The sequence below is a fragment of the Hanstruepera flava genome (assembly GCF_023634025.1).
Taxonomy (GTDB): domain Bacteria; phylum Bacteroidota; class Bacteroidia; order Flavobacteriales; family Flavobacteriaceae; genus Hanstruepera; species Hanstruepera flava.
Map to the genome: position 1 here is coordinate 115,343 of NZ_JALJCW010000004.1, position 115,343 is coordinate 230,685.

Sequence of the window (115,343 nt, forward strand, 5' to 3'; positions counted from 1 at the left end):
AAAACGGGCTGTAACTTTGTACTTCCATTTAAATATAAAGAAAAACGCATATCTGAAAAACAATTTATTAGATTATTGGATAAAGGATCTACTGTAAACCTTAAAGGCTTTAAAACAGATTCAGGAGCCGTTGAAGGCTTATTGCGTTTTGATGATAATTTCAACTTAAAGCTAGAGCTCAAAAAGGCAGAACACCGTATACCTGATAAAATCTCCTGTCCAAAATGTAAAAAAGGCACTGTTATAAAAGGCAAAACAGCCTATGGTTGTTCTGAATATAACATGGGTTGTGATTTTGTTTTTTCTTTTGAGACCATTAAGCAGTTTGCCAATGGAAAAAAGCTAACCAAAGAATTGGTCTACGATATAATTTCTAAACCCATAAAGTAAAATGTGATAAATGTCATTTTTATGACAAGACTCACGTTGTAAATTTACAGTCAGTTAATTACAAAATCTATCGATATGATTAATCAATTTCTTGCAATGTCTAATTGGAATAATGGCGTAATCATGATTGCCATTTTTGCCCTAGTATGTCTTGTTTTAATTGGAGTACTTGTAAACTTTATGATGGGAGGCAAAAAGAATACTCCTGAAAATGACACGGATTCAGATTAAACTGTAAGCTCTTTAAACTGTATATCCAAAGCCTTTTGTATATCGTGTACTTTCTGTAACTCATTGGGGACTACAAGTGCTATTGATCGTCCTGTTTTACCTGCGCGAGCGGTACGGCCACTTCTATGTGTATAGTATTCCATTTGTTCTGGTAATTGATGGTGAATTACAAAAGCCAAGTTTGTGACATCAATTCCACGTGCTGAAACATCTGTGGAAACCAATATCTTTAGTGACTCATTTTTAAAAGCACGCATCACTTTATCACGTTCTTTTTGTTGCATATCTCCTTCCAAAACATCAACTGCAAAACCTTCATTGTGCAAGGTTTCTGTTAAGTTTTTGGCACCTGCTTTTGTACGACAAAAAATGATGCCGCGTTGTTCATCAAATCGATCTAACAAACCCGTTAGAACACTTGTTTTATCCTTTATAGATGTTTTTATGAATTGATGCGTAATATTGGCATTTACCAAACTGTTTTTATTGACTTCAACCTTTATTGCTTTGGGTGACATATAAGTCTTAATTATACGCTGAATGTCTTCAGGCATAGTAGCAGAAAACAACCATGTGTAACGCTTTCCAGAGGTATACTTTAAAATTTTATTCAAATCGTGTTTAAAACCCATACTTAACATTTCATCGGCTTCATCTAACACCAAAGTTTTAATATTCTTTATATCAATTTCGCCTCGTTCAATAAAATCTAGCAACCTACCAGGTGTGGCCACAACAATATGGGTTGTACGCTGCAATCTTTTAATTTGTCTATCCATCCTTTCGCCACCATAAACACCTTCAGCAAAAATTTTCAAATCACAGTATTTGGTAAATTTAAATAACTGTTTTTGTATTTGTTGTACCAATTCTCTAGTTGGCGCCAAGATTAAAGCCTGAATGTTGGTGTTATCAGGATCAATTTGATGAAGAACAGGCAATCCATAAGCAGCCGTTTTCCCGGTACCGGTTTGAGCCAAACCAATAAAATCGGTTTCAGTAGTTAATAAAGTAGGAATTGTTTCTTCTTGTATTTGTGTTGGCGTTTTAATATTAAGCTCCTTTAAAGCCTTTATAAACTCTTTTTCCACACCTAATTCTGTAAATGAACTCATAATCTTAAAATTGAAATGCAAAGGTATAGTTATTTATAAGCATGGCTCTATTGTATTTCAATTATATTTGCTTTTATACAGCGTAAATCGACATGCACAAAAACAATATCCATAACAAGCCATATGATTTTGATAATTTAATGATGATAAATCCTGAATTAAAGAAACATATGTTTACTAACAATTACAAGAATACAACTATTGACTTTTCGAATTCACATGCTGTTTATGAACTTAACAAAGCTTTGTTGATTTTACATTATAACTTAACGGATTACCAACTGCCAGAAGGTTATTTATGTCCACCCATTCCTGGAAGAGCAGATTATATTCATCATTTAACAGATTTATTGCAAACAAATGATACACCAATAGTTGGATTGGATATTGGTGTTGGTGCTAATTGCATCTATCCTATTCTAGCTGCCCAGATTTACGGTTGGAAAATGGTTGGTAGCGATATTAATCGTGATGCTGTGAATATTGCTCACCATAATTTGAATTTAACAGAAGCTCTTTCAGATTATATTGAAATTCGTCACCAAGATAATCCTGCTTATATTTTTAGAAATATTATTAGGTTTGGTGAGTATTATCATTTTACCATGTGCAATCCACCTTTTCATGCATCGGAAAAGGAAGCTTTAAAAGGCACGCAACGTAAATGGAGTAATTTAACGGGTGAATCTAATTCTGAATTAAATTTTGGTGGGCAAGCTCATGAATTATGGTGCAATGGTGGCGAAGCACTATTTATTAAGCGTATGATAAAGGAAAGTGTACAGTTTAAAGCACAGGTTGGTTGGTTTACAACGTTAGTTTCAAAAGGTGCGCATTTACCAAAACTTCAAAAACAATTACATAAACTAAAAGCAGCTTATAAAGTTATTGATATGACTCAAGGTCAAAAACAATCACGGATTTTAGCCTGGCGTTTTGAAGATCAATCGAATTTATAATATCCACATTTTAAATAAGCTCCTTCAGGAAAACCAATAGGATGATCCGAATCATGTTGGGTTTTTAAATTGACTTTAAAGGGTCGGTTTGTAGCTTTTAAAACCTGTTGATTGATATCAAAAAACGAATCAGCTAAAACACGAGACGAACAAGACGCTAAAACCAAAAGCCCTTTTTTTGCAGTGAGCTTCTCTCCTAGTTTAGCTAATTGTGCGTATTTCTTTTTGGCTAAATGGATTTCAGACTGTTGCTTGGCAAAACTTGGTGGATCAATCACAACCACATCAAAAGTCTGCTTTAATTGAATAAGTTTTTCCATTTCTTCAAACGCATCACCAGCTATAGTAGTATGTTTTCCGGAATAGTCATTGAGTTTTCCATTTTCTACTGCAATCTCCAGAGCCTGTTTACTAATATCCAAACTTGTGACTTCTTTCGCTTGATTGGCCAAGGCATGAACCGAAAAACCGCCTGCATACGAAAACACATCTAAAACAGTTTTGCCTTTGCTCCATTCGCCTACTCGTTTTCTATTGTGTCTATGATCTAAAAAATAACCCGTTTTATGACCTTTAATGACATTAGCTGAAAAATGAACACTATGCTCCACAAACTGAACAGTCTCATTTTCCAATTCACCGTAAATGACTTGACCATCTGAATAATCTATATTGGATTGTTGAAGATTTCTGCTTAACCGTAGTACAACAGTTTCTGCTTTAGAGATATCGATTAAACTTTTAATAATTGGCTTTAAATAAGGAAACCAAATAGCTGAATATAACTTTACAACCAGTACATTGGCATAAACATCGGCTATGAGTCCAGGGAATCCATCATTTTCTCCAAAGAGTAAACGATAACTATTGGTATTGGTTTTTAAAAGGGCTTCCCTTTTTTTAAATGCACTTTGAATAGCCTTGTTAAAAAAGGCATCATCAATTTTTTGCGAGCCGCCATGATGCAGCATTTTTATACGAATGGGTGACGATTTATCATGTAAACCAATACCAATAACCGAATCATCACGTTTTCTAAAGATGATACAAATATCGCCTGTTTGTCCTTCCTTGTTCTGTTTAACAATACTGCTTTCAAAAACCCAAGGATGACCTTGCAATACACTGCGTTCGCCATTAGCATTTAATTTAATTGCTAGTCGTGAAATGAGTTTATTGTATTCTGGGATGTTTAGTTGATTTGACAATTCCAATATATTTTGAATTTATAAATACTTGTTTTCTACAACCTCCCATTCATACATTTCTCCAAATTCAGAAAGTCCTTTCGGTTTGACTTTAATTTCTAAAACCTCAATTTTTTCTCCTTCCAACGAGATATTCCCAGTTTTTGAAATAATCTTATTGTTCAAGAAATCAAATTCATCATTTTCGTAATTTCCACTGGCCGCATGAACATACATGCTTTTTGCACTAACTATTTTGAAATTATTTTTGACCTTTTTAAAAGTATAAGACTGATTGGAACGTGTATATTCATAAAATATAGTCAATAGCCCATCTTCTATTGACAGTTCAGGTTCAATGTAAGTGGCCATACCTCCTTCATCACCTCTAGCGATAAACTTATTGTTTTGAACAATTACTTTTGGTGTATTATCTTCATTGATTAAAACCAAGATTACTCTTGGTTTTTGTTTTAAGATTTTACAGCCAGTACACCTTTTTTCTAGAACGCTATCTTTTGATTCAAGCACCAATGCCAAGTCTTCAAGGTTATCATTATTCAAATCGCCTTTAGCGTTTACAAGAATTTTCCAATCTAAATTATTATTTATTGACTCAAAAGTTTCTCCTATGAAATCAGGATAAATAAAACTGTTGGTTTGTGACAGCCCATTAACAAAAACGAAAGCAAGAAAAAGGTTTAAAACTATTTTTTTCATAAGGATGTAAAAATAAAAAATGCACAGCAACTAAATCACTGTGCATTTATATTATTTAAATTTTAGTTATTGAGAAACTACTGGATTTCCAAAAATATCCAATTCTATAACGGTTTTGCCCAGTTTTTGAACTTCATCCCATTGCGTGGCTTTATCTCCAACAACCACATAAATCATATCGTCTTCAACTAAATACTCATCGATAATATTTTTATAGTCATCAACAGTCATAGCAATAAGCTCCTCTTGATCTTTTTCTATATAATTCATAGCATAACCATACTTACTAATGTTGCGAAGTAGAGCTAATTTTGCTCCTAAACTTTCATAAGCTCTTGTATTTGCCTTCAATAACTTGTTTTTGGTAAGTTCTACTTCTTCTTCACCAAAACTCTCAGCATAAGTCGCTAACATATCTTCAATTATCTCAAGTGATTTCAACGTTGCATTAGCACGAACACTAGAGCGAACGGTATATGGTGCTATTTCTAAACTATTACCTACACCAGAATATGCACCATAAGTATAGCCTTTTTCAATTCGTAAGGTTTGAAACAAGCGGCCACTTGAACCACCACCTATGATTTCGTTAGCGAAATCCAGATTATTGGCATCAGCATTTTTAGCCGATAAAGCCAATTTACCAATATTTAAAACCGATTGTTTAGAATCTGGCACATCTATAAAGAATAATAAATCTTGTTTATTGTTTCCAGAAATTGAATAATCTGCAATTTCTGGTGCTTCTCCTACCCAATCGTTTAAAGTTGCTAAAATAGTCTTAGTATTTTCAGGAGTAATGGCTCCTGCTATGTGGAATGAAGCATTGGCCGGAACCAAGTTTTTATAATAGGTTTTTAAATCGTCCAATGTAATATTTTCGACGGTATTCAACATACCACTTCCTGGCACTGCAAACGGATGACCATCTCCATACAATAATTTGTTGTAGGCCAAGCTAGCAATTGCATTTGGGTTGGCTTCACGATCCTTCAATCCAGTTTCTAAAGCTTTTTTTAATCGCGTATATTCGCTTTCGTCCCAACGAGGTTCTAAAAGAATCTCTTTTACTAATGCTATTGTCTCTTTAAAGTTTTTAGTTAAGCAAGAACCCGTAATATGAAAATCTTCGTTGGCACTATACATACCAATACTTGCTCCTAATAAGCCAAAAGCTTCTTCCAATTCAGCTGGTGTTTTATTAGCAGTCCCCTCCATCATTAAATCACTTAATAAATTTGCTACTCCAGCCTTACCTTTTGGATCTAATAAGTGACCTCCAGGGATTGTAATATCAAATTGTACTAATGGTATTTCATTATTTTCAATGCCATATAATTCCATGCCGTTTTCCAATTGAGCTGTCCATATATCTGGCATCTTGAATTTTGGTAATTCGCCAAATGGTGGTTCGCTTCTATCGTACTTACTTGGTGTCTTTTCGTACTCGGCTTCTTCACCTTGACTAACCTCTTCGTTTGCAACATTTTGCTTAACTTCTTCAATCCAAACGGTAGCTTCTTTGGAATCTGTAACAGCTAAATCCAATTGGCCTTTTGGGACCACACTTGTCATGACATAGCTTTTACCTTTTATGTATTGATTGTATACACGCATAACATCTTTAGCCGTTACTGCATTGGTCAGTTTAGCTGTTTTAGTAATGTAACTTGGATCTCCTCCAAACTCATTGTCTTGACCTAACTGAAAAGCTTTATTCAATACCGTGCTTATTCCTTGATACAAGTTAGTTTCCAATTCCGCTTTTATACGTTTTAAGTCACGTTCATTTACACCTTCAGTTTCAAATTTCTGTAACCCACTGTTGATAGCAGATTGTACTGCATCTAAATCGGTGCCTGCGTTAGCACGAACACGGAATATAAACTCTCCTGCTAACTCACTACTGTATTGATAAGTTCCAATATTAGGTGCTAATTTTTGTTCTTCAACAACCGTTTTATACAATGGTGATTTTTTACTACCACTCAACAATTGACCCAAAATTTGTAAAGCATAAGAATCTTTGTGATACTCTTCAACAGTTGGATAAACCATTCGAAGTTCGGGCAACTTGGCAAAATTATCTTCAAAATACAAGGACTTCGTCTTGTTTAAAGTTACTGGCATTGGGTTTTGCTTTTCAACTTCTGGACCACTAGGTATTTCTCCAAACCACTTTTCGACTTGTTTTTTGGTTTCATCAAAATTAATATCACCTGCAATAACCAATGTAGCATTGGCTGCGCCATAATATTTATGGTAAAACTCCTTGACATCATCAATTGTAGCAGCCTGTAAATCCGGTAACGATCCAATTACCGTCCAATTGTAAGGGTGTCCTTCAGGATATAAATTAGATCTTATAATTTCATCGGTATAGCCATAAGGTGCATTGTCTACACGTTGGCGCTTTTCGTTTTTTACTACTTGTTTTTCGCGTTCAAGAGCAGCCTCTGTTACTGTATTGATCATATATCCAAAACGATCGGAGTCTATCCACATAATTTTCTCAAAGGCATCTTTTGGTACCACTTCGTAATAAACCGTGTAATCATTTGAAGTACCGCCATTACGGCTTCCACCCCATTCTGGAATCATTTTTCGGTTGGCACCAACAGGTACATTTTCAGAATCATTGAAACTCATATGCTCAAAAAAGTGTGCAAAACCCGTTTTGCCTGGTTTTTCACGGTTTGAGCCTACGTGCATAATAGTAGCAACGGCAACAATAGGGTCACTCGTATCTTGATGCATAATGACTTCAAGACCATTATCTAATGTGAATTTCTCATAATCAATTGTAAATTCTTTTTCAGTTTCAGCTACCAATGCAGTGTCCTCATTTTTCTTGCAAGAAAAAACAACAAGCAAAACAGCTAAAAAAGATAGTTTAATAATGCGCATAATCGATAAATTTTGGTCGTTATTAAAAGTTAATCTATAAATGTCTGACTTTTAACGATAGATTTCCTAAAAAGAGAGTGTAATTAACATTTTTTTATACTTTTAGAAAAATTTCATTTTATGAAAAAAATTACATTCCTACTTGGTATATTTTTGGTTATCAATCATTTTAGTTTTGCGCAACATTCGGTGGCGAGAGATTGGAATGAAGAAATTCTAGACGCTATTAGAGGGGACTTTGCTAGACCTACTGTTCATGCCAGGAATTTATTTCATAGCTCCATTATAATGTATGATGCTTGGGCTTTATTTGATAGTCAAGCTGAAACAATTTTTTTAGGTAAAAATTTTGGAGGCTTCAATTGTTCATTTGATGGCATAGCAACTCCAAGTGATATTGAAGCAGCAAGGCACGAAATTATAAGTTATGCTTTATTTACTTTAATTAAGCATCGTTTTCAAAATGCACCAGCCTATAATAGTGAAATTTCACCATCTATACATACGCTATTTGGTGATTATGGTTATAATGACAATTTTACATCTACGGATTACTCAACAGGTTCGTATGCTGCATTAGGAAACTATTTAGCAAGTAAAATAATAGAATTTGGAAACCAAGACCATTCAAATGAAGAAAACGGATATAATAACCTATACTATTCTCCTGTTAACGACCCTTTAATATTAGAATTGTATGAAGACAATACCGCTATCAACCCTAATAGATGGCAGCCTTTGGCATTTGATGTTTTTGTAGACCAAAGCGGAAACGCTTACCCACTTAATACACCAGATTTTTTAAGTCCAGAATGGGGAGAAGTTACTCCGTTTTGTCTAAAACCTCAAGATTTAAACGTATATAACAATGGTACTTTTGATTGTTATGTTTATAACGATCCAGGTCCTCCGGTTTTTATTCAAAACTCTAACGAGGATGGCATAGACGACCCATATAAATGGCATTTTGCGCTTGTAGCTGCTTGGTCTTCCCATTTAGATCCAGCTGATAATACCATGATTGATATTTCTCCAGGTGCTATTGGTAATTTTGATCCTCAAAATTTTCCAGAGACTTTTGCAGAGTATCAAGCTTTTTATGACTTTGGTTTTGGCGGTGATGCCAGTACTGGTCACGCTATAAATCCTTACACCAATGCACCATATGCACCTCAACTTGTAAAACGAGCTGATTATGCGCGAGTACTAGCAGAATTTTGGGCTGATGGCCCTGATTCTGAAACGCCTCCAGGACATTGGTTTACTATTTTAAATTATGTAAATGATCATCCATTAACCGTAAAGCGTTTCAATGGTCAAGGGCCTGTTTTAAGTGATTTAGAATGGGATGTTAAAAGCTATTTAACCCTTGGTGGAGCCATGCATGATTGCGCTATAAATGCATGGGGAATAAAAGGATATTATGATTATATTAGACCTATTTCAGCTATTAGATATATGGCAGGAAAAGGGCAAAGTACCGACGCCTCACTACCTAATTACGATCCACATGGAATTCCTTTAGTTCCAGGCTATATTGAATTGGTTGAAACCGGAGACCCATTAGCAATTGAAGATCCAGCGAACATTGGAAAAGTTCAAATTTACGCATGGAAAGGACCAGACTATATTACGGATCCAACTACCGACATTGCTGGTGTAGATTGGATTTTAGGTGAAAAATGGTGGCCATATCAACGTGCCACTTTTGTTACACCGCCTTTTGCGGGTTATTTATCTGGACATTCAACGTTCTCAAGAGCTGCCGCAGAAGTATTAACTTTAATTACAGGTGATCCATTTTTTCCTGGAGGTATGGGTACTTTTGATATACAAGCCAACAACTTTTTGGTTTTCGAACCTGGACCATCTGCTGACATGACATTACAATGGGCTACTTATCGTGATGCTTCAGATCAAACTAGTTTATCTAGAATTTGGGGTGGTATCCATCCTCCTATTGATGATATTCGTGGCCGAATAATTGGTGAAAAGATAGGGATTGAAGCTTTCAATTTAGCCCTTGAATATTTTAATGGTACTTTAAGTACTGATAACTTCAGTTTAATTAATGATACCGTATCTATATATCCTGTACCATTTGAAAACGAATTTACTGTAAAACATAATTTGAATGAACCTCTTAAAATTGAAGTTTATAGCATTGATGGTAAGATTATAAAAACTGATACAATATTAACTAACAGCCAAAAAATGTCAATTGCTTCGGTACAGAAAGGTATTTATTTTGTGAGATTAAGTAATTCAAAAAATGAAATTGTAAGTATTAAAAAGGTAGTGAAAAACTAATAATTAGTTTACTATTAGTTTTTTAACAATAATCTGATTATCAAATTGAACTTTAATCACGTAAATACCAGAACTCATTGAACTTATATCTATTTCATTAAGGCCCTTGTTCAAGCTTTTAGTTATTACAGATTGACCGTTTGTATTGTAAATTTCAAAATTTCCTGCATTATTCCCAATACCAATATTCAGCAAGTTGGTTGCTGGGTTAGGATACATATTAAAAGCTATTACAGGAACTTCAACCTCTTCTTTAACATTCAATGCATTACACTGTTCATTAGTTTCAACAAAAGTAGTAGCTGCATCTATTTCCCATTCACTTAAAAAATCGGCTTCCATATCATCAACAAACAGGCAAGTCATGTTTGGATTACTTGTTGCGTTAAAATCAGAAATTTCAGAATTTTCTGCATTACGCATATCAACTGAAGTTAAATTGTTGCCATCTAAATGAACATACTTTAATTCAGGATTGTTAGACAAGTCAATCTCGGTTAATAGGTTACCGCTAGCATAAAATAACAACAAATCTTCAGCTGTGCTTAATTCTAAATCTGAAATATTATTGTTATTACACAATAATCGTTTTAAAAACCAATTAGAGCTTATATCAAGTGTATTTAGATTATTACCACTGGCATCTAAATATTTTAAATCCAAACAATTTGAAACATTTAATGTTTGAAGATTATTACCTGCACAAGAAATAGATTGTAACAAGCTGTTATTACTTATATCTAAATTTGTGATGTTATTTTCTCCGCAAAACAGCGATTCCAACAATACATTGTTAGTGAAATTCAATTCAGAAAGATTATTTGAGTAACACCAAAGCACTTCTAAATTTAGATTATTAGAAACATCAAGCTCTGAAATGTTGTTCAAGTTGCACGATAACAGCTCTAACTCAACATTATTAGTAATGTCAAGCTCATCTAATAGATTATTGCTAATGTATACTTGCTTTAAGTTTATATTATTAGAAATGTCTAACTCTTCAATGCTATTATCTTCTATGTCCAAAACTTCTAATTCCAAATTATTCTGGACATCTAAATACTGAATGTTATTAAAATAGCAGTACAAATATTTTAAATCTACAAAAGCTTCAATACCTTCTAAACTTGTAATGTTTTTATTAAAGATATTTAGTGTAATTACACCTTCAGCATCACTATTTAATATATTTCCATTAAGACCATTTGTGTCAATATTTGCTTCAATTAACGCTTGCTCAAAACTTGGATCGGGAATTAAGGTTGTTTGAGAAAAAGACGTAGAAGGAAATATTATAACACATAAAATTGCTATAATATAATTAGACATTAATATTATTAGTTTTGAGGCCAATTCTAAATATATTCTTTTCTTGGGATTAAAAATATGTGTTACAATTTGTTGTAACGATTATATTCGTTATTCGTAAGTTTTAATCGGTAAGCTACTTGATTAAGTGATTTTTGCAGAATAAAAACACTTATTCATAAAATTGTAGAATTGTAGATATAGGAATCGTATTTTTGCACCTATAAAATTCAATTTATGTTACAATTGTTTCGAGTTATTGCACTTTTTGAAGGCATATCATATATATTATTGCTATTTATTGCAACACCAATAAAATATTTTCTAAATGAACCAAAATATGTAAAATGGCTTGGCATGCCACATGGTTTGTTATTTATTGCCTATATAGTATTGGCAGTGATAATTGGAGCTAATTTAAAGTGGGATAAAAAAACAATGCGTATAGTTTTATTGGCTTCAATTATTCCTTTTGGCACTTTCTATGTTGATAGAGTATATTTAAAACAATAACAGTATGACTGAATATTCACGTTTTTTTTACGATTATTTTATAAGTTCCAATGTATCTAAATCCACTGCGGAATTCTTGAACATGGCCATACTTTTAGTTATACTACTGGTGGTGCTGTGGGTTACAGATTTTATCACCAGAAAGGTATTGGTGCAAGCGTTTAATAATTTTGCATCAAGAAGTTCAACTAATTTTGACAACTTATTGGTTAAACACAAAGCGCCTAGGAATATTGCCCATGTTGTCCCGCTTCTTATAACGATTAAGTTCTTTCCTATTGTATTTTATGACTATCCGCATTTTGAACAACCCATTGAAACTATTTTAAAGCTTTACACAGTTTTCTTAATTATATGGATTATTAGAAGTGTTTTAAAAACATTCGAGTCATATTTTCAAAGTATTAAACGTTTAAAGGACAAGCCTATTGCTAGTTATATACAGGTTGTAATGATTGCCCTTTGGGTATTGGGCTTTGCAGTAGCTGTAGTAATTGTTACAGATATTTCCATTATAAAATTTTTCACCACTCTTGGAGCTGCTTCTGCAGTTATGCTACTTATTTTTAAAGATACCATTTTGGGGTTTGTTGCCAGTATTCAGTTTGCTGTTAACGATACAATTAGGATTGGCGATTGGATAACCATGACAAAATATGGAGCAGATGGTGATGTTATTGCTATTAATTTAAACAGTGTACAAGTTCAAAATTTTGATAAAACCGTAACGATTATACCTACTTATGCTTTTATAAGTGAAGCATACACAAATTGGCGTGGTATGGAAGAATCTGGTGGGCGACGAATTAAAAGGGCATTAATACTCAAAGCTACTAGCATTAAGTATTTAACAAATGATGATATTCAAGCCCTTAAAACAATAGATTTAATAACAGATTATTTAGTATCCAGACAAGAGGACATTAATTCGTATAACGAAAGAATTGGTGCCAATAAAGATTTGCTGATAAATGGTAGAAACCTAACTAACCTTGGTGTATTTAGAAAATATGCACAAGAATATGTAACTAATCATTCTGCCATTAATAAAGATATGACCATTATGATTAGGCAGCTTGCACCGAATTCTAAAGGTATTCCTTTAGAAATTTATGCTTTTAGCAGTGATAAACGTTGGGCAAACTACGAATACATTATGGCTGATATTTTTGATCATTTACTTGCCGCAGTTCCCTACTTTAAACTTGAAGTTTTTGAGGATATTTCTGGTAAGGTAAACTAATCTGACTTCAACCTATCGCTAACGAACTCTACTTGGGTTTTGCCATGAGGTTTAGGCTTACCATTTTCACCAAGATTAACCATTATAATTTTATCTATTGTCAATATGGTTTCACGAGTCATTTTATTTCTAGCCTCACAACGTAAAGTGATTGAAGATTTGCCAAATTTAACAACCTCCATTCCCAACTCAACAATATCTCCTTGTTTAGCCGAGCTCATAAAATTAATTTCAGATACAAATTTGGTAACAATACGTTTGTTTTCAAGCTGAATTAAAGTGTATAAAGCAGCTTCTTCATCTATCCAAGCCAATAATCGGCCTCCAAATAACGTACCATTAGGATTTAAGTCTTCGGGTTTTACCCATTTTCGCGTGTGAAATCTCATAAATTATAATAATGTTTGCTGGGAATCATCGTTCGGGATTTTCAAATCGCACCCTAATTCTTCATTTAATTTTTTAATAAAATAGGCAGACAGTAATGGTGATTCTTTTTCTATGTTTTGATGTATAAAAAAATCTATTTCCTTAATGCCTTGTTCTTGCCATTCTTTCAGTCTAATAACCCAATCATCCAAACGTGTATAATCGCTTGGGTGATTAGCACCAACATAGCGAACAAAAGCTGTAGGGTTAGTTAATCGCATATGCATTAAATCTCTTCTTCCAGCAGTATCAACAATAACATTTGAAATATTATTGGATTCCAATAAATCGTACAATTGATTTGAAACTGCTTCATCGTTATACCAATCTGTATGCCTAAACTCAATGGCCAATGGCAACTCCTTTGGCCAATTTTCAACAAAGTGGACTACTCTATCAAAATCTTTTGGTGCAAAATTATTGTGCATCTGTAAAAATATTGTCCCCAACTTTTCTTTTAGATTAGATGCATTATAAAGGTAATTTTCAACAACAGCTTGTACATCGTTTAGCCTTTTCCAATGGCTAATTTCCTGATTGAGTTTAGGAAAAAACTTAAAACCCTCTGGTGTTTTTTCATACCATGTCGCAAATTGTTCTGCAGGGAAAATTCTGTAAAACGTAGCATTCAATTCTATAGCATTAAACTGTCTGGAATAATAACTTAATTCATCTTTTGTTCCTCTAGGATAAAAACCTTTTAAATCGGCTTTGTTCCATTTGGCACAGCCTACATATATTTCAGGAACATTGTCATCTTTCACTTTATTGAGTACTCGTGCTGTATCTATATGATCAGGTTTTAAAGTAAAATCTATATTTTCTGGATTGTCAACGCTTCCAAATTTCATTTTTTTCGGTTTTAATCAAAGATAATGGTTACGATTAGTAAAATAAAATACTTTAATAATTAAGCCTAATTTTAAAATGCATAAAACCCATTGTTGATAACGCTGTTAATATTGAAATTGAAGTCGACCTATATAAGCTATTTGAATTTATATTTTTAGTAAAACTAAAATCATGAACCGATCTACAAGCCTATTACAATGTCGACCAGAAATTTCTTCGGCATTATTTTTTGACACCATGAGTCCTGATGAACGCTTTCAAAACAAGACTTTACGTCCCATTATTAAAATGCAAAGTGATTTGTTTGTGGCTGTATTTAAAAACTACGTTGCTAAACACAAAAATGTTTTTTATGGTTTGTCTGTTGAAAAACAGATTCACTATATTGAAAATGCCATACATAAGGACATGAAATTTAGGAATTCTCTAAAAGGAATGATTATTGGCCAATTTACTGTAGAAGAATATAGTTTCTACATTTCAAACTCATCTGCATTAAATAAGCGTATGATGAATATTGTTAAGGAACGTTTTATTAGCGATATTCAATTATTTCAAAAAGACACAGTTTTAGAGGCTATTTAATTAGTGATTCACCATTTAGATTTGTAGTTAGTACATCGCTCATATAATCAAAAAATGGTCTTACGGCTTTAAATGAATTATTGACTTCGTCCAAAAAATTGTTGGATAAGACCTCCGAATCTTTATATTTTTTAGTGAAGATGTATTGCTTCTTTCTAATTAAATCAATATCAGGGTGGTTTTTATCAAAATCTCTGGGTGCCGATTTTAGTTCGTCGCCCACCAAATTTCCCCAAATATTTTTAAAAGAAGGCTTATTCATAATATCCCTCATTTCAGCAGCATCCATTTCAAACTCTTTACGAATTCTTAATAAGTCATCCTTATTGGGTTCCCAAAAACCCGTGGCAATAAACGATTCATTGTTAGGTGCTATATGTAAATAATATCCGCCTCTAAGCTGTGGTTTTTTTCTGTGAAATGAACCACCAAAATGTGTTTTATAAGGCTGTTTATTTTTTGAAAAGCGAACGTCACGATAAATTCTAAAAATTTTGGAACTATCAACATCATCGTGAGTCTTTAACATAGTAAACAACTCACTGTAAAAAGCTTTCACTTGATTTTCAAGTACTTTAAACTCTTTTTTGTTTTCATTAAACCAATCACGATTATTGTTTTTTTCTAATTTCTTTAAAAAATTTAAGACGTCGTTGGAAAGCGTTTTCATATCGTAATAATTTTTATAAAGTTATAAAAAAATGCCTCAGTTTATTGAGGCATTTTTATTAATCTATAACGGTCTATTATTTATTAGACTTTATAGTCATAAATTTAGTTGTCATTAAGGAATTAGATTCTGTATCATAATACTCTATAACGAAATTGCCTTCATCTGTAAAATATCCAATACCTGAATAGTCCTTGTTGTTAAAGATATAATATCTGTCATCTAAACTTGTTTTCAATGCGTTACCAAACACACTTTTAGTATTATTGCTAGTTACCGAAAATCCGTTAGATTTCTTGACAAAGTCATACTGTTTCCCATCTCTAACATAGGTTACAAGTTCAATTTCAGAATCGTAAAACGGGTCATTATCATTATCAATTGCAATGGTTTTGGTAACTGTTTTATCATCGTGTATAACCATATCTTGATTTACTTTTCCAGCGTCAGCCTTATCTAGTTTTATTTCTTTTTCCTCTTTGGTCGTTACTTTAATTTTGTTTTCTACAACCTTCTCACCATTGTTAATCTTAACGGTTTTTACTTCTGTAGTTTCTGACATACTTCTTGGTTTATCTTGAGCAAATAAGGCTCCAGAAAATAAGAATATCGATATATAAATTAAATTTTTCATTGCTATATAGTTTTTAAGGTTATTATTAAATTTTAATTGTGAAGTATGGATTAATCATCTACAACATCTTCTACTGCATCTCCAACTTCATCAGCAGCTTCCTCTACATTATCTCCAACTTCCTCTGCTGTTTCTTCAATTTTTTCACTTGGTCCCTTTTCATCTCTACATCCTGTAAACACAGTTGATAAAGTAAATAAGAAAACAAATGCTACTAATAATTTTTTCATCGTATTGAATTTTAATGGTTAATGTTCTTTTGTTTCTATTCTTGTTTCTATTTAGTACTTAACAAGCCTTTTAATAAGGATGCAACAAATAGTACTAAAAAAATAAAGAAACATATTTTAGCTATTCCTGCTGATGCTCCGGCTATTCCGCCAAAACCAAGTATTCCAGCTATAATTGCAATTATTACAAATGTGATTGTCCAACGTAACATAATTTTGTTTTTTAAATTAGTATTAAGGCTTAATTGTTATTAGCCCACTCTAGTTATTAGAGAATTCTTCTTGAAATTTGACAGGGTTGTCAAACTTTAGTTTATTGTCAAATTGTAAAGTTCGAATTGGGAATGGTATTGTGATACCTTCTTTATCGTAAGCTTTTTTGATTGCGATAATGGCTTGTGTTTTAGCACGCATTTTTTCTAACATGCTTTCAGCATCTATCCAAAAACGGCATAAGTAGTTTATAGAGCTATCTCCAAATTCGGTAAAGTAAAATTCAACATCTTCAGGGCTTTCAACTTGATCAAAAGTATTTGCTATAACTTTCTTGGTTAAAGATTCTACTTTTTCAAGATTGGAATCGTAACTCACACCACATTCTAAAAACACGCGCATTTTAGTTGTTAATGAATAGTTTTTGAGTGGGTTTTCAAGAATCATTTTATTAGGAATGACCACTATATTGTTATCGGCTTCTTTTAGAGTAAAATCTTTCATATTGATATCGATTACCTCACCAGAATACCCATTAGTTTCAACCCAATTACCAATTTGAATTTTCTTTCTAAACGATAAAATAATTCCAGAAATAGTATTTGCTAAAGTACCTTGTAAGGCTAAACCAATAGCTAAACCTGCAACACCAGCACCTGCTAATAATGAAGTGAGTGCTTTATTTAAATTCATGATTCCTAAAGCCAAAAATAATCCAGCTAGAACAACTACTACGGCAGTTATTCTGGAAACCATACTGCTCACTGCTTCGTCTTTTACTCGCTTATCAACAATTTTTTTGGTGATTTTGTTTACGTATTTAGCTATAAAATAAGCAGCTGATAAGACTAATAATGCTAATATAAAATTTGGAAGATATTCAATAACTGTATTAAACCAACCTTTTAATTTGCTTATTAAATTGCTAAATGCTTCTGCTAATTGCTCTTTCATAATATCATGCTTTTAGTAATTAATAATTCTGTTTGGTTCAAGCTAGACTTCCATAGGCGATTTTTTTAAAGAATCTTTTGTGTCCTTTAACCAAGCATTTAACATCCAGCTTGTCTTTTCCAGTTCTCTTATGTAAGCACCTATTAAGTCAATAGTCCCTTCATCTGAAATGGCTTCAGCTTTTTCAATAACTTGACTCATTTGCTTAAGAAGAATTTTATGGTCATTTAAAGTTTCTTGAACCATATCCTTATCAGTAACTAGATTATCTTTCTCTGTAATAGCAGAGACTTTAAAATAATCTTTAAACGTACTCATTGGATGAAACCTTAAGGTTAAGATGCGCTCAGCAATTTCATCTATTTTTACTTTTGCATCATTATACATTTCTTCAAATTTCATGTGTAAGTCAAAAAAGTTTTTACCCAAAATGTTCCAATGGTTACTTCTTAACTTTTGATAGTAAATATGGTAATCTGCAAGAAGTGTATTTAATTCTTCAACAACTGGTAATAAATTTTCATCTTTCATGTTCAAATAACTCATAATCGTATTTTTTTGGTTTTAAATTAATTACGATTATAAACTATGGGCTAGATTAAAAATGTCAAGTGGTTTAACAGGCTTTAACGGTATTAAGTTTCTATTAACAAAAATTTAAGTTAAAGAACGGGCCGGCTTCTTAAAGGAATTAACAAATTTTATATCGCTTTTTCCTACAAAAAATCAACTTTATTGAGGATTAACCCTGAAGCTGGAGCAATATAATTTATTGAAATGTTATGGTTTGGATGTAGGCTGTTTTCTATATCCTGTAGTGATAATTCACCTTTGCCTACTTGTATAAGAGCTCCCATCATGAGCCTTATTTGATTACGCATAAAGCCATTTCCTTTTACACGCAGTAGATAGGATTTTTTAGGAAAAAAATTAGCGGTGAATGTTTTGTTTTCTGTTATTTCGCATACATCAATTTCTCTCTCATAAACACCTTTGTCTGTAGCTTTATAGCAGTACGATTTTAAATAGTGCTTCCCTTCAAACAGTTTTGCTGCGGTTTTCATCTGCTCAACATCTAGCTCATCTAAAATGGTTGTCATAATAGGTGCGCAAAATGGATGGAACTTACCACCACATGCAAAAACATAAAGATATTCTTTAACTTTAGAATCTTGAATAATATTAAAGCTTTCCGTAACAGGTTCAATACTTAAAGCACGAATGTCTTGAGGTAGATTATAATTAAACAACTTTAAAAAGTCATCTAATTCTTCTATTTCATGATATAGGAACAATTCGAAAGCTGCTTCGTTTGCAGAAACCATAGCATCTGTTCTACCGGAAGTTAATGTTTTAAACCGCTTGCCTTCTAGTATATAATTTAAGGTTTTATCTATCATTAAGTGCAACGTTTTTAAGCTAGGTTGCTTTTGCCAACCATGAAATCTGTAACCTAAATACTGGCATTTAACAAGATAATAGAAACGTTTTTGCTCAAACACGTTATTGAATTTTTAAAACCGTTCGAAAATACTGTATTTTAAGTATCTAACAAATTTTTTATAAATTGTAATATAGAAACTAACTAAATACTTAAAAAATGACTGAATCAAACAAACCTGCAATCTGGTTTTGGATTGTAAGCATTATTGCTTTATTATGGAATTTAATGGGTGTTAATGCCTATATTCAACAGGCTTATCGAACGGAAGCTGTTATGTCTCAAATGACTCCTGAACAAATTGCTTTACTTGATGCTAGACCAGCATGGGTAACGGCATTATTTGCCATCGCTGTTTTTGCTGGAGCACTAGGATGTTTATTGCTCTTACTGAAAAAGAAACTAGCTACCCCAGTTCTAATTTTATCCTTTTTAGCAGCAACTATCCAGCAAATCTGGTGGTTTACATCTGAAGGACCTGCATTAATGGATCAATTTTCTGGAACAATCATGCCAATAATGATTATTATCTTTTGTGTATTCTTGATTTGGTTTTCAAAAAAATCTGCATCTAAAGGTTGGCTTTCATAAAAGAACAAACACTAAATCCAAAAAAGGCATTAGAAATCTAATGTCTTTTTTTTAGTTCCTTTATCACATCTGACAACGAAAAACCTTTTGCTTGTAGCAAAATTAAATAGTGAAATAGTAAGTCTGCGCTTTCATTTAAAAACAACGTATCATTAGTGTCTTTTGCCTCAATAACAACTTCTACCGCTTCCTCTCCTACCTTTTGGGCAATTTTATTAATGCCTTTTTTAAATAATGATGCTACATAAGATTCATTAGAACTGAAATTTTCTTTTCGGTCTTTTATAGTTGCTTCTAACTTTGAAATAAAACCAAATGACGATATATTTTCTTCATTCCAACAGGTATCGCTCCCTGTATGACATGTTGGTCCAGATGGTTTTACTTGAACTAATAAGGTGTCATTATCACAATCTATTGTAATATTTTCTAATTGTAATACATTACCACTTTCTTCTCCTTTTGTCCATAATCGTTGTTTTGTTCTGCTATAAAATGTTACTAATCCGGTTTTTAGTGTTTTTTTATAGGCTTCATCATTCATATAACCTAACATTAAAACTGTTTTTGTTTCAACATCTTGTATGATAGCTGGAACAAGTCCGTCTTTATTCTTATCAAAATTAATTGTCATTATAATCTAACTTCTATATTGTTATTTTTTAATTCTTGTTTTAAATCTTTAATTGGGATATCTCCAAAATGAAATACGCTAGCTGCTAAAGCTGCATCTGCCTTACCCTTTTTAAATGCATCAACGAAGTGTTGTTTAGAGCCTGCGCCACCGGAAGCAATTATAGGAATGCGTAATTCTTGAGATAAGTTTGAAAGTGCTTCATTGGCAAATCCGTTTTTTGTGCCATCATGGTTCATTGAGGTAAACAAAATCTCTCCTGCGCCTCGTTGTTCTACCTCCCTTGCCCACTCAAATAAATCAAGATTTGTAGGAATGCTTCCACCAGCTAAATGGACTTTCCATTTACCTTCAAGTTGTTTAGCATCAATGGCAACAACAACACATTGGCTTCCGAATTTGTTTGCCAATTCGTTTATTAAGTCTGGACGTTTTATCGCTGATGAGTTTACAGATACTTTATCTGCACCATTCTTAAGTAATATATCTACATCTTCAACGGATGAAATACCACCACCAACAGTAAATGGTATATTGACTTGCTCTGCAACTTTTAAAACCATATCTCTTGTAGTTTTTCGGGCTTCTTGCGTAGCAGATATGTCTAAAAACACCAATTCGTCAGCACCATTACGAGCATATTGTTTTGCTAAAACAACAGGATCACCAGCATCACGAAGGTTAACAAAATTTACACCTTTAACTGTGCGGCCATTTTTTATATCTAAACATGGTATAATTCTCTTTGTAAGCATGGTCAATATTGCTTTTCTAAATCCCTTAACTGAATATGACCTTCATATATAGCCTTTCCAATGATAACTGCCTCACAACCTAAACGTTCTAACCTATTCAAGTCATCTAAAGATGTTACACCACCTGATGCTATTAATTTCACGGACTGGCCATTACTACTGGAGCAGTTCTGTATGATATCATTATATAAATCATATGAAGGTCCTTGTAGCATGCCGTCTTTAGCTATGTCAGTACAAATTACATAGCGTATTCCCTTTTTTTGATAATCCTTAATAAATGGAAGAACTTCTAATTGGCTACTCTTTTGCCAACCGTTAACAGCGACCTTGTAATTGTTACAGTCTGCACCCAAAATAATTCTTGAACTGCCATAATTCACTATCCAACTCTCAAACAATTCTGTATTGGTTACTGCAATACTTCCACCTGTTACTTGTTTGGCTCCAGAATTAAATGCTATGTGTAAATCTTCGTTAGACTTCAAACCTCCTCCAAAATCAACTTTCAAACTAGTTTTAGATGTTATTTGCTCTAACACCCTATAATTTACTATATGCTTTGCCTTAGCTCCGTCTAAATCTACCAAATGCAAATACTCAATACCAGCTCCTTCAAACTGTTTAGCAACCTCAATAGGGTTTTCATTGTATATTTTTTTTGTGCTGTAATCACCTTTTGTCAATCGCACACATTTACCATCTATAATATCTATTGCCGGAATAATTCTCATAATTATAATTCAATAAAGTTTTTTAATATTTTCTCTCCTGCCGCACTACTCTTCTCTGGATGAAATTGCACACCATAAAAATTATCTTTTTGTAATGCAGAGGCATAGTTGACACCATAATTGGTGCTTGCAATTTCATATTCGCATTGCTCCACATAGTAGCTGTGCACTAAATACATATATTCTTGTTCGTTTATGTTTGAGAACAATTTTGATTTTAAATCAAACACATTATTCCAACCCATTTGAGGAACTTTATTAAGTTGATTTGAAAACTTTTTTACAGATACGTCAAAAATCCCTAAACCTTTGGTGTTACCTTCTTCTGTTTTATTGCACATAAGTTGCATACCTAAACAAATACCTAATACAGGTTGTTTTAACTTGGGGATTATCAAATCAAGTTGAGATTCTTTTAATTTTTTCATAGCACTGCTGGCTTCACCAACTCCAGGAAAAACAAGCTTATCTGCTTGTTGTATGGTTCCAGAGTCTTTTGATAACGCAGCATCTAACCCAATACGCTTGAAAGCAAACTGAACACTTTTTATGTTTCCTGCGCCATAATCTATTATTACTACTTTCATAAAATTATTCTTAAAGCATTCCTTTTGTTGATGGTAAAATCATTTTCTCAACATCGCGTTTTACAGCCATTTTAATTGCTTTAGCAAAAGCCTTGAAAATCGCTTCAATTTTGTGATGCTCGTTGGTTCCTTCTGCTTTTATATTTAAATTACATTTGGCGCCATCAGTAAATGATTTAAAAAAGTGATAAAACATTTCCGTTGGCATCTTTCCTATCATTTCACGTTTAAAATCAGCTTCCCAAACAAGCCAATTTCTTCCGCCAAAGTCAATAGCTGCTTGTGCATAGCAGTCGTCCATTGGTAAGCAAAACCCATAACGTTCTATACCTAATTTATTTGCTAATGCCTTATTAAAAACCTCACCTAAAGCTATGGCTGTGTCTTCTATAGTGTGGTGTTCATCAACTTCTAAATCGCCTTTTACATAAATATCTAAATCAAGTTGACCATGACGCGCAATTTGGTCAAGCATGTGGTCAAAAAACGCAATACCTGTATCTATTGCACTTTTTCCTGTACCATCAAGATTAAGAGCTATTTTTATTTGAGTTTCATTGGTGCTTCTTTCTATGCTCGCTGTCCTATCTGCGGCTTTTAAGAACGCGTATATTTTTTCCCAATCGTTAGTTTCCAATGCAATGAAATTGTTTAAATCGTTTTGGTTTACAGTAATTTCATCCGTTCCTAAAAACGTATTATCATTTATGTAAATACCTTTTGCTCCTAAATTTTTCGCTAATTCTACATCAGTTAAGCGATCGCCTATAACAAAAGAGTTTTCTAAATCGTAATCTTTAGAGAAATACTTGGTTAACAAACCTGTATTTGGCTTTCTTGTTGGTGCATTATCTTTAGCAAACGTTTTATCAATAAACTGCTCATCAAACGTTATGCCTTCGTTTTTAAATGTTTCAACAATGAAATTATGAACAGGCCAAAAAGTTTCTTCAGGAAAAGAGGCAGTTCCTAAACCATCTTGATTTGTAATCATGACGATTTCATAATCTAACTCTTTGGCGATTTTGCTTAAAAACTGAAATATTTTAGGATAAAAAATAAGTTTGCTAAATGCATCTATTTGTTCATCAGCAGGTTCTTTTATAAGTGTGCCATCGCGATCTATAAATAATACTTTTTTACTCATGCTATGGATTTTAATGCTTGTATAAGCTTGTTGTTTTCTTCTTTTGTGCCAACTGTAATTCGTAAGCAGTTTTCACATCCTAATTGATTTGTTCTGTTACGAACAACAATCCCTGTTTTTATTAACTGATTATAACGTGCTGTTGCATTATCTACCTTGATTAAGATGAAATTAGCATCAGATGGATAGGTTTTATCAATAAAACTAATCGATTTTAATGTTTCTATTATTCGTACTCTTGATTCTAATAACGTTTGAATTTGTTCATTAACTTCGTTTAAATTATTGAGGTGTTTTAAAGCGCGCTCTTGCGTTAGTTCATTAACATTATAAGGTGGCTTAATTTTATTTAAAGCCGAAATAATCTCAACTGAAGCATAGCAAACTCCAAGCCTAATTCCAGCTAAACCGTAAGCTTTTGATAGTGTTTGTGTTACTATTAAATTTGGAAATTCATTTATTCTATTCAACCAACTTTCATTTTTAGAAAAGTCAATATATGCTTCATCAATCACAACAATGCCTTTGAAATTACTTATTAGTTTTTCAATTTTAGAAGATTCTAAACTATTAGCAGTCGGATTGTTAGGTGAACATAAAAACAATAGTTTGGTTTGCTCATTTGACGCTCGTAAAACGTCATCAACTTTTGGTTGAAAATCAAGTGTGTTTAGCGGCACTTCTATATTTTCAACAGCATTAATATCTGCTAAAACACTATACATTCCGTACGTTGGTGGCAATGTGATAATTTTATCACAATTGGGTTCGCAAAATGCTCTAAAAATTAAATCTAACACTTCATCGCTTCCATTTCCTAATAGAATTTGCGACTGTGGTATTTTCTTTATGTCTGCCAAACGCTGTTTTAAAGCCGTTTGTTGCGGATCTGGATATCTATTTACACCATTTTCAAATGGGTTTTCATTGGCATCTAGAAACATCATATCAGAACGTAAATCATTGTATTCATCTCTAGCTGACGCATATGGCTTAATGGTTTTAATATTAGATCTTACCAACTTGTTTATATCAAAAAGTGCATTCATATTATTTCAAGTCTTTTAATCTAATTGATACGGCGTTTTTGTGCGCTTGAAGCCCTTCAGCTTCGGCCATAAGTTCAATAGTATTTCCTATGTTTTTTAAGCCTTCAGAGGTTATTTTTTGAAAAGTAATACTCTTTGTAAAACTATCTAAATTGACACCAGAATAGGCTTTACTAAAGCCGTTTGTAGGTAATGTGTGATTGGTTCCTGAAGCATAATCGCCCGCACTTTCTGGTGTGTAATTCCCTATAAAAACAGAACCTGCATTTTGAATACCATCAATAAAATACGTTTCATTTTTAGAACAAATAATAAAGTGTTCAGGAGCATAATCATTAATTAAATCAAGCGCAACAGCATCTGAATCAACGTAAATTAATTTAGAGTTAGCAATGGCTTGCTTGGCTATGTCTAGTCTTGGTAATTCACGTTTTTGCTTTTCTATTTCGGTTTCAACGTTTGTAATAAGCGTTTTTGACGTAGAAACTAAAACAACTTGGCTATCTGTACCATGCTCTGCTTGACTTAATAAATCAGAAGCTACATAACTTGCATTGGCAGAATTATCCGCAAAAACTAAAAGTTCGCTTGGTCCGGCAGGCATATCAATAGCGACATTAAATTTGGTTGCTAGCTGCTTTGCAACGGTTACAAACTGATTTCCAGGACCGAAAATTTTATATACTTTAGGAATGGTTTCTGTTCCAAAGGTTAAACCTGCTATGGCTTGAATACCACCAACCTTTATAATTTTTGTGACTCCACAAAGTTGTGCGGCATATAATATTTCGTTAGCAATCTGCCCTTCTTTATTTGGCGGCGAACATAAAACAATGTCTTTACAACCTGCAATTTGGGCAGGAACAGCAAGCATTAATACGGTTGAAAACAAAGGCGCTGTTCCACCTGGAATATACAAACCAACTTTTTGAATGGGACGTTTTTCTTGCCAACAATTAACACCTGGTGTTGTTTCTATTTGAATTTTACTTGTTTTTTGAGCAGTGTGAAAGCTTTCAATATTCTGTTTTGCTGTTGAAATGGCTAACTTTAATTCGTTTGAAATTTGACTGCAAGCTGTATTAATTTCATCTGTAGTAACCACACTATTAGTTAGTTTAACACCGTCAAATAGTGCTGTATATTTTGATATAGCTTTGTCACCATTTCGCTTAACATCAATAAAAATTTGATTTACAGTATTTTCAATGTTTTCAACTGTTTGAGTTGGTCTTTGTAATATGTTAGACCAATTTTCTCTTTTAGGGTTTTTAAGTGTTTTCATATTAAATTACCATATTATCAATTGGACAAACAAGAATTCCTTGAGCTCCGTTAGCTTTAAGCTCATCTATAATTTCCCAAAATTCATTTTTATTAATTACCGAGTGTATTGAGCTCCAACCCTTTTCTGCTAAAGGTAAAACCGTTGGGCTTTTCATACCTGGTAATATTTTTATTATATCATTAAGTTTTTCATCAGGAGCATTTAGTAACACATACTTTGATTGTCTCCCCTTTAAAACCGATTGAAATCGAAATTGTAATCTGTCTAGAATAGCTTGATTTTCTTCAGAAATTAATGGTGAAGCAGCCAAAACAGCTTCAGATTTTAAAATGACTTCAACTTCTTTTAAGTTGTTCTTAAAGAGTGTACTACCACTAGAAACAATATCTACAATAGCATCGGCTAGTCCGATATTAGGAGCTATTTCAACAGAGCCGTTTATGATATGAAGATTGGCTTCTACCTTATTTGACTTTAAAAATTGATTAACTGTATTAGGATAAGATGTAGCAATGCGCTTTCCTTGTAGGTCACTAATGTTTTCGTATTTAAAAGATTTAGGAACAGCAACTGATACTTTACAAGTTGAGAAACCTAGCTTTTCAATAATAGCTATATCCTGCCCTTTTTCAATAAGAACATTTTCACCAATTATTGCCGCATCTACAACACCATCACGCAAGTATTGTGGAATGTCACCATTACGTAAATAAAAAACTTCTAAAGGAAAGTTCCTAGCTGAAGCTTTGAGTTGATCTTTACCATTATCTATTGAAATACCTACATCTTTTAGGATTTTCATAGAATCGTCATGAAGTCTTCCTGATTTTTGAACCGCTATTTTTAATTTACTCATACTAAATCCCGAGAAAGCGGGAATCTTTTGTTTGTGTTTGAGTAAACCTTTAGGAGTGTTTTTTAATAAAAAATAAACCCGCTTGATTTACTCAAACGGGTTTAAAATATATTTAGATTTATTCAATACATTTTCAGCTCGCTTGAGTGCAAGTATGAAAATGATGATGTAATTGAATAAAATTCATGTTGTTTATTTTACTGAACAAATTTTCAAAAAAAATAATTACAAATCCAAATAGTTTTTAAAAAAATTATTGATTACCAAGTATAATAGGCATTCCAGAGTCTCCAGAACCAATTACAATGACTTTGGAATTAGGTGATTCTGATAATTTAATAGTGGCTTCAATACCTTTATCCTGTAAAATTTTATCGGTTAAAGAGGCGCTCAAGATCTTGTTAGCATCTGCTTTACCTTTGGCTTCGATACGTTGGCGCTCGGCTTCTTTTTGTGCAGTAACCAATCTAAATTCGTATTCTAAAGATTCCTGTTCTTGCTTTAATTTACGTTCAATAGCATCTTTAATAGTTGGCGGTAGTGTAACATCTCTAATTAAAATGCTGTTTAATTGAATATATTGGTCTTCCACAATTTTTTTAGTCTCTTCATAAATTTCAGCTTGAATGGCATCACGTTTTGTAGAATACAACTGTTCTGGTGTATAACGACCTACTACACTTCTTGCAGCCGAACGAACGGCTGGTTGTAAAACCCGTTGTAGATAATCTTTACCTTTTTCTTTATGTAGTCTTGGTAAATCTGAATATTTTGGCTGATATAATACAGAAGCATCTAATTTAATATCCAATCCATTTGAGGATAAAACCGACATTTTTTCTGGTATCTCCTGTTGTCTCACTTCATATTCTATAACACTATTCCAAGGCGCTACAAAATTAATACCCTCGCCGAGAGGATCGCTATCTGGGTCTACTCCTCCACCCAACTGATATAAAACTCCTGCATAACCTGAATCAATTGTTACAATAGACTTTGTAACAAGAACAAACAACACTATAATTGCAATAATAATTGGCAAACCAATTTTCGGTAATCTTTCCATTTTTAAAATTTTAAATTAAATAAGTCCGTTATATTTTCTAATAAACCATTCAGAAGCTAAACAAATAGCCATTAAGGCAAGTAAATATTTCCAGTCTATCAAAGGTACTGTATTTTTTGTGCTTTTCTCAATAGTTACAAAGCGATTATCGTTTAATAAATCGTTAATCAAATCTTGAGAAGTATTGGGAAAATAAGCATTTCCTGAACTATTGGTAGCTAATGCCTGCATTTTTGTTACATCGGCATTTAAAAATTGCTCTTCAATATTATATTCCAGGATTTTGAATTTCCCTGATTTGCTCAAATTATCTGTTTCGGTTTTTACAGTAAAACTATAATCTGAAGGAGGCAAACTACTTAAATCGACTTCAAAATTATTATTTCGTAACACAAACGGAAAATCTCTAACAACCTTTGTGCTATCGTTTATTACAGAGATTATCAAACTTTCACGGCTGTCAAACTCATAATTTTTATTGTAATACTGTGCTTTAACAATAACGTTTGAGTTGCCTTCGTAAAAAGAACTATAATCCAAAGTCAATCGTTCCTTACGCTTATTTGTTGATAAATATTGAACTAATTTCCCTGTAAAGTTATCAAAGGCATTGAACGATTTAGTATTTAAAAATGATTGAGCACGCCACTGCCATATATTTTCTCCAAAAATTACGGCTTCTCTCCTACCATTTACCTCAAAACTTGCCATTAGTGGATTATCAGTTGTTGTGCTTCTTATCTTCTTATACAATACGGTTTCAAAAGGAATGGTAAATTCAACATTACCAAATTTTGATTTTAAAGGCGGAAAGGATTCAAAATCTAAATCACTAATAATAAACACATTATAATTTTTATTTGGAAAAGCCAAATAATTTTCTGTTTGAGCAGAATTCTTTTGTGTATAAAATGAATTTACTTGATTTAAGAAATTCCAATCTGTTTTTGTGCCTGTAATGACCAATTTATTACTTTTTGAAGCATCTAATTTTTCATAAATTGATTTAAAGCGATTGTTAGGTTGGTATAATATAACTAATTGAAAATCATTTATTTTGTTTTCATATTCTTTAGTAGTTAAAATACTCACTGTTCGTTGCTCATTACTTTCTATGCTCTTTTTTAAAGCACCAATATCTGGATGGAGCCAATCGCTTACAATTGCTATTTTAGATTTCTCATCAACAACTTCAATAGCAAAGTTTTTAACATTGTTTCGTGTATTTAATTCACTCGCTATAGGCTCTATATTAACTTGATAAGAAAACGTTCCAACGCTATTGGCTGGTAATGTAAAATTCACAACAGCTGAATTGCTATTCTTATCAAGTTTCAGCACTGACGAATAAACAGTTGAACCGCCGCTTTTCACTGTAAACTTCGGATTAACAACTTCATCACCATTATAAACAATAATAGCCTCTAAAGGGAATTTGTTCTTTAAAAACGCATATTTATTGACGTTCAATTGCTCTATCTTTATATCAACATGCGTTACAGTATCTCCTAAAATAATAGGAAATATAGGTTGTTTATATGTTCTTGTGGCAAAACTGTAGTCGCTGCCATAAGTTTGATTTCCATCAGACAGAATAATAGTTGGCGCAACTGTTTGTTTGTAAACATCATTTAAGCCGCCAAATAAGTTATCAAAATTAGTTTGTTTATCTTGAAATGATAAGCTGTCAGAAAGTTTCAAATCGTTCCCAAAAGCATAATAATCAATATTAAATTTTTCATTTAGTTCTTGATGGTTTCGTATGTTACCAACTATACTTTCAACTAAAGAATCTTGTTTTAAAAACGAAATAGAATTTGAATTATCTACCGCTACAACCAAGCTAGGCTTTTCGTAAAAAGTAGATTGTCGTTCTATTTTGGGGTTTATTAATAATAGAACTATGGCGAATACAGTAATAAACCGTAGTGCTAACAAATAATTGTTTACCGATAGTTTATGTTTCACCTTATATTTATACTGAAAAAGCGCTACTAATAGCGCTATAATTCCAGATATAATAATATATAAGATTATTGTACTCGACATGTTATGTTAGCATACCTCCATCTACATTTAAAGTTTGACCTGTAACATAAGTAGACATATCACTTGCCAAGAATACGCAGGCATTGGCTATATCCTCTGGTGTTCCACCTCGTTTTAAAGGGATTGCTTCTCGCCAACCTTTTACAGTATCTTCATCTAATTTTGCAGTCATTTCAGTTTCAATAAAACCTGGAGCAATCACATTACTTCTAATGTTTCTCGAGCCTAATTCTAAAGCAACTGATTTAGAGAATCCAATAATACCAGCTTTTGAAGCTGCATAATTGGTTTGCCCAGCATTCCCTTTAACACCAACTACAGAACTCATGTTTATAATGGAGCCTTTACGTTGCTTTAACATGGTACGCTGAACGGCTTTCGTCATATTAAAAACTGACTTTAAATTAACTTCAATAACTGTATCAAAATCTTCTTCACTTATACGCATAAGTAAATTGTCTTTTGTAATTCCAGCATTATTAACAAGTACATCAATGCTTCCAAATTCAGCTACAACTGCATCAGCTAACTCTTGAGCTTCCTGAAAACTAGCAGCATTACTCTTATATCCTTTTGCTTTAACGCCTAATGCGTTTAATTCTTTTTCTAACTCATTTGCTGCTTCAACAGAAGAGCTATACGTAAATGCTACATTAGCACCTTGTTGTGCAAAAACTTGAGCTATACCTCTGCCTATTCCTCTACTAGCTCCAGTTATTATGGCTGTTTTCCCGTCTAATAATTTCATGTTTGAATATTGTGATTGGTTGTTTTTCAAATATAATAAATACAAGATGCATCAAATAAAAAAACCTTACAAGATTTTGTAAGGTTTTTAACAGAATATTATTAAACTTTTAAGCCAAAACTTCAGCTACTTTTTTGCCTATTTCAGCAGGAGAATCAACTACATGTATACCACAAGCTCTCATGATTTTCTTTTTCGCTTGAGCTGTATCATCACTTCCTCCAACTATAGCGCCAGCGTGTCCCATTGTTCGACCAGCAGGAGCTGTTTCTCCAGCAATAAAACCAACTACCGGTTTTTTACTTCCGCTTTCTTTATACCAATTAGCAGCATCGGCTTCTAATTGACCTCCAATTTCACCAATCATAACTACTGCTTCAGTTTCTGGATCATTAATCAACAACTCAAGAGCTTGCTTGGTTGTAGTTCCTATTATTGGATCACCACCAATACCTATTGCTGTAGTTATACCCAAGCCTTGCTTTACAACTTGGTCTGCTGCTTCGTAAGTTAATGTACCTGATTTAGAGACAATACCTACTTTTCCTTTCTTGAATACAAAACCAGGCATGATACCAACTTTTGCTTCCTCTGGTGTAATTACACCTGGGCAGTTAGGCCCAATTAAACGACAGTCTTTATCTTTTATATAATAAGAAGCAATAATCATATCTGCAACAGGAATACCTTCTGTAATCGTAATAATAACTTTAATTCCAGCATCAGCAGCTTCCATAATAGCATCGGCTGCAAAAGCAGGCGGAACAAATATTATGGTTGTATCAGCACCAACTTTTTCCACAGCTTCTTGAACTGTATTAAAAACGGGCTTATCTAAATGGGTTTGTCCACCTTTACCTGGTGTAACGCCTCCTACTACATTTGTACCATATTCAATCATTTGACCAGCGTGAAAAGTACCTTCGCTACCAGTAAACCCTTGAACTATTATTTTTGAATCTTTGTTAACTAAAACGCTCATTTAAGTTTGATTTTTGTTGTTTTTTAATCGATTACAAAAGTAATCTTTTGCATACTATTTGTAAAAGTATTTTACGAATTTATTTTATTAAAGGCATTTGAATTAAGTGTGTCGTGATCTGCAGGTTGACTCATTTCGTAAACACGATAAATTTTATCATCTTTAATTTCAATAATAGACATATAATGAGCCAATGGAATTTCTTCTTCTGTAGACTCTATAGTCTTTGCATATAAAGTGTATCTGGTTGTAACCTGATTACCATCAGACAACAGATGACTTAATTGGAATCTTAAATTATTATAAGACTCGGTAATGCCCTTAAAGAAATTATAAACACCTGTAAAGTCTCGTTCTCTAAAACCCAGACTGCTATTCCAATACACCTTACAGTCTTGGTGATAAAACTTTTCTATTAAGCTTAAGTCATTTGCTAAATCGGATTCGTAGAAAGTTTGTATTAATTTTTTAGGGCTCATTTATTTTTCTTTAATATTTCTAATATTTCAGGAATCTTTTTAATTGATGCGATTTCTTTATATTTTGATCTGAAATCATCTGCTGGAGTTCCAAAATAACTCTTACCCCCTTCTAAAGATTTACTAACGCCTGATTGCGCAGAAATAACAGCCTTTGCTCCAATTGTAATACCACTGGTCATACCAACTTGCCCCCAAATGGTTACTTCGTCTTCTATAACAACGCAGCCAGCAATTCCAACTTGAGAAGCAATAAGACATTTTTTTCCAATTATTGTATCATGTCCTACTTGAATTTGATTATCCAGTTTAGAACCTTCGCCAATTGTGGTATCGCCAGTCACCCCTTTATCTATTGTGCAAGCAGCGCCAATATGAACATTATCTTGAATTATTACACGTCCTCCAGACAACAGTTGATCAAATCCTTCTGGACGATTTTTGTAATAAAAAGCACTCGCTCCCAAAACCGTTCCAGCATGAATTACGACATTATTACCTATAACCGTGTTATCATAAATACTGACATTGGAATGTATAATACAGTTATCACCAATTGTAACATTATTTCCTATAAAGCAATTAGGCTGAACAACTGTTCCTTCTCCTATTTTTGCTGAACTGGAAATAGCAGAGTTTGATGATTGAAATGGTTTAAAGTATGTGGTAAGCTTGTTAAAGTCGCGAAAAGGATCGTCACTAATCAATAAAGCTTTTCCTTCAGGGCAATCTACCTCCTTATTAATTAGAACAATTGTTGCTGCAGATTGCAATGCTTTGTCATAATACTTTGGGTGATCAACAAAAACTATATCTCCTGGCTCTACTACATGAATTTCATTCATTCCAAGAACTGGAAAATCTTTATCACCAATAAAATCAACACTAATTAGATTGGCTATTTCTTGTAAAGTATGTGCTTTTGGGAACTTCATTAATTAGATTATTTTGAAAGTCCCATTGATATATTCAAAAGTATTCTCCAGTTTATCAAAACGACTACTATCTGTCCAATTCATTAACATATAAATGTATTCTTCACCTTCAACAAAAGCGACTACATAAACAAAATCTATACCATCAATTATACCAGTAATTTTCATTTGTTTGGCTGGATAACCATTAATATCCTTTAGCCCATAGTCTTGAAACTTAAATTGCTCAATAGTTTCATTAAACATTTTTTTCTGAATAATTGAATAATTATTTATTGGTGAAAGGTCTGAATTATACTCTTCAAGTTCAGTGAAAATTGAAATAAACTCTTGCTTATTTTCATGTATTACAACTGTATAAGCTTCTTTATAAATGTTAGCATATTCTAGAGAAGCTTCAGGGTGAAGACTTTTCAACTCTTTCATGTAATTAGGCACATCTAAACTATATAAAGAATCAACATAAATTGTTTTATAATCCTTTGCGGATAAAGATTCTGAATCTTGAACTGCAACATTTTTAGCAGCCTTATCTATCATTTCTAAACAACTTGTTAGGAAAATTAAACAGATAATTACAATACCTATATTGGCTTTCTTCATCAATGTTATTCCTTAATACGTTCCTTATACGTACCTTTTTCGGTCTCTATTTTTATTTTATCCCCTTCATTTATAAATAAAGGCACATTAACCTCTGCTCCAGTTTCAACAGTTGCTGGCTTGGTCGCATTTGTAGCTGTATTACCTTTTACACCAGGCTCTGTGTGGGTTACTTCAAGAATTACACTTGCTGGCATCTCAACAGAGAGTGGCATGTTATCTTCCGAATTGATTAAAATGGTAACTACCTCACCTTCTTTCATTAAATCAGGTCTATCCAGCGCAGCTTCTAGTAACCTGATTTGCGTGTAATCTTCCTGATTCATGAAATGGTAAAACTCACCATCATGGTATAAAAATTGAAATTTATGTGTTTCCACTCGAACATCATCAATTTTATGTCCTGCTGAAAAGGTATTATCAATAACTTTTCCTGTTGTTACACTTTTCAATTTTGTTCTTACGAATGCTGGACCTTTACCAGGTTTTACATGTAAAAACTCTATAATTTTATAAATATCATGATTATACCTGATGCATAATCCATTTCTAATATCTGATGTATTGGCCATAAATTTAATTTGATTTAAAATATCCTTTCATAATACCTCGCTGGGAATCTTTAATAAATTGTAGAATTTCATCGCGCTCTGGAGTTGCTTCCATTTCGGCTTCAATAATTTCTGCAGCTTGAGTATTATTATAATTTTTTTGATAAAGTATTCTATATATATCCTGAATTTCTCTAATTTTTTCTGTTGAAAAACCACGTCTTCGTAATCCTACAGAATTAATACCTACATAAGATAATGGCTCACGCGCAGCCTTAACAAATGGCGGCACATCCTTTCTTACTAACGAACCTCCTGTTACAAAGGCATGGTTACCAATTGAGCAAAACTGGTGTACTGCTGTCATGCCGGCAAGCACAACATAATCGCCTACATTAATATGACCAGCTAAAGTACTATTGTTTGAAAAAATACAATTGTTTCCAACAATACAATCATGAGCCACGTGGCAGTAAGCCATTATTAAACAATTATTACCAATTACCGTTTTCATTTTATCGGTAGTACCTCTATTGATAGTTACACACTCTCGAATAGTTACATTATCTCCTATTTCAACAGTTGTGTCTTCGTCATTATATTTAAGGTCTTGAGGAACCGCAGAAATAACAGCACCTGGAAAAATGTTACAGTTTTTACCTATTCGTGCACCTTCCATGATAGTGACATTACTACCAATCCATGTTCCTTCACCAATTACAACATTATTATGTATAGTTGCAAAAGGTTCAATAACGACATTTTTGGCAATTTTTGCTCCTGGGTGTACGTATGCTAAAGGTTGATTCATTTTCGTTATTTTATGATTGATAAATAGGAGATAATGTGTTCGCCTATTAGTTTTTTAGAACTAACACAAAATTTCACGTTGGTTCTATTCATTTCTTTACTTATTTTACTTTTGAAATTTGTGCCATCAATTCTGCCTCGGCACACAGTTTACCATTAGCGTATGCATAGCCTTGCATATGGCAAATGCCACGTCTAATAGGTGTAATTAAATCGCACTTAAAAATTAATGTGTCTCCAGGAACAACTTTTTGTTTAAACTTAACATTATCAATTTTCATGAAAAATGTTAAGTAATTTTCTGGATCTGGAACTGTACTTAATACTAAAATCCCACCTGTTTGCGCCATGGCCTCAACTATTAATACACCTGGCATTACTGGCGCACCTGGAAAATGTCCTGCAAAAAAGGGTTCGTTCATCGTTACGTTTTTAGTACCGATGACATGAGATTCACTTAACTCAAAAATTTTGTCGATTAATAAAAAAGGTTGACGATGCGGCAACATAGCCATTATTTCGTTCACGTCTTTTAATGGCTCTTGATTTAAATCGATATTTGGAACATGGTTGCGCCTATCGTTTTTAATGATTTTGGACATCTTTTTTGCAAATTGTGTATTAACAAAATGTCCAGGCTTATTTGCTATAACCTTTCCTTTTATAGGTGTACCAATTAATGCCAAATCACCAATAACATCTAAAAGTTTGTGCCTGGCCGCTTCATTAGGGTGATGCAACGTTAAATTATCAAGTATTCCGTTTGGTTTTACTGCAATGTTGTCTTTTTTGAAAGCTACACGTAATTTATCCATAGTTTCGGGCGATAATTCTTTATCCACATAAACTATAGCATTGTTCAAATCGCCACCTTTAATTAATCCGTGCTCCAACAGCATTTCAATTTCATGCAAAAAACTAAATGTTCTAGAATCTGAAATTTCATCTTTAAATTCTGAAATATGTTTTATGGACGCATTTTGGGTGCCTAAGACTTTGGTGCCAAAATCAACCATAGTAGTCACTTGATATTCACTAGAAGGCATGACCAAGATTTCACTTCCTGTTTCTTCATCTGTGTATGAAATAACATCGGTAACTTCGTAAACTTCACGTTTGGCATCTTGTTCTACAACGCCTGCTTTTTCTAAAGCTTCAACAAAGAACTTTGAAGAGCCATCCATTATTGGTGGTTCAGAGGCGTCAAGTTCTAAAATAGCATTATCAATATCCAAGCCAACTAAAGCAGCTAAAACATGTTCGCACGTTTGAATGGTAACACCATTTTTTTCTAAACATGTACCGCGTTGTGTGTTAGTAACATAATTGGCATCTGCCTCAATTATTGGACTACCTTCTAAATCAATACGTTTAAAAGCAAATCCTGAATTTTCTGGAGCGGGTTTAAATGTTAACACTACATCTTTACCTGTATGCAATCCTACGCCTTTAAGCGACACATCGTTTTTGATGGTCTTCTGCTTAATATCAGTATTAATTATTCCCATTTACTTTTTTTTCAATATCATTTATAGTTTTTGCCAATCGTGGTAGGTTTTTGAAATACACATAAGATTTATTATAGTCTCCATAGCCAAGAGCTGGAGAGCCTTGTAAAACCTCATTATCTGCTACATTTCTACCAATTCCAGATTGCGCCTGTATTTTTACATTATTGCCAATAGTAATATGGCCTACAATACCTACTTGACCCCCTATTTGACAATTTTCGCCAATTTTTGTTGAACCTGCAATTCCAGTTTGGGCAGCTATAACGGTATTCTTACCAATTTCAACATTATGGGCTATTTGGATTTGATTGTCTAATTTCACTCCTCGTCTAATAATAGTTGAACCCAGAGTTGCACGATCTATTGTTGTTGCTGCACCAATATCAACAAAATCTTCAAGAATGACATTCCCTATTTGAGGAACCTTACTATATTCACCTTTATCATTTGGTGTAAATCCAAATCCGTCAGCACCAATTATCGCTCCAGAATTAATAACACAATTACTTCCCACAACACATTCTGAATAAATTTTAGCTCCGGAAAACACTACAGTATTATCTTTGATTGTAACATTGTCACCTATATAGCAGTTTGGAAAAATTTTAACGTTATCGCCAATTTTTGCATTATCACCAACATATGTAAATGCGCCTAAATATATGTTTTCTCCTAATTGGGCTGACTCTGAAACAGAGGTTGGTTGATCTATTCCAGATTTATTTAATTTAATCTGGTTGTAATATTCTAGTAACTTGGAAAATGATTTGTAAGCATCATCTACTTTTATCAATGTAGAATTCACGGTATGCTCTGGCTCAAAGCTTTTATTTACAATGGCAATAGATGCTTTAGTTGTGTATATATATTGTGTGTATTTTGGGTTGGCTAAAAAGGTTAGTGAACCTTCTGTTCCTTCTTCTATTTTAGAAAGTCTTGAGACTTCAACTTGAGCATTGCCTACAATGTCGCCTTCTAAAATACCTGCTATTTGTTCTGCTGTGAATTTCATTAGGAGCAAAAATAGAAAAAATGTATCACATTTTATCTTTAGGGTAGCATATAAAATATTTAGTAACTGGTTTTGTTAGTGCTTTTAAGTTTAATTGATCTGAAGCCTTAACAATATCAACAATTTTACCAGATTTATACAATATATTTATATCCTGTGTACCTTGCTCATAAGCCTGGTTGGAAATTGAGCCTGAAAAAACAAAATAGCTAGCTTCAAAATCTGAAATTCCGTATTCAGTTTTTAGATTCTCTATATGTTTTGAGAGTTGTTTAGGTTTTATAACGTTCTTTTTAATCTTAATTTTCAGTAGATGCCTATTGATTATCATTTCGCATAAATTACTCAAAACAAAATCGGGATGGTGCTGCCAAGCTTTCATAGCCGATACAATATCATAATCATCAAGTCTGGCAAACATTTTAAGTTCATCAGACTTAAAATCATCGAATGACACATCATGTTTTAAAAAATATGCCAATGGTTCACTAGATTCCAATTCCACACCTTGTTTTGTTAATTCCTTGGCTCGTTGCAACATGCGTGTTAATAATTGTTCGGTCACCAAACCTGTTTTGTGCAAGTAAACCTGCCAATACATCAATCTGCGAGCTACTAAAAATTTTTCTACGCTATAAATACCTTTTTCCTCTATCACCAAGGCATCATCAACCACATTAAGCATGGTTATCAAACGTTCACTATTTATATTGCCTTCAGACACACCTGTATAAAAACTATCACGCTTTAAATAATCGGCTCGATCCATATCCAACTGACTCGATATTAGTTGACACAGAAATTTGCGATGATAATCGCCCTTGAAAATAGTTATGGCCAGCGTTAAACTTTCGTTAAATTCACTGTTCAAATCTTCCATAAACAACAACGAAATCTGCTCGTGTGAAATGCCATTTACTATACTGTGCTCCATGGCGTGTGAAAAAGGACCGTGACCTATATCGTGCAATAAAATAGCAATGTATAAGGCATTTTCTTCTTCATTAGAAATGCTAACGCCTTTAAAACGAAGTGTCTGCACAGCCTTTTGCATAAGATGCATGCAACCAATTGCATGGTGAAAACGGGTATGATGCGCTCCAGGGTATACTAAATAAGACATACCCATTTGTGAAATCCGTCGTAGACGTTGAAAATAATTATGCTCAATTAAATTAAAAATTACCGAATTGGGAATGGTAATAAAACCGTAAATTGGGTCGTTAAATATTTTAAGTTTGTTAGTTTTAAGCAAGTCTTTTAAATTCTATAATTATATAAACAAATATACATGAACAATATAAATATTCTCTGGGTAGACGATGAAATTGATTTATTAAAGCCCCATATTATTTTTCTACAACAAAAAAACTACAATGTTACAACATGCAAAAGTGGAACCGAAGCCATTGAAGTTTTAGACGATAAAACATTTGATATTGTTTTCCTAGATGAAAATATGCCTGGATTAACTGGTCTTGAAACCTTGAACGAAATTAAAGCCAAGCGCGATACGCTTCCAGTTGTTATGATTACAAAGAGTGAAGAAGAATATATTATGGAAGAAGCTATTGGAAACAAAATAGCTGATTATCTTATTAAACCTGTAAATCCAAATCAAATTTTATTGAGTTTAAAAAAGAATTTAGACCACTCTAGATTAGTTTCCGAAAAAACAACTTCTAATTATCAGCAAGAGTTCAGAAAAATTGCCATGGATTTAACTATGGTAAATAGTTTTGAAGAATGGGCCAACCTCTACCAAAAACTGATTTATTGGGAAATGCAGTTAGAGGACATTGAAGATACAGGGATGTTTGAAATTTTAGAATCTCAAAAAACGGAGGCCAATACGCAGTTCGGAAAGTTTATTGACAAAAACTACCCGAGTTGGTTTGAACCTCATGTAGATGCGCCTACCATGTCGCATAATTTGTTTAAAAACAGAGTGGTTCCCGAATTAAGTAAAGAGCAACCAACACTATTGGTAGTAATAGACAATTTGCGCTATGACCAATGGAAAGCTTTCGAACCTATAGTAAACAATTACTATAAAAAAGAACAGGAAGCACCATTTTATAGTATTTTACCAACTGCAACTCAATATGCTAGAAATGCTATTTTTTCTGGTTTAATGCCAGCAGATATGGAAAAAATGCATCCCGATCTTTGGAAAAATGATACTGACGAAGGTGGAAAAAACTTACATGAAGCTGAATTTTTAGAGGCTCAAATGAAGCGATTGGGATTAAACCACCTTAAGCATGAATATTATAAAATCACCAATCTTAAAAACGGAAAAAAGTTAGTTGATAATTTTAAAGGATTAAAAGACAATGATTTAACCGTAGTTGTTTACAATTTTGTTGATATGCTTTCGCATTCCAAAACCGAAATGGATGTTGTAAAAGAACTCGCTTCAAATGACAAAGCCTATCGCTCACTAACCGTTAGTTGGTTTAAAAACTCACCGCTTTTAGAGATGATTCAACAAGCACAACAACTGGGCTTTAAATTAATTCTTACAACAGACCATGGCACAATAAATGTTAAAAATCCTTCTAAAATTATTGGTGATAAGGATACTAGTTTAAACTTACGCTATAAAACGGGTCGCTCGTTAACTTATGAAGACAAGGATGTTTTGGTTGCTAAAGACCCAAAAAAGATACATCTACCAGCAATAACCATGAGTAGTTCGTTTGTGTTTGCTAAAAACGATTTGTTTTTTGCCTATCCAAACAACTATAATCACTATGTAAGTTATTATAGAAACACCTATCAACATGGTGGTGTTTCATTAGAAGAAATGATTATTCCTTTTGTGGTTTTAAACCCAAAATAACTCCACGTAACGCAAAAAAATCCGATGAAATACACTTTTTTCTAGTTTTTCTCAATTTTAATATGTATAATTGCATGGAAAGATTACAGAACGTGACTATTGAATATAGCTTAAATGATGTAAAAACTGTTGCAGACCAGATTATTACATTGGTAAAAAGTAAAACCATTTTGTTTAATGGCGAAATGGGATCTGGAAAAACAACATTAATCAAAGCTTTGGTAGAACAATTGGGAAGTGATGATGATGTAAGCAGTCCAACCTTTTCAATAGTAAATGAATATGTAGCAGACAATGATGTTATCTATCATTTCGACTTGTATCGTATAAATAGTATAGAAGAAGCCTACGATTTTGGAATTGAAGACTATTTAGATACAACACACTGGAAATTTATAGAATGGCCAGATTTAATAATTGAGGATTTAGATGATGATTATTCGGTAATAACATTAAAAATTAACGATAATAATAAACGAATTTTAACGCTGAAATAACGAGTTTTTATAAGATTAGAAACAACAAATTGCCCCAAATTGATTGCTTTTACGGAAAAACCGTAACGGAAAAATCGAAAAACGTTGATTTTAACATAATTTTAACATTTCGACCCAATTTCAAAGTAACATCCTACATACTTTTGGATTATTAATTAATTAATCCCTTAATAAAATGAAAACAAAAAAGTATGTATTAGCAATCGCAATTTTTGGCGGTATGTTGTTTACGGCTCAAGCAGCTAACATGATTGACACTGATGGAAATCAAACAACAAAAATCGACGGAAGGAAAATTAAAGTTCCGACAAACGGATAAAAAAAATAATAAAGTTATACTGAAAGGTAGCCTAATAGCAACTTTTATAGCTTTAACTCCTTATTTATTTTATTTATATGAAAGTGTTCCAGATACTAAAGTTTGGAACACTTTTTTATTTACTTATGAAAGTAAAGTCTACGAAAGTGCCCATGTGGTAGCTTGGACACTTTCTGGTAAATTAATTCCATTATTATTATTGTTAATCTGGTTTTTCACTTGTCGTCATTGGTGGTACCATGTTTTATTAGTACCAATAGTAATGTATACTTATCAAACCATTTCATTTATAACATCAGACACTGGGATCTTTGACGAATTTCAATTACTTTATTTAGTTCCTGTTATGGCTATAGTTGTACCATCAATTTATCTTATTAGAGCACGCATGTTTAATAAATTGAACACTGCTAATAAAACACTTGAAGAGCTTGAGGAAGAATTCAAAATAAAACCAACTACTTTTTGGGAAAAAGTGAAGCAGTATTTTTAATTTTCATATTATTCTTTACAAAATTAATTCGTAATTTGACTATCTGTTTTTAACTAGTCAACTATGTCTAAATCTTTATCGCCTTTTACAAAGCAACAGCTGTTGCCGCAAGAAGAAACCCTTGAAATTTTAAAAAACAAAAGCGAATTATTTATAGGTATTCCTAAAGAAACCGCCTTTCAAGAAAAGCGTGTTTGTTTAACTCCAGATGCCGTTTCTGCACTAACAAGCAATGGACATCGTATTTTAATGGAATCTGGTGCGGGAAGAGGCGCTAATTTTAGTGATAAGGATTATAGTGAAGCTGGAGCAGAAATAACAAAAGATACTGCCAAGGTTTATGCTTGCCCAATGATTTTAAAAGTAGAACCTCCTACCCTAGATCAAATAAAACTAATTAATCCACAAACTATTTTAATTTCGGCATTACAGCTTAAAACACAATCAAAAAAATACTTTGAAACATTAGCCGCAAAACGCATTACAGCTTTGGCTTTTGAATTTATTAGAGATGAAGATGGAGCTTATCCAGCTGTACGATCGTTAAGTGAAATTGCCGGAACAGCTTCCGTTTTAATTGCTTCGGAATTGTTAAGTAACGTTAATGATGGCAATGGGCTCATGTTCGGTAACATTAGTGGTGTTCCTCCAGTTGAAGTGGTTATTCTTGGTGCTGGAACAGTAGGCGAGTTTGCGGCAAGAAGCGCACTAGGACTTGGAGCCAATATTAAGGTTTTTGATAATTCCATAACCAAACTACGTTGTATTCAGTCCAATTTAGGAAGAACTGTTTTTACATCTACTTTGCAGCCTAAAAACTTATCGAAAGCATTAAAACGCTGTGATGTGGCTATTGGTGCTGTTCGTGGTAAAAACAGATCGCCTGTTTTGGTACGCGAATCTATGGTTGAAAACATGAAAAATGGTTCGGTAATTATTGATGTGAGTATTGATATGGGTGGTTGTTTTGAAACCAGTGAAGTTACATCGCACAAACAGCCTACATTTGTAAAACATGGTGTTACACATTATTGTGTGCCCAATATTCCTGCGCGATATTCACGATCGGCTTCAATTTCAATTAGTAACATTTTTACACCGTATCTCTTAAAAATTGCAGACGATGGTGGTTTAGAAAATTCACTACGTTTTGATAAAGGATTGAAAAATGGTTTGTACATTTATCACGGAATTTTAACCAGCAAATCTGTTGGTGAATGGTTCGACTTAAAACACAGTGATATAAACTTACTTATTTTTTAAATTTTGAAATTAATTAATCGTATTGGCTACTATTTAGGTGGCTTTTCTATTGGGCTTATTATATTGGCCTTTTTCTTAAATGGCAAAAAAGTTTCTTGTGATTATGGTCCTGAAGCCCGCGTTTTGAAAAATATTAATTCTAAAGAATTAATTTATGATGAGGCTGTTCTACAAGCCTTTAAAAATATACAACTCGACACATTTGGAGCTAGGCAAGTTCTGCGTTATGGCGAGCTTACAATAAACAGTGAATCTAGAAAAAAACCTTGTGGCTTCTATAAAATTGAAGGTTTGATTTCTGAACAATTGGTACAATTTACTATTGAAAATTGCGATAGTATTGCAACCGTAAAACAAGTTGAATTTAAATAAAAAGCCCAGTTAAAAACTAGGCTTTAATAATTTATTTTACTCAAATTGTTAGTTTAGTATTATTCGTTTGGAAAAGGCTTCCCCGTTTTTATTAATGGTTAAAACAAATATTCCACGTGGCAAATTAGATACATTAATAGTTTTTGTCATTATTTCTGTATTACCATTTGAAATTCCTTCAGCATATAATTGCCTACCTTGTAAATCATAGATTTTAACACTAGTGTCAGACAAATAGCCAGTGACTTTTACATTGATTTCAGAGGTTGCGGGAATTGGATATACACTTATTTCAGAATCCAAAACTTCATTCTGCTCTGTTTCCGTATCACAGACATTAACAGTAACCCATACAGATGCCGTGGCTGTTTGACTTCCATTAGAAACTTGCACATTATATTCTGTTGTTGTTTCTGGATTTACTGTTATACTAGCTGAAGTTTCACCTGTACTCCACAAGTAGGTAGTTCCTCCAGAAGCATTAAGGGTAATGGATTCGCCATTACAGATTTCAACATCTTCACCCGCTGATGCATTTAGTGGTTCTAAAACCGTAACTTGAACACTATCAGAATCACTACATTCTCCAATATAAACAGTTACCGAGTAGCTTGTCGTTTCTGTTGGGCTAACTGTAATTTGTTGTGTAGTAGCACCATTACTCCACAAAAAGCTATTACCTCCTTCTGCTGTTAATGTTATTGACTCACCTAATTCAATGGTTTCGTCTTCACCAGCATACGCAACAGCTAATGGATTAACCGTAACAGTTACACTATCTGTATCAGAGCTTTGTCCATTTGAAACGGTTACCGAATACGTTGTTGTAGTTAGTGGGCTAACCGATATACTTTGTGTGGTTTCACCTGTGTTCCACACATAATCAGTACCGCCTGTAGCTGTAAGAGTTACATAATCGTATTGACATATTGTAACGTCTTCACCAGCGTTAGCAACAACAGTTGTATTATTAGGAATTACAGTAACTGTAACTTCGTCTGGTTGGCTTATACACCCATTATCAGAAACCGTTACAGAATATGTTGTTGTTTCAGTTGGACTTACCGTTATACTCCGTGTGGTTTCTCCTGTATTCCAAGAAAAACTTGCACCTCCTGAAGCTATTAGCGTTGTACTTTCTCCTTCGTTTATGGTAACATCGCTTCCAGCATTTGCTGTTGGTGTTGGATTTACGGTAACAATAACAGAATCACTATCTGAAACGTTTCCTTCAGAAACTGTTACCGTATATGTTGTAGTTGCCTGTGGATTAACCGTTATACTTTGTGAAGTTTCACCTGTACTCCACACATAATTTGTTCCTCCAGATGCCGTTAAAATAACACTATCCCCTTGGCATATTGAAACATCTTCTCCAGCATTGGCAACAACAGTTGTATTATTAGGGATTACAGTAACTGTAACTTCGTCTGGTTGGCTTGTACACCCATTATCAGAAACCGTTACAGAATATGTTGTTGTTTCAGTTGGATTTACCGTTATACTCTGTGTGGTTTCTCCTGTATTCCAAGAAAAACTTGTACCTCCAGAAGCTATTAGCGTTGTACTTTCTCCTTCGTTTATGGTAACATCGCTTCCAGCATTTGCTGTTGGTGTTGGATTTACGGTAACGATAACAGAATCGCTATCTGAAACGTTTCCTTCAGAAACTGTTACCGTATATGTAGTAGTTGTCTGTGGATTAACCGTTATGCTTTGTGAAGTTTCACCTGTACTCCACACATAATCTGATCCTCCCGATGCCGTTAAAGTAGTGCTTTCACCAAAACAAATGGCAACATCTGCACCAGCATCGGCTTCTATGGGAGTGGGTATTACAGTCACTGTGACTTCATCTGGTTCACTTGTACACCCATTATCTGAAACGGTTACAGAATATGTTGTTGTTTCTGTTGGACTTACAGTTATGCTTTGTGACATTTCGCCTGTACTCCATAAAAAGCTACTTCCGCCAGTTGCAGTTAAATTAACAGACTCACCTTCGTTAATAGTTATATCTGTTCCTGCATTCGCAATTGGAATAGGATTAACGGTTACAGTAACATCGTCAGAAACGGTATTTCCTGAATTATCAGATAAGGTTACTGTATATGTTTCAGTAGCATTAGGAGATACTGTTATACTTTGACCGGTTTGACCTGTACTCCAAGTATAATTTGTTCCTCCAGTTCCAGTAGCTGTTAAAGTAATAGTATTACCATTACAAATTTGTCTATCATTTCCAGCATTTACTGTCATACCTACATTACCTTGCGGATATTCTAATACATAAGCTGGTGGATTAGGATCGTTCATAATAGAACTATCGTTCCAATTACTAGCAAATAATATTTTTGTTCCATTTCTATTTGGGACAGCTTGTGCAGAATGCCCTAATCCACCAGGAGAAACGTCGTTATGATGTTTAGCATAGCGTTCAACTGTTCCAGAATCATCCAACTTAATAGCAAATATTTCTCTAGGTGCTACTGGATTTGTTGTACAGCATTGTTCACTTACATAAGCCCATCCTGGTCTATTAATATTTCTACAACTAATATGCCCTCCCCAAATACCTCTGTTGTTTACATAGGGAAATAAGTTAGTAACGCCTCCTCCATCTAATCTCACCATAAAAAGACTATAATCGGCATCCCATTGACTTTGTCCTCCATAACTTACAAACACTTCATTTCCATTTTGGTCAACGCCTAAATCGCCATGCTCTGTAGTATTATAAAGGTGTTGTTCGTTTGTAAAATCTAAATTATAACTCTTGATACCTTGTGTTGGACCAGAACCGTTATTTCTCCATGAAATAACAGCATATTGACCAAGCTGCGATACCGAAAACCAAGCCAAATCACCTTGAGAGCCAACATTTTTAGTTCCTACAATATTATCATTCAATATATCATAAACAATGAGAACTCTATCGCCATTACTTAAAATACCGATGAGTCCTACATATCTGTCATTATTATCTTGTGTGCTTTTTCCAAATCCAAAATCAACTCTTTGATAGTCACTAAATGTTCTTAATGTCGTTCTGGAATTGGTATTAACATCATGAGCCACAAATTTATCCACAGAAGTTCCATAAATAATATTGGGCTGTGTATTGGACCATCTTCCATAGCTTGGAATATTACTCCAATATAAAAATTCGAAAGTTTCTGCATCTAAAATTGCAGCTGGATAACCTGCTAGCTTTATTAGTGTTCCATCACTATTCCATGTTTGGTCTAATGCATAATTATGTCTTAAGCGCTGTGAAGTAGTGCCAAATACATCCCTATCACTAATTCGAGTTATGTTACTACCAGAAAGTGACTCTGTAATAGGCTCTAAATATTCTGGTAATCCACCTGTTGGTAATTGATAGTTCTGATATTCCACATCAGACAATGATACTTGTGGCGGATAATTTTGACCGTTTACCGATAAAATAAAACAGAAAAACAATAATAAGTTTGAAAAAATCCTTGAATTAAGGATTTTTATAAAATAAAAATTCTCCATTTGGGGCGATTTTGCTATTAATCGGTGCTAAACTATAATTTCATTTAAAGTTGCTAAAACATTTAAGGCAAATATTCGATGAAATACACAATTTTTGTAAGTTATTGATTACTAAAAATGCATTTTGTAGTATTTTTTGCACTTTTAATCGATGTTCTTGTGTTTTTTTAGAAAACTGTTCTAATGAGTGGTTTGCAAATATACGGTTTAAAGAAGGGTTTTGGATTATAGTAGACCTGTGATTTTATACAACTTATCCACATGTATTCAACAAAACACATTGACAATGATGCAGTTCGCATTATAAAACCGTCGTTTATCTAATATAAGCGCACTCATATCCTAAAGATTTAAAAAAATATATACTTTTAAAAAAACTTTAGTGTTTAACAACACAGATTATATAATATCTATTGAAGAAACGAAAAATAGCATTTATAATTCCAAGTCTTCAAACTGGTGGTGCCGAACGTGTTGTAGTAACCTTATCCAACTCGTTATCTACACGTTTTGACGTTACAATTATTGCCTTGTATAGTAGTGAAATATTTTACGCTTTAAACCCAAACGTTACGGTTAAATTTTGCTCTGGTACTTATAAATTCAATACTAATCCTATAACGAGAGTTCTTAATCATTTTAAGCTAATTAAGGGCATATATTCAATCGTAAAACAAAATAAAATTGAAGTTATGATTGGATTTATGACTACCCCAAATGTTTATGCTGTTATAGCATCGAAAATAGCAAAAGTGCGTTGCATAATCAGTGAGCGTGTACATCCAAATCATATTCAAGCATCTAAATTTTGGGGCTTGATTAGAAAAAAGATATATCCCTTCACGGACTATATGGTGATACAGACCCAAGAAATTGCTGACTATTTTTCAAGTTTCATAAAAGTTGAAAAGATTAAAATCATTTTAAATCCTTTAAATCCAGAACTACTAAATAAGATACAATCTGATAATAAGCGAGAAAATGTAATATTAAATGTTGGACGATTAGATTACCAAAAAAATCAAGATATGCTTATTAGAGCGTTCTCCAATATTGAACGAAAAGATTGGAAGCTATTTATTGCTGGTGACGGTTCACAAAAAAACAACTACTTGAAATTAATTGACGAATTAAATCTAACTAATTCAGTAGAATTACTAGGAAATATAGATGATTTATCCCATTATTATAATTCAGCAAAAATATTTGCGTTCACATCACGATACGAAGGATTCCCAAATGCTTTAACCGAAGCTATGGCATTTGGGCTAGCTTGTGTTTCTACTGATTGTCCCTCTGGCCCTTCCGAACTAATATTTGACAACAAAAATGGAATTTTAATACCTGTTGAAGACCAAACCTCATTAGAAGTTAAGTTGCAATTATTAATGGATAACGAGGAGTTAAGAACTAATTTAAGTTTAAACGCTCAATTAGACACTCAAAAATTTGAACATAATGTAATTGCTGATCAATGGGAATTACTAATACAAAATTTATTATCAGCATGACTTTAACCGAATTAATACCAACTTTTACAGGTATAGTAAATTTTGAGTCACACTATACGTTCACAATTTTTACACCTGTTTACAATCGTGCTGACACCTTGGAACGTGTTTTTACTTCCTTAAACAATCAAACATTTAGAGACTTTGAACTCGTACTTATTAACGACGGCTCAACAGATAACTCTCACAAGGTTGCTCAAGAATTAATAAAAACTGCTGATTTCCCCATTCAATACGTTAACAATCCAAAAAATCAGCATAAGATGGCTTGTTTTTTTCAAGCCATTGAAATGGCTAGAGGGAAGTTTATTTTACCTTTTGATTCAGATGACGAATGCTTGCCAAGTGCATTACAAGTATTTAAAGAGCAGTACAACGCTATTCCAATTGACAAAAAAGAAAAGATAAGCGGTGTAACTTGTTTGTGCAAGGATCAAAATGGAAAGTTAATTGGTCAAAAATTTCCAAAAAGTCCATACTACAGTAACACGTTTAAACAGAATATCGAATCGCCACTTACATCAGAAAAATGGGGGTTTACACGAACTGATATCCTAAAAGGTATTGAAGTTAATAAGAATATTTTTTCTAGAGGCTACATACCCGAAGGTATTATTTGGGAACTAATATCTAAAGAAGGTTTTACCACAAAATACATTAATGAAATTTTAAGAATATATTATTTAGACACCGAAAATAGAATTTCAATTCAAAACCATGAAAAAGATGCATTTGGAATGGCTGTTTATTCATTATCCATACTGAACTGGTTTCAAAACGACTATTTATTTAAAACGCCAAAATTGTTTATTAAACGATGTTATACACTACTTCGTGCTGCACAATATTTAGAATTTAGTTTAAAAGATTATTTAAATGCAATAGAAAATAAGACATTGAAACTCGTTTTTTTAATGGGTTGGCCATTTAAAAAATTGTTCTAGTAAAATTAACCAAAGTGAAAGGACAAAAACTCATATCAACTTTTAATTCTTTAAAAAAGAATCCTACGATTATAAATATTATAACAGTAGGTGCTTTATCCATTTTTGTAAAGGGTTTTGGCTTTTTTAAAGAAATTGTAATAGCTGGAGAATTTGGACTATCTGAACTATTGGATACTTTTTATATTGCCTTGTTAGTGCCAGGTTTCATAAATGAAGTTTTTATAAATGCTTTCAACACGGTTTTTATACCAAATTATATTGCCGAAGAGAAGACTCAAAAAGCCATTGGTCCTTTTCAGTCTACAAGCTTTATTATCACTATTTGTAGTTCTTTGGTTTTCATGTTTATTGCCTTTCTATTTACTGATGTGTATTTAAATGTTTTTTTTAGCGGTCACACAGCTGAATATTATGATTTAATCAAGTCACAATTCTATTATTTACTACCATGCATCCTATTTTGGGGTTTAACCTCTTTTTTAAACGGTCTACTTAATATATATGATGAATTCAGATATTCTACAATCTATCCTGTTTTAACATCAATAGCCATGCTTGTTTGTTTGTTTGGTTTTCAAAATGAACTAAAAGAGGATGTTCTTGCAGTTGGGATGTTAATTGGTGCCATTAGTCAGTTTTTGTTTCTGCTTATTGTTTCCGTTAAAAAAAGCATAATAACGTTAGGCATACCAGATTTTAAAAACAAGAATGCAATAACCATGTTTAAACAAGTGCCCGCAAAGGTATCTTCAGGATTTTTAACCGGATTAATTCCTGTTGCAGATCAGTTTTTTGCTGCGCAATTGGTTATAGGCTCGATTGCTGCACTAAATTATGGCTTAAAAATACCTGCCTTTATAACCACTATATTGCTGTTGGCATTGGGTAATGTGCTACTTCCCTATTTTTCAAAGTTATCAGTTGACAATATAGACCAAGCATATAGGAAATTATATCAACTGCTTAAATGGTTATTTATATTGCTTATTTCTCTCACCTTCATTCTTATTATCTTTTCAAATGACATTATTGAATTGGTTTTTGAACGCAATAATTTTTCCGAATCTGATACTAATATTGTTTCCAATGTCCAAAAGATGTTTTTAATTGGTTTACCATTTACAATATGTGGAAATATTGTCGTTCGTTTTCTGACCAGTATTAATAAAAATACCTACATGGCCTACGTATCTCTAGTAAGTATTATTTTAAATGTTATTTTAGATTGGATATTAATGAAGTGGTACGGTATAATGGGAATAGCTTTGTGTACTGCAATTCTTCAAATATTGAGAAGTTTGGTTTTATTTAATTATACTAGAAAGCAACATAAATTAATTAATTCGTTCTAGTGAAAGTTTTTAGATACATATTACTTGGATTAATTATTTTAAATGTCCCTACGTTTAGTTTGGCAGTGTTTGGAGCTACTGCTGGCGCGCTTACTAATTCAATGATGTTTATAGGATTGATTGTATATTTTTTTATGGAGAAAAAATATAAATTAATCATTCCTTTATTCATTCTTGGAATAACATATTTTTCAATTTCTGGCTTTAACTACACAGGTATTACCGAGGAATTTATAAAAGATGCTATTCGTTATTTTGTGTTTATCATTGGAGCTACTAGTTTAGCCAAAAACACAGATAGAAGGACCTTACTTATTTTATTCATAATTGGTGGAGCAAGTGTTTTAATAAATGCTCTGGTTTTTCCAAATTCTTATGGACGCTATAGTGGACTTTACCTCAATCCTAACAGGGCAGGTTTAGTATGTTTAATTGGATTTGTGCTTACTTATACTATTAACAAAACATATCTTCGGCTATTTTTTCAATTTGTACTTACAATTGCAGGAATAATGACATTGTCACGATATTTTATACTTGTATTGGTAATCATAAATGTTGTTTCGGTTTTTGTAAACAAGAAAAATTCTGTAGGACTACTCGCAGGTGCAGTAGCTTTTTTAATTATTATTGGAACGTCTTCATTACAATTAAATACCGATAGATTTAGAGCCCTAAAAAGTATATTTAGTGGTAATGCTGAAGTAGAAACCATTACAAAAGCATCTCGCGATGAAACTTGGGCATTATACCATGATATTCTTGTAAACAATCCACTTATTGGAGTTGGGTATAGAGAAATGCAAGGAAAAAAAAGTCAGAAAGTTTCAATTAAATCTGGTGTTCACAACACATACTTAATGGTTTTGGGGGAATCAGGAATAATTCCTTTTATAATTCTTATAATATTTTATTTGTCTTTACTTGTAAAAAGTAAGTGGTTTATAACAACACAACAGGAATTAGCTTATATGGCATTTACTTTAGCTACCTTTTTACTAGTATCGCATAATTATTTTGACAATTATATAGTTTTGTTTTTATCTATTTGGCTTTATAGCTCTGTAACCGTACCAGGTAAAGACACGATCAATCAAAACAACATTACAATTTAAACTATGTGTGGCATATACGGCGTAACATTAAATAAATACACTGAAAATCAAATTCAATTAAAACTCGAACGTACTAAATTTCGAGGACCAGACAAGCTTGATTATAAATTTTTAGGAGAGAATAACCATATTGTTCTAGGGCATAATAGACTTTCTATTATAGATTTAGATGAACGATCAAACCAGCCGTTTACCTATGACAATCGAATAAATATTGTTTTTAACGGTGAAATATATAATTTCAAAATTTTAAAATCTGAATTAGAACAAAAAGGTTATACTTTTAGAACAACCAGTGATACCGAAGTAATATGCGCTGCATATTTAGAGTATGGTGAAGCTTTTGTAAGCAAACTCAATGGCATGTTTGCCTTTGTTATTTATGACCAAGCCAAAGACTTACTATTTGCTGCACGTGACAGAATGGGGCAAAAACCATTTTACTACCACTATAATGGTGAATCGTTTGAATTTGCCAGTCAACTATCCTCTATTCAATTATTCAATACTAACCTATCAATATCAAGTAAGGCCATAAGCTATTATTTGACTTGGGGATTTGTACCTGATCCCTATTCTATTTTTAACGAAGTAAGCAAGCTTGAACCTGGTAATTCACTTCGATTTGATTTATCTAAAAAAAAGTTAGAAATAAACCAATATTGGGATATTGATTATAACGGACGGAATGTATTTAACGGCACCTATAAAGAAGCTAAAACTGAATTAACCGAAATTTTAAAAGATTCCGTTTCAAAGCGTTTATTTGCAGATGTTCCTGTAGGTGTGTTTCTGTCAGGCGGTATTGATTCCTCATTAGTCGCTGCATTAGCAACAAAAGCAACAGAAAGTAAAGTAAAAACTTTTTCCGTTAAGTTTAATGAAAAAGGGTTTGACGAAAGTGTTTATGCCCAAAAGGTAGCAGACCATTTAAAAACTGACCATCATGTCATTCAGTGTAATTATGATGAAGGTTTAGATTTAATTGAAAATTTTGATTATTACTACGATGAGCCTTTTGCTGATTCGTCTGCTATTCCATCTATGTTGCTTTCAAAATATACAAGAGAGAAAGTAACTGTTGCTCTGTCCGGCGATGCTGGTGATGAAAGCTTTATAGGCTATCATCGTTACCATTGGATGAAACAAGTGAGTCCTATTTATAAAATGCCTTCCGCATTGCGGAATATTGGATCAAGTGTATTAAGTAAAATGCCATATTATAAGCTTAAAACCATTGCAAAAGGCTTACAATATGAATCATTGGAACGTTTATACTTAGCTTCCGTAACTGGAGTAGATTTATCATGGCTTAACACCAAACATGATTCTCTAAATATAAAGGAACTCAAGTATTTGAACCACAATAACAAAAACGTCTACGAAAGAATGTCCGATTTTGATTTAAAAACCTATTTAAATTGTGACATAAACACTAAAGTTGATAGAGCATCTATGGCTTTTTCCCTAGAAGCAAGAGCTCCACTTATGGATTATCGTGTTGTCGAGTTTGCAAGAGCACTACCAACCCGTTATAAATACTCTGGAAACAATCAAAAGCGTATTCTTAAAGATATTCTTTATGACTTTGTACCAAAAGAGTTTTTTAACCGACCGAAAGCAGGCTTTACCATGCCGTTTTCAGATTGGTTTAGAAATGAATTAAAGGATTTAGTATTGGATGAACTCAATGATTCAAGTTTAAATCAAATTCCAAACATCAATGTAGATGAAGTAAAACTTCGTATTAAACAGCACATGGATGGTAGCTGGAATCGCTATCCATTAATTTGGAAATTACTTGTTTTAAAGCAATGGTTAAATAAAAATGGCAAAGAATATGTTATCAAATAATGCATAGTAGACAGGTCCATATTGTTTTTGTTTTACCTTCTTTGGCTGCTGGCGGAGCTGAACGTATATTATCGTATGTTGCTTCACATCTAGACCAATCAATTTTTAATGCCACCCTAGTAATTACTGGTTATGAAAAGGACACTGTGTATTCAGTTGAGAACCTAAATGTTGTGTACTTAAATAAACCTAGAGTTTTAAAGGCATTTGGAAGTTTGTTCAATTATTTAAAGAAAGAAAAACCAGATATTGTTGTGAGTTCAATAGTGCACTTAAACACCATGATGGCCTTTATGTCTCCTCTTTTTTGGAACACAAAATTTGTAGCCAGAGAAGCTAATGTCTTAAGCGTTTTAAATAAGCACAATCCATATACAAAATCTATTTTCCCAAAGTTTATGATAGTGCTCGCATATAAACTTGTTGATTGTATTATTTGTCAATCTAAAGATATGAGAGATGATATGATTAATAATTATAGCGTTAAAGCATCTAAAACAGTATTAATCAACAATCCCATTACAAACTCATTTAAAACTAAATCTGAAAGTCAAGAAAAAACAAGTCCCATCAAATTTATTACCATTGGTAGATTAAGCAAGGAAAAAGGACATATTAGAATAATTGATGCATTATCAAAACTGAATTACCCGTTTCAGTATACAATTATCGGGAAGGGACCTGAAAAAGAAGCCATTTTTGATTATATCAATCAGAAAAAACTGATTGATTCCATTCAATATATAGAATATACAAATGAGGTTGAGCACTATCTAGCTGATAGTGATTTGTTTTTACAAGGTTCGTATTCTGAAGGCTTTCCAAATGTACTAATTGAGAGTTCTGTAATTGGCACTCCAATTTTAGCCTATGATGGTGTTGGTGGATTGGATGAGATTATTGAGGTTGGCAAAAACGGATATATCGCTAATTCGCTTGAAGAGTTTGTAAGTTATCTAAATGCTATCCATGATGATTTCCCCTTTAACCCACTTATAGTGAGTCAAGTGGTTAAAAGCAAATTCAGTAGTTCAAAAATCATGGCTGAATACACTAATTTATTTTTAAATTTAACCAAACAGAATTAATGTCTCAAAAAAGAAAAATAGCTCTATTTGTATCAGCCATTGGGTTTGGAGGTGCAGAAAAAGTGGTTAGCCTATTGTTGGATGAGCTTACAAAATACTTTGATGTAACTCTAATTCTGCTTTATGATGAAATTAAATTACCCCTAAACAAAAATGCCAAAATCGTAATTTTATCAAAACCAGGAAGCACATTTAAAACGAATATTTTTGCACGACTATATGATAACTTTAAGTTTATTTTCAAATATCAAAAGGCTCTAAAAGAACACAATATTGAAGTGGCTGTTTCTTTTTTAGTCAGACAGAATATTATGAATGGTATTGCTAAAATGAACAACAAAAAGTTGAAGACCATTATTAGTGAACGCTGTTTTCCTTCAATAATGTATAGCGACCAAAAAGCAACGTCATTTTTAACAAAATTACTTATACCCTTCTTTTATAATAAAAATGATAAATTGTTTTCGAACTCAATCTACATAAATAACGATTTGATTTCCAATTATAACATCAAGATAGATACATCGGTAATATATAATCCCATTTTAACCAAAAACAGAAAACCAAAATTAAAATCGTATAAAAATTTGGAAGACGTTTTTAATGTGGTTACCGTTGGTCGATTAATTCCAGTCAAAAACCAAAAGAGTATCATTGAAGCTATTAAATTACTCCCAAGTAATTTTGTTCTAGATATTTATGGAGATGGTGAGTTGCATGATGATTTAAATTTGTTATCTAAAGAGTTAGACATTCAAGACCGCATTCATTTTAACGGTAATGTTAATAATGTGAAATCCCATATAGTTGAAAAGCATTGCTTTGTATTGAGTTCAATTACTGAAGGTTTTCCTAATGTAGTATTAGAAGCTATGTCTGTTGGTTTACCAGTTATTTGTACCAATTGCATGTCCGGACCTTTGGAATTGCTTAACGATAATGAAAAAGTAAACATCCTATCTGGTTCATTTGTAAAAGCTAAATACGGGCTTCTCGTAAATGTTGATGATACGGTTGGTTTATCTCAAGCCATAAAATATATGCAAAATAATATTGAAGAACGTAACATGTATAGCAAGTTGAGTTTTGAAAGAGCTAAAACCTACGATGTATCGAATATTGGTATTCATGTTAAAAACCTAATAGATAGTTTATAAATTCTATGTGTGGTATTAATGGCATAATAAGTCAAAATCAGGATAAGCAAAATATTGCGACTTCGCTAACCAAAATGAATGATTTAATTATTCATCGTGGTCCAGATGATGATGGTATGGTTACCCATGTACAAAATAATAGTACAATCGGCATGGCAATGCGACGACTATCTATAATTGATTTAAACTCGGGTAAACAGCCTATTTATAATGACGATAAATCTATTGTAATAGTATTTAATGGTGAAATTTACAACTACAAAGAACTACGCAATCAATTGATGAATGAAGGCGTGCAATTTAAAACCCAAAGTGATACCGAAGTTATTCTGAAGCTCTATATAAAACATGGTACAGAATCATTTAGATTACTAGATGGCATGTATGCCTTTAGTATACTGGATACAAATATAAATAAGGTATTTATTGCTCGAGATTTTTTTGGTGAAAAACCCTTATACTATTATTCAAAGAACGATGAATTTTATTGGGCTTCTGAATTAAAATCAATTATTCAAGGCTTAAATTATAAACCTAAAATATCCATAACAGGTTTAAACTTATTCTTCAAACTAACATACATACCAGCGCCTTATACGATATATGATAATATTTACAAGTTAGAAGCCAATCATTTTATTTCATTCGATTTAAATTCGCATTATTACAAAACATCTGAAATTCACAAGCTACAATCGGAATCATCAGATATGACATTTGATGCTGCTAAATCTAAACTAAACAAGCTTGTTTTAAACAGTATAGAAAGCCGGTCTGTAAGTGATGTACCTATTGGAACTTTCCTCTCTGGAGGAGTCGATTCATCTATAGTAAGTCTTGGTCTTTCGAAATTATCGTCTCAAAAAATTGACACCTTCTCTATTGGCTTTAATAAAAAATCATTTGATGAAACCGATAAATCCAAGTTAGTGGCCAATCTTATTGGAAGCAACCATCATGAATTTATTATATCAGAAAAAGATATTGAATCACATATTACAGATATACTTCTAAACTTTGATGAACCATTTGCTGATTCATCGGCATTACCTACTTATTTGGTTTCTAAAAAAACTAGCGATTTTGTTAAAGTAGCTTTAACTGGTGATGGTGGTGACGAAGTGTTTGGTGGTTATAATAAATATTATATGGGTAAACTTAATACGAGTTATACCAAATGGGTCCCTGAATTTGTGCATAAAGCCTTTAAGCCGTTAGCCAATTCATTGTTAGTGACACATGATGACAACCGTGGCAAGCGCTTTAAAGCTAAAAAGTTTATTAATGCCATAGATTATAAAGGCGATAATTATTGGAACATTATATCGTTGGGATTTGACGGTGAATTGTCTCAACTTATTAATTCTAAATTTCATATTAATAACCCGTTTCAATACTTTAAGTCAAACTTGCCTAAAGCCATAACTTTACATGATTTTCGTGAAATTGATAGGCATATTAGCCTAGAAGGCGATATGCTTGTTAAAGTAGACAGAACGAGCATGCTTAACTCGTTGGAGTGTCGTGCTCCTTTTTTAAACAAATCATTATGGGAATTTTCAAATAGTTTACCCGAATCGTTTTTGCTAAATGGCTGGAGCAAAAAACATCTTTTAAAGGAAGCTTTTAAACATGAATTCCCTGAAGGTTTTCTTGATAAATCTAAAAAAGGATTCATTGTTCCAGTTGGCGACTGGCTTCGCTCAATATTAAAAAAAGAACTACAAAGTTACACAGAAACGGTTTTTTTAGAATTGCAAGGCATTTTCAATACAGATTATATTCAGAAAATAGTTAATGAACATATAACTGGGAAATTAGATAACAGTTATAAAGTATGGACATTCTTCACATTCCAAAAGTGGTATAAAAATACGTATCTTAACGAATAAGTTTACTTAAATCTATTTTGGAGCCTAGCTCCAAATCCCAAGATTCGGGATAGATACGCTCACAACCACCACCATGGTGGAATGTAATTTCACCAAAATAGATGGCTCCATCAACATTATACAAGTCGATTCTAACATATTCAAATGGCTTGGCCAATTGTTCAGCCAATTCCATCATTAACTGAAAATTTGCTGGCTTATCAATATCAGAGCCATTTGGCCAAAGCGGCTTGTTATTTTTCCATTGCGACCACGTAAATGGCATTAAATTCCAGTTACGGTCATAAAAATTACGCCTATGGTCAGAAAACCTATCTAAATCAACTTGAATGGTTTCTACCCTACCATTAAAACAATGAAATTTATAATCAAATGGCAACTCGCCTTTTTCGTCTTTCAGCAATTTTTCTGCTAAAAAAGCTGGAACAATATTTTTGTACTGCCACTCTTTACTCTCTAAATAATAATTTTGCTTTAGTAGTTTTTTTATTTTTTTTCTAATCAAATTCCAATCAACTGACTGCGAATCTAAAACTATAAAACCTCCTGAACTATTGTGATTGGTTTTTATAATATAAGGTTTGTCGTTGGGAAAATTTTCTGGTTTTAGGTTATTAATATTAGAGCTGTGGTAATAAAGCGGAATTAAATATTTAGAACCAATAACACGCTCTACATAACTTCTAACCAGTAATTTATCTGCGCATTTTGTATGCAAATCTGTACGATCATGCAGTTTTAACCAAAGTATTTTTTCATTTAATGTTTTAGGGTTATCTAAATCTGGTAATCTTTTAAAACTAGCTTTATACTGGTTAATTACATACTTTTTTTCATCCATGAAATGGATTTTAAAATACTTTCGCATTTCAAAAAAAGCATTAATGATTGTTTTTCCAAGAGAAGTATTACGGTATAAATACTTAACTACCTTCAGCATTCTTTAATAATTTAACTGATTGTAAATTAAAACAAATTTTCATAAAACGCTTAACTTATAATATATTAGTCTAAATTTTATTTATGGCTAAAAAAATTTGTTTTGTTGGTGGTGAAGATGTACACAAACGCATACCCTTATCAAAACATTTGATTCAGGCAGGGTATCAGGTAACCATAATTGGAACCAGCATCGAGCAATTCCCATCATCTATTACTTATTGCACTTATAATTTAGTTAGGCACTTCTCTCCTATTTCAGATTATAAAACCATAAAATGGTTGCAAAATTATTTTAATAAAAATCCGTTTGACATCATTCATACTTTTGACACTAAACCAGCCTTTTTAGTGCCTTTAGCACTTAAAAATAATAATGTACCCATAACTAGAACCATTACTGGATTAGGAACATTGTTTATGTCTAACAGTCTATCGAGTTCCGTATTAAGACTTGTGTATAAATTACTTCACAAAAAAGTAAAAAACCGTGTTTTTAAAACTGTTTTTCAAAATTTAGATGATCATGAGTTATATTTAAAAAACAACCTTGTAAAAAAGGAAAACTGCGAATTAATTTATAGCAGTGGCATAGATTTAACTAAATTTAAAGTTAAGGCAATAAGAAAGCAAAACCCCTTTACTTTTATATGTGTAGCCAGATTGGTTTACGAAAAAGGCATAATAAATTATCTTGAAGCTGCAAAAATTTGTATTGACAAAAATTTTGATTTCAAATTTCTATTAGTAGGACCTTTAGAAGAAGATTCTAAAAAATTAAATAAACAGATATTAGATTCATACAACGATATTGTTAGTGTTTTAGGAGCCCGAACTGATATTGTAGAATTACTTCTAAAATCTGATGCCTTTGTATTACCTACCTTTCGAGAAGGCTTTTCTAGAGTACTTCTTGAAGCTGCAGCTGTTGGGCTTCCTATTGTATCGACAAATGTAACTGGTGTAAGAGACTTTGTTACACATCAAAAAGATGCGCTTTTAGTCGAAGCACAAGATTCTCAAGCTCTTGCAGAATGCATGATTGAAATTGCAACTAATGCGATATTATCTGAACAATTAGTTGAAAATGCATTAAAAAAGGTTGAAACGTATAGTATCGAGAATGTATCTAAACAATATATAGCTATCTTTGATGATGCTATTAATTAGATAAAAAAATGAAAATTCCTTTTTCGCCTCCCTATATAAATGATGCTGTAATTAACGAAGTGACTGATGCTTTAAAGTCAGGATGGATCACAACTGGCCCTAAAGTAAAAAGACTTGAGGAGCTAGTTTGCGAATATATTGGAGTTCCAAATTCATTATGTGTAAACTCTGCTACTTCCGGATTAATTTTAGCTTTAAAGTGGTATGGTATTGGACCTGGTGATGAAGTTATTATTCCCGCATATACCTATGCAGCTACAGCACTTGCAGTTGTTCATGTTGGCGCTACACCTGTCATGGTTGATGTTAATGATGATTTTAATATTTCGGTTTCAGCAATTGAAAATGCTATTACTAAAAAAACCAAAGCTATTATTCCAGTTGACATTGCTGGGTGGCCTTGTGATTACGATGACATTATCGCACTAGCGAAACAAAAAAGTAATCTTTTTACTCCGCAAAATAATAACCAAAAAAAGCTAAATAGAATATTGGTTTTATCAGATTCTGCACATGCTATAGGAGCAAAATATAAAGAAAAATATGTTGGAACAACTTCAGATATATGCGTATTTTCATTTCATGCGGTAAAAAATGTAACAACTGCAGAAGGCGGTGTTGTATGCTTAAATCTGCCAAAGGATGCTTTCAGCAACAATGATGAGTATGCCTATTTGCGTTGTTATGCATTAAATGGGCAAACCAAAGATGCTTTTACAAAATCTAAAGCTGGTGGTTGGAAATACGATATTATTTATCCTGGATTAAAAATTAATATGCCTGATGTTTTGGCGGCTATTGGCTTGGCACAGCTACCGGACTATTTTGAATTTATTCTAAAAAAGCGCGCTAAAATTTATACGTTTTATCAAACTTTCTTTGAATCAAAAGCTTGGGCCATTATTCCACCTTATAAAAACCAAGATAAACTTTCATCTTGTCATTTATATGCTTTACGAATTAACGGAATTACTGAAGAGCAACGTGATAGTATAATTAATACGGTTTCTCAAAAAGGCGTAGCTGTAAATGTTCATTTCCAACCCTTACCACTTTTGAGTCTTTTTAAGGATATGGGCTTTTCTATAACCGATTATCCCAATGCGTATAAAAATTACAAATGCGAAATATCACTACCTATTTATCCACAACTAACTGATGATGAGTTACACTATATAGTAGACACTATTGAAAGTGCAGTATTAGCTCAATTATGATAAAACGTTTATTTGATATCATTTTTTCTGCTTTAGGTTTAATATTATTATTACCTTTACTCCTGCTAATAGCAATTCTCCTAAAATTAGAATCCAAAGGGCCTGTTTTCTACAAACAAGTTCGAGTTGGGCATAATAGCACAGATTTTAAAATATTTAAGTTTAGAACCATGTTTGTAGGTTCAGACAAGAAAGGCTTGTTGACTGTTGGAGATAGAGATCCCAGAGTTACAAAAACAGGCTATTTTTTAAGAAAATACAAGCTAGATGAACTTCCACAGTTAATAAATGTTATTATTGGGAATATGAGTTTTGTTGGACCTAGACCAGAAGTAAGGAAATACGTGAGTTTATATTCTAAATCTGATTTAGAAATACTAACTGTAAAACCTGGCATTACGGATTATGCATCTATTGTTTTTAGAGACGAAGCCGAATTATTGAAAACAGCTAAAAAACCTGAAGAATTATATATTAATGAAATAATGCCAAGAAAGATAGCCTTGAATAAGCAGTATATAGATAATCATAGTATTCTAGTAGATATTAGAATTATTTTTAAAACCATTAAAACAATTATTAGTTAATGCCCACCGAAAATGGATATTTATTAATTTCTTTAGACTTCGAATTATTTTGGGGAGTAAGAGATGTTAAAACAAAATCTGTTTACAAAGAAAATTTATTAAATGTTCAAAAAGTTATTCCAAGGCTTTTAGAATTAGCTGATAAATATGATGTAAAATTAAGTTTTGCAACAATTGGTTTTTTGTTCGCCAAGAATAAAGCGGAGCTATTAAGCTTTGCTCCTAGTCTTAAGCCTACCTATCAAAACACCATTTTTAATCCATACAGTTATATTGAAAGCTTTGAAGAGGAAGAAAATTTTAAACAATACCACTATGCTCCCAACTTAATAGATTTAATTAACTCCAATAAAAACCACGAAATAGCCACACATACTTTTAGCCATTTTTACGTTAATGAAACTGGACAAACCATCGAGCAATTTGAAAGTGATTTATTGGCGGCAATAGCTATTGCAAAACAAAAAGACATTACATTTAAAAGTATTGTATTTCCAAGAAATCAAATTAATGAAGATTACTTAAGTGTTTGCTTTAAACATGGTATAACCAATTACAGGGGAACAGAAAATCATTGGATGTTTGATACGACAGATACAAATAGGCTTGAGCGTCCATCCCATAAAATGTTTCGTTTGATGGATGCTTATTTTAATTTATCGGGTTACAACACCTACCCTTTGTCAAGTATAAAATACATACACGGTGTTTTAAACATCCCATCAAGCAAATTTTTCAGACCGTATTCCAAGCCATTAAAAGTTCTAGAGCCACGAAGAATTAATAGAGTAAAAAAAGGCTTAACGTATGCCGCAAAACATAACGAAATATATCATATGTGGTGGCATCCACATAATTTTGGAGCTAACATTGAAGAAAACTTCAATAATTTAGAAGCCATTTTCAAACACTTTATGACCTTAAAAAAAGATTACCGTTTTAATAGTCTAACCATGTCTGAATTAGCATCGATTGTTAATACTAAATAATCTCTATAGCATAACTAGAAGCTTTTCCAACCACATAATAAGTTGGTTCACTATCTCCCAACTTGTAAACCTTTAAATTTTTAAAAGGCTCTGGTTTTTTAAAAAGGCCGTCATAAATTATTCGATTAAGAAAAGGATACTTAATACATTCTTCTTCTATATTAACCTGCAATAAATTATCAATACCATCTAGGTTATTAATAGACTTTAGCTCAAACTGTCGCTTATTGCTTGGGCAAACTATTAGATGCTTAAGCTTAAACTTCAATTTAACTAAAAACAAATTAAAATTCTTATCCCTTAAATACTGTTTAAAATTAAAAAAGCAAGCCAACAATTTGGCCGTCATACGGCTGGTGAAACTTGAACTATCGTATAAAATATGGCAATTATAGTTGTACTCGCTATTAGTCCATCTATCCTTGTATTTATATGTTCCTTTAGAAAAATCAAAATATCTTAAATTGTTTTGTAAACAAAACTCAATTAATTTACTAATCTCAATATGGCCAACATTGAACTTATAAAAATCTGAATCAAAAGCTTTAATAGCTCCCACTAATGACACGCTTCCTAAAAATGCCAATGACATAGAAACAGGTTTGCCGTTAGCTTTTATGGAAACTAAAATGGCTTTTTCGTCAAGTATCATATTATATATCAATTCGGTGTAAAAAGGCCATTCAGTAATTAAATTGGTATCTAACTTTAGGGTTTCAAAGCGTCTTGTTATGATGTCCTTAAAGTCTTTCATTACATTACTGTAATCTTCTTTTGAAATAAAATCTTTGTAAATATTATATTCAACATCAAAACACGCTTCAAATTTTCTTAAGGCACTTCTAAACTTGTTTCGAGATTTAGTATTGAGTTCTTTTAATAAATAGCTTTCTAGATTTTCAACACCCTCAAAATCGGCTAAATATCCTTTATATTGCTGTATTTCATATAGTTCAATTGGACTGCCCTCAATTGGAGGCTCAATTTTAAAATAACTAGGAACATCATAAATTAATAATGTTTTATTCTTAAAGTCTCTGGCATCATGATCGAGGGCATATGTTATTCCATTAGTAGAATTCCTCCCAACATTTATAAAATATGGTAAAAAAGAATGCTTATAGAACTTTAATCCATCAACATAGTTAAAGGCAACACCTTCTTTATGCCTTGAAAAGTGTTTTAACCACGTTAATTCATATATTTTAGATGTAAATGGATTATTTATCATCTTTAGTTATTTTTAACAAGCTCGTTTCACTCTCAGCAAAATAAGTGCTGTCATTTAATTCGTAAAATTTAAAATTGCTGACTTTTTCTGGGTTCATATATAGATAGTCATACAAAGTTCTTCTCAAGTTATCAAGACCATTTCCATTAATATCAATATGACTTAAAGTATCGGTTTCCATATCTTTATTTTTAAGCTTTTCAATTTGAAATATAGATTTATCTGAACTGGCATTAGTTTTATCTCCAAAAATTTTATGCATCAAACTATGATATTTTGCATTAATCTTCCATTCCCTAAACTTTCTCTTACTATTAAAATAAACAACCATACTATTGGTTAAAGCTCTACTTTTTAAAGATTTAGAATCATACAGTAAGTGATAATACGTGTCATACTCACTATCACTCCAACGCTTTTTGTATTCAAAATTACCTTGGGTATAATCAAACAATCTAATATTGTTTTCAAAACTCCACTCCAGCATTTTTAAAATAGTGGTATGACCTATATTAAACCTGTAAAAATCAATATCAAAGACCGTAAGCGCTTCAATTAAAATATCACCTATGTGATAACTAAATGTAATACCAACAGGTACTTGATTACAATAAATAACAAATAGTGAAGCTTTTTTTTCGTTAATCAAGGTAAGGCCTAGTTCTGTATAATATGACCAAACCTTTGGGTCTAATTCTCCACATGGCTCCCCTTTATCTGTGTAGCGTTTTTCGAATAGCTTGTAAAAGGTCGTAAAAACAGAATGGTAAACAGGTTCTGAAATATCACCATAGTACATAACATATTCTACATTAAAACAGGCCTCTAATCTATTAACGTTTCTTCTTAATTTGGATCTGGTATTGGATTTGTATATGGTTCGTAAATACTCATCCAAAGAATTATAATCACTAATTTTTGTTGTATAACCCTTATACTGAAATATTGGCTTAAGTCTTAAATTCCCTAACCCTAAATCTTCAATCTTATGATACGAAGGCACATCACGTATTAAGAGTGTTTTGTTTCTATAATCAATAGCTCTATCTGACAAACTATAAAAATTACCATTGGTAAGCTTGTTGCCTACATTATAATAAATTGGCAATGTATTATGCTTAGCAAATAAAATTTGATTTAAAAAATCAAATTTCAAGGCTTTCTTTGATTGGTTAAAATGCTTTGACCATATCTTCTCAAAAGATGGTGTGGCAAATGGATTTTGAATCATTTTTTAGCATTTTATTGTTAAAATTAGTCTTTTAAAACAACATATTTTAGAGGAATATATTTTTTTAGTTGTATGTAAAAAAAAACAATATGAACGGTCAGTTTTAAGATACATTTCTGCAATATTTCTTTTTTGTATATTTACTTATTGTATTCGGTTAAAACATTTTACTTCCCTTAATAATAGAAATATCAGCTAATAATAGCTTTTTATCACGATTTAGAATTTAATTTTGAACGATTAAATGTGTATAAAAAACGATTAAATCAATACATTTAAACATTGAAAATCAAAAAACGTAGAAATTAGTTATTTATCGTATTTATTTGAACAAGACTATTTAAACTTTGATATTTACTATGGCAAAACAGGCTTCAAACATGAATTCAAAAATATATTTGTCTGCTCCGCACATGAGTGGATATGAGCAAGAATTCATAAACGAAGCTTTTAAAACCAATTGGGTAGCTCCTGTAGGTCCTAATGTTAATGGGTTTGAAAGTGATTTGGAAAACTATTTAAAATCAAGTTCTTATGCCACCGCGTTAAGCTCTGGGACAGCTGCCATACATTTGGCTTTAGTTTTGCTCGATGTTGGTAAGAACGATGAGGTTATCTGTCAAACAAAAACGTTTGTAGCTTCTGTAAATCCAGTTAATTACGTAGGAGCTAAACCAATTTTTATTGATAGTGAGACTGAAACATGGAATATGTGTCCTGATTTGTTGGAAAAAGCATTACAAGACCGAATAAAACAAGGTAAGAAACCAAAAGCTATTATTGCTATTAATTTATATGGCATGCCATACAATGTTAAACGCATACACACTATTGCTAAAGACTATAACATTCCTGTTATAGAGGATAGTGCTGAAGCTTTAGGTAGTTCATATAACAATCAGCCATGTGGTACTTTTGGGGATTATTCGGTTTTATCTTTTAATGGAAACAAGATAATTACTACTTCAGGTGGCGGTGCCTTAATATCTAGAGACCAAACCAATAAGGAAAAAGCCATTTTTCTTGCTACTCAAGCTAAAGAAAGCGGTCTTGATTATAGTCATAAAACCATTGGGTATAATTATCGCATGTCAAATATTATTGCTGGAATTGGTAGAGGCCAAATGAAAGTATTGAATAAACGTATTAGTGCCAGGCGCAAAATTTACAATTATTATTACCAACAACTAAAGCATATCAACTCTATATCATTTTTACAAGAGCCGGAAGATTATTTTTCCAATAGATGGTTAAGCTGTATTCTTTTAGAAACTGAAACTATGCGAAATGACATTATGAATATTCTGAACGAGAATAATATAGAGTCTAGACCCTCTTGGAAACCTATGCATTTACAAGAAATTTACAATAACCATCCTAGTTATATAAATGGTGTTTCTGAAGAATTGTATAAAAAAGGACTTTGTTTACCAAGTGGTTCTGGTTTAACTGAAACCGATTTAGAGCGTATAACATCTATAATAAAAAGTTATTTTGGATAGGCTATATACCATATTAAGAAAGTTATCTAATCGCTATGCGTCTAAATGGCTCGTACTGCTTTTCGATTCATGCATTGTAGCTTTCACTTTCTTTTTAGCCTATTTAATACGGTACAACTTTCAAATTAATTTTGATTTCTTCATGTTTTTAAAGCAAATTCCATTTGTTTTAATAGCAACGGTGGTTAGTTTTCTTATTGTTAGTTCCCATAAAGGAGTTGTTCGTTTTACAGGGTTCAAAGATGTTGTTAATTTAATTATTGGCGTAAACATATTGGCAACCATATTAATTATTTCGACTTTTATGAGTCGAAAGTTTCAATTCAATAACGTTTTTGATATACCTGGATCCATTATATATATTCATTTGTTATTGAATATTTTCTTTTTAATTGGTTCTAAATTCTTTATCAAATCAATTTACAGAAGTCTAGTAACTGATTATAACATAAAAAGCACTGTTCTTATATATGGTGCTGGTGATTCGGGAATGATTACTTATAATGCATTAGTAAATGATGCTAAAAGCACCGCTGAAGTTTTTGGTTTTATAGATGATAACGAAAGAAAAGTTGGTAAAAAAATCAACTTATTAAACGTTTATCATCCATCGAAAATCACAAATGAATTCATAAAAAAACATGGCATTGATGATGTTATTATATCAATTCAAAACATCAACTCTAACAGATTATTGCAGATAACAAGTAGTCTTTTTGCTTTAGGACTAAAAGTGAAAATTGTACCAGCAGTTCAAGAATGGATTGATGGCGACTTGAGTGTTGGGCAGATTAAAGACATTAAAATTGAAGACTTACTAGGAAGAGAACCTATTAACATTGAAAATCCAATTTTAAGTGATGAGTATAATGGAAAAACCATATTAGTTACAGGTGCTGCAGGTTCTATTGGTAGCGAATTGGTTAGAAAATTAAGCTTTTTTAATTTTAAAAAATTAATATTAATAGACAATGCTGAATCGCCACTGTACAATATTCAACAAGAATTAATTAGAAACAACATTAAAAATGTAACTGCCATTGTTAGTGATATTAGAAACAACGTGCGATTGGATAATATTTTTAACACATACAAACCTCAAATAATTTTTCATGCAGCTGCATATAAACACGTTCCATTAATGGAACAAAACCCCTTTGAAGCTGTTAGCGTTAATGTAAGAGGCACAAAAAATATTGTCAACCTTTCAGTTAAATATGGTTCAGATAAATTTATTCTTATTTCAACTGACAAAGCTGTAAACCCAACAAATGTAATGGGAGCAACAAAACGCATTGCTGAAATGATTGTTTGCTGCCAAAAGAATTTAAATAATGTAAAAACGAAATTTATAATAACTCGTTTTGGAAATGTTCTAGGCTCAAATGGTTCGGTAATACCATTATTTAAAAGTCAAATTGAATCTGGTGGCCCTATAACTGTAACGCATAAAGATATTATTCGATATTTTATGACCATACCAGAAGCAAGTCTTTTAGTTTTAGAAGCAGCTGCCATGGGATTAGGACACGAAATATTTGTGTTTGATATGGGCAAGCCCATTAAAATTTTTGATCTCGCTTTAAACATGATTACGCTTTCGGGTCTTAAGTATCCAGAGGATATAGATATTAAAATTATTGGTCTACGACCAGGTGAAAAAATCTATGAGGAATTATTGATTGATGGTGAAAATACCAAGCCTACTTATAACGAGAAAATCATGATAGCCAAATGCAAACCTATTGATATAGAAAACGTTGAAAGAAATATAAAAGAATTATGTTTACTTGGTTCTAACACTCAAAATATAGAAATTGTATCAAAAATTAAAAACATAGTAGAAGAATACAACCCAAATAACTCAACATACGACGTTTTAAACTAACATAGTATTAATATGAAAACGAATATCCAACAACATATAACCATTAAGTTATTAACCTCATTTGCTTTATTAGTAATGGTTTCATCTTGTGTAACAAGTAAGGAAATAATATACTTTCAAGATGAACCAGTTACAAAGTCAAATCAAATGGATGTAAACCCTTCAATAGCCTATAAGCCAAATGATTTACTATTTATAAGTGTAGGTGGTGACAAAGATGCTGTTGCACCATTTAATCTTCCAGCCATTTCATATAGCGCATCAGATTTAAACGCTAACGGCGAATTAAAAATGCCAACATACCTAATTGATAACAATGGAAATATTGAATATCCTGTTTTAGGCACAATTAAATTAGGTGGTTTAACACGAATGCAGGCTACAGCTTTATTAAAGAATAAGCTGTCTGAATATGTCAAGGACCCAATAGTGAACATTAGGTTGATAAATTTTACAGTTACAGTTTTAGGTGAAGTTAACTCGCCTGGTACATTTACAATTGAAGACGAACGTATTTCCTTAACAGAGGCCTTGGGCATGGCTGGAGATTTGACCATACATGGCAAGCGTGAAAATGTTTTCTTAATTCGTGAGAACGATGGTAAAAAGCAATTTACACAATTCGATTTAACATCTGTTAATGTCGTGAATTCTCCTAATTATTATCTTCAACAAAATGATGTGCTCTACGTACAACCAAATAAAGCAAAAGTTAGGTCGGCTTCCTACAACCAAAACAATGGTATAATAATTTCAGCAGTTGGGACATTAGCGACTATTTTAGCTATATTTTTAGTTCAATAACCTAAATTAAATGAAAGATACCGACCATTTTAGCGATTTAATTGAACCCTATACAAGAAAGTGGAAGTTTATTCTGCTTTGTGTAATTAGTGCGTTAGCACTCTCATTCTTATATCTACGCTATGCCAATTACGAATACCATGCAAAGGCAACTATCAAAATAAAAGACGATAAGTCTCAAAATAAATTACCAGAAATTTCATCGTTACAGAATTATGGGCTCTTTAGTAATGATAAAAACAACGTACTTGATGAAATAGAAATAATAAAATCCAGAAATTTAATAAAGAGTGTTGTTAAAGATCTCAAATTTAATGTTCAAATGTTTGTTGAGGGTCGTGTACAAGCTCACGAAGTTTATGTTAACAAGCCATTAAACATCAATTTTAGTATAACAGATTCGATACTACACAAGATTGACACAACCTTTAATATTAAAATAAACTCGTCAAAAGATTTTTATATTAAAGGATTAGATGAGGAAACTGATAATGATGGCGCACTTTATGATTTTGGCGAGAGTGTTCCAACTACTTTCGGAGATATTATCATTACCCCAAACATAGGTCAATATGCCACGAAAATTGGTTCTAAAATTAAAATTAAAGTATCACCATTAAACGGTATTACAAGTCATTATAAAAACAAGTTACAAATTGAAACCAATGAATTGTCTAGTATTATTAAGCTTTCTATTAATGACAATGTAAGGCAAAAAGGTGAACTGTTTTTAGATAAACTTATTGAAAAGTATAACGAAGATGTGGTAAACGATAAAGAAATGGTTGTTAAAACTACTTCAGATTTTATAAATAATCGTCTTGAAATTGTTTCTCGAGAATTGGGTCAGGTCGATTTAACTGCAGAAGATATTCAACAAGAGAAAAAATTGACCGATTTAGCTACGCAATCGAATTTGATGCTTCGAAATGAGCGAGAAAACGAAAGTAAGATAATTGAAGTAGCCAATCAAATTCAATTGATTGATTATATGAACGATCACTTATCTGAAAGTATAGATGCAAGCGATTTATTACCTGCAAACATTGGTATAGGCGATGACAATATAGCTCAAGTAACTAAACGTCATAACGAGCTTGTTCAAGAACGCAACCGATTGCTTAAATATTCAAGTGAAAAAAATCCAACTGTTGTTAATTTAACCAATCAGATTAATCAGTTAAAAACCAATCTTTCACAAAGCTTAAGTAGTATTCGTTCATCAAATGAAATAACGTACAATAATCTACTATCAGAAAACGCAAGAATTAGCTCACAAATCTATTCAGCACCTGAAAAGCAACGTGAGTTTAGAGACATTAAACGCCAGCAAGATATTAAAGAGTCTCTTTATCTTTATTTATTAGAAAAACGTGAAGAATCTGCAATTACACATGGTGTATCGTCTCCAAATGCTAAAATTGTAGATAAGGCATTTGCCTCAAGCAAGCCTGTTTCACCAAAAAAGGTTATTATAATATTAGCTGCATTGATACTTGGGTTTTCCGCACCTATAGGTTTGATATACCTAATGAATTTATTAGATACAAAAGTCCATACTGCAAAAGATGTCAAGAAAGAAATAGACGTGCCGTTTATTGGTGATATACCACGTTCTAACAAACGAGCACAATTAATAAATAAAGTTGATTATTCGCCAAAAGCGGAAGCCTTTAGAATGGTTCGTACGAATATCGACTTCATGCTTAAAAGTATAGACAATAGAGCAAAAACTATATTTGTAACATCTACTACTAGTAAAGAAGGAAAATCCCATACTTCAATAAATCTAGCCCTGTCATTATCTTTTTCAGAAAAGAAAGTTTTATTGATTGAAACAGATATTAGAGTGCCAAAAGCTACAAACTACTTAAATGTAAAAAATGAAATTGGTTTAACTAATTATATTAGCGACCCTCATTTAACTCTAAAAGATGTTATAAAGAACCTTGAAGGCAACGAATTTCTTGATGTTATTCCATCTGGTGTTATCCCACCTAACCCAGCGGAACTACTTATGAGTGACCGCATGCAGGAATTATTTGATGACATTAAGAACAAATACGACTATATTATTGTAGATACGGCAGCTGTTGGTTTAGTAACAGACACTATGCTTATTGGTCATCATGCCGATTTATTTATTTATGTAGTTCGCGCCAATTATATTGACAAACGCCAATTGCATTTAGCTGAAAGCATCTATAACGAAAAGCGCCTTCCGAATATGACCATATTGCTGAATGCAGTTAATCAGAAAAAAGGAAATGGCTATGGTTACGGCTATGGAAAGAATCCAAATAAAAGAAAATGGTGGAAATTTTCTTAAAATTACTTAAGCTTACGCCTTTCTTTTTCTCTTTTAATTAAAGCCAGTTCTCTTCCTGTTTGTCCAGCCACAGAAGTGTTTTCTTCAGCTCTTCGAATTAAATAAGGCATAACATCTTTTACAGGACCAAAAGGCACATACTTGGCAACATTATAACCGTAATGCGCTAAATTGAAACTAATATTATCACTCATACCAAATAATTGCCCAAACCAAACACGATTGTCATTTTTTTCAATTCCTTTTTCAGCCATCATATCCATTATAAGATAGCTACTTTCTTCATTATGTGTGCCTGCAAAAAGTGAAATAGTATCTAAATGGTCTAAAATATATTTAGCGGCAGCATTAAAGTTTATATCTGTAGCCTGTTTGGATTCACAAATTGGGGTTTGGTAGCCGTTTTCCAATGCTCTATCATTTTCCTTCTCCATGTAGGCACCTCTAACAATTTTATAGCCTAATGAAAAACCTTCTTTCTTGGCTAGCTTATGCTGTGCTTTTAAAAAATCCATACGATCGTGCCTATACATTTGAAGCGTATTATATACTATGGTTTGTTCTGTATTATACTTTCTCATCATATCTGTAACCAGCTCATCTGCCGCGTCTTGCATCCAGCTTTCTTCCGCATCAATCAAAATTTCGACATCTTTTTCTTTAGCCAATTTGCAAACAGCATCATAACGCGCTACTACTCTATCCCATTCGGCTTGTTCGGATTCATTAAAAGATTTCCCCTCTCCTTTTTTCTGATACAAATAAAACCGCCCAAAACCAGTAGGCTTAAACACAGCAATTGGCATGGCTTCTTTTTCTGCAGCAAAACGAATAATTTTTAAAGTCGTTTCTAATGCAGCATCAAAGTGCGATTCCGTTTCCTTACCTTCTACTGAAAAATCTAATACAGAACTCACGCCTTTAGAATACATGGCATCTATAACATCCAAACAATCTTCTTCATTTACACCACCACAAAAGTGGTCGAAAACAGTAGAACGAATAAGCCCTTCAACTGGCAAACTAGCTTTAATTGCAAAATTAGTAACCGCTGTCCCTATACGGACAAGTGGTTCTATTGAAATCATTTTGAATAAAAAATGAGCTCTTTCTAACTCGGTATCGCTTTTTAACTCAAAGGCGATTTCAGTATTATCAAATATTTTTTCACTTGCCATAAGCGCTAGGTTTATTATGACAAATATAATTATGATTCAGTTACTTTTTTATAAAAAAAACCTCTTATTTTTACATCGCTATTCAAAATATTACATGGACTCCATACAGACTTCAGATTACTTCATCCATTTTAATTCTACTTGCTATAATAAGTTAAATGCTCATTTAGCTGAACACAACTACTCTATTATTTTTGTTTTAGTTGATGCAAACACACATAACTATTGTCTTTCCAATTTCTTACGTCAAGTAGAAACAACTTGTCAAATAGAGATAATTGAAATTGAACCGGGTGAACAGCACAAAACCATCGACACCTGTGTTGGTGTTTGGAATGCATTATCTGAATTAGGTGCTGATAGAAAAAGCTTACTAATTAATCTAGGAGGTGGTGTGATAACTGATATTGGAGGGTTTATAGCTTCTACTTTTAAACGCGGAATTAATTACATTAATGTTCCAACATCATTATTAGCCATGGTTGATGCCTCTGTTGGAGGTAAAACCGGAGTAGATTTAGGTCATTTAAAAAATCAAATTGGTGTAATAAACACTAGTGAAATGGTATTGATTGATACTGCCTATTTACAAACACTTCCACAAAACCAACTGCGCTCTGGAATGGCAGAAATGCTAAAACATGGACTTATAGCAGATAGAGCTTACTGGGATGTGTTTGAAAACCCAAGTAAACTAAATGTCAATGACTTAGATTCATTAATCTATGATTCTGTTTTAATCAAAAAAAATATAGTAGAAAAAGACCCTAATGAAAATGGCCTACGAAAAACACTTAATTATGGACACACTTTAGGACATGCTATAGAATCTTATTTTCTATCTCATTCAAACAAAGACAGTTTGTTGCATGGTGAAGCTATTGCTATTGGCATGATTTTAGCCACATATATTTCAATTAAAGTAAGTGGATTTTCAATGGAACAGTGTGAAAATATCAAACAAACCATCTTAAACTACTTTCCTAAAGAAACTATTCAGGATTCTGATTACTTGCCAATAATTGAACTTTTAAAATTCGACAAGAAAAACGAACATGGCAATATAAACTTTGTTTTACTTGAAGATATTGGTAAACCAAAGGTTGATTGCAAGGTATCTAACGACATTATAATTGAGGCTTTTAATTATTATAAAGCATAAATTAAATTAAGAATTAATTTGTAACTTTAAGACATTGCATGAAAGGAAATAATTAAGGGATTAATACAATTCAAATAATTATGAATCATGAAACGCGTTATAGTTGACTATAAAAAACTAACTCCTAACCTGTTACAGCTACTTACAGAAAAATATCCTGATGGTTATGGAGATGATGATATAATTGTTTTTGACAATCATAAAAATGAAACTATTGAAGCTGTTGAAATTAAAACAGATGAAACCATCTATTTAGTTAAGGTAAGCAGCAAATTACATTATACTATGGCTAATTTTGATGTTAATGATGATTTAGAACTAAACGACCTTGGCCATATTGTTGTAAATGAAGATATAAGAAATGAAAAACTGACAGATGAAGAAGAATAGTTACAGATAACGCTCTTTAACAATTTCAATATGATGTTTTTCATGCCCAATAATTACAAATCCAATTGCTCTTACTGACATATTAGAACCACTAGCCTTCCCTATTTGCAATAGCATATCAGTTGTAAAACTCTCAAACAAACTCACCGTTGATGCTCTTAATAATTTATAAGATTCTAGCAATGCTTCCATATCAAGGCTATTAGCATTACTATAACGAACATAATCATTTTCTTCAAAGCCAGGAAGTGCTGTAGGATCTTGACGCGCAAAACGTAATGCCCTGTAAGCAAAAACACGTTCTGCATCAATGATATGAAGTAAAAGCTCTTTAATAGTCCACTTACCTTTTAAATAGGCATACTCCTGTTTTTCTTGTGGAATGGCCTCAAAAAATGTTAAGGTATCGCTTCCGCTTTGTTTTAACCCGGTAAGCAGATCCAAACCACTGGCTTTATTAATATAACCACTGTAGAAGTCTGCAAATTCATTATATTTTAATTCAGAAACTATCATATTTAAAACATTTCAGTATAAAAAAAGCCTTAATTACTTAAGGCTGTTTTGTGTTTTTAATTACATATTGTTAAATATGGAATGCATCAAACGCTTCTTATCATTAATACTTTCCTCCAACGAAATCATGGTTTCGGTTCTATAAACACCTTCAATATCATCTATCATAAAAATCACATCTTTAGCATGCTCTGTATTTCGAGCTCTTATTTTACAAAACACATTAAATTTACCAGTAGTTATATGAGCAACAGTAACAAATGGAATTTCGTTAATTCTCTCTATTACAAATTTAGTTTGGGAAGTTTTATTTAAAAACACACCTACATATGCAATAAAAGAATATCCTAATTTTTTATAGTCTAAAGTTAAAGAAGAGCCCTTTATTATTCCAGCTTCTTCCATTTTTTTCACTCTTACATGTACTGTACCAGCAGAAATTACCAACTTTTTAGCTATATCCGTAAACGGAACTCTTGTATTATCGATCAGCATATCAAGTATTTGATGATCAATTTCGTCTAATTTAAACTTTCCCATTTGTTAATTTTGTTTAGATAAAAATCAAAAATAATACAATTTTGTTGAATTATCTCTATCTAAAATCAAGATTCACTTAATAAAAGTGAATATTCTTCATTATTTATCAAAACGAAATCGTTTGCGAAGCCTACCTGTATTTCTTGGAAGTTTGGTGCTGAAACAAGGCTACCATTGGCATTGTATTCCCTATGTCCAAAAAATTTATCTAAATTTTCATTTTTTTCTAAAATAGGCTTGAATTTTATGTGATTATCAACCAATTGCTCTTGATATTGAAAGGCTAAATCCGTAACAAACCCACTTTTACCAACTTTAGCATTCCTAATTATAATATCAAAAAAGCATTTTTCATTTTGGGGAATGTCAAAATAAGGCTCGTAATTCTCCCCACTTACCTCTTTAGTTGCTATGTAATGTAAAGCAATCAGTAAAGATTGATAAATAAACTCACGAGTTTGTTCCCTTGCATAATCTTTTGAAAAATGCCCAGCCTCATAAAGAATCGTTGGCACACCAAGACTCTGGAAGGTGTCACCAACACAATTTTCATTATAAGTATCGTCGTATCTCCCTATTTGATTTGGAATAACTTGTTGCATACAATTGTTTACTGCAGAAATGACTTCCATGGCTTTTTTACGCGTATTAGTAACCAATCTAGATGATTCTTCTGCAGGAGATAAAAATGACAACGTAGCCGCGCTATCTGTATTACCTGCAGAAAATATGGTACGTTGTCCATGCAAATTAAAGCAGAAATGCGGCTTAAAATCATCAAATAACTTACGTAATACAACACTTTCGGGTTGCGACAATGCCTTTGCATCTCGATTTAAATCAACCGAATTGGCATTAGGTCGCGTATAGGCTTGAGCGCCGTCAGGATTTAAAATAGGAATAAACAACAATGTACATGTGCTTAATATTTCTAAACAAACACTATCTGAACTCTGAAATGCATTAAAAATATCAAAAATAGCTTTTGTTGTTGTCGATTCGTTTCCATGCATTTGAGACCACAACAAAATGCGCTTATTACCATTTCCGATTTTAACCGCATAAATTGGTCTATCCAATACTGACTTACCCACAACATTAAGACTAAAGCTTTCTGGTAGTTTTTTTAATAACGGCATTATCATTTCATTATGAATATACCTGTGAAATAATTGTGATTCCTTATAATTTTTATAGGTTGAAAAAAGCGTTGAAAATGCCATAGTTTACGTTTGCAATTACAAAGGTAAACAAATCAATATTTACAAATGTAAACACGTAATTTAAATCCACAATATACAATTGTATACAATAAGGCTTAAAAGACGGCATCAAAAATTAGAAAATAACTAGCATTTAATTTTAAATTTATTATTTAATTGTTTTTCAGTATTTTATATTATATGATATGAACTTTAAATTTAAATTTAAAATACAAATAATAGTGAGATTTATATTTAATCATATATTTTATTTACATTTGTAACATTATTATAGCCCACTTTAAAGTTCACAATGATAAACACTGATGATTTTTCGAAACGCCTCCAAAAAGTGATTAAATTCTACGATGAATCGGCTGCATCTTTTGCAGAAAAAATTGGTGTGCAACGCTCTAGTATTTCTCATATTCTTTCTGGAAGAAATAAGCCCAGTTTAGATTTTGTTTTAAAGGTGCTTTCATCCTACCCTGAAGTCGAATTATATTGGTTGCTGAATGGCAAAGGAACTTTTCCGAAACAAAAGGAAACCGTAAAGATCAATAATCCTCAACCTACTATTCCAGATATTCCAAAAAGAACTTCTGTAAATAAGGAGATTGACAGGATTGTCATTTTCTATAAGGATGGTACTTTTAAAAATTATGACGAGTCATAGTTTTTGGGCAAAATATCCTGATAACAATCACATGTTAGAGTTTTTAGTTTATTAATTTTGTAAAAAAAATAATTTAATGAGATCTATTTTCTTGTGTATTGTTTTGTTCATGTTTGTGAGCTGTTATGAAGTTGAGCGTAATTGTAAAGACTATCAGATAGGAACATTTAAAAGCGAAATAAAAATTAATGATTCCATATACACATCAGAATTTATTAGAACTAATAACCTTCAAATAGAAACCTACAATAATAAAGTAGATAGTTCTGAAGTACGATGGATAAACGATTGTGAAGTTGTATTTAAAACCATAAATCCTAAAAACAGAATAGAAAGAAAAGATATTCACTTAAAAATTTTAACTACCACAGATTCATCTTATACCTTTGAATACTCGTATGTAGGCGATAAAACAAAACAAAAAGGTATTGCTAAAAAAATAGATTAACATGCTAGATTTTTTACTTACTAGCGACGCAATAATGGCATTGCTAACATTAACTTTTCTTGAAATAATTTTAGGGATTGACAATATTGTGTTTATATCTATTGCAGCCAACAAACTTCCCGAATCCCAACGCAGCAAAGCTACCAATATTGGTTTATTATTAGCAATGGTGCAGCGCATTATATTATTATTTTTTGTATCGTTTTTAATAAGCCTAAAGGATCCTTTTTATACTATTGAAACAGAATGGCTTTATGTTGGTATTAGCTGGCAGGCTTTAATACTGTTTTGTGGTGGTTTGTTTTTAATTTACAAAAGCACTTCAGAAATTCGTGAAAAAGTTGAAGAGCCAAAACATGATGAAGATTCAGTAAAACAGAAAAAAATAAAATCGTTTTCTCAAGCCATTACTCAAATTCTTATTATCGATTTTATTTTTTCAATAGACTCAATTTTAACTGCTGTTGGTATGACAAATGGTTTGCATGAAAACCACAACTACAACCTAGTGCTTATGATAATAGCCGTGGTAATATCTATTGCGATTATGATTGGTTTTGCTAACCCAATACGGAAATTTATTGATACACACCCCAGCATTCAAATGCTTGGCTTGGCGTTTTTAATTCTTATTGGCTTTATGCTAGTTACAGAGGCTGCGCACTTATCTGAAACTGAATTATTTGGTAAATCTGTAGGCGCTATTCCAAAAGGATATTTATACTTTGCAATAGCATTTTCACTATTTGTTGAATTTTTAAATTATAGAATAACCAGAAAACAAAAATAGCTAGAGCTAGTTCTTTAGAAATTCTATCATTTTGGCATTTACTGCATCTGCTTGGTCTATTGAAAGAAAATGGCCAGCATTAGAGATCACTTCAGCTTGCCCACTTCCAATAAGTTCTTTTGTCAACCGTATTGATTTATCATTATTAATCATATCATCATCGCCAATTAAAACCAAAACCGGCATTTTTAAAGACTTTAAATCGTTTTTGCTAAATGGCGTCATGTCTAAAGTAAATTCGTTTAAAGAGTCTCGTTTAGTTGCTAGATAGTATTGATCCAGATATTTTTTTTCAATATTGGCTGGGTTTATAGACATTGTTTTCAAACTGGTTTCAAATTGTTTGTCATCTGAAGAAAACAAACTCACAATATTTTCAAATAAATTGGCGCTAGGCCTAATCCAAATAAACGTTTGGGCAGGACTTAATAATACCATTTTTTTAATCTTATCCTGATTGTATAAAGCTAAATTAACAGCCATCCACCCGCCTTTTGATGCACCAATAATACTATACTCTTTAAGCTTTAATTTTTCAATAACTTCAAAATACCAAGCAGAAACCTGCTCTATTTCATTAATTTCTGCTTCTTTATACGATTTCCCTGGCTCTAACAGAAAGTCTATGGCAAATACCTGAAAATCTTCAGATAGCGCTTTTATATTTGGATACCACATAGTGCTACTAGCATTCATACCATGCAACAATACCAGTGATTCTGAATTTCCCAAACCACTAGCTATAACATGTGCTGTTCCATATTGTGTTGGGATATATAGTTCTTGATAATCAACATCCCACAATTCAAGGGTTTTATCATAAGCATCAAAATATTTTTGGTTTGCAGGCTGTAAATTGTTAACGTATTCCGGTACTTTGGTGTATTTTGAATAATCATTTTTACAACTAACCAAGGCAACAATTAGCAAAACAAAAAATACTAATTTATATAGCTTCATAATTTAATTTATATAATTTCAAATCTACACAATTATAAAAACACCAAAACAATTTTACTTTAAGTTTTATACTTAAATTTGCACGTCATTAAGAGACAATGCATGATAAATATTCATAAAAAAACATTGCAAGATTTAGAATTCGCTACTGTTTTGGAACAAGTAAGCGAGCTTTGCATTACAAATCTTGGTCATGAAAAAGCACTACTAATAACACCTTATAAATCTAGACATGAGGTTATAGATGCTTTGAGCTTAACCAATGAATACGTCTCCTCTTTTTTTAATGACAACCGAATACCAAATCATGGTTTTGAAAGCATTGCCAAGGAATTACAACTTTTAAAAATAGAAAACACATTTTTAGAAACCCATAGTCTTAAAAAAATTGCTTCAACTTCTTTGACCGTAAACGAAATCCTTCTGTTTTTTAAGAAGTTTAAAGAATACTACCCAAAATTACAAGCTTATTCTGAAACAGTAGATTACACCAAAGTCATCATTGAAAAAATTGACAGTATAGTGGATAGGTTTGGCGATGTAAAGGATGAATCATCTGTATTGCTTGCAGAATTGCGCCAACAAATAAACAAGCTTAAAGGAAAAATTAACCAAAGCTTTGCCACAGCATTGAATTTGTATCATGGTCTAGAATATTTAGATGATATTCGGGAGTCTGTTGTAGACAACAAGCGTGTTTTGGCTGTAAAAGCCATGTATAGGCGTAAGGTTAAAGGTGCTATTATGGGTGGTAGCAAAACAGGCAGTATTGTTTATATTGAACCTGAAACTACATTACAACATACTCGAGAGCTTAACAATTTGGAGTACGAAGAGCATGAAGAAGTTATCAGAATACTTAAAGAGGTTACTAATTTTATTCGTCCATATCGTGAATTACTGATACAATATCAGGATTTTTTAACTGAACTGGATGTCATTTCAGCAAAAGCTAAATACGCAAAGGCTCTTAATGCTGTATTACCTGAATTAACCGACGATAGATCTATGTATTTGCGAGATGCCTTTCATCCGCTGTTGTTATTAAGCAATCAAAAGAAAAAAGAAAAAACATATCCTCAAACCATAGAACTTAACCAGGACAATAGAATTATTGTTATTTCCGGACCCAATGCTGGAGGAAAAAGTATTACATTAAAAACTGTTGGTTTGTTGCAACTTATGCTGCAAGCCGGCTTGTTAATACCGGTTCATGAGCGCAGTAAAGTGTTTTTATTTGATAGAGTTATTTCTGATATTGGAGATAATCAATCAATTGAAAATCATTTGAGTACATATAGCTATCGTTTAAAACAAATGAATTATTTCTTAAAAAAATGTAATAAAAACACCTTATTCCTAATTGATGAATTTGGAACTGGAAGTGACCCAGAATTGGGTGGCGCTTTAGCTGAAACATTTCTTGAAGAATTTTACCACAGAGAGGCATTTGGCATCATAACCACACACTACTCCAATCTTAAGATTTTGGCTAATGAGTTGCCATTTATGCAAAATGCCAACATGATGTTTGATGAAAAAACATTAGAGCCCATGTATAAACTGGCTTTAGGCCAAGCAGGTAGCTCTTTCACTTTTGAAGTAGCACAAAAAAACGGTATTCCCTACAGCTTAATTAATCGTGCTAAAAAGAAAATTGAACGCGGAAAAGTGCGTTTTGACAGAACAATTGCCAAGCTCCAAAAAGAACGCTCAAAACTTGAAAAAACAGAGCAATCATTAAAACTCAATGAGCGAAAAAAACAAGATGAAGCCGAAAAACTTGAAGAGATTAACAACAAAATTCAAAAAAAGCTTGAAAGCTACCAAGAATTATATGATAACAATCAACGATTAATTTATTTAGGGCAAAAAGTAAACGATTTAGCCGAAAAATATTATAATAATAAACAGAAGCGTGAGTTACTGAACGAACTTTTTAAATTAGTTCAAATTGAAAATTCAAAACGCAAAAAGGTTTCTGTAAAACAGCAAAAAGTAGAGAAAGCTAAAGCAAAGCTGGTTAAACAAGAAGCAGAAAAAAAGGTTGAAGTTATTAGAAAAAAGAAAAAAGAAGCCAAGAAAAAAGAAGCCTTAAAACCTCCTTCACCAAAACCAGTACTTAAAATTGGAGACCGCGTACGTCTTGAAGATGGCCGAGCCATTGGTAGTATTGACAAAATTGAGAAAAACAAAGCCACAGTTAACTATGGCTTGTTTACCACAAATGTAAGTTTAGAACAGTTAGAACTGGTTGAAGCAAAAAAGTAAATTGCCTTTTAACGCAATTTTTAAATTCCATAAAAGTTTATAGCTTATTTTTGTTGTATGCTAAACCTTATACCAACAGAAAAAAATCTTATTCTATTTGATGGTGTTTGCAATTTATGCAACTCTAGCATTCAGTATGTTATAAAGCATGATAAAAAAGACCATTTTCTATTCGCACCACTACAAAGTGAGATTGGACAAAATATAATAAACCATTATAATATTGACACTTCTAAAGTTGATTCTATCCTGGTTTATTCTGAAGAAAAGGGAATTTCTTATAAGTCGACAGCAGCGCTTAAAATAGCTTCAAAATTAGGTTTTCCAATTAATATGCTCTCAATATTTTTTATTGTGCCTCCCTTTATTAGAAACTGGGTATACGATTTTATAGCCAAGAACCGCTACAAATGGTATGGGAAAAAAGATGAATGCATGATACCCACACCTGAATTAAAATCGAAATTTTTGAACTAGCCCTGAAAATATTTCTTATTTTTATACTACATTTGAATATATATGAAAACTACAATCAACCAATTGTTATTCGTTCTTGTTTTATTCATGTCCTTTTCATCTTTTGGACAGGAATTAGAAGATGATAATACAACTCGAAATGTAAAAAATGAATTTTCTTTTGAGCTTTTACAAATAGTTAATGGTGTTTATCAAGTTTCATACGAACGCCATATTTGGAATAATTTTTCTGCCGCAATTGCACTTGGATATAAAGGAAAAGAAGGGTTGATAAAACTTTCAGGAATTGATGGAGAAAAAATAAAAACTGGTGATATTTACTATACAGGCTTTCAAATTGTACCAGAAATTCGCTATTATATAAATGGAACCAATAAGTTTAACCAAAAACTTAATGGGTTTTATTTAGGTCTCTATTACAAATATTCGAGTTATACATCTGAATTAACAGGTAGGTATATCGCTTCAGACAATACCAATTACGACTTGGCTTTTGATATGGATTTAGACATATCTTCTGTTGGCTTGCTTATTGGATATAAATTAGCCATTACTAAACGATTTACTATAGATTTTATGATTGCTGGGCCTGGAAGTGGTGATTATAAATTCAAAATTGTCAATAAAAAAGATTTACCAGATGAATTCTATGATGACTTAAATGAGGCATTGGAGGATTATGATTTATTAGACTTTATAAATGGAGATTTCAGATTCTCTAATGTAAATAATAAATCCAATTTTAATACCTTTTCATTTAGATATGGTATAGCTGTAGGATACACTTTTTAATCAATAAACAACAATAAAAAATTAATTATGAAAAAAACTTTTAGAATATTTACTTTATTATTCGTAGCACTATTTACATTTGGTTGTTCTGGTGTTAAAGTATTGGATTCATGGAAATCTGACAATCTAGCAGATATAAAAGATAATAACATTTTGGTTATTGCTAGAACAGAAAATAAGCAAGCTAGAATTGCATTCGAACAACAAATATCAGAACAATTGCGAGCTAACGGTGTTAAAGCCACTGAAAGTTTTAGAGAACTCCCAGAATTTAATCATGACAATAAAGAGATAACCGAGCAACAAAAGAAAAATTTTCAAGATTTTTTAAAGAATGAAGGTTACAATGGTATAATTCTAACAGTGCTCAAAGATTATCAAGAACGTACTGAAACAACTCAAGATGGCGGTTATTATGCAGGAGCCACCTATATGCCGGCTTACTACCCTGGATACTATGGTGGGTTTTATGGCTATTATTACCATCCTCTATCGTATTCAACGTACGGAAGCTATGTACCTTCATCAACTACAACGCGAACTGTAAAAACATTTATTCTTGAGACAGTTATTTACGATTTAACTAAAGATGAAAAACAACAATTAGCAGCTGTAGTAACAACACAAATTGAAGATCCTCAAGATGTTACAAAAAATGCAGCAGAATATACACAAAAGGTTACAAAAGCTTTAACCGAATAAAAATACAACACTCATATTTTAAAAAAAAGGTCTTGATATTTTCAAGACCTTTTTTCATAACTTAACTAACCAAAAAAATTAAACAAACAAAATTTGTGCTGATATTTAAGCATTTAGCACTTCATTTTGATATTTAAATTTAGGAATACTAATTAATCAAGCATCTTTTAATCGACAAACTGGTAAAATTAATTGTTAACCTATTAATTTTTGTAAAAAAAATCTATGAAATGCATAATTACCTCATATTGAATAGATTACAAGATAAATTAGTATGATCACTTCAAGCTCTTTAGTATAAAATCTAAATTCTTATTAATGTTAGTATCATTAAGATAAGAATCCGTAAAGTATTTTGAAGAATTTGCCAGTCCTAAATTTTGAAGCTTGTCAATAGTTTTCAAATACTCTAAAGACACTTTCCCAGTTAACAACGGATTTAAATCTTTGCCTTTTTTAGCATATTTATATACCTTCTTTAAACCTGATAGATACAAATGGTCTTTTGTAAATCCGCCTCCCCTGTGCACACGTAAAGTTATAGCAAATGCTTTATCACGATCTAATTTATACTGGCTGTATAATAAATCAAACGTATCTGAAAACGTATATCCTTTTATCAAGCTATCTACAGCTATAACCCGGTATGATAATTCTTTTAAACGCGATAAGGTTAAACAACCCGACATATATTCAGAATAAACCGCTAAACCCTCTTGAGTCTCTACATTATTTGGAAAACCATTAGAAAAAATATGCAACGGTTGCTTTACAGCATTAAAAGTTGTGACCAAATGCACACCTATTTCATGATTAGCAAGAACTTGTAATTGATTTTTACTGAATTTATGATTCTTTCTTAAAACCAAAGTTTTGGCATGGTTTTGCACCATTGCTGCTGCAGAAATATTGGTTGAAAATTTAATATGATATTCAAAATCATAACGCTTTGAAAAGTCTTCAAAATACGTTTTAGCATCTTGAGCATTATATAGCGGCAACATATCTTGATTAAAATCGCTATCATCAAAGCGCAAAACAAATTTGGCATTGTCTAGACTTTTTTCTGTGGGAGTACCAAAGCTTTTTAGACTATTATAATAAAATTTACGCCCTTGGTTAATGGTTTCAATACATTCAATCAACCCAGAATATTCATAAATTATATCTTCATATAAATTTCGAATATCCTCATCTTCAATACGCTCAAGACGTTGAGAAAAAAATAGCCTATGTAATTTATAACCGTTGAACTTTAATTTTGGATAGTGAAAATTAGGCTCGTAATTAAACTTTGAGGCGTAGAATTGTTTTTTTTCACTTTCTATATTAAGTGGATTAATATAATTAAGCAATTCTATTTTTTTTACCAACCGGTTTAGATTGGCATCGATATCAAATAGGTCTTGATACTTACTTGTTAACTTTTCTGAAATCATTTACCTTGAAATGTATTATAAAACGTTTCTGCGTGTTGAGGCAATCGCTCTTTTAGCTCACATTCAACAGAAGCAACTACTTCCGGGTATATAATTTGCTTGTATTCATCACAGTAAACTTTAGCAATTTCTGTTGCCAAAACTAAAGTATTTTTAAAGTTATTGGTTATATATCTTAAAAAATATCCGTTGCCATAGAACGTATCGTTTATTTTTGCGGTAGATTTAATACCATTAGGTAATTTAATCTCTCCAAGACTATGCCTCCAAGACTCAATAATGCCTCCAAACCGCTCGTTGTCAACGTTGCTCGTGCCTAAATTCCAAGTTGGGACTTCCCTTTCCCAGCGTTGCCAGTTATAGCTGTGCATGTCATAAACAATACACACTCCAAACTTTTCTTCAATTTTAGAAATCAATGCGTTAACAACCTTATAAAAATTAGTATGCTTTTTTAGGCTCTTTTGTTTTTGTTCTTCTGTTAATGATTCTTTCCATAATTGTTTTCCCCAAGCAGTATCAAAAATAGCATCTTCAGGGAAACGGTTTAAATCGTACTCAAAACGGGAATCACAGCCAGCAATTACAATGGGATGGGACCATATCATCTTTTTGGTTTCTGGATCTTCTTCATACCATCTATCATATTCAGTATGCAAGCAATTATCCCATAGTTCTTTTCGAAATTGATGACCGTCATGTACTGCTCCACAAACATAATGCACATAATTATCAATTTTTAATGTAAAGCTGTAATCATCTGAAACAGCATGAAAAGTTTCTTCTGCCTCTATTTTTCTAATAATTTGACTAACCGATAGCTTTATCATGCTGCATCATTTATAATTCGTTTTAACCAATTGAATACAACATGTTCCACTTGGTCGAATTCTCCATCGGCAAAAAATAGAATTTTCATATCTAAAAACAATTGTTTTAAATCTGATTTTGAATAATCATGTGTTTCCAGACCTTTTACAATCTTTTGGATACATTGATAATCATTATCATTTTTAAACTCATCATAGACCATTTGATACGTATTCATATCTACTTTAGATAAAATAACATTACGTTCCTTATTTGTTTCTGATAAATTTGAATTTGCAGCATAAAACAATATATATGCTACCAATTCCTTTTTCGACCAATTTTGAACACTATCCATATCTTTTCTTTAAGTTAAAGTGCCATATTCTGTCCACGAACCATCATAGACAGACACATTATTCTCTCCTATTAATTCTGCTCCCAATGCTAAAACACAAGCTGTAATTCCAGAACCACACGAAAAAACCATTGGCTTTTTAACGGTTTGAAAGTCTTGAAAAATATCTCGTATTTCATTTTCAGATTTCATTTTCCCATCATTCAATAAATATTGGAACGGCAGGTTTATTGAATTAGGAATGTTTCCACTACGCAACCCCTCACGTGGTTCTGCTTCCAAACCCTTGAAACGGGATTCGGAACGCGCATCTATAATTTGATGGGATTCATTTATGACGGCTTTTTGCATATCATCAAAAAAGAGCATATTCCCCTGTCTTTCTAAAGCTAAAAAGTTTCCTTTTTCACCATTATAACTTTCCTTTTGACTTACTGGAAAAAACGCTTCAATCCATGCTGGCAAACCTCCATCTAAAACCGCAATACTATTAAAACCAAACGACTTGAACAACCACCAAGCTCTTGGACTTGAATAAATACCCTTATCATCATAAACAACAATAAAGCTATCATTGTTAATACCTAAATTTTTAGCTTCTGTTTCAAACTGTTCTTTAGATGGAAAGGTATTAGGGAATTGTGCAGATGTATTACTAAACTTATTTTTTATATCAAAAAAACGGGCTTGTGGAATACAAAAATTGTTTGTTACACTATCGCCTTCTGTGACTTTTGGAATAGAAGCATCAAGAACAATTAAATTGGTTGCGTCTAAATTTCTCTTTAACCACTCCACAGAAACAATGGGCTTATGGAATTTTGTTATCACCATAGCTCGTCTCTAATTAGGCATCTTCAACAGCTTTACGCAATCTAGAACGTCTATTAAAAGCTTCTAAATTATCTAAAACCTTACTTTCAAGAAAATCGATAACTCGTTCTTCTACTCTATACTTGTTTTTGTAAACCTTATTAATATAGGTTATACCGCCAGGTGACATAACGTTTACTTCTACAAGTTTACCACCAATAACATCAATACCTACAAAGTATAATCCGTCTTTTACTAGTTTTGGACCAATTTGTTTACAAAGGGCTTTTTCGGCTTTTGTAAGTGAATGTTTCTGCACCGATCCTCCTGCTGAAACATTAGAACGATGGTCATCATTACCTGGAACACGTTTCATAGCTCCAATTGGTTCGCCGTTAAGCATTAAAATTCTAACATCGCCTTCGTCTGCCCCTTCAATATAATCTTGTAAAATAACATAGTTCGATGTTCCGTCACCACTGTTAATATAGAAATCCAATAAGGAGTTAATATTACTCATCGCAGATTTTTCAATCAAAATAACGCCAGAACCACCAAAACCATTTAAAGGTTTCAGTATCATTTTATCCGCTTTAGATTCTTTTATCTGCCTAATAAGGTAATTCTTGTTTTTAGACACATGTGTGTTAGGGATAATATTACTATGGGCATCACCAAAAGCTGCAGTATAGAGCTTATTGTTTGCCTCACGCATACCTTGCAAAGAATTTATAATAAACACATCATCTTTTACGGAATCCAAAAAATTAAGCATCAAGGGATCTAAAGGTGGATTGGCTCTAAAAAAAATAGCATCAAAACCAGCCAAAGGCAACATTTCTTCTCGTAATTGTGCTTTTTTATAGAATGCTTTTAATGAAGAAGGTACTTTTTCCATGCGCCCTATGACAGTACAAAACGCGTTGGTTACACTATCCCTTATGGTTAGATTTGCTGGTGTGCAAATGGCTACTCCATGCCCTCTTTTAACACACTCTTTTATTAGCGCTAAACTTGTATCGTTATCAGGATCAATATGCTCCCAAGGGTACATTAAAAAACAAACATTCATACTTTATTTTTTTGGAAGGTTACTATACTAATAAAAGTAATTATTTTATTTGACTTCATCGTAATGGTCATCCCAATTCTTAACTTTTGGAGCACCCAACTTCCCTACAGATTTGGCTACTAACATAGATACTGTAGCATCTCCCGTTACATTAACAACAGTTCTACACATATCTAAAGGTCTATCTACTGCGAAAATCAAAGCTAAACCAATGGGCAATAATTCTGCGGGCATCCCAACAGACTCAAGCACTATAACCAACATAACCATTCCTGCACCAGGTACTGCTGCACTACCTATTGAAGCCAACAATGCGGTTAAAACAATGGTAATTTGGTCGGCAAAAGTCAACTCTAATCCCAAAGCTTGAAAAATAAAAACAGCCGCTACAGCTTGATATAAGCTAGTACCATCCATATTTATGGTGGCACCAACGGGTAAAACAAAACTTGAAACTTCTTTATCAACACCAATATGTTCTTCAACACGTTCCATCGTTACTGGTAACGTAGCAGCACTACTACTTGTAGAAAAAGCTAGCAACTGTGCTGGACTGATTTGCTGTAAAAACCAAAATGGATTCTTCTTTGTCATGGTACCGACCAAAATAGAATAGAAAACTATCATCAAAGCTAAACCTAACAACACCACACCTGCATATTTTATTAAAGCCAACAAAATATCTGGATCATCTGAACTCACAACAACATTAGCTAAAAGCGCAAAAACAGCCACTGGTGCTGTAAGCATAATTAAATCAACCATCTTGAGTACGACATCATTAAGGGAATCAAATATGTCCTTTAATGGTTTTGATCTGTCCTCTCCTATCAATAGCATAGAAATACCTAGAAATATTGAAAAGAAAATAACCTGAAGCATCAAACCATTATCACTCAATGCGCTAAATGCATTATCTGGAACCATATCCTCTAAAAACTGTAATGGCCCACTCTCTTTTTGTTTAGAGGCTTCTGCTATTTTGCCTTGAACACTGCTATTTGTTGAGTACGTTTGTGTTAATTTCTCTATTGTCTCATCAGAAACACCATTACCAGGATTAAAAGTGTTTACTAATAATAGGCCTATACTTATGGCTATTACAGTGGTAAAGACATAAGTAACTATGGTTCTCAAGCCAATATTCTTAAATTTAGAAATGTCTTTTAAATCTGAAATTCCCTTAATTAAGGATGCAAGAATTAAAGGAATGGCAATCAACTTCAAGAGTTTCACAAAAATACTTCCAATGGGTTTTATCCAATCAACAGTAAAATCTTTTCCTCCAACCTGAAGCATGATAAATCCAAAAACTAGACCTAAAACCATGCCTATCAATATTTGCCAATGTAATGCGAGTTTTTTCATATTTAATACTATAAATCTATTTTGAATTTATTGATATAATTTATTTAAAAGATAAAAGTCAGCCATAACCAATGCCGCCATAGCTTCAACTATTGGAATAGCTCTTGGAACCACACAAGGGTCATGTCGTCCTTTTCCTTGCATTTCAACAATATTTCCAGATTTATCCAATGCATCTTGTTTTTGAATAACAGTTGCAACTGGTTTAAAAGCCACTCGAAAGTAAATATCCATGCCATTGCTTATGCCTCCTTGAATACCACCTGATAAATTGGTTTTGGTACTACCGTCATTATTAAACAAATCGTTATGATCACTTCCTTTCATTTTTGCCCCACAGAATCCACTGCCATATTCAAAACCTTTTACTGCATTTATGGACAACATCGCTTTTCCTAATTCGGCATGCAGCTTATTAAAAACAGGTTCTCCAAGCCCTATTGGTACATTTTGAAGAACACAAGTAACTGTTCCTCCAATTGTATCTCCAGCTTTACGAATCTCCTTTATGCGTTTTATCATTTTATCTGCTACTTCAGCATCAGGACAACGCACTGCGTTTGATTCAGTTTTAGAAAAATCTAAATCTTGATACGGTTTTTCTAAAAAAATATCTCCAACAGAAGACGTATAGGCATTTATCTTAATTTCAGAAATTATTTGCTTGGCTAATGCTCCAGCAACTACGCGGCAAGCTGTCTCACGTGCTGAACTACGACCACCACCTGTATAATCGCGAATACCATATTTTTTTTCATAAGTATAATCGGCATGACTTGGCCTAAAAACATCTTTAATATGTGAATAGTCTTTGGATTTCTGATTTGTATTTTTAATTATAAATCCTATCGAAGTTCCTGTGGTAATGCCCTCAAAAACACCAGATAAAAATTCAACTGTATCTGGTTCTTTACGTTGTGTTACAATTTCAGACTGACCAGGTTTACGCCTATTGAGTTCGTTTTGAATAGCTTCAAAATCTAAACTGATTCCTGATGGGCATCCATCTATTACACCTCCTATAGCTACACCATGCGATTCTCCAAAAGTGGTTAGTTTTAATATATTTCCAAAGCTATTTCCAGCCATACTTACGATTTTAATGCTAATGTAATTGTAATATTACAGAAACAAAAATAGAATTCTTTCAACTCACACTATTTATCAATATTCCAAGTAACAATTAATTAACAAACTCCTCACAGTTAATTAATTAGTCCTTAATATTCAAATAACATTGGTAAGCGATTTTTGTAGCGTTAAATTATGTCTTATTTGAAAAACAAAAGAAAAATAGAGATAGCTGTAATCTCAGACGTACATTTAGGAACCTACGGTTGCCACGCCAAACCTTTATTGACCTACTTAAATAGTATTCAGCCAAAAAAACTGATTTTAAATGGAGATATAATTGACATCTGGCAATTTAGCAAACGGTATTTTCCTAAATCGCACATGAAAGTTATTAAGCGCATCATGGATATGGCTTCTAATGGCGTTGAAGTTATTTATATTACTGGAAACCATGATGAAATGCTTCGAAAATTTAGCGGTACTTATATTGGAAATATTTCAATAGTAGATAAAGCCATAATTGAATTAGACGGTAAACGTGCCTGGTTTTTCCATGGTGATGTTTTTGATTTATCTATACAAAACGCCAAATGGCTGGCTAAATTAGGTGGTTATGGTTACGACACGCTTATTCTTTTAAACCGAATGGTTAATTGGTGTTTAGAAAAATTAGGACGCGAGCGTTACTCGTTAGCCAAACGCATTAAAAACCGTGTTAAAGGCGCAGTTAAATACATTAGTGATTTTGAAAATGTTATAACAGATTTAGCCATTGAAAATGGCTATGACTATGTGGTTTGTGGGCATATACATCAACCAAAAATGCTTATAAAATCAAATAAGTATGGTGAAACCCAATATTTGAATTCGGGAGATTGGGTTGAAAATTTTACAGCTTTAGAATATCAATTTAAACGTTGGAAATTATACCGCTATAGTGAAGACAAACTCTCTCCATTTTTTGCAGATGAAGATATTAAGGAAATGGAAATAAAAGATCTAATAGCAGCCATTACTATTGTTGATCCAAAAACCTCAAAGTAAAGCTTCTTTTAAAATAGTAATTGGGTGTTTTGCATTGCGTCCAGTCCCATCTTTTATTTGATGTCTACAACTGGTTCCATTGGCAGCAATAACAACTTCATCACCAGATTTTCTAACAGCTGGAAATAAAGTCTGTTCCCCTATAGCCATACTTACATCATAGTGTTCTTTTTCATAACCAAAACTTCCAGCCATACCACAACAACCACTTGGTATAATGGTTACCCTATAGTTTTTAGGTAAATTCAAAACGTCAAAAGTTGATTTTTGATTACTTAAAGCTTTTTGATGACAATGCCCATGAAATTTGATGGTTTTAAATTCTGAAGTAAATTGTTCAGTACGAATATTTCCCAATACTATTTCGTTTTGAAGAAACTCCTCAATTAGATAGGTATTTGAAGCTATTATCTTTGCATTGGTCCTATCATCTGCTAATTTTAAATATTCATCTTTAAAAGTTAAAATTGCTGAAGGCTCAATACCTATTAATGGTGTTTCTTTTGATAATAAATTCTTATAAAGTCGAACATTTTCATTAGCCACCTGTTTGGCTTGTTCCAGAAAACCTTTAGATAAAAACGCGCGACCAGACTCCTTATTAGGCAATATATTCACCTTATAATTTAGTTGCTCTAGAAGATTAATAGCATCCTGACCAATAATGGTATCTAGATAGTTGGTAAACTCATCAACAAAAAAATAAACTTCTTTAATATAATTATTACTAATATCCTCTTTTTCTTTGTTTTTAAACCAATTATATAAACTAACACTATAAATGTTTGGAATAGTCCGATTTGGAGCTATACCCAATGATTTTTTTAAAAGAAAACCGGAAACTTGATTAGAAAACATAAAATTGATAAAACCCGAAAAAGTACTTCCAATAGCATTTAGCTTATTGTTATACGCGAATACTTTAGCACGCAAACTCGAACCATTTACTTTTTGATATTGATACTCAAATTCTGCTTTTAATGCTGCAACGTTAACACTACTTGGACATTCACTAGCACAAGCTTTACAACTTAAGCACAAATCAAAAACTTCAACTAATTCTTGATGGTTGAATTTGTTAACTTCATCAGATTGGGTTAAAAATTCCCGAAGTGCATTTGCCCTCGCTCGCGTTGTATCCTTTTCACTCCTAGTAGCACGATAGCTTGGGCACATGGTTCCACCAAACTCTGGTAGTTTCCTACAATCTCCTGAACCATTGCATTTTTCTGCTTCACGCAAAACACCTAATGACTCTGAAAAATCTAAAAGCGTTTCTATTCCAGGTTCTACTCGACCTGGTACATAACGTAAGGATTCATCCATAGGAAACGCATCTACAATCTTTCCTGGATTAAAAATATTGTTTGGGTCGAAAGCTTTCTTTATCTGCTTAATAATCTCATAATTCTTTTCACCAATCATCAACGGAATAAATTCTGCTCGCACAATGCCATCACCATGTTCACCACTCATAGAGCCACCATATTTTTTAACTAAATGTGCAACATCGGTAGTTATTTTTCGAAATAATGCAACATCAGCTTTCTTTTTTAAATTCAAGATTGGTCGTAAGTGCAACTCGCCTGCTCCAGCATGAGCGTAATAAACGGCTTGTTGTTGGTATCCATCCATTATTGCAGTAAAGTCCCTGATGTAATGGTTTAAATCGGGTATTGCAACAGCAGTGTCTTCAATACAAGGGGCTGTTTTTTTATCGCCAATAATATTACCCAATAGGCCCAATCCCGCTTTTCGCAAATTCATAGCCTTGTCTATATCTTCACCTATCAATAATGGATTAGCATAACTCAACCCTACAGATTGTAATGTTTCCACCAAAGCAATGGCCTTTGCATGGGCAGTATCTAAATTTGCATCTCGAACTTCACACATTAAAATGGCCACAGGATCGCCTTGTATAAACTGTCGATTAGCCTCTTGCGTTTTATTGTGTTTAGTAAGGTCCAAAATGGTTTTGTCCATCATTTCACAAGTAAACAAATCGTGCTGCATAACTGGTTGAACAGTAGTTAAACAATCATCAATACTTGAAAAGTGAGCCGCAACCATAATACTGTTTTCAGGAGGCAAACTATCTAACTTTAAAGTGATCGCGGTTGTAAAAGCCAGAGTTCCTTCACTGCCTGATAAGAGTTTACACAGGTTTAAAGGTATGTCAGAACCTGAAAATGGTTCAGTTTTAATAATTTCATCGACAGCATATCCTGTATTACGTCTATGAATGGTTTCTTTTGGAAATTGGGTTCGGATTTCTTCTTGAACACGTTCTGAATGTAATTCCTGATTAAGTGTTCGGTATATACTACCCTCTAAATTTTTCAATTTTAGTTTATCTTGAAATTCAGATTCAGTGATATTACTAAAAGTAACCGGACTTCCATCAGACAACAAAGTTTTTAAAGCCAAAACTTTATCACGTGTCACACCGTACTTAATAGATGTTGTTCCTGACGAATTATTACCTATCATCCCACCAATCATACAACGGTTAGAAGTGGACGTGTTCGGGCCAAAAAACAGTCCGTGAGGTTTTAAAAAATTATTGAGTTCATCACGAACAACACCTGGCTGTACAGTTATGGTTTTATTGGTTTTGTTAAAATCTAAAATAGCATTGAAGTGTTTTGAAACATCTACAACAATGCCTTTGCCTACACATTGGCCAGCCAATGACGTTCCTGCTGTTCTGGGAATTAAAGACGTTTTGTGCTGATTCGCAAAATCAATAAGGCACTTTAAGTCGTTTTCGTTTTTTGGAACAGCAACAGCTAACGGTAACATTCTATAAACTGATGCGTCTGTGGCATAAAGTGTTTTCATTAAATCATCAAAATGAAGCTCACCTTCCAATAATTCATTCAGTTTATTTAAGTATTTTAATTCCATATTACCTTAAAAACGCTCATGCATTAAAAAAATAAAAGTAATATTAATAACGTTATTACTTTTAAGTATCTTCAATTAATTTGTTATTACTATAATCTAATGACAGATGAATTTACGTATATAACATGAAATCAAAAAAACTAATAAGTATGAAGAAAATAATCTTATCTGTGATTGCCGGGTTGGGTTTTATTACATTAACAAATGCACAAGACATTAGTAAAAACGCTATTGGTTTACGTTTAGGAGACAGTGATGGATTTGGAGTTGAAATATCCTATCAACGAGCTGTTGGACAAAGCAACAATCGATTGGAGTTTGATTTTGGATGGCGAGATGGCAAAAATTACGATGGTATAAAATTAATTGGACTATACCAATGGGTATGGAACATTGAAGGTGGTTTCAATTGGTATGCTGGACCTGGTGCGGGATTTGCTGCATTTAGACATGAGTACGAAAGATACGTTCCTGGTCAGAATTATTACTATTATGAAGAAAATAGAGATGCCTTTCCTATTCTAACCGGAACAATTGGCATAGAATATAGTTTTGACTTTCCTTTACTACTATCATTAGATGTAAGGCCTGAATTGGGATTTGGTGATGATGTTTACGATAATAACGATTTAGATTTTGATGTTGGATTAGGCGTTAGATACCAATTCTAAACCATTTTAGAATAAATTACAAGCCACCACGCGTTGGTGGTTTTTTTGTGTATTACTAGTTTTCAAGCATTAAATATATACCTATTAAACTTATTCTATTATCTTTCCGTAATGAATTTAGAAATCTTAAATACTGCTAGATTACAACTGCGACCATTAACAATTGAAGATGCTCCACAAATTCAGTTTTTGAGATCTAATGCCATTGTTAATCAATATGTAAAGCGTCAAAAAACAGAAACCATTAAGGATGCTTTAAATTTTATAAAACGTATACGCTCATCAGTTTCAAAACAAGAGGTACATTATTGGTGCATTAGTTTGAAAAACAACCCAGAACTTAAAGGCACTATTTGCCTCTGGAATTTCTCTAAAGATTTAAAAACTGCTGAAGTGGGTTATGATTTACATCCTGACTTACATGGTCAAGGCATCATGAGTGAAGCCCTTGCTACTGTTGTCAATTATGGATTTAAAACGCTTAATCTGAATACTATTGAAGCCTATACCCAACAAGATAATTTAAGCTCTGTTTATCTTTTAAAAAAAGTAGGATTTCAGCACCAACCAAACCGTATAGATGAAGAAAATGCGAAAAACATAATATTTGTTTTAGAAAACAAAGTTCAAAAGTAGTCTAAATTTACAATTGCATACATTTTGACAATGTGTTTTCATAAATAGCTTCGTATTTAGGAACAATATTATGAATATTAAACTTTTGGGCTTGCTGCTTAGCCTGTTCCTTAAATTGCCTTAAAACTGCCTCTTCACTTAATATAGAAATTGCATTTTTACTCATATCGTCCACATCTCCAACCGGACTTAAATAACCTGAAAAGCCATGCGTATTAACTTCTGGTATTCCACCAGAATTACTTGATATAACTGGTACTCCAGATGCCATAGCCTCTAATGCAGCCAAACCGAAACTTTCAGTTTCAGATGGCAGTATAAATAAATCAGAAAAGCATAAAATTCGATCAATTTCATTGCTGTTACCAAAAAACACAACTTTTTCTTCAATGCCTAAATTAGCACAGAGCTCTTCTGCAGCTTCCTTTTCAGGACCTTCACCAACCATCATGAGTTTAGCTGGAATTTCTTTTTGAACATTATAAAACACATTTATAACATCTTGTATACGCTTTACAGGCCTAAAATTACTAATATGGGTTATAATTCTTTCATCGTCGTTAGCCATCATGGAACGTTGGCAATCTGTAAAACCATAGTTATGCTTATCTAAATCTATGAAGTTTGTAACAACATGAATATCGTTTGTAATATCAAATAATCGTAAGGTGTCCTGTTTCAAACTTTCGGAAACCGATGTTACAGCATCCGATTTATTAATACTAAACTCAACTGCTGTTTTATAAAATGGATGACTACCAACTAATGTAATATCGGTACCATGAAGCGTTGTAACAACTGGCAAATACACACCAGCTTCATGAAGCATTTTCTTTGCCATATATGCTGCATAGGCATGCGGAATAGCGTAATGCACATGCACAATTTCTATTTGATGCAACTTAACCATATCTACTAACTTACTGGAAAGTGCCAGTTCGTATGGTTGATAATGAAATAAAGGATACTCTTGAACTACTACTTCGTGAAAATGTACATTGCTTCCAAGTAGTTCCAATCTAACAGGTTGCTTGTATGTTATAAAATGTACTTCATGACCACGTTTGGACAATTCAATACCTAATTCTGTAGCCACCACGCCACTACCTCCAAAGGTTGGATAACAAACAATACCTATTTTCATTTAATTAAATTTACTATTCTTGGTCGTAAGAAATAACATTTCCGTACATAAAGTTATATTTCTTTTTTTAATCAATAATCGACTCGTAGATAAGTCGTTGTATTTCAGTCCTAATATTTTCTTTAAGCAATGTATTGGTATCAGAACTTGGAAATGTTCTATTGGCCAAAAACACATAAACAATTTCTTCATCAGGATCAGCCCAAGCATAAGTGCCAGTAAATCCAGAATGACCAAAACTGGTCATGGATAAACAGCCACAGGTTGGGCCAGAATCACCTAATTGAGGTTTGTCAAACCCAATACCTCTCCTATTGTCGTTGTCACAATAATAGCAGGTATTAAACTTATCTAAAGTTTCTGTTTTAAAATAACGTTTGCCACCATAATAACCCTTTTGTAAATACATTTGCATGATTTTAGCAACATCGTTAGCATTGCTAAAAACTCCTGCATGACCACCAACACCGCCTTGCATTGCAGCTCCCATATCATGAACATAACCCTGTACTATTTGGTATCGGTAATATCTATCATCTTCAGAAGGCACAATATTCTTATTACTAAACTTACTGCTTGGGTTGTAAGTGGTATAATTAGCTCCTAAAGACTTGTAAAAATGATCCTGAACCAACTCACTTAACGATTTATTGTAATATCCTTCAATATACTTCTTTAAAATGTAGTAAGGCAAATCACTGTAACGATAACGCAAACGACTTAATAATTCTGAATCTCTAATAATAACTTGCATACTGTCTACATAGTCCTTACGTAAATACAACTCATCGGCTACTTTTATGTTAAAATCAGCAGTTGGTGCTTTTCTATAATACTTAATACTAGGATGCTTTGTTGAGTCAAGCGTGGCAAAATAAAATGGAATCCAAGGTTTTAACTTGGCATAATGCGACAGCATTTCTTTTAGAGTAACATTGGCTTTGTTTGAGTTTTCATAATCTGGTAAAATTTCTGATAACTTGGTATCTAAACTTACAACACCTTTTTCTTCCATTTCCATCAATAAAGGTAATGTTGCCAAAATTTTTGTTAGTGAAGCTACATCATAAATATCATTAAACTTTACTGGTTCTGCATCTTTACCATAAGTATGTCGTCCAAAGTTCTTATTATATATAACTTTACCCTTTCTAGCTACAAGCAATTGAATGCCAGGAGTCATTTCTTGATCTACAGCATATTGAGCAACAGAATCTATTTTGCTCAATCGTTTAGAATCCATTCCTACACGCTCCGGAATGCTATAACTTAAATTTGACAGCGTATTATATGATATTCCATCTCCAAATTTATATGCATCTTGTATGGAAACTGGCAATACGCCTTTGGCTGGAACTGATCCAAAAATAATCTGTGCTGATTTTTCTTGCGCTGTCTTACTGTTTTGATAACTAACCACTAACCCATCTATATTTTCAAACGTATCAATATCAATAAGCGCATAAGGTTTAACAAAGGCATCCAAAATAACCGTGTTATTTCGGGCAATTTCGTACAACCATACCAATTCTATATCCGTAAACTTATAGTCTTTCCAAGGGTGGTCGTTAGAACGATGAAATCCTACAACAACAGTATTGTAAGCTTTTAGCTTTGTTATTAGCTCATCAAGATTCTCTGCTGATACCTCATGTACTTTAGTATATTTTTGAAGTTCTTTAAAAAAAGGCGAACCATCATCATCGCCCAATTTCACATAAGCAACTTTTTTAGATTCTAGTTTTCTAATAGGAAGGATACTATTTTTGTTTTTAACAACAGTAATCGCATTTTCAATAGCGGTTTCATACAATAACTGATCCGAAATACGATTTAAATCTTCAACTAGGTTTTCTGTTTCAATAGGCTTAAAGTCATGCAAGCCTACTTTGAATTTTGCCATCAGTATTTTTTTTACTGAATGCGCCAATCGCTCTTCAGTTATAACTTCGGTTTCATAAGCTTCCTTAATTTTTTGAATCGCTTTTGGCACATCTTCTGAAATTAACAATACATCATTTCCAGCTAAAAAAGCCGCCAAATCAATATTTCCTGGCTCACTGAATTCTGAAACGCCTTTCATTTCCAAAGCATCGGTATAGATAAGTCCTTTAAAGCCAAGGCTGTCTTTTAAAATATCTGTAACAATGTGTTTAGAAATTGACGATGGGAATCCAGAACGCGATTCTAAGGCAGGAACATTTAAATGTGCAACCATAACACTAGACAAACCATGCTTAATAAGCTCACGATAAGGATATAGCTCTACAGAGTCAATACGTTTTTCATCAAAATTGATTGTAGGCAATGTTTTATGCGAATCGGTTTCGGTATCTCCATGTCCAGGAAAATGCTTTGCATTTGCCAAAACTCCAGCATCTTGCATACCTTTCATAAAAGCCAACGCTTTTTCTGTTACATTGTCTTTATCTTCGCCAAAAGATCGATTACCAATTATTGGATTTAATGGATTGGTATTGATATCAACCACTGGAGCAAAATTGAAATGCACGCCTATTCGTTTACAATGTTCACCAATATGATAACCTACTTGCTCAACTATTTTATTGTCTTTAATAGCCCCTAAAGTCATATTCCAAGGAAAAGCAAAAGTAGAATCTAAACGCATGTTTAAACCCCATTCTGCATCCATCCCTATCAATAATGGTGTTTTAGATAACTCCTGTAATCTATTGTTTAATTTTGCCTGCGCGACTGGACCACCTGTAGAATAAATAATCCCTCCAATATGCTGATTCATTATAAGCTGACTAATAATATTTTCATGCTTTAAACCTTGATTGGAAAATGCTCTAACCATGAAAAGTTGCCCAATTTTTTCGTCAACAGACATGCTATTATACACACTATCTACCCATTGTTCTTGTTTAACGACATCAGCAGCCAACAATGGACTAGTGGTATTTTGAGCAATAATAAAATTAAAGGGTAGGATAATCGTCAAAAGGACTAATATCTTGCGCATAAATTAAGGGCTGAATTTTTAAAGTTAAATAACGTTACCAATTTAAAGCATTTTGCAGACAGAATACTAAACTTTAAGATAGATTTATAAAGAAGGTAATTAACAATTTACTTTATGAATCGCGAATGCCAACTTTCGCTTGCCGGAACTTCCCAATGTTCTTCAAATTCAGCTTTGTTGGCCACTAAATTATTAAACACAATAGTGTTTTTTGAAACGGCTCGGTCTTTTGCCATTTGTCTGAAGTCTGATAATGACTTATAGGCTACATATTCACCTTGTTTGTAAGACACATTCATTTTATCCATTAAATCAACATTGTAATCTTTCTCCAATTGTTGAATAAAATGCACTGACGCATCAATTGAACAGCCTGTTGCCTTATTTAAGTTTTGGTTTAATCCAATGATTATAAAACGCTTATATTTAATGGTATATCCTGATTGTAAATCGCTGCCGTGTGCTGTCCAGTTACCAATGAATATATTTAACTTATCCTCAATTTCCGAAATTTCATCATCGGTAAATGTACGGTTGGCTTGATATATCCAAACACGTGATTCTTCGGGTAAATCTTTAAAATCTACTAACATTATTTCTTTTCTTTAACAACTTCATATCTAAACATCCAAGACATTAAAAGAGAAAATCCAATCCCTTGAAAAGCATACCTCCAATATTGTAAATCGTCTCCTTTAAAGTAATCCCAAAGCCCTATACCAACAGCTAAAACAATGGTTTGAATAATTCCGACAATAATTCTAGTTTTTAGAGGTATTTTCTCTCGCCTATAATTCACTTTTTTTCTTTTCTTACTTTATACCTAAATGTTAAAGCCATAAAAAAACCAAAAAAAGTACCATGAAATAAAAAGCGCCATATTGAAAATGAATCTCCATCAAAATAATACCAGACTTCCATAGCAATGGCAAAAAACAAACCTTGTATTGCCCCTTGCTTAATACGTGTCTTCAATAGCAACTTCTCTTTTTTCATTTATAAATCTTCAGCATTAGCAATAAGTTCAGCTATATCCATAACTTGAACGCTAGCTTCTTTTTCTTTCGCTTTTACACCATCTGTCATCATAGTGTTACAAAATGGGCATCCCGCGGCTATTATTTCTGGCTGTGTATCTAAAGCCTGTTCTGTGCGCTCTACATTTATATCTTTATCTCCTTTCTCTGGTTCTTTAAACATTTGGGCACCTCCTGCTCCGCAACATAAACCGCGACTTTTACAACTTTTCATTTCTACTAATTCGGCATCCAACTTTCTAATTAAATCGCGTGGTGCTTCATACACATTATTGGCTCGACCTAAATAACAGGGGTCGTGAAATGTAATTCGCTTACCTTTAAACTGGCCTCCTTCAATAGTTAATCTACCATCAGACAGCAATGATTTTAGGAATTGTGTATGGTGCATGACTTCGTATTGACCACCAAGTCCTGGATATTCATTTTTTATAGTATTAAAGCAATGCGGACACGTAGTAACTATCTTCTTTATTTCGTAAGCATTAAGAACCTCAATATTAGTTACAGCCTGCATTTGAAATAAAAATTCATTACCAGCACGCTTTGCAGGATCACCCGTACAACTTTCTTCAGTTCCCAGAACTGCAAAATCAACATTGGCTTTATTTAATAACTTTACAAAAGCTTTCGTTATTTTTTTTGCCCTATCATCAAAACTTCCTGCACAACCAACCCAGAATAACACTTCAGGTTGTTTGCCTTCAGCCATATATTCTGCCATTGTTGGCACTTTTAATACTTCGCTCATATCTTTTTAATCATGTTGACCATCATCAAATACTTGGATGGTTACGTTTTTATCAACTAAATCTGTAAATTTTCCTTTATACCTTGTAGCTTTAACCAAGTGATTATCAATCCAATGGTAGTTTCCGCCACGAGGCTTCCCCATTAGTAAGCTGTGGAATTTAAAGCCATGCTTATTTAACCAATTTTCGGTTACTGCTCTGTGTTCCTCTGTTCTAGAAGTAAAATAACATATTAAATGGCCTTCCTCATACCATTTATTGCATGTAGCCAATGCATCCGGATATGGCTCGCAAGTTGCCATACGTTCTGGCTCTTCGTTAGGTATATCATCTGTTATTGTACCATCAATATCAATTAAATAGTTTTTAACACCTTTTGGCAAAATAGGACTAACTTTTTCTCCAGCCTCTACTTTTTCATGTAATAATTTATCTGCGTCTTCTCTTTTCATAATACCTGTGTTAAATAACTTATATTGAATCGTTTTTTATTTCTTTAAAATCTTCTTTAGAAATACGGATAATAATAGCCAACTTTTTTGTCCCGTTTTCTAGTACATTTTTGGGGTCATAACGTTCTGCATGTGCACGCCTTAAAGCGCCATATCCAATTTTGCTTATTTGCGCATCTGTACAGTAATCGCAAAAAACTTTAAGTAATCTAATATCTTTAGCCTCGCGATTCACATAATCTATTTCGGTATACACTTTTATTTGTAAAGAATCTTTACTGTAACCCGTATTATAAGTTTGCGCTTCAATAGTATTAAGCCCAAAACATAAAAACATAAAAAACAGATATGTCAAACCAAATCTACTCATTCTTCCAGTTCAATCTATCCATTTGATTGTAAGGCCAAGGCGCACCATTATTTTCAATATTTGTCATCATATTGTTTAATTCAACAGGTGCGGCAGATTGCTCCATAACCAAATAACGACGCATATCCATGATAATAGACAAAGGATCTATGCTAACTGGACAAGCCTCTACACACGCGTTGCATGATGTACAAGCCCATAATTCCTCACGCGTGATATAATTGTCTAAAAGTTGTTTGCCATCTTCTATAAATTCACCTTTATTAGCGTCTATATTTTTTCCTACTTCTTCTAACCTATCACGAGTATCCATCATGATTTTTCGTGGTGACAATTTTTTTCCGGTTTGGTTTGCTGGACATTCACTAGTACAACGTCCACATTCTGTACAGGTGTAGGCATTTAACAATTGAACCCAGTTTAAATCTTTAACATCACTGGCTCCAAACTTTTCTGGCATGGTATTTTCCGCTCCTTCAGCTGGTGCGGCAAAGGGATCTACATTGGGATCCATCATCATTTTAACTTCGTTTGTTACCGCCTCAAGATTATCAAATTCTCCTTTTGGGTTGACACGACCATAATATGTATTTGGAAATGCCAACAGAATATGCAAATGCTTTGAAAAATATAAATAGTTTAAAAACACCAATATACCCAATATATGCAACCACCAAGCACTTCTTTCAATAATATGCAAGGTAGAATCTGATAAACCATTGAATAATGGCACTAAATACTGGCTAATTAGATTTCCTGAATCCATGGCTTGAAAATGAACATCTGTTGCATTCATTACCAAAAATAAGGTCATTAAAACCATTTCGAAATACAAAATATAGTTGGCATCATTTTTTGGCCAACTTGTCATCTCTGAATTCCAAAATCGTTTGAGTTTGATTACATTTCTTCTTATCCAGAAAATTATTACCGAAACAAAAACTAATGCAGCAAGTATTTCAAAAGAGCCTATTAAAATGCCATATAGTGAACCCATAGAAGAAAATACACGATGTGTACCAAAGAGACCATCTATAATTATTTCTAAAACCTCAATATTAATTACAACAAACCCAACATAAACTATAACATGCAAAATTCCGGCAATTGGTCTTTTAACCATTTTACTTTGCCCTAAAGCAATCATAGTCATATTTTTCCAACGTTGGGCTTTATTGTCACTAACGTCTTTGTCTCTACCCAACTTAATATTTCGGATAAGCTTCTTTACATTTTTAGCAAAATAACCTACACCTAAAATTAAGGCTGTTGCAAAAACAATATTTGGAATGAAATTCATGATTAGTTGGTTTTATTGGCGTTCGTCTTCAGGCTTTTGGTAGTCATCTTTATTTTTTCCACCAAAAACGGAAACTTTTACATAACGGCTTGGATTCAACTTAAAGTCCTGAAGCAATTCTTTTAATTGATGACTTGCAACCTCTAAATTGTTATATAATTTTTCGTCTTTTAAAAGCAAACCTAATGTTCCTTCTCCATTTTCTAAATCGTCGAGTAAAGCATTAACACTTAACAAGGTTTGATCTAAATCGTTTATGGTTTTAGCGATTTCAGCTTCCTTTAAATCTTTGGACAAGCTTGCTAAATCTGCACTTATAGAATCAAAATTATTGATTACCGCTGTTAACCCTTCTTGATTTTTAGCCACTAAATTAGTTACAGAATTAGACATCGACCTAAATGAGATTAATGTTTTGTTAAGTTCGGCTATGGCTTGCTTGAGTCCTTTTTCTGATTCATCTTCAACCAAACTATTCAGATTAAGCAATAGCGAATCGGCTGATTTAAGTGTTGTATCCAAACCAGTACTTAAACCTGAAAAGTTGCTGGTTAGGCTATTTACCAAACCTGTTTCAACTTCAGACTCTAAAACATCGCCGCTTTTCGCTATCTCATTATCGTTTGCAGGAATAATAGCCAAACCGTTGCCTCCCATTAAACTCGTTTCGTATAGCCTAATCTTACTGTTTTTTGAAAATTTCAGTTTATTGTCTACAGTAAATGATACACGCGTTTTTCCAGTATTAAAATCGTATTTAATTTCTTTAATTTTACCAACAGAATTACCCTTAATTGTAACGGGAGATGCTTCAGTTAGAGCGTTATAATCAAATTCGGTGTAATAGGTACTATTTGAATCTAATAGATCGATGCCCTTTAAATAGTTGATACCATAAATTAGAAAGACAATTCCTAAAATGACTAAAATTGCAGTTTTTACTTCGTTAGATACTTTCAAAAGCCTTTTTTTTGGTTACTAAACAAAATTAGAAATAAATTTATTAAGAATAACTTTAATTTGCGGTAGATTTCAATGCTTCATCTAGGGTTACCTGCCTACCCCCTTTAAAAGCCACAATAAAGCAACTACTATAACCTTTGGCTTTGGCCTGCTCTTGCATTTGTTTAATTTTGGCATAATCTGATGTGCTTCCGTAATAGTACTTATAAAGGTTATCAAACTGCTCTCTAGATATATTATCTAGTCCCTTAAAGTTATAAGGTTTTGGCTGTAATTTTCTTGAGCTTGCTGCTATTTGCACTTTAAATGTAATGTCTTTATATATTTCAGGTTCATTTGACGACACCGATTCTACAATTCTATCATTATCTGAAACTTCATTATTTGTTATAACAATATTACCTATGTTCTGATCTAAATTACTTTTATAATTTAAAATAGCATTTGTAATTGCATTAGCCATTTCATTCTGCCCTTTATTTGAGTTTAAATACGAACCTTCGGGTTTATAGGTTAAAAATCCTGTTTCAATTAACACACTAGGCATATAGGTATTGTGCAAAACCCAAAATCCAGCTTGCTTTACACCACGGCTCTTACGCTTTAATTTATTTGTGAAGTTGTTTTCTATTAAACCGGCCAACTGAATACTTTGGTCTAGAAATTCCTCTTGCATTAATGTCAAACCAATCATAGACTCGGGAGAGTTGGGGTCAAATCCCTCGTAATGCTTTTCATAATCATCCTCTAAATAAATAACCTCATTTTCTTTTTTTGCAATATTAAAATTACGTTCATTAGCATGTAAACCTAACACAAAAGTTTCTGTTCCATGAGCGTTGTTCGTAAACGAATTACAATGTACAGACACAAATAAATCTGCATCAGCTTTATTAGCAATAGCCGCTCGCTCATGTAGTTCTAAAAATACATCTGTCTTACGCGTGTAAATAACTTTAATATCTTTATTTTTTTCAAGCTCCTTGCCTACATCCAAAACAATATTTAGGGCAATGCTTTTTTCTTTATAACCGTTCCCCAAATTACCAGGGTCGTGTCCACCATGACCAGCATCTAAAACCACAACAAATTTATTTGATGAGCCTTGAGCTAAAAGGCTATTTGGGGACACAAATGTTAAAAGTATCGTAAAGCAAAAGAAAAGTAATATTTGGTTCGTTTTCATATAAATGTATAACAACTTTTTCGAGGGTTTATTTTAAATTTCAAATTTTTGCCTTTATTAAATTAATCACAAAAAATATATGTAATTTTGGCAATTCAAAAACCGAGCCATACTTTTACAAAAATACATTTAAAAGCGTTGCGTACAAACAACTTCCACATACTTTTTATCTTAAGTTTTACAGTGTTTATCAACACTTTTGGCTTCGCTCAAGATGTTCCAAAACAAGGTGGGACTGTTAATCCTGAAAAGGAAAATGACTCTACAAGCTTAAATGCAAACGACTTAATCAAACCTGAAATATCTGAAAAGGGTCAGGACTCCATTTTAACCGATTCGGTTAAACCAATAAAAGAAACCCTAACAGGTCCAGTAACTTACAAGGCTACAGATTATACTTCCTTCAATAATAAAGAGCAAAAACTGTATTTATATAATGAAGCTGAAGTGTATTATGAAGACATGGAAATTAAAGCTGGAGTAATTATAATAGATTACAATACGCAAACGGTTTTTGCCACAGGAATTGTAGATACTTCTGGAGTTTACACACAAGCCCCTATTTTTAAGCAAGCAAATAATGTGGTTGAACCAGATTCTATTAAGTTTAATTACGATAACCAAAAAGCCTTGGTTTTCAATTCTAAAACAGAGCAGGCAGGCATGCAAATTTTTGCACCAGTTACCAAAAAAATTAACGATTCCACTGTTTTCTTATATAAAGGACGTTTTACCACATCAAAAGATATTGAAGATCCTGAATACTATTTTAAGGCCAATAAAATAAAAGTTGTGCCGGGTGAAAAAATTGTAGTTGGACCTACCAATATGGTTATCCAGGATGTGCCTACTATTATTGGTTTACCTTTTGGTTTTTTCCCACTAACGGACAAACAAACGTCTGGTGTTATTATTCCAACTTTTGGAGAAGATAACAATCGTGGTTATTTTATTCAAAATGGCGGTTATTACTTTGCTTTAAGTGATTATTTTGATCTTGCCGTATTAGGCGATTACTATACGAATGGTAGTTATGGACTCCGCTTTGAAAGTTCTTATGCCAAACGTTATCGTTTTAGCGGTAATGCAGGCTTTAGATATGAAAATCTAATTAATAGCGAGCGTGGTTTTCCAGATTATAGCAGGTCTACAATTTATAATATAAGATGGTCGCACACTCAAGATGCCAAAGCAAATCCCAGTTCTAGGTTTACTGCTTCTGTTAACTTGGGAAGTAGTAGATACTATCAGCAATCGGTTAATCAAGTAAACACACCTAATTTTTTAAATAACACGTTAGCGTCCTCTATATCGTATTCAAAAACATTTTCTGGTGAACCTGAAGTCAACCTAAGTGTTGCGGCTACTCACTCTCAAAACACCAATACCGAAGTCATAAACATGACCTTGCCAACTATTCAGGCAAGTGTAAATCGTATATTCCCTTTTGAGCCCAAATCTGGTATAAAAAAAGGCATAATACAGAATATAAATTTTCAGTATAATGTAAGAGCTGAAAACAGAATCCAGACCACAGATTCGCTTTTCTTTAAAAAAGAAATGTGGGATGATGCCGAAAATGGTATAAGACACAGCATCCCAATAGCAACAAACTTTAAACTTTTAAAATATTTAAGTTTAAGTGCTAATGCTGCTTACGATGAAACTTGGGTTTTTGAAACCGTTAACAAGTATTATGACATTGAAGAAGACATTGTGGTAACCGATCCTGTAAAAGGTTTTGATGCTTTTAGAACTTACAACTTTAATACCAATTTAGGTACTACTTTATATGGTATGTTTGATTTTAGAAAAGAAGGAAAAGACCCAAAAATTCAACGTATCAGGCATATTATGAGGCCTTCTATTAGCTACAGTATCAATCCTTCATTCAATAATTATTATGAAACCTATAATGTTATCGATGCGGATGGTAACACCCAAGAAGTTGAATATACCCGATTTGAATCTAGCATCTATGGTGCTCCAAACAACCGCTATTCAAGTTCAATGGGCATTGCTATTTCAAATAATATTGAAGCAAAAGTTAGGGATCGTGATTCAACAAAAACAGAAGCTAAAACCATAAAGCTGCTAGACAATTTAAATTTTGCAACTTCATATAATTTTGCTGCCGACTCTTTAAATTGGAGCTCACTGCGTGTAAGTGGTAATACACAAATACTGCAAAATAAAATGAATATCAATTTTGGTATGACGTTAGACCCTTATGCCCTTGATAATGAAAACAGAAAAATTGATATGTTTAATATTGATAATGGAGGAAGTTTATTTAGACTAACCAGCGCCAATGTTACAATGAACTACACCATTAATAGTGATATTTTTAGTGATAAAGCTAGTGAAACCAGTAGACAAGAAACATTACAAAGTGGTGGCCGTGCTGATGATCTATTTGGTCGAGCACAGGATTTTTCAGACCCACGATTTAATGAAGATTCTGAAAAAGAAGAACAGACAAGTCCTAGCCCATTATACACATCCAAAATTCCTTGGAATTTAAAACTGGCCTATGCTGTTAATTATACCAACATTGCTCGAGAAAATGAAATTTCATCTCATTCTTTAATGTTTTCTGGTGATATTGAATTTTCTCCACGATGGACAGTTGGTGCTTCATCTGGTTACGATTTTAAAAATAAAGGGTTTACTTATACCCAATTACGATTTGAACGTGATTTATTAAGTTGGCGAATGAGTTTTAGTTGGGTACCTTTTAGTTCGCGTACATCATGGTATTTCTTTATAGGAATAAAATCAAACATCCTAAAAGACATTAAGTATGATAAGCGTAGACAACCCGATCAACAGTTATAATTAAAAACAGATGGTTTATGAAAAAAATTATACAAACACCGAAAGCTCCAGCACCAATAGGGCCATACAATCAAGCTGTTTTAAGTGGCAATACCTTGTACACATCTGGACAAATAGCTATAAACCCTGAAACTGGCGAGTTGGTAATAGATGACATTAAATCTGAAACCAAACAAGTTATGGAAAATATGAAAGCCGTTTTAGAGGCTGCCAACATGACGTTTGACCATGTTATAAAAACGTCTATTTTTATAAGTGATATGCATAACTTTTCGCAAATCAATGAAGTTTATGCAGCATATTTTAATGAAGAAACTGCACCAGCACGAGAAACCGTAGAAGTAGCAAACTTGCCAAAATTTGTTAATGTTGAAATCAGCATGATAGCTGTAAAATAATTGAATTTAAAACAATACTGAATAGCCAAAGCCTATAGAATTTGTATCAGAACCAATTGATTTAACAGATTCTGAATGCAAATAAAAAACCTTAATACTTTGTTTTTTTGTTATGGGCACTCCCAAAGCTAAAGATGATAAAAAATCGCCTCGTTCATCATTATTGGGTTGACTATTAACAATGGACTGACCTCCTAGTCCATATCCTGCACTAACCGAAGCCCACATTCTGTTTTTAAAACGCTTAATCAAATGGGTTTGAATTGCAAATGTAGGATCTTGTCTTCTTTCTTGATTATTAAAGAAGTCTGAATTTACAGTGTAGAAAAAAACAGAAGCCGTAAGCTCGTAAGACCATAAACCCCAATTATGAACAAATCCAATTTGCGGCCTAATTACAAATCTATTCTGACCTAAATTCAACAATCTGTCTTCTGCATATTGACCTAAAGGAAATGTAACCGAAACCGATGCGCCCAACATAGTACTTTTAGGATTCTCTTTATAATAATTAAGCATACCTTTTGTGTCTAATGCTTGTGGTCCAATCAAATTAATAGAAAAACGTACCCTTGGATCACTAAAACCTGTTCGTGTAACCGTGGTTGGAACACCACGTAATAATCCATTCCATTTTGCATCTGCATAAGGCAATAACACATCAATTCGTCCTAATTTATTTCCAACTTTTAAGGGCTGTACATAAGACAATGCAGCAGCATGTACTGTTATGGTTACATCTTCGGCCTGAAGTACAGGGTCAAAAATCAAATCGCCAAATGTATGAACATAACCACCTCCAACTACGTGAACCCCTAATGGTAAAGGCGTCCATCGACGTGGTTCTATGTCTTGAGCATTTAATCTTGTAAGACAACTAAATAAAAAAGTAAATATTACTAATAAACTATAGGATTTAGAAGCTAAACACTTATAACTAATCATATTGAAAACAAGTATTTAAAACAAATGTAATGAAAAATTGTATGCCCTTCTCTGTTAGTAAATAAGCTGTAGTATTATAATCTTATCATAAAATAAACCTATGAAAAACGTATATTTGAGTATCGAAGACTAAACAAAAAGCTATGCGCATAGAATACGATATAAAATTAGGTTTTAAGAATGTTATGATTCGCCCAAAACGATCAACTTTAAAAAGTCGATCTCAAGTGAATTTGGAACGCGATTTTAATTTTATGCATAGCACGTTTAAATGGAAAGGCATACCAATAATGGCTGCAAATATGGATACGGTAGGTACTTTTAAAATGGCTCAAGCACTATACCGCCATAATTTATTCACGACCATCCATAAACATTATGCTGTTGAAGAATGGAAAGACTTTTTTAACACTTCACCAAATGATATAGCTAATTTTATAGCCGTTAGTACAGGAACTAGTTCACAAGATGCAAAAAAATTACGTGAGGTCTTTTTGGCTTGTCCACAACTCAACTTCATTTGTATAGATGTTGCCAACGGTTATTCTGAACATTTTGTGGCCTTTGTAAAGAAAACACGTGAGCAATACCCGAATAAGGTAATCATTGCAGGAAATGTAGTAACTGGTGAAATGGTTGAAGAATTGCTTCTAGCTGGAGCCGACATTATAAAAGTTGGTATTGGTCCTGGCAGCGTATGCACTACGCGTGTAAAAACAGGGGTTGGTTATCCGCAATTATCGGCAATTATTGAATGTGCAGATGCAGCTCATGGTTTGGGAGGGCAAATTATAAGCGACGGCGGCTGTACAACTCCTGGTGATGTTGCAAAAGCATTTGGAGCTGGAGCAGATTTTGTGATGCTTGGCGGTATGTTTTCTGGCCATGAGGAAAGTGATGGAGAATTAATTGAACGTAACGGAAAAACCTTCAAAAAGTTTTATGGTATGAGCTCTGAAACTGCCATGGAAAAGTATGTTGGAGGTGTTGCTGAATATAGAGCAAGTGAAGGGAAAACAGTTGAAGTGCCTTATAAAGGCCCTGTTGAAAATACAATACAGGACATTCTAGGTGGATTAAGAAGTACTTGCACGTATGTAGGAGCACAACGTTTGAAAGAGTTAACAAAACGAACTACCTTTATACGCGTAGAAGAGCAAGAAAATAAAATTTACAAGGAATAATGAAAACTAAAGTGCTTTCATAAGTAATTCGGCTGTGGCAGGATTCGTAGCTAAAGGCACATCGTGTACATCACATAAACGCATAAGCATTAAAACATCAGGTTCGTGAGGGTGTTTTTCTAGTGGATCTCTAAAAAATAATACCATATTACACTGTCCCTCTGCCACCCTAGCTGCAATTTGGGCGTCACCTCCAAGTGGCCCGGATAATAATCGTAATACTTCAAAGCCAGCCTTTTTTACTTTTTTACCAGTAGTTCCCGTTGAAACCAACGTTATCTTCTTTTGTAATAAAATTTCTTTATGCTCATTTAAAAACTGAACCATTTCGGCTTTTTTTCCATCATGCGCTATTATAGCTATCTCCATTATTAAGAATTTGTGTGATAATTTACTAAACCTTCTATAGGGCGACGAACAATATTACCAACAGTAAAATTAAATTCTCGTGAAACCTCCTCAATTTCTTCACGCGAAAAATAAGCAATAGACCCTGCAAAGTGAACGGGAACAGACTTAATTTCAGATTTAAACTGAAGTATCATGTTTTGGGTAAATAAACGTAACCCCTTTTTAATAAGCTCTCTAATATATTTTGAATCCTTATTTAAAAACATAAACTCTGCAAAAGAAGCCAGATAGGCATTGGGGTTTGGTTTTTTGTATAGGTTTTGTTTTATAAAGTCTGCCTCTAAATTATATTTATGGGCAAATGCTACATGTATGCTTTCTGGCATATGATTAAAATAGTAATCCCGAATTAATTGTTTACCGTAATAGTTTCCAGAAGCATCATCCATTAACGTATATCCCAATGAAAACACACGCTGGTGTAAATTTTGACCATCAAAATAACTACAATTTGACCCTGTGCCAAGAATACAAACAACTGCTGCCTCCTCTGGGTGGTTTAGCGTAGCTCTAACAGCAGCAAAGGTGTCCTCTTGGACTTCACATTCGGCATTTATGAAAATTGATTCTAAAACACCTTTCAGCATTAATCGCGGTTTCTCGGTACCACAACCGGCTCCATAAAAGTAAACCTTTTTGACGTCCTCTTTGTGCATATTAAGATCTTTATGGCTATTAATAATTTCGAACAACTTACCTTCATCTAATATAGCCGGGTTAAGACCATCTGTTCTTATCTTATCCAAAAGCTGGTTTCCATTTTCGTCTACTGAAATCCAATCACACTTTGTAGAACCACTATCAACAATTAAAATCATATATACTAATAAAAAAATCCGTAGTTTAATTAAAATGGGAAACTACGGATTTATATTTAATTTTTAAATCATTATAACGTATTAATGTGTACAGCTAGGTCTACTAATTTACTGGAGTAACCATACTCATTATCATACCAAGATACCACTTTAAAAAATCTTGAGTTTAGTTCGATTGCAGCATCAGCATCAAAAATTGAAGCATAAGTACTACCTACAAAATCTTGAGATACAACCAACTCTTCTGTATAACCAAGCACTCCTTTCATTGACGTTTCTGAAGCTGCTTTAAACGCTTTTTTAATTTCTTCCAATGATGTTTCGTTTTTTGTTCGAACAGTTAAATCTACAACTGAAACATCAGCAGTAGGCACTCGGAAAGCCATTCCGGTTAACTTGCCATTTAAATGCGGGATTACCTTACCTACAGCTTTTGCTGCTCCTGTTGAAGCTGGAATAATGTTTATAAGAGCACTTCTACCTCCTCTATAATCTTTTCTCGAAGGTCCATCGACTGTTAATTGTGTTGCCGTAGTAGCATGAACTGTAGTCATTAAAGCTTCTTCAATACCAAAATTATCATCCATCACTTTAGCAATAGGTGCCAAACAATTGGTAGTACACGAAGCATTTGACACAATAGTGTCGCTTGGTTTTACTTCGGTATGGTTAACACCCATAACAAACATGGGTGCGTCATTACTTGGAGCAGAAATCACAACTTTTTTAGCTCCAGCATCTATATGATATTGAGCTGTTTCCAATGTTTTAAAAATACCAGTACAATCGGCTACCACATCTGTATTAATTGCATCCCATTTAAGATTTTTAGGATCCCTTTCGGCTGTAATCCTTATATGTTTTCCATTAACAATAAGGTGTCCATCATTTACCTCTACTGTGCCATCAAAACGACCATGAACAGAATCGTATTTTAACATGTAAGCCAAATGCTCTACATCTAACAAATCATTAATTCCAACAACCTCAACATCTGATCGTTTAACAGATTCTCTAAAAACCAATCTTCCTATTCTACCGAATCCGTTTATTCCTAATTTTAAATTTGACATATATTCTTCGTTAATTTAATTTATTGATTTAAGTTGTCATGATATCTGACACTCGTAATAATTCTTTATTTATTTCTGTTTTTCCTTTTACGGCTTGATCTAAAGGCGTTAATTCCATTTTGTTGTCTAAAATACCAACCATATAATTGGTTTTACCATCCAATAACGCTTCAACAGCCTTTACACCCATTCTGGATGCCAAAACACGATCAAAACAGGAAGGTGAGCCACCACGTTGCATATGACCTAAAACTGAAACACGAACTTCGTATTCCGACATGTTTTCTTCAACATAGTCCTTTAATTCAAATACATTTTTTCCAATTTTATCACCTTCGGCAACAACTACAATGCTTGATGATTTTCCAGATTGCTTACTTCTACGTAAGGATTCCAATAACCTATCGAGGCCTAGATCTTCTTCAGGGATTAATATTTCTTCAGCACCTGCTCCAACTCCAGCATTCAAAGCAATATGACCTACATCACGCCCCATTACCTCAACAAAAAACAATCTTTTGTGTGAGCTCGCTGTATCTCTAATTTTATCTATTGCATCAACTACTGTATTTAATGCTGTATCGTAACCTAAAGTAAAATTTGTGCCAAAAATGTCATTATCAATAGTTCCAGGAATTCCTATTACAGGAAAATTAAACTCTTCATTAAAAAACATTCCTCCTGTAAACGTTCCATCACCTCCAATTACTACCAATGCATCAATACCTACACTTTTTAACTGTAAATACGCTTCTTGTCTACCTTCTTTGGTTTTAAACGCTTCAGATCGTGCTGATTTTAAAATGGTGCCTCCTGTATGTATAATATTATTTACACTTCGTGCGGACAAAATTTTAAAATCACCTTCAATTAGCCCTTCATAACCACGATAAACGCCTATACACTCTATATTATGAAAAGCACAGGTTCGAACCACAGAACGAATAGCTGCATTCATTCCAGGAGCATCTCCACCCGAAGTTAAAACACCTATTTTTTTTATAATTTTTGCCATATTAATTTACTTTAGCAAAGTAAAGCTACTAAAGAAAAACAATATAAAACAAGGTATTTAGGATATTTTATGAGTTGAACAAAAACTCAAACGTTTTCGTTAATAAATAAATTGAAAAAAGGAAAGGAATAGCTCAAAAAAGCATAAAAATCAATCTTCTTTTTTCTTTTTGAAGCCTACATATTCAGGATACAAATTATCGGAATTATCTGTTTCTTCTTCTTCTTCTTCTGGTGCTTCCTGCTTTCTTTTTTTGCCTTTAAATATAATATCTATTAATTCTCCAAACCTATCAAAATCTACATTCCAAGCAATACCAACTCCTTGGGTGTACCCTATTTCCTCTCCAAAATTTCGAATACTGTTTTCTCTATTAAAAACTTTAGCCGTTAAAGTGCCTTCTTCGTTCAACAAAAAGTCTATTTGAACATCACCTGCTATTACAGTTTCACTAACACCACCAACAGGTACGCCTACTTTCCCGTTAATTAATATACGATCGCTAATATTAGTTTGGAGGGTAACACCTAATCTATCATCAGTATTGTATTCTGGTGTATTTTCACCTGCTTCAAAATTTAGACCAATATTTACCTTATTATCACTAGATGCAAATAATCCATTAATAATACCATTTAGACGTTCAGTAATTGTACCCGTAAAACTAATATTATTCAATTGGCTCGAAAAAGCTCCTGTGGCCAACAAATATAAAGCTTGGTTATCTCTATCTTCTTTAGAGTCTAGTCTATATGCTAATTCCGATCGTATAGTAGAATT

Annotated in this window: 112 protein-coding genes (2 of these 112 running past the window's edge); 44 read left to right on the forward strand and 68 right to left on the reverse strand. The window is 32.8% G+C overall.

Annotated elements, in window-relative coordinates:
- Both MTX13_RS12650 and MTX13_RS14415 read left to right on the forward strand, forming a co-directional pair.
- Nucleotides 1-390: the 3' end of a type IA DNA topoisomerase gene (locus MTX13_RS12650; protein WP_250436110.1), read on the forward strand. The gene continues 1,905 nt to the left of window position 1, outside the view; 390 of the gene's 2,295 nt are visible here — the last part of the coding sequence; the start codon falls outside the window, past its left edge; it ends in the stop codon at nt 388-390.
- Between the two features lie 96 nt (nt 391-486).
- Nucleotides 487-621 (forward strand): hypothetical protein, encoded by a 135-nt coding sequence (locus tag MTX13_RS14415; protein ID WP_262920489.1) that lies wholly within the window; start codon nt 487-489, stop codon nt 619-621.
- On the opposite strand, the gene MTX13_RS12655 is transcribed toward MTX13_RS14415, so the two are convergent.
- Complete coding sequence (locus MTX13_RS12655) at nt 618-1,736, reverse strand: DEAD/DEAH box helicase (RefSeq protein WP_250436112.1); 1,119 nt, start codon at nt 1,734-1,736, stop codon at nt 618-620. The two genes, MTX13_RS14415 and MTX13_RS12655, sit on opposite strands and share 4 nt — an antisense overlap.
- A gap of 92 nt (nt 1,737-1,828) precedes the next feature.
- Here MTX13_RS12655 and rlmF point away from each other — a divergent pair, with 92 nt between their 5' ends.
- The gene (rlmF, locus tag MTX13_RS12660; RefSeq protein ID WP_250436113.1) at nt 1,829-2,695 is read left to right on the forward strand and encodes a 23S rRNA (adenine(1618)-N(6))-methyltransferase RlmF; all 867 of its coding nucleotides are present in this window, start codon (nt 1,829-1,831) and stop codon (nt 2,693-2,695) included.
- On the opposite strand, the gene MTX13_RS12665 is transcribed toward rlmF, so the two are convergent.
- The 3 genes from MTX13_RS12665 to MTX13_RS12675 all read right to left on the reverse strand — a co-directional run bounded on the left by MTX13_RS12665 (nt 2,680) and on the right by MTX13_RS12675 (nt 7,509).
- Nucleotides 2,680-3,903: a class I SAM-dependent rRNA methyltransferase gene (locus MTX13_RS12665; RefSeq protein WP_317238882.1), complete on the reverse strand. Its 1,224-nt coding sequence runs from the start codon at nt 3,901-3,903 to the stop codon at nt 2,680-2,682. The two genes, rlmF and MTX13_RS12665, sit on opposite strands and share 16 nt — an antisense overlap.
- A gap of 18 nt (nt 3,904-3,921) precedes the next feature.
- Complete coding sequence (locus MTX13_RS12670; RefSeq protein WP_250436117.1) at nt 3,922-4,602, reverse strand: hypothetical protein; 681 nt, start codon at nt 4,600-4,602, stop codon at nt 3,922-3,924.
- Between the two features lie 66 nt (nt 4,603-4,668).
- The gene (locus MTX13_RS12675; RefSeq protein ID WP_250436119.1) at nt 4,669-7,509 is read right to left on the reverse strand and encodes a M16 family metallopeptidase; all 2,841 of its coding nucleotides are present in this window, start codon (nt 7,507-7,509) and stop codon (nt 4,669-4,671) included.
- A 120-nt stretch (nt 7,510-7,629) separates the two neighbouring features.
- On the opposite strand from MTX13_RS12675, the gene MTX13_RS12680 reads away from it, so the two are divergent.
- Nucleotides 7,630-9,819, forward strand: coding sequence for a T9SS type A sorting domain-containing protein (locus MTX13_RS12680; RefSeq protein ID WP_250436121.1), 2,190 nt, complete (start codon nt 7,630-7,632; stop codon nt 9,817-9,819).
- Between the two features lie 3 nt (nt 9,820-9,822).
- On the opposite strand, the gene MTX13_RS12685 is transcribed toward MTX13_RS12680, so the two are convergent.
- The gene (locus tag MTX13_RS12685; RefSeq protein WP_250436123.1) at nt 9,823-11,148 is read right to left on the reverse strand and encodes a T9SS type A sorting domain-containing protein; all 1,326 of its coding nucleotides are present in this window, start codon (nt 11,146-11,148) and stop codon (nt 9,823-9,825) included.
- A 216-nt stretch (nt 11,149-11,364) separates the two neighbouring features.
- Between MTX13_RS12685 and MTX13_RS12690 the strand changes: the two genes are divergently transcribed.
- Both MTX13_RS12690 and MTX13_RS12695 read left to right on the forward strand, forming a co-directional pair.
- A complete protein-coding gene (locus MTX13_RS12690; RefSeq protein WP_250436131.1) occupies nt 11,365-11,640 on the forward strand; it encodes a DUF3817 domain-containing protein in 276 nt (91 codons plus the stop codon).
- Nucleotides 11,641-11,644: 4 nt separating this feature from the next.
- Nucleotides 11,645-12,883, forward strand: coding sequence for a mechanosensitive ion channel family protein (locus MTX13_RS12695; RefSeq protein WP_250436158.1), 1,239 nt, complete (start codon nt 11,645-11,647; stop codon nt 12,881-12,883).
- Here MTX13_RS12695 and MTX13_RS12700 read toward each other — a convergent pair.
- Together MTX13_RS12700 and MTX13_RS12705 are read right to left on the reverse strand one after the other, a co-directional pair.
- Nucleotides 12,880-13,272 carry an acyl-CoA thioesterase gene (locus MTX13_RS12700; protein ID WP_250436160.1) on the reverse strand — a complete coding sequence of 131 codons (393 nt, stop codon included), beginning with the start codon at nt 13,270-13,272 and terminating at the stop codon, nt 12,880-12,882. The genes MTX13_RS12695 and MTX13_RS12700 overlap by 4 nt on opposite strands.
- A 3-nt stretch (nt 13,273-13,275) precedes the next feature.
- Entirely contained in the window at nt 13,276-14,163 is an 888-nt protein-coding gene (locus MTX13_RS12705) for a DUF72 domain-containing protein (protein ID WP_250436162.1), read from the reverse strand.
- Nucleotides 14,164-14,335: 172 nt separating this feature from the next.
- Here MTX13_RS12705 and MTX13_RS12710 point away from each other — a divergent pair, with 172 nt between their 5' ends.
- Entirely contained in the window at nt 14,336-14,749 is a 414-nt protein-coding gene (locus tag MTX13_RS12710; protein ID WP_250436164.1) for a glyoxalase, read from the forward strand.
- Here MTX13_RS12710 and MTX13_RS12715 read toward each other — a convergent pair.
- From MTX13_RS12715 to MTX13_RS12745, 7 genes are all read right to left on the reverse strand, one after another.
- On the reverse strand, nt 14,742-15,419 hold the full coding sequence (locus MTX13_RS12715; RefSeq protein WP_250436166.1) for a DUF2461 domain-containing protein: 678 nt from the start codon (nt 15,417-15,419) through the stop codon (nt 14,742-14,744). The genes MTX13_RS12710 and MTX13_RS12715 overlap by 8 nt on opposite strands.
- A gap of 76 nt (nt 15,420-15,495) precedes the next feature.
- The gene (locus MTX13_RS12720) at nt 15,496-16,053 is read right to left on the reverse strand and encodes a hypothetical protein (RefSeq protein WP_250436167.1); all 558 of its coding nucleotides are present in this window, start codon (nt 16,051-16,053) and stop codon (nt 15,496-15,498) included.
- Nucleotides 16,054-16,103: 50 nt separating this feature from the next.
- The gene (locus MTX13_RS12725; protein ID WP_250436169.1) at nt 16,104-16,283 is read right to left on the reverse strand and encodes a hypothetical protein; all 180 of its coding nucleotides are present in this window, start codon (nt 16,281-16,283) and stop codon (nt 16,104-16,106) included.
- Between the two features lie 47 nt (nt 16,284-16,330).
- Nucleotides 16,331-16,495: a DUF1328 domain-containing protein gene (locus MTX13_RS12730; RefSeq protein WP_250436171.1), complete on the reverse strand. Its 165-nt coding sequence runs from the start codon at nt 16,493-16,495 to the stop codon at nt 16,331-16,333.
- A gap of 49 nt (nt 16,496-16,544) precedes the next feature.
- Nucleotides 16,545-17,450: a mechanosensitive ion channel family protein gene (locus tag MTX13_RS12735; protein WP_250436173.1), complete on the reverse strand. Its 906-nt coding sequence runs from the start codon at nt 17,448-17,450 to the stop codon at nt 16,545-16,547.
- A 42-nt stretch (nt 17,451-17,492) separates the two neighbouring features.
- Nucleotides 17,493-17,996, reverse strand: a complete 504-nt coding sequence (locus tag MTX13_RS12740; protein ID WP_250436181.1) for a Dps family protein — start codon at nt 17,994-17,996, stop codon at nt 17,493-17,495.
- Between the two features lie 170 nt (nt 17,997-18,166).
- Nucleotides 18,167-18,850 carry a tRNA pseudouridine synthase A gene (locus MTX13_RS12745; RefSeq protein WP_262920490.1) on the reverse strand — a complete coding sequence of 228 codons (684 nt, stop codon included), beginning with the start codon at nt 18,848-18,850 and terminating at the stop codon, nt 18,167-18,169.
- Nucleotides 18,851-19,050: 200 nt separating this feature from the next.
- On the opposite strand from MTX13_RS12745, the gene MTX13_RS12750 reads away from it, so the two are divergent.
- Nucleotides 19,051-19,482 (forward strand): hypothetical protein, encoded by a 432-nt coding sequence (locus MTX13_RS12750; protein WP_250436193.1) that lies wholly within the window; start codon nt 19,051-19,053, stop codon nt 19,480-19,482.
- Nucleotides 19,483-19,519: 37 nt separating this feature from the next.
- Here MTX13_RS12750 and hisIE read toward each other — a convergent pair whose 3' ends face one another.
- The 20 genes from hisIE to MTX13_RS12850 all read right to left on the reverse strand — a co-directional run bounded on the left by hisIE (nt 19,520) and on the right by MTX13_RS12850 (nt 38,533).
- Nucleotides 19,520-20,116: a bifunctional phosphoribosyl-AMP cyclohydrolase/phosphoribosyl-ATP diphosphatase HisIE gene (gene hisIE, locus MTX13_RS12755; RefSeq protein ID WP_250436203.1), complete on the reverse strand. Its 597-nt coding sequence runs from the start codon at nt 20,114-20,116 to the stop codon at nt 19,520-19,522.
- The gene (gene hisF / locus MTX13_RS12760; RefSeq protein WP_250436212.1) at nt 20,116-20,871 is read right to left on the reverse strand and encodes an imidazole glycerol phosphate synthase subunit HisF; all 756 of its coding nucleotides are present in this window, start codon (nt 20,869-20,871) and stop codon (nt 20,116-20,118) included. The genes hisIE and hisF overlap by 1 nt, the downstream gene beginning before the upstream one ends.
- 2 nt (nt 20,872-20,873) lie before the next feature.
- The gene (gene hisA, locus MTX13_RS12765; RefSeq protein WP_250436213.1) at nt 20,874-21,605 is read right to left on the reverse strand and encodes a 1-(5-phosphoribosyl)-5-[(5-phosphoribosylamino)methylideneamino]imidazole-4-carboxamide isomerase; all 732 of its coding nucleotides are present in this window, start codon (nt 21,603-21,605) and stop codon (nt 20,874-20,876) included.
- 2 nt (nt 21,606-21,607) lie between these two features.
- A complete protein-coding gene (gene hisH, locus MTX13_RS12770; protein WP_250436215.1) occupies nt 21,608-22,192 on the reverse strand; it encodes an imidazole glycerol phosphate synthase subunit HisH in 585 nt (194 codons plus the stop codon).
- A gap of 10 nt (nt 22,193-22,202) precedes the next feature.
- Nucleotides 22,203-23,339, reverse strand: coding sequence for a bifunctional histidinol-phosphatase/imidazoleglycerol-phosphate dehydratase HisB (gene hisB / locus MTX13_RS12775; protein ID WP_250436217.1), 1,137 nt, complete (start codon nt 23,337-23,339; stop codon nt 22,203-22,205).
- Nucleotides 23,336-24,388 carry a histidinol-phosphate transaminase gene (hisC, locus tag MTX13_RS12780; RefSeq protein WP_250436219.1) on the reverse strand — a complete coding sequence of 351 codons (1,053 nt, stop codon included), beginning with the start codon at nt 24,386-24,388 and terminating at the stop codon, nt 23,336-23,338. Before hisC ends, hisB begins: the two co-directional genes overlap by 4 nt.
- A 1-nt stretch (nt 24,389) precedes the next feature.
- Nucleotides 24,390-25,673: a histidinol dehydrogenase gene (gene hisD / locus MTX13_RS12785; RefSeq protein WP_250436220.1), complete on the reverse strand. Its 1,284-nt coding sequence runs from the start codon at nt 25,671-25,673 to the stop codon at nt 24,390-24,392.
- 1 nt (nt 25,674) lies between these two features.
- The gene (hisG, locus tag MTX13_RS12790) at nt 25,675-26,532 is read right to left on the reverse strand and encodes an ATP phosphoribosyltransferase (protein ID WP_250436229.1); all 858 of its coding nucleotides are present in this window, start codon (nt 26,530-26,532) and stop codon (nt 25,675-25,677) included.
- 253 nt (nt 26,533-26,785) lie between these two features.
- A complete protein-coding gene (locus tag MTX13_RS12795) occupies nt 26,786-27,598 on the reverse strand; it encodes a prohibitin family protein (protein ID WP_250436231.1) in 813 nt (270 codons plus the stop codon).
- Nucleotides 27,599-27,613: 15 nt separating this feature from the next.
- Entirely contained in the window at nt 27,614-29,647 is a 2,034-nt protein-coding gene (locus MTX13_RS12800; protein ID WP_250436233.1) for a VWA domain-containing protein, read from the reverse strand.
- 1 nt (nt 29,648) lies between these two features.
- The gene (gene fabG, locus MTX13_RS12805) at nt 29,649-30,395 is read right to left on the reverse strand and encodes a 3-oxoacyl-[acyl-carrier-protein] reductase (RefSeq protein ID WP_250436242.1); all 747 of its coding nucleotides are present in this window, start codon (nt 30,393-30,395) and stop codon (nt 29,649-29,651) included.
- Nucleotides 30,396-30,504: 109 nt separating this feature from the next.
- Nucleotides 30,505-31,377 (reverse strand): succinate--CoA ligase subunit alpha, encoded by an 873-nt coding sequence (gene sucD, locus MTX13_RS12810; protein WP_250436244.1) that lies wholly within the window; start codon nt 31,375-31,377, stop codon nt 30,505-30,507.
- Between the two features lie 71 nt (nt 31,378-31,448).
- Entirely contained in the window at nt 31,449-31,856 is a 408-nt protein-coding gene (locus tag MTX13_RS12815; protein ID WP_250436246.1) for a nuclear transport factor 2 family protein, read from the reverse strand.
- Nucleotides 31,853-32,791, reverse strand: a complete 939-nt coding sequence (locus MTX13_RS12820; protein ID WP_250436248.1) for a UDP-3-O-(3-hydroxymyristoyl)glucosamine N-acyltransferase — start codon at nt 32,789-32,791, stop codon at nt 31,853-31,855. Before MTX13_RS12820 ends, MTX13_RS12815 begins: the two co-directional genes overlap by 4 nt.
- A 3-nt stretch (nt 32,792-32,794) precedes the next feature.
- The gene (locus MTX13_RS12825; protein ID WP_250436250.1) at nt 32,795-33,331 is read right to left on the reverse strand and encodes a hypothetical protein; all 537 of its coding nucleotides are present in this window, start codon (nt 33,329-33,331) and stop codon (nt 32,795-32,797) included.
- A gap of 68 nt (nt 33,332-33,399) precedes the next feature.
- Entirely contained in the window at nt 33,400-33,966 is a 567-nt protein-coding gene (gene efp, locus MTX13_RS12830) for an elongation factor P (protein WP_250436253.1), read from the reverse strand.
- Nucleotides 33,967-33,970: 4 nt separating this feature from the next.
- Complete coding sequence (gene lpxA, locus MTX13_RS12835) at nt 33,971-34,756, reverse strand: acyl-ACP--UDP-N-acetylglucosamine O-acyltransferase (protein WP_250436255.1); 786 nt, start codon at nt 34,754-34,756, stop codon at nt 33,971-33,973.
- Nucleotides 34,757-34,856: 100 nt separating this feature from the next.
- Nucleotides 34,857-36,263, reverse strand: a complete 1,407-nt coding sequence (locus MTX13_RS12840) for a bifunctional UDP-3-O-[3-hydroxymyristoyl] N-acetylglucosamine deacetylase/3-hydroxyacyl-ACP dehydratase (RefSeq protein WP_250436257.1) — start codon at nt 36,261-36,263, stop codon at nt 34,857-34,859.
- The gene (gene lpxD / locus MTX13_RS12845; RefSeq protein ID WP_250436259.1) at nt 36,250-37,278 is read right to left on the reverse strand and encodes a UDP-3-O-(3-hydroxymyristoyl)glucosamine N-acyltransferase; all 1,029 of its coding nucleotides are present in this window, start codon (nt 37,276-37,278) and stop codon (nt 36,250-36,252) included. The genes MTX13_RS12840 and lpxD overlap by 14 nt, the downstream gene beginning before the upstream one ends.
- 25 nt (nt 37,279-37,303) lie before the next feature.
- Nucleotides 37,304-38,533, reverse strand: a complete 1,230-nt coding sequence (locus tag MTX13_RS12850) for an HD domain-containing protein (protein ID WP_250436261.1) — start codon at nt 38,531-38,533, stop codon at nt 37,304-37,306.
- A gap of 36 nt (nt 38,534-38,569) precedes the next feature.
- Here MTX13_RS12850 and porX point away from each other — a divergent pair, with 36 nt between their 5' ends.
- The 5 genes from porX (at nt 38,570) to MTX13_RS12875 (ending at nt 43,067) form a co-directional block, all read left to right on the forward strand.
- Nucleotides 38,570-40,123: a T9SS response regulator signal transducer PorX gene (gene porX, locus MTX13_RS12855; protein ID WP_250436269.1), complete on the forward strand. Its 1,554-nt coding sequence runs from the start codon at nt 38,570-38,572 to the stop codon at nt 40,121-40,123.
- Nucleotides 40,124-40,197: 74 nt separating this feature from the next.
- Nucleotides 40,198-40,620 carry a tRNA (adenosine(37)-N6)-threonylcarbamoyltransferase complex ATPase subunit type 1 TsaE gene (tsaE, locus tag MTX13_RS12860; RefSeq protein ID WP_250436280.1) on the forward strand — a complete coding sequence of 141 codons (423 nt, stop codon included), beginning with the start codon at nt 40,198-40,200 and terminating at the stop codon, nt 40,618-40,620.
- 260 nt (nt 40,621-40,880) lie between these two features.
- On the forward strand, nt 40,881-41,432 hold the full coding sequence (locus MTX13_RS12865) for a hypothetical protein (RefSeq protein ID WP_250436281.1): 552 nt from the start codon (nt 40,881-40,883) through the stop codon (nt 41,430-41,432).
- A 63-nt stretch (nt 41,433-41,495) separates the two neighbouring features.
- Nucleotides 41,496-42,695 carry an alanine dehydrogenase gene (locus MTX13_RS12870; RefSeq protein ID WP_250436282.1) on the forward strand — a complete coding sequence of 400 codons (1,200 nt, stop codon included), beginning with the start codon at nt 41,496-41,498 and terminating at the stop codon, nt 42,693-42,695.
- A 3-nt stretch (nt 42,696-42,698) separates the two neighbouring features.
- A complete protein-coding gene (locus MTX13_RS12875) occupies nt 42,699-43,067 on the forward strand; it encodes a hypothetical protein (RefSeq protein ID WP_250436283.1) in 369 nt (122 codons plus the stop codon).
- A 48-nt stretch (nt 43,068-43,115) separates the two neighbouring features.
- Here MTX13_RS12875 and MTX13_RS12880 read toward each other — a convergent pair whose 3' ends face one another.
- The gene (locus MTX13_RS12880) at nt 43,116-46,589 is read right to left on the reverse strand and encodes a T9SS type A sorting domain-containing protein (protein ID WP_250436284.1); all 3,474 of its coding nucleotides are present in this window, start codon (nt 46,587-46,589) and stop codon (nt 43,116-43,118) included.
- 413 nt (nt 46,590-47,002) lie between these two features.
- Here MTX13_RS12880 and MTX13_RS12885 point away from each other — a divergent pair, with 413 nt between their 5' ends.
- The 8 genes from MTX13_RS12885 to asnB (MTX13_RS12920) are packed head-to-tail and all read left to right on the forward strand — an operon-like array spanning nt 47,003 to nt 57,505.
- Nucleotides 47,003-48,100, forward strand: coding sequence for a glycosyltransferase family 4 protein (locus MTX13_RS12885; protein ID WP_250436285.1), 1,098 nt, complete (start codon nt 47,003-47,005; stop codon nt 48,098-48,100).
- The gene (locus MTX13_RS12890) at nt 48,097-49,044 is read left to right on the forward strand and encodes a glycosyltransferase family 2 protein (protein ID WP_250436286.1); all 948 of its coding nucleotides are present in this window, start codon (nt 48,097-48,099) and stop codon (nt 49,042-49,044) included. The genes MTX13_RS12885 and MTX13_RS12890 overlap by 4 nt, the downstream gene beginning before the upstream one ends.
- A 14-nt stretch (nt 49,045-49,058) precedes the next feature.
- Nucleotides 49,059-50,399, forward strand: a complete 1,341-nt coding sequence (murJ, locus tag MTX13_RS12895; RefSeq protein WP_250436287.1) for a murein biosynthesis integral membrane protein MurJ — start codon at nt 49,059-49,061, stop codon at nt 50,397-50,399.
- Entirely contained in the window at nt 50,399-51,514 is a 1,116-nt protein-coding gene (locus tag MTX13_RS12900; protein WP_250436289.1) for an O-antigen ligase family protein, read from the forward strand. The genes murJ and MTX13_RS12900 overlap by 1 nt, the downstream gene beginning before the upstream one ends.
- Nucleotides 51,515-51,517: 3 nt before the next feature.
- Nucleotides 51,518-53,368: an asparagine synthase (glutamine-hydrolyzing) gene (gene asnB / locus MTX13_RS12905; RefSeq protein ID WP_250436291.1), complete on the forward strand. Its 1,851-nt coding sequence runs from the start codon at nt 51,518-51,520 to the stop codon at nt 53,366-53,368.
- Nucleotides 53,368-54,456: a glycosyltransferase gene (locus tag MTX13_RS12910; RefSeq protein WP_250436293.1), complete on the forward strand. Its 1,089-nt coding sequence runs from the start codon at nt 53,368-53,370 to the stop codon at nt 54,454-54,456. The genes asnB (MTX13_RS12905) and MTX13_RS12910 overlap by 1 nt, the downstream gene beginning before the upstream one ends.
- Nucleotides 54,456-55,613: a glycosyltransferase gene (locus MTX13_RS12915; RefSeq protein ID WP_250436302.1), complete on the forward strand. Its 1,158-nt coding sequence runs from the start codon at nt 54,456-54,458 to the stop codon at nt 55,611-55,613. Before MTX13_RS12910 ends, MTX13_RS12915 begins: the two co-directional genes overlap by 1 nt.
- Before the next feature lie 5 nt (nt 55,614-55,618).
- A complete protein-coding gene (asnB, locus tag MTX13_RS12920; RefSeq protein ID WP_250436305.1) occupies nt 55,619-57,505 on the forward strand; it encodes an asparagine synthase (glutamine-hydrolyzing) in 1,887 nt (628 codons plus the stop codon).
- Here the strand turns inward: asnB (MTX13_RS12920) and MTX13_RS12925 are convergent.
- Entirely contained in the window at nt 57,495-58,445 is a 951-nt protein-coding gene (locus MTX13_RS12925; RefSeq protein ID WP_250436306.1) for an ATP-grasp fold amidoligase family protein, read from the reverse strand. The two genes, asnB (MTX13_RS12920) and MTX13_RS12925, sit on opposite strands and share 11 nt — an antisense overlap.
- Nucleotides 58,446-58,528: 83 nt before the next feature.
- Here MTX13_RS12925 and MTX13_RS12930 point away from each other — a divergent pair, with 83 nt between their 5' ends.
- Genes MTX13_RS12930 through MTX13_RS12945 form a run of 4 tightly spaced genes read left to right on the forward strand, consistent with a single transcriptional unit; the run spans nt 58,529 to nt 62,407 of the window.
- Nucleotides 58,529-59,614 (forward strand): glycosyltransferase, encoded by a 1,086-nt coding sequence (locus MTX13_RS12930; RefSeq protein ID WP_250436308.1) that lies wholly within the window; start codon nt 58,529-58,531, stop codon nt 59,612-59,614.
- Between the two features lie 8 nt (nt 59,615-59,622).
- Nucleotides 59,623-60,831 (forward strand): DegT/DnrJ/EryC1/StrS family aminotransferase, encoded by a 1,209-nt coding sequence (locus MTX13_RS12935; protein ID WP_250436310.1) that lies wholly within the window; start codon nt 59,623-59,625, stop codon nt 60,829-60,831.
- On the forward strand, nt 60,828-61,418 hold the full coding sequence (locus tag MTX13_RS12940) for a sugar transferase (protein ID WP_250436312.1): 591 nt from the start codon (nt 60,828-60,830) through the stop codon (nt 61,416-61,418). Before MTX13_RS12935 ends, MTX13_RS12940 begins: the two co-directional genes overlap by 4 nt.
- Nucleotides 61,418-62,407 (forward strand): polysaccharide deacetylase family protein, encoded by a 990-nt coding sequence (locus tag MTX13_RS12945; RefSeq protein ID WP_250436326.1) that lies wholly within the window; start codon nt 61,418-61,420, stop codon nt 62,405-62,407. Before MTX13_RS12940 ends, MTX13_RS12945 begins: the two co-directional genes overlap by 1 nt.
- On the opposite strand, the gene MTX13_RS12950 is transcribed toward MTX13_RS12945, so the two are convergent.
- The gene (locus MTX13_RS12950; protein ID WP_250436334.1) at nt 62,400-63,638 is read right to left on the reverse strand and encodes a GNAT family N-acetyltransferase; all 1,239 of its coding nucleotides are present in this window, start codon (nt 63,636-63,638) and stop codon (nt 62,400-62,402) included. The two genes, MTX13_RS12945 and MTX13_RS12950, sit on opposite strands and share 8 nt — an antisense overlap.
- On the reverse strand, nt 63,628-64,869 hold the full coding sequence (locus tag MTX13_RS12955) for a GNAT family N-acetyltransferase (protein ID WP_250436336.1): 1,242 nt from the start codon (nt 64,867-64,869) through the stop codon (nt 63,628-63,630). Before MTX13_RS12955 ends, MTX13_RS12950 begins: the two co-directional genes overlap by 11 nt.
- A 380-nt stretch (nt 64,870-65,249) precedes the next feature.
- On the opposite strand from MTX13_RS12955, the gene MTX13_RS12960 reads away from it, so the two are divergent.
- The 4 genes from MTX13_RS12960 (at nt 65,250) to MTX13_RS12975 (ending at nt 71,392) form a co-directional block, all read left to right on the forward strand.
- Nucleotides 65,250-66,371 (forward strand): DegT/DnrJ/EryC1/StrS family aminotransferase, encoded by a 1,122-nt coding sequence (locus tag MTX13_RS12960; protein ID WP_250436337.1) that lies wholly within the window; start codon nt 65,250-65,252, stop codon nt 66,369-66,371.
- Between the two features lie 142 nt (nt 66,372-66,513).
- Nucleotides 66,514-68,259 (forward strand): polysaccharide biosynthesis protein, encoded by a 1,746-nt coding sequence (locus MTX13_RS12965; RefSeq protein ID WP_250436339.1) that lies wholly within the window; start codon nt 66,514-66,516, stop codon nt 68,257-68,259.
- 12 nt (nt 68,260-68,271) lie between these two features.
- Complete coding sequence (locus MTX13_RS12970) at nt 68,272-69,063, forward strand: polysaccharide biosynthesis/export family protein (protein WP_250436341.1); 792 nt, start codon at nt 68,272-68,274, stop codon at nt 69,061-69,063.
- 10 nt (nt 69,064-69,073) lie between these two features.
- Nucleotides 69,074-71,392: a GumC family protein gene (locus MTX13_RS12975; RefSeq protein ID WP_250436350.1), complete on the forward strand. Its 2,319-nt coding sequence runs from the start codon at nt 69,074-69,076 to the stop codon at nt 71,390-71,392.
- 2 nt (nt 71,393-71,394) lie between these two features.
- Here MTX13_RS12975 and MTX13_RS12980 read toward each other — a convergent pair whose 3' ends face one another.
- Nucleotides 71,395-72,570, reverse strand: a complete 1,176-nt coding sequence (locus MTX13_RS12980) for a proline dehydrogenase family protein (RefSeq protein ID WP_250436359.1) — start codon at nt 72,568-72,570, stop codon at nt 71,395-71,397.
- 94 nt (nt 72,571-72,664) lie between these two features.
- Here MTX13_RS12980 and aroB point away from each other — a divergent pair, with 94 nt between their 5' ends.
- Nucleotides 72,665-73,732 (forward strand): 3-dehydroquinate synthase, encoded by a 1,068-nt coding sequence (gene aroB / locus MTX13_RS12985; RefSeq protein WP_250436594.1) that lies wholly within the window; start codon nt 72,665-72,667, stop codon nt 73,730-73,732.
- Nucleotides 73,733-73,819: 87 nt separating this feature from the next.
- Entirely contained in the window at nt 73,820-74,122 is a 303-nt protein-coding gene (locus tag MTX13_RS12990; protein ID WP_250436360.1) for a hypothetical protein, read from the forward strand.
- Here the strand turns inward: MTX13_RS12990 and MTX13_RS12995 are convergent, their stop codons facing one another.
- From MTX13_RS12995 to MTX13_RS13005, 3 genes are all read right to left on the reverse strand, one after another.
- Nucleotides 74,123-74,638 (reverse strand): DinB family protein, encoded by a 516-nt coding sequence (locus tag MTX13_RS12995; protein ID WP_250436362.1) that lies wholly within the window; start codon nt 74,636-74,638, stop codon nt 74,123-74,125.
- A 60-nt stretch (nt 74,639-74,698) separates the two neighbouring features.
- Entirely contained in the window at nt 74,699-75,178 is a 480-nt protein-coding gene (locus MTX13_RS13000) for an Lrp/AsnC family transcriptional regulator (RefSeq protein ID WP_223034504.1), read from the reverse strand.
- A gap of 65 nt (nt 75,179-75,243) precedes the next feature.
- Complete coding sequence (locus tag MTX13_RS13005; protein WP_250436369.1) at nt 75,244-76,401, reverse strand: M14 family zinc carboxypeptidase; 1,158 nt, start codon at nt 76,399-76,401, stop codon at nt 75,244-75,246.
- 292 nt (nt 76,402-76,693) lie between these two features.
- Here MTX13_RS13005 and MTX13_RS13010 point away from each other — a divergent pair, with 292 nt between their 5' ends.
- The 3 genes from MTX13_RS13010 (at nt 76,694) to MTX13_RS13020 (ending at nt 78,294) form a co-directional block, all read left to right on the forward strand.
- Nucleotides 76,694-77,056 carry a helix-turn-helix domain-containing protein gene (locus MTX13_RS13010; protein ID WP_250436371.1) on the forward strand — a complete coding sequence of 121 codons (363 nt, stop codon included), beginning with the start codon at nt 76,694-76,696 and terminating at the stop codon, nt 77,054-77,056.
- 76 nt (nt 77,057-77,132) lie between these two features.
- Nucleotides 77,133-77,504 carry a DNA topoisomerase IV gene (locus MTX13_RS13015; protein WP_250436373.1) on the forward strand — a complete coding sequence of 124 codons (372 nt, stop codon included), beginning with the start codon at nt 77,133-77,135 and terminating at the stop codon, nt 77,502-77,504.
- A gap of 1 nt (nt 77,505) precedes the next feature.
- Nucleotides 77,506-78,294, forward strand: coding sequence for a TerC family protein (locus tag MTX13_RS13020; protein WP_250436374.1), 789 nt, complete (start codon nt 77,506-77,508; stop codon nt 78,292-78,294).
- 6 nt (nt 78,295-78,300) lie between these two features.
- Here MTX13_RS13020 and MTX13_RS13025 read toward each other — a convergent pair whose 3' ends face one another.
- Nucleotides 78,301-79,254, reverse strand: coding sequence for an alpha/beta fold hydrolase (locus MTX13_RS13025; protein ID WP_250436375.1), 954 nt, complete (start codon nt 79,252-79,254; stop codon nt 78,301-78,303).
- Between the two features lie 102 nt (nt 79,255-79,356).
- Here MTX13_RS13025 and MTX13_RS13030 point away from each other — a divergent pair, with 102 nt between their 5' ends.
- From MTX13_RS13030 to MTX13_RS13045, 4 genes are read left to right on the forward strand one after another with little or no spacing between them, the layout of a single operon-like run.
- On the forward strand, nt 79,357-81,525 hold the full coding sequence (locus MTX13_RS13030; RefSeq protein ID WP_250436376.1) for an endonuclease MutS2: 2,169 nt from the start codon (nt 79,357-79,359) through the stop codon (nt 81,523-81,525).
- A gap of 57 nt (nt 81,526-81,582) precedes the next feature.
- Nucleotides 81,583-82,002, forward strand: coding sequence for a thiol-disulfide oxidoreductase DCC family protein (locus MTX13_RS13035; RefSeq protein WP_250436377.1), 420 nt, complete (start codon nt 81,583-81,585; stop codon nt 82,000-82,002).
- Nucleotides 82,003-82,044: 42 nt separating this feature from the next.
- The gene (locus MTX13_RS13040) at nt 82,045-82,794 is read left to right on the forward strand and encodes a DUF3575 domain-containing protein (protein ID WP_250436384.1); all 750 of its coding nucleotides are present in this window, start codon (nt 82,045-82,047) and stop codon (nt 82,792-82,794) included.
- Nucleotides 82,795-82,821: 27 nt separating this feature from the next.
- Nucleotides 82,822-83,496 (forward strand): hypothetical protein, encoded by a 675-nt coding sequence (locus tag MTX13_RS13045; RefSeq protein ID WP_250436386.1) that lies wholly within the window; start codon nt 82,822-82,824, stop codon nt 83,494-83,496.
- A 278-nt stretch (nt 83,497-83,774) separates the two neighbouring features.
- Here MTX13_RS13045 and MTX13_RS13050 read toward each other — a convergent pair whose 3' ends face one another.
- Genes MTX13_RS13050 through aroC form a run of 7 tightly spaced genes read right to left on the reverse strand, consistent with a single transcriptional unit; the run spans nt 83,775 to nt 90,445 of the window.
- Nucleotides 83,775-84,935: a flavohemoglobin expression-modulating QEGLA motif protein gene (locus MTX13_RS13050; protein WP_250436388.1), complete on the reverse strand. Its 1,161-nt coding sequence runs from the start codon at nt 84,933-84,935 to the stop codon at nt 83,775-83,777.
- Nucleotides 84,932-85,765 carry an N-formylglutamate amidohydrolase gene (locus MTX13_RS13055; RefSeq protein ID WP_250436390.1) on the reverse strand — a complete coding sequence of 278 codons (834 nt, stop codon included), beginning with the start codon at nt 85,763-85,765 and terminating at the stop codon, nt 84,932-84,934. Before MTX13_RS13055 ends, MTX13_RS13050 begins: the two co-directional genes overlap by 4 nt.
- Nucleotides 85,762-86,103 carry a hypothetical protein gene (locus MTX13_RS13060; RefSeq protein ID WP_250436392.1) on the reverse strand — a complete coding sequence of 114 codons (342 nt, stop codon included), beginning with the start codon at nt 86,101-86,103 and terminating at the stop codon, nt 85,762-85,764. Before MTX13_RS13060 ends, MTX13_RS13055 begins: the two co-directional genes overlap by 4 nt.
- A 9-nt stretch (nt 86,104-86,112) precedes the next feature.
- Nucleotides 86,113-86,937, reverse strand: a complete 825-nt coding sequence (locus tag MTX13_RS13065; RefSeq protein ID WP_250436394.1) for a sulfurtransferase — start codon at nt 86,935-86,937, stop codon at nt 86,113-86,115.
- 13 nt (nt 86,938-86,950) lie between these two features.
- Complete coding sequence (gene gshB / locus MTX13_RS13070; RefSeq protein WP_250436395.1) at nt 86,951-87,988, reverse strand: glutathione synthase; 1,038 nt, start codon at nt 87,986-87,988, stop codon at nt 86,951-86,953.
- 45 nt (nt 87,989-88,033) lie between these two features.
- A complete protein-coding gene (locus MTX13_RS13075) occupies nt 88,034-89,356 on the reverse strand; it encodes a dicarboxylate/amino acid:cation symporter (protein ID WP_250436405.1) in 1,323 nt (440 codons plus the stop codon).
- 27 nt (nt 89,357-89,383) lie between these two features.
- Nucleotides 89,384-90,445, reverse strand: coding sequence for a chorismate synthase (gene aroC / locus MTX13_RS13080; RefSeq protein ID WP_250436414.1), 1,062 nt, complete (start codon nt 90,443-90,445; stop codon nt 89,384-89,386).
- Nucleotides 90,446-90,622: 177 nt separating this feature from the next.
- Between aroC and MTX13_RS13085 the strand changes: the two genes are divergently transcribed.
- The gene (locus tag MTX13_RS13085; RefSeq protein ID WP_394801250.1) at nt 90,623-91,474 is read left to right on the forward strand and encodes a UDP-2,3-diacylglucosamine diphosphatase; all 852 of its coding nucleotides are present in this window, start codon (nt 90,623-90,625) and stop codon (nt 91,472-91,474) included.
- On the opposite strand, the gene MTX13_RS13090 is transcribed toward MTX13_RS13085, so the two are convergent.
- Nucleotides 91,466-94,384, reverse strand: coding sequence for an FAD-binding and (Fe-S)-binding domain-containing protein (locus tag MTX13_RS13090; RefSeq protein ID WP_250436419.1), 2,919 nt, complete (start codon nt 94,382-94,384; stop codon nt 91,466-91,468). The two genes, MTX13_RS13085 and MTX13_RS13090, sit on opposite strands and share 9 nt — an antisense overlap.
- Before the next feature lie 149 nt (nt 94,385-94,533).
- Between MTX13_RS13090 and MTX13_RS13095 the strand changes: the two genes are divergently transcribed.
- Nucleotides 94,534-95,055 (forward strand): hypothetical protein, encoded by a 522-nt coding sequence (locus MTX13_RS13095; RefSeq protein ID WP_250436422.1) that lies wholly within the window; start codon nt 94,534-94,536, stop codon nt 95,053-95,055.
- Between the two features lie 111 nt (nt 95,056-95,166).
- Nucleotides 95,167-95,691 carry a GNAT family N-acetyltransferase gene (locus MTX13_RS13100; protein WP_250436423.1) on the forward strand — a complete coding sequence of 175 codons (525 nt, stop codon included), beginning with the start codon at nt 95,167-95,169 and terminating at the stop codon, nt 95,689-95,691.
- A gap of 7 nt (nt 95,692-95,698) precedes the next feature.
- Here the strand turns inward: MTX13_RS13100 and bshA are convergent, their stop codons facing one another.
- From bshA to MTX13_RS13155, 11 genes are all read right to left on the reverse strand, one after another.
- Nucleotides 95,699-96,835: an N-acetyl-alpha-D-glucosaminyl L-malate synthase BshA gene (bshA, locus tag MTX13_RS13105; protein WP_250436433.1), complete on the reverse strand. Its 1,137-nt coding sequence runs from the start codon at nt 96,833-96,835 to the stop codon at nt 95,699-95,701.
- A 67-nt stretch (nt 96,836-96,902) separates the two neighbouring features.
- On the reverse strand, nt 96,903-99,821 hold the full coding sequence (locus MTX13_RS13110; protein ID WP_250436436.1) for a glycoside hydrolase family 3 N-terminal domain-containing protein: 2,919 nt from the start codon (nt 99,819-99,821) through the stop codon (nt 96,903-96,905).
- A 107-nt stretch (nt 99,822-99,928) separates the two neighbouring features.
- Nucleotides 99,929-100,414, reverse strand: a complete 486-nt coding sequence (locus tag MTX13_RS13115; RefSeq protein WP_250436437.1) for an ABC transporter ATPase — start codon at nt 100,412-100,414, stop codon at nt 99,929-99,931.
- Nucleotides 100,414-100,620, reverse strand: a complete 207-nt coding sequence (locus tag MTX13_RS13120; RefSeq protein ID WP_250436439.1) for a hypothetical protein — start codon at nt 100,618-100,620, stop codon at nt 100,414-100,416. Before MTX13_RS13120 ends, MTX13_RS13115 begins: the two co-directional genes overlap by 1 nt.
- The gene (locus tag MTX13_RS13125) at nt 100,617-100,817 is read right to left on the reverse strand and encodes a hypothetical protein (protein WP_250436441.1); all 201 of its coding nucleotides are present in this window, start codon (nt 100,815-100,817) and stop codon (nt 100,617-100,619) included. The genes MTX13_RS13120 and MTX13_RS13125 overlap by 4 nt, the downstream gene beginning before the upstream one ends.
- Nucleotides 100,818-101,609, reverse strand: a complete 792-nt coding sequence (locus MTX13_RS13130) for a (Fe-S)-binding protein (RefSeq protein WP_250436443.1) — start codon at nt 101,607-101,609, stop codon at nt 100,818-100,820.
- 6 nt (nt 101,610-101,615) lie between these two features.
- Nucleotides 101,616-102,062 (reverse strand): LNS2 domain-containing protein, encoded by a 447-nt coding sequence (locus MTX13_RS13135; RefSeq protein ID WP_250436450.1) that lies wholly within the window; start codon nt 102,060-102,062, stop codon nt 101,616-101,618.
- Nucleotides 102,063-102,081: 19 nt separating this feature from the next.
- Complete coding sequence (locus tag MTX13_RS13140) at nt 102,082-102,432, reverse strand: hypothetical protein (protein WP_250436452.1); 351 nt, start codon at nt 102,430-102,432, stop codon at nt 102,082-102,084.
- Complete coding sequence (locus tag MTX13_RS13145; RefSeq protein WP_250436454.1) at nt 102,425-103,732, reverse strand: (Fe-S)-binding protein; 1,308 nt, start codon at nt 103,730-103,732, stop codon at nt 102,425-102,427. Before MTX13_RS13145 ends, MTX13_RS13140 begins: the two co-directional genes overlap by 8 nt.
- A gap of 12 nt (nt 103,733-103,744) precedes the next feature.
- Nucleotides 103,745-104,692: an MlaD family protein gene (locus MTX13_RS13150; RefSeq protein ID WP_250436457.1), complete on the reverse strand. Its 948-nt coding sequence runs from the start codon at nt 104,690-104,692 to the stop codon at nt 103,745-103,747.
- A 55-nt stretch (nt 104,693-104,747) separates the two neighbouring features.
- Complete coding sequence (locus tag MTX13_RS13155; RefSeq protein WP_250436458.1) at nt 104,748-105,881, reverse strand: N-acetylmuramoyl-L-alanine amidase; 1,134 nt, start codon at nt 105,879-105,881, stop codon at nt 104,748-104,750.
- A gap of 87 nt (nt 105,882-105,968) precedes the next feature.
- On the opposite strand from MTX13_RS13155, the gene MTX13_RS13160 reads away from it, so the two are divergent.
- Nucleotides 105,969-108,719 (forward strand): putative LPS assembly protein LptD, encoded by a 2,751-nt coding sequence (locus MTX13_RS13160; RefSeq protein ID WP_250436459.1) that lies wholly within the window; start codon nt 105,969-105,971, stop codon nt 108,717-108,719.
- A gap of 17 nt (nt 108,720-108,736) precedes the next feature.
- Entirely contained in the window at nt 108,737-109,117 is a 381-nt protein-coding gene (locus tag MTX13_RS13165; RefSeq protein ID WP_250436460.1) for a RidA family protein, read from the forward strand.
- Between the two features lie 6 nt (nt 109,118-109,123).
- Here the strand turns inward: MTX13_RS13165 and MTX13_RS13170 are convergent, their stop codons facing one another.
- Nucleotides 109,124-110,062, reverse strand: coding sequence for a transporter (locus MTX13_RS13170; RefSeq protein WP_250436467.1), 939 nt, complete (start codon nt 110,060-110,062; stop codon nt 109,124-109,126).
- Between the two features lie 143 nt (nt 110,063-110,205).
- Here MTX13_RS13170 and MTX13_RS13175 point away from each other — a divergent pair, with 143 nt between their 5' ends.
- Nucleotides 110,206-111,246 (forward strand): GMP reductase, encoded by a 1,041-nt coding sequence (locus MTX13_RS13175; protein WP_250436476.1) that lies wholly within the window; start codon nt 110,206-110,208, stop codon nt 111,244-111,246.
- A 6-nt stretch (nt 111,247-111,252) separates the two neighbouring features.
- Here the strand turns inward: MTX13_RS13175 and MTX13_RS13180 are convergent, their stop codons facing one another.
- From MTX13_RS13180 to MTX13_RS13200, 5 genes are all read right to left on the reverse strand, one after another.
- A complete protein-coding gene (locus MTX13_RS13180) occupies nt 111,253-111,615 on the reverse strand; it encodes a methylglyoxal synthase (RefSeq protein WP_250436486.1) in 363 nt (120 codons plus the stop codon).
- A gap of 2 nt (nt 111,616-111,617) precedes the next feature.
- Nucleotides 111,618-112,475: an N-acetylglucosamine kinase gene (locus tag MTX13_RS13185; protein ID WP_250436488.1), complete on the reverse strand. Its 858-nt coding sequence runs from the start codon at nt 112,473-112,475 to the stop codon at nt 111,618-111,620.
- 71 nt (nt 112,476-112,546) lie between these two features.
- Complete coding sequence (gene gap / locus MTX13_RS13190) at nt 112,547-113,548, reverse strand: type I glyceraldehyde-3-phosphate dehydrogenase (protein ID WP_250436511.1); 1,002 nt, start codon at nt 113,546-113,548, stop codon at nt 112,547-112,549.
- A gap of 28 nt (nt 113,549-113,576) precedes the next feature.
- Nucleotides 113,577-114,563 (reverse strand): 6-phosphofructokinase, encoded by a 987-nt coding sequence (pfkA, locus tag MTX13_RS13195; protein ID WP_250436513.1) that lies wholly within the window; start codon nt 114,561-114,563, stop codon nt 113,577-113,579.
- Between the two features lie 150 nt (nt 114,564-114,713).
- Nucleotides 114,714-115,343, reverse strand: partial view of a translocation/assembly module TamB domain-containing protein gene (locus MTX13_RS13200; protein ID WP_250436515.1) — the 3' end only. The gene runs 3,768 nt beyond the window's last position; only the last 630 of its 4,398 coding nucleotides appear in the window; its start codon lies off the right edge, out of view — the gene reads right to left on this strand; it ends in the stop codon at nt 114,714-114,716.

Excerpts from the sequence above, each read along its gene's own strand:
- MTX13_RS14415 (WP_262920489.1), top strand. The coding sequence starts at position 487 with ATGTCTAATTGGAATAATGGCGTAATCATGATTGCCATTTTTGCCCTA.
- MTX13_RS12655 (WP_250436112.1), bottom strand. The coding sequence starts at position 1,736 with ATGAGTTCATTTACAGAATTAGGTGTGGAAAAAGAGTTTATAAAGGCT.
- rlmF (WP_250436113.1), top strand. The coding sequence starts at position 1,829 with ATGCACAAAAACAATATCCATAACAAGCCATATGATTTTGATAATTTA.
- MTX13_RS12670 (WP_250436117.1), bottom strand. The coding sequence starts at position 4,602 with ATGAAAAAAATAGTTTTAAACCTTTTTCTTGCTTTCGTTTTTGTTAAT.
- MTX13_RS12675 (WP_250436119.1), bottom strand. The coding sequence starts at position 7,509 with ATGCGCATTATTAAACTATCTTTTTTAGCTGTTTTGCTTGTTGTTTTT.
- MTX13_RS12680 (WP_250436121.1), top strand. The coding sequence starts at position 7,630 with ATGAAAAAAATTACATTCCTACTTGGTATATTTTTGGTTATCAATCAT.
- MTX13_RS12685 (WP_250436123.1), bottom strand. The coding sequence starts at position 11,148 with ATGTCTAATTATATTATAGCAATTTTATGTGTTATAATATTTCCTTCT.
- MTX13_RS12690 (WP_250436131.1), top strand. The coding sequence starts at position 11,365 with ATGTTACAATTGTTTCGAGTTATTGCACTTTTTGAAGGCATATCATAT.
- MTX13_RS12695 (WP_250436158.1), top strand. The coding sequence starts at position 11,645 with ATGACTGAATATTCACGTTTTTTTTACGATTATTTTATAAGTTCCAAT.
- MTX13_RS12700 (WP_250436160.1), bottom strand. The coding sequence starts at position 13,272 with ATGAGATTTCACACGCGAAAATGGGTAAAACCCGAAGACTTAAATCCT.
- MTX13_RS12705 (WP_250436162.1), bottom strand. The coding sequence starts at position 14,163 with ATGAAATTTGGAAGCGTTGACAATCCAGAAAATATAGATTTTACTTTA.
- MTX13_RS12710 (WP_250436164.1), top strand. The coding sequence starts at position 14,336 with ATGAACCGATCTACAAGCCTATTACAATGTCGACCAGAAATTTCTTCG.
- MTX13_RS12715 (WP_250436166.1), bottom strand. The coding sequence starts at position 15,419 with ATGAAAACGCTTTCCAACGACGTCTTAAATTTTTTAAAGAAATTAGAA.
- MTX13_RS12720 (WP_250436167.1), bottom strand. The coding sequence starts at position 16,053 with ATGAAAAATTTAATTTATATATCGATATTCTTATTTTCTGGAGCCTTA.
- MTX13_RS12725 (WP_250436169.1), bottom strand. The coding sequence starts at position 16,283 with ATGAAAAAATTATTAGTAGCATTTGTTTTCTTATTTACTTTATCAACT.
- MTX13_RS12730 (WP_250436171.1), bottom strand. The coding sequence starts at position 16,495 with ATGTTACGTTGGACAATCACATTTGTAATAATTGCAATTATAGCTGGA.
- MTX13_RS12735 (WP_250436173.1), bottom strand. The coding sequence starts at position 17,450 with ATGAAAGAGCAATTAGCAGAAGCATTTAGCAATTTAATAAGCAAATTA.
- MTX13_RS12740 (WP_250436181.1), bottom strand. The coding sequence starts at position 17,996 with ATGAGTTATTTGAACATGAAAGATGAAAATTTATTACCAGTTGTTGAA.
- MTX13_RS12745 (WP_262920490.1), bottom strand. The coding sequence starts at position 18,850 with ATGATAGATAAAACCTTAAATTATATACTAGAAGGCAAGCGGTTTAAA.
- MTX13_RS12750 (WP_250436193.1), top strand. The coding sequence starts at position 19,051 with ATGACTGAATCAAACAAACCTGCAATCTGGTTTTGGATTGTAAGCATT.
- hisIE (WP_250436203.1), bottom strand. The coding sequence starts at position 20,116 with ATGACAATTAATTTTGATAAGAATAAAGACGGACTTGTTCCAGCTATC.
- hisF (WP_250436212.1), bottom strand. The coding sequence starts at position 20,871 with ATGCTTACAAAGAGAATTATACCATGTTTAGATATAAAAAATGGCCGC.
- hisA (WP_250436213.1), bottom strand. The coding sequence starts at position 21,605 with ATGAGAATTATTCCGGCAATAGATATTATAGATGGTAAATGTGTGCGA.
- hisH (WP_250436215.1), bottom strand. The coding sequence starts at position 22,192 with ATGAAAGTAGTAATAATAGATTATGGCGCAGGAAACATAAAAAGTGTT.
- hisB (WP_250436217.1), bottom strand. The coding sequence starts at position 23,339 with ATGAGTAAAAAAGTATTATTTATAGATCGCGATGGCACACTTATAAAA.
- hisC (WP_250436219.1), bottom strand. The coding sequence starts at position 24,388 with ATGAATGCACTTTTTGATATAAACAAGTTGGTAAGATCTAATATTAAA.
- hisD (WP_250436220.1), bottom strand. The coding sequence starts at position 25,673 with ATGAAAACACTTAAAAACCCTAAAAGAGAAAATTGGTCTAACATATTA.
- hisG (WP_250436229.1), bottom strand. The coding sequence starts at position 26,532 with ATGAGTAAATTAAAAATAGCGGTTCAAAAATCAGGAAGACTTCATGAC.
- MTX13_RS12795 (WP_250436231.1), bottom strand. The coding sequence starts at position 27,598 with ATGGAAAGATTACCGAAAATTGGTTTGCCAATTATTATTGCAATTATA.
- MTX13_RS12800 (WP_250436233.1), bottom strand. The coding sequence starts at position 29,647 with ATGTCGAGTACAATAATCTTATATATTATTATATCTGGAATTATAGCG.
- fabG (WP_250436242.1), bottom strand. The coding sequence starts at position 30,395 with ATGAAATTATTAGACGGGAAAACAGCCATAATAACTGGAGCTAGTAGA.
- sucD (WP_250436244.1), bottom strand. The coding sequence starts at position 31,377 with ATGAGCGTTTTAGTTAACAAAGATTCAAAAATAATAGTTCAAGGGTTT.
- MTX13_RS12815 (WP_250436246.1), bottom strand. The coding sequence starts at position 31,856 with ATGAGCCCTAAAAAATTAATACAAACTTTCTACGAATCCGATTTAGCA.
- MTX13_RS12820 (WP_250436248.1), bottom strand. The coding sequence starts at position 32,791 with ATGAAGTTCCCAAAAGCACATACTTTACAAGAAATAGCCAATCTAATT.
- MTX13_RS12825 (WP_250436250.1), bottom strand. The coding sequence starts at position 33,331 with ATGATAGATAAGGCTGCTAAAAATGTTGCAGTTCAAGATTCAGAATCT.
- efp (WP_250436253.1), bottom strand. The coding sequence starts at position 33,966 with ATGGCCAATACATCAGATATTAGAAATGGATTATGCATCAGGTATAAT.
- lpxA (WP_250436255.1), bottom strand. The coding sequence starts at position 34,756 with ATGAATCAACCTTTAGCATACGTACACCCAGGAGCAAAAATTGCCAAA.
- MTX13_RS12840 (WP_250436257.1), bottom strand. The coding sequence starts at position 36,263 with ATGGGAATAATTAATACTGATATTAAGCAGAAGACCATCAAAAACGAT.
- lpxD (WP_250436259.1), bottom strand. The coding sequence starts at position 37,278 with ATGAAATTCACAGCAGAACAAATAGCAGGTATTTTAGAAGGCGACATT.
- porX (WP_250436269.1), top strand. The coding sequence starts at position 38,570 with ATGAACAATATAAATATTCTCTGGGTAGACGATGAAATTGATTTATTA.
- tsaE (WP_250436280.1), top strand. The coding sequence starts at position 40,198 with ATGGAAAGATTACAGAACGTGACTATTGAATATAGCTTAAATGATGTA.
- MTX13_RS12865 (WP_250436281.1), top strand. The coding sequence starts at position 40,881 with ATGGAAATCAAACAACAAAAATCGACGGAAGGAAAATTAAAGTTCCGA.
- MTX13_RS12870 (WP_250436282.1), top strand. The coding sequence starts at position 41,496 with ATGTCTAAATCTTTATCGCCTTTTACAAAGCAACAGCTGTTGCCGCAA.
- MTX13_RS12880 (WP_250436284.1), bottom strand. The coding sequence starts at position 46,589 with ATGGAGAATTTTTATTTTATAAAAATCCTTAATTCAAGGATTTTTTCA.
- MTX13_RS12890 (WP_250436286.1), top strand. The coding sequence starts at position 48,097 with ATGACTTTAACCGAATTAATACCAACTTTTACAGGTATAGTAAATTTT.
- asnB (WP_250436291.1), top strand. The coding sequence starts at position 51,518 with ATGTGTGGCATATACGGCGTAACATTAAATAAATACACTGAAAATCAA.
- MTX13_RS12910 (WP_250436293.1), top strand. The coding sequence starts at position 53,368 with ATGCATAGTAGACAGGTCCATATTGTTTTTGTTTTACCTTCTTTGGCT.
- MTX13_RS12915 (WP_250436302.1), top strand. The coding sequence starts at position 54,456 with ATGTCTCAAAAAAGAAAAATAGCTCTATTTGTATCAGCCATTGGGTTT.
- asnB (WP_250436305.1), top strand. The coding sequence starts at position 55,619 with ATGTGTGGTATTAATGGCATAATAAGTCAAAATCAGGATAAGCAAAAT.
- MTX13_RS12925 (WP_250436306.1), bottom strand. The coding sequence starts at position 58,445 with ATGCTGAAGGTAGTTAAGTATTTATACCGTAATACTTCTCTTGGAAAA.
- MTX13_RS12930 (WP_250436308.1), top strand. The coding sequence starts at position 58,529 with ATGGCTAAAAAAATTTGTTTTGTTGGTGGTGAAGATGTACACAAACGC.
- MTX13_RS12935 (WP_250436310.1), top strand. The coding sequence starts at position 59,623 with ATGAAAATTCCTTTTTCGCCTCCCTATATAAATGATGCTGTAATTAAC.
- MTX13_RS12940 (WP_250436312.1), top strand. The coding sequence starts at position 60,828 with ATGATAAAACGTTTATTTGATATCATTTTTTCTGCTTTAGGTTTAATA.
- MTX13_RS12945 (WP_250436326.1), top strand. The coding sequence starts at position 61,418 with ATGCCCACCGAAAATGGATATTTATTAATTTCTTTAGACTTCGAATTA.
- MTX13_RS12950 (WP_250436334.1), bottom strand. The coding sequence starts at position 63,638 with ATGATAAATAATCCATTTACATCTAAAATATATGAATTAACGTGGTTA.
- MTX13_RS12955 (WP_250436336.1), bottom strand. The coding sequence starts at position 64,869 with ATGATTCAAAATCCATTTGCCACACCATCTTTTGAGAAGATATGGTCA.
- MTX13_RS12960 (WP_250436337.1), top strand. The coding sequence starts at position 65,250 with ATGAATTCAAAAATATATTTGTCTGCTCCGCACATGAGTGGATATGAG.
- MTX13_RS12965 (WP_250436339.1), top strand. The coding sequence starts at position 66,514 with ATGTTTTTAAAGCAAATTCCATTTGTTTTAATAGCAACGGTGGTTAGT.
- MTX13_RS12970 (WP_250436341.1), top strand. The coding sequence starts at position 68,272 with ATGAAAACGAATATCCAACAACATATAACCATTAAGTTATTAACCTCA.
- MTX13_RS12975 (WP_250436350.1), top strand. The coding sequence starts at position 69,074 with ATGAAAGATACCGACCATTTTAGCGATTTAATTGAACCCTATACAAGA.
- MTX13_RS12980 (WP_250436359.1), bottom strand. The coding sequence starts at position 72,570 with ATGGCAAGTGAAAAAATATTTGATAATACTGAAATCGCCTTTGAGTTA.
- aroB (WP_250436594.1), top strand. The coding sequence starts at position 72,665 with ATGGACTCCATACAGACTTCAGATTACTTCATCCATTTTAATTCTACT.
- MTX13_RS12990 (WP_250436360.1), top strand. The coding sequence starts at position 73,820 with ATGAAACGCGTTATAGTTGACTATAAAAAACTAACTCCTAACCTGTTA.
- MTX13_RS12995 (WP_250436362.1), bottom strand. The coding sequence starts at position 74,638 with ATGATAGTTTCTGAATTAAAATATAATGAATTTGCAGACTTCTACAGT.
- MTX13_RS13000 (WP_223034504.1), bottom strand. The coding sequence starts at position 75,178 with ATGGGAAAGTTTAAATTAGACGAAATTGATCATCAAATACTTGATATG.
- MTX13_RS13005 (WP_250436369.1), bottom strand. The coding sequence starts at position 76,401 with ATGGCATTTTCAACGCTTTTTTCAACCTATAAAAATTATAAGGAATCA.
- MTX13_RS13010 (WP_250436371.1), top strand. The coding sequence starts at position 76,694 with ATGATAAACACTGATGATTTTTCGAAACGCCTCCAAAAAGTGATTAAA.
- MTX13_RS13015 (WP_250436373.1), top strand. The coding sequence starts at position 77,133 with ATGAGATCTATTTTCTTGTGTATTGTTTTGTTCATGTTTGTGAGCTGT.
- MTX13_RS13020 (WP_250436374.1), top strand. The coding sequence starts at position 77,506 with ATGCTAGATTTTTTACTTACTAGCGACGCAATAATGGCATTGCTAACA.
- MTX13_RS13025 (WP_250436375.1), bottom strand. The coding sequence starts at position 79,254 with ATGAAGCTATATAAATTAGTATTTTTTGTTTTGCTAATTGTTGCCTTG.
- MTX13_RS13030 (WP_250436376.1), top strand. The coding sequence starts at position 79,357 with ATGATAAATATTCATAAAAAAACATTGCAAGATTTAGAATTCGCTACT.
- MTX13_RS13035 (WP_250436377.1), top strand. The coding sequence starts at position 81,583 with ATGCTAAACCTTATACCAACAGAAAAAAATCTTATTCTATTTGATGGT.
- MTX13_RS13040 (WP_250436384.1), top strand. The coding sequence starts at position 82,045 with ATGAAAACTACAATCAACCAATTGTTATTCGTTCTTGTTTTATTCATG.
- MTX13_RS13045 (WP_250436386.1), top strand. The coding sequence starts at position 82,822 with ATGAAAAAAACTTTTAGAATATTTACTTTATTATTCGTAGCACTATTT.
- MTX13_RS13050 (WP_250436388.1), bottom strand. The coding sequence starts at position 84,935 with ATGATTTCAGAAAAGTTAACAAGTAAGTATCAAGACCTATTTGATATC.
- MTX13_RS13055 (WP_250436390.1), bottom strand. The coding sequence starts at position 85,765 with ATGATAAAGCTATCGGTTAGTCAAATTATTAGAAAAATAGAGGCAGAA.
- MTX13_RS13060 (WP_250436392.1), bottom strand. The coding sequence starts at position 86,103 with ATGGATAGTGTTCAAAATTGGTCGAAAAAGGAATTGGTAGCATATATA.
- MTX13_RS13065 (WP_250436394.1), bottom strand. The coding sequence starts at position 86,937 with ATGGTGATAACAAAATTCCATAAGCCCATTGTTTCTGTGGAGTGGTTA.
- gshB (WP_250436395.1), bottom strand. The coding sequence starts at position 87,988 with ATGAATGTTTGTTTTTTAATGTACCCTTGGGAGCATATTGATCCTGAT.
- MTX13_RS13075 (WP_250436405.1), bottom strand. The coding sequence starts at position 89,356 with ATGAAAAAACTCGCATTACATTGGCAAATATTGATAGGCATGGTTTTA.
- aroC (WP_250436414.1), bottom strand. The coding sequence starts at position 90,445 with ATGGCTGGAAATAGCTTTGGAAATATATTAAAACTAACCACTTTTGGA.
- MTX13_RS13085 (WP_394801250.1), top strand. The coding sequence starts at position 90,623 with ATGTCTTATTTGAAAAACAAAAGAAAAATAGAGATAGCTGTAATCTCA.
- MTX13_RS13090 (WP_250436419.1), bottom strand. The coding sequence starts at position 94,384 with ATGGAATTAAAATACTTAAATAAACTGAATGAATTATTGGAAGGTGAG.
- MTX13_RS13095 (WP_250436422.1), top strand. The coding sequence starts at position 94,534 with ATGAAGAAAATAATCTTATCTGTGATTGCCGGGTTGGGTTTTATTACA.
- MTX13_RS13100 (WP_250436423.1), top strand. The coding sequence starts at position 95,167 with ATGAATTTAGAAATCTTAAATACTGCTAGATTACAACTGCGACCATTA.
- bshA (WP_250436433.1), bottom strand. The coding sequence starts at position 96,835 with ATGAAAATAGGTATTGTTTGTTATCCAACCTTTGGAGGTAGTGGCGTG.
- MTX13_RS13110 (WP_250436436.1), bottom strand. The coding sequence starts at position 99,821 with ATGCGCAAGATATTAGTCCTTTTGACGATTATCCTACCCTTTAATTTT.
- MTX13_RS13115 (WP_250436437.1), bottom strand. The coding sequence starts at position 100,414 with ATGTTAGTAGATTTTAAAGATTTACCCGAAGAATCACGTGTTTGGATA.
- MTX13_RS13125 (WP_250436441.1), bottom strand. The coding sequence starts at position 100,817 with ATGAAAAAAGAGAAGTTGCTATTGAAGACACGTATTAAGCAAGGGGCA.
- MTX13_RS13130 (WP_250436443.1), bottom strand. The coding sequence starts at position 101,609 with ATGAGCGAAGTATTAAAAGTGCCAACAATGGCAGAATATATGGCTGAA.
- MTX13_RS13135 (WP_250436450.1), bottom strand. The coding sequence starts at position 102,062 with ATGAAAAGAGAAGACGCAGATAAATTATTACATGAAAAAGTAGAGGCT.
- MTX13_RS13140 (WP_250436452.1), bottom strand. The coding sequence starts at position 102,432 with ATGAGTAGATTTGGTTTGACATATCTGTTTTTTATGTTTTTATGTTTT.
- MTX13_RS13145 (WP_250436454.1), bottom strand. The coding sequence starts at position 103,732 with ATGAATTTCATTCCAAATATTGTTTTTGCAACAGCCTTAATTTTAGGT.
- MTX13_RS13155 (WP_250436458.1), bottom strand. The coding sequence starts at position 105,881 with ATGAAAACGAACCAAATATTACTTTTCTTTTGCTTTACGATACTTTTA.
- MTX13_RS13165 (WP_250436460.1), top strand. The coding sequence starts at position 108,737 with ATGAAAAAAATTATACAAACACCGAAAGCTCCAGCACCAATAGGGCCA.
- MTX13_RS13170 (WP_250436467.1), bottom strand. The coding sequence starts at position 110,062 with ATGATTAGTTATAAGTGTTTAGCTTCTAAATCCTATAGTTTATTAGTA.
- MTX13_RS13175 (WP_250436476.1), top strand. The coding sequence starts at position 110,206 with ATGCGCATAGAATACGATATAAAATTAGGTTTTAAGAATGTTATGATT.
- MTX13_RS13180 (WP_250436486.1), bottom strand. The coding sequence starts at position 111,615 with ATGGAGATAGCTATAATAGCGCATGATGGAAAAAAAGCCGAAATGGTT.
- MTX13_RS13185 (WP_250436488.1), bottom strand. The coding sequence starts at position 112,475 with ATGATTTTAATTGTTGATAGTGGTTCTACAAAGTGTGATTGGATTTCA.
- gap (WP_250436511.1), bottom strand. The coding sequence starts at position 113,548 with ATGTCAAATTTAAAATTAGGAATAAACGGATTCGGTAGAATAGGAAGA.
- pfkA (WP_250436513.1), bottom strand. The coding sequence starts at position 114,563 with ATGGCAAAAATTATAAAAAAAATAGGTGTTTTAACTTCGGGTGGAGAT.